Origin of the sequence: Brevundimonas sp. 357, assembly GCF_003938605.1 — a bacterium.
In the GTDB taxonomy this organism is placed as follows: Bacteria; Pseudomonadota; Alphaproteobacteria; order Caulobacterales; family Caulobacteraceae; genus Brevundimonas.
Map to the genome: position 1 here is coordinate 1 of NZ_RHWX01000016.1, position 97,259 is coordinate 97,259.

103 protein-coding genes and 1 tRNA gene are annotated in these 97,259 nt (G+C 67.7%); 61 read left to right on the forward strand and 43 right to left on the reverse strand.

The genetic code is table 11. The features are described 5' to 3' along the window. Positions 1 to 289: 289 nt before the first annotated feature. Positions 290 to 2,134, forward strand: coding sequence for a phosphoenolpyruvate carboxykinase (GTP) (locus EGK63_RS13665; RefSeq protein WP_125901958.1), 1,845 nt, complete (start codon positions 290 to 292; stop codon positions 2,132 to 2,134). A gap of 52 nt (positions 2,135 to 2,186) precedes the next feature. Further along, entirely contained in the window at positions 2,187 to 3,209 is a 1,023-nt protein-coding gene (locus EGK63_RS13670; protein ID WP_243637696.1) for an FAD-binding oxidoreductase, read from the forward strand. Here the strand turns inward: EGK63_RS13670 and EGK63_RS13675 are convergent. Then, on the reverse strand, positions 3,206 to 3,946 hold the full coding sequence (locus EGK63_RS13675; RefSeq protein WP_125901959.1) for a TonB family protein: 741 nt from the start codon (positions 3,944 to 3,946) through the stop codon (positions 3,206 to 3,208). The genes EGK63_RS13670 and EGK63_RS13675 overlap by 4 nt on opposite strands. A gap of 149 nt (positions 3,947 to 4,095) precedes the next feature. Between EGK63_RS13675 and EGK63_RS13680 the strand changes: the two genes are divergently transcribed. Next, positions 4,096 to 4,893, forward strand: a complete 798-nt coding sequence (locus tag EGK63_RS13680; protein ID WP_125901960.1) for a transglycosylase SLT domain-containing protein — start codon at positions 4,096 to 4,098, stop codon at positions 4,891 to 4,893. Between the two features lie 89 nt (positions 4,894 to 4,982). Then, the gene (locus tag EGK63_RS13685) at positions 4,983 to 6,122 is read left to right on the forward strand and encodes a DUF2336 domain-containing protein (RefSeq protein WP_125901961.1); all 1,140 of its coding nucleotides are present in this window, start codon (positions 4,983 to 4,985) and stop codon (positions 6,120 to 6,122) included. Between the two features lie 52 nt (positions 6,123 to 6,174). On the opposite strand, the gene EGK63_RS13690 is transcribed toward EGK63_RS13685, so the two are convergent. From EGK63_RS13690 to EGK63_RS16550, 4 genes are all read right to left on the reverse strand, one after another. Further along, positions 6,175 to 6,651, reverse strand: coding sequence for an Hpt domain-containing protein (locus EGK63_RS13690; RefSeq protein ID WP_125901962.1), 477 nt, complete (start codon positions 6,649 to 6,651; stop codon positions 6,175 to 6,177). A gap of 62 nt (positions 6,652 to 6,713) precedes the next feature. After that, the gene (locus tag EGK63_RS13695) at positions 6,714 to 7,493 is read right to left on the reverse strand and encodes an NAD kinase (protein ID WP_125901963.1); all 780 of its coding nucleotides are present in this window, start codon (positions 7,491 to 7,493) and stop codon (positions 6,714 to 6,716) included. A 31-nt stretch (positions 7,494 to 7,524) separates the two neighbouring features. Beyond that, complete coding sequence (locus EGK63_RS13700) at positions 7,525 to 8,619, reverse strand: DUF2336 domain-containing protein (protein ID WP_125901964.1); 1,095 nt, start codon at positions 8,617 to 8,619, stop codon at positions 7,525 to 7,527. Positions 8,620 to 8,637: 18 nt separating this feature from the next. Beyond that, entirely contained in the window at positions 8,638 to 8,781 is a 144-nt protein-coding gene (locus EGK63_RS16550; RefSeq protein ID WP_165906617.1) for a type II toxin-antitoxin system VapC family toxin, read from the reverse strand. Here EGK63_RS16550 and EGK63_RS13705 point away from each other — a divergent pair. From EGK63_RS13705 to EGK63_RS13720, 4 genes are all read left to right on the forward strand, one after another. Beyond that, the gene (locus EGK63_RS13705; RefSeq protein ID WP_125901965.1) at positions 8,780 to 9,550 is read left to right on the forward strand and encodes a class II aldolase/adducin family protein; all 771 of its coding nucleotides are present in this window, start codon (positions 8,780 to 8,782) and stop codon (positions 9,548 to 9,550) included. The genes EGK63_RS16550 and EGK63_RS13705 overlap by 2 nt on opposite strands. Continuing rightward, positions 9,547 to 10,335, forward strand: a complete 789-nt coding sequence (locus tag EGK63_RS13710) for a hypothetical protein (protein ID WP_125901966.1) — start codon at positions 9,547 to 9,549, stop codon at positions 10,333 to 10,335. Before EGK63_RS13705 ends, EGK63_RS13710 begins: the two co-directional genes overlap by 4 nt. A 109-nt stretch (positions 10,336 to 10,444) precedes the next feature. Continuing rightward, positions 10,445 to 11,590 (forward strand): efflux RND transporter periplasmic adaptor subunit, encoded by a 1,146-nt coding sequence (locus EGK63_RS13715; protein ID WP_125901967.1) that lies wholly within the window; start codon positions 10,445 to 10,447, stop codon positions 11,588 to 11,590. After that, positions 11,590 to 14,826, forward strand: coding sequence for an efflux RND transporter permease subunit (locus tag EGK63_RS13720; RefSeq protein WP_207896393.1), 3,237 nt, complete (start codon positions 11,590 to 11,592; stop codon positions 14,824 to 14,826). The genes EGK63_RS13715 and EGK63_RS13720 overlap by 1 nt, the downstream gene beginning before the upstream one ends. A 166-nt stretch (positions 14,827 to 14,992) precedes the next feature. On the opposite strand, the gene EGK63_RS13725 is transcribed toward EGK63_RS13720, so the two are convergent. The 4 genes from EGK63_RS13725 to EGK63_RS13740 all read right to left on the reverse strand — a co-directional run bounded on the left by EGK63_RS13725 (position 14,993) and on the right by EGK63_RS13740 (position 16,927). Then, positions 14,993 to 15,532, reverse strand: a complete 540-nt coding sequence (locus tag EGK63_RS13725) for a cytochrome c family protein (RefSeq protein WP_125901969.1) — start codon at positions 15,530 to 15,532, stop codon at positions 14,993 to 14,995. A 78-nt stretch (positions 15,533 to 15,610) separates the two neighbouring features. Beyond that, positions 15,611 to 16,237 (reverse strand): TetR/AcrR family transcriptional regulator, encoded by a 627-nt coding sequence (locus EGK63_RS13730; RefSeq protein ID WP_125901970.1) that lies wholly within the window; start codon positions 16,235 to 16,237, stop codon positions 15,611 to 15,613. A 130-nt stretch (positions 16,238 to 16,367) separates the two neighbouring features. Further along, complete coding sequence (locus tag EGK63_RS13735; RefSeq protein ID WP_125901971.1) at positions 16,368 to 16,691, reverse strand: hypothetical protein; 324 nt, start codon at positions 16,689 to 16,691, stop codon at positions 16,368 to 16,370. A 160-nt stretch (positions 16,692 to 16,851) separates the two neighbouring features. Continuing rightward, positions 16,852 to 16,927 (reverse strand) — tRNA-Thr (locus tag EGK63_RS13740). A 51-nt stretch (positions 16,928 to 16,978) separates the two neighbouring features. Here EGK63_RS13740 and EGK63_RS13745 point away from each other — a divergent pair. Then, a complete protein-coding gene (locus tag EGK63_RS13745) occupies positions 16,979 to 17,329 on the forward strand; it encodes a DMT family protein (RefSeq protein ID WP_125901972.1) in 351 nt (116 codons plus the stop codon). 7 nt (positions 17,330 to 17,336) lie between these two features. Here the strand turns inward: EGK63_RS13745 and EGK63_RS13750 are convergent, their stop codons facing one another. Then, positions 17,337 to 17,774, reverse strand: a complete 438-nt coding sequence (locus tag EGK63_RS13750) for an HIT family protein (RefSeq protein ID WP_125901973.1) — start codon at positions 17,772 to 17,774, stop codon at positions 17,337 to 17,339. Between the two features lie 113 nt (positions 17,775 to 17,887). Between EGK63_RS13750 and EGK63_RS13755 the strand changes: the two genes are divergently transcribed. Further along, a complete protein-coding gene (locus EGK63_RS13755; protein WP_125901974.1) occupies positions 17,888 to 18,247 on the forward strand; it encodes a phage holin family protein in 360 nt (119 codons plus the stop codon). Between the two features lie 70 nt (positions 18,248 to 18,317). After that, entirely contained in the window at positions 18,318 to 18,890 is a 573-nt protein-coding gene (locus EGK63_RS13760) for a DUF2239 family protein (RefSeq protein ID WP_125901975.1), read from the forward strand. Positions 18,891 to 18,908: 18 nt separating this feature from the next. On the opposite strand, the gene EGK63_RS13765 is transcribed toward EGK63_RS13760, so the two are convergent. Further along, positions 18,909 to 20,312, reverse strand: coding sequence for a D-alanyl-D-alanine carboxypeptidase (locus tag EGK63_RS13765; RefSeq protein WP_125901976.1), 1,404 nt, complete (start codon positions 20,310 to 20,312; stop codon positions 18,909 to 18,911). Between the two features lie 268 nt (positions 20,313 to 20,580). Here EGK63_RS13765 and EGK63_RS13770 point away from each other — a divergent pair, with 268 nt between their 5' ends. Further along, positions 20,581 to 21,051, forward strand: a complete 471-nt coding sequence (locus tag EGK63_RS13770; protein WP_087141342.1) for a phasin family protein — start codon at positions 20,581 to 20,583, stop codon at positions 21,049 to 21,051. A gap of 56 nt (positions 21,052 to 21,107) precedes the next feature. Here EGK63_RS13770 and EGK63_RS13775 read toward each other — a convergent pair whose 3' ends face one another. Beyond that, positions 21,108 to 21,647: a nuclear transport factor 2 family protein gene (locus EGK63_RS13775; RefSeq protein ID WP_125901977.1), complete on the reverse strand. Its 540-nt coding sequence runs from the start codon at positions 21,645 to 21,647 to the stop codon at positions 21,108 to 21,110. A 140-nt stretch (positions 21,648 to 21,787) separates the two neighbouring features. Here EGK63_RS13775 and clpS point away from each other — a divergent pair, with 140 nt between their 5' ends. Both clpS and clpA read left to right on the forward strand, forming a co-directional pair. Next, complete coding sequence (gene clpS / locus EGK63_RS13780; protein WP_003164443.1) at positions 21,788 to 22,117, forward strand: ATP-dependent Clp protease adapter ClpS; 330 nt, start codon at positions 21,788 to 21,790, stop codon at positions 22,115 to 22,117. A gap of 12 nt (positions 22,118 to 22,129) precedes the next feature. Next, a complete protein-coding gene (clpA, locus tag EGK63_RS13785; RefSeq protein WP_125901978.1) occupies positions 22,130 to 24,436 on the forward strand; it encodes an ATP-dependent Clp protease ATP-binding subunit ClpA in 2,307 nt (768 codons plus the stop codon). A 157-nt stretch (positions 24,437 to 24,593) separates the two neighbouring features. Here the strand turns inward: clpA and EGK63_RS13790 are convergent, their stop codons facing one another. The 4 genes from EGK63_RS13790 to EGK63_RS13805 all read right to left on the reverse strand — a co-directional run bounded on the left by EGK63_RS13790 (position 24,594) and on the right by EGK63_RS13805 (position 27,925). Next, positions 24,594 to 24,899 carry a CsbD family protein gene (locus tag EGK63_RS13790; RefSeq protein ID WP_125901979.1) on the reverse strand — a complete coding sequence of 102 codons (306 nt, stop codon included), beginning with the start codon at positions 24,897 to 24,899 and terminating at the stop codon, positions 24,594 to 24,596. A gap of 102 nt (positions 24,900 to 25,001) precedes the next feature. Continuing rightward, positions 25,002 to 26,147, reverse strand: a complete 1,146-nt coding sequence (locus EGK63_RS13795) for a GNAT family N-acetyltransferase (protein ID WP_125901980.1) — start codon at positions 26,145 to 26,147, stop codon at positions 25,002 to 25,004. Then, complete coding sequence (locus EGK63_RS13800) at positions 26,144 to 26,602, reverse strand: RidA family protein (protein WP_125901981.1); 459 nt, start codon at positions 26,600 to 26,602, stop codon at positions 26,144 to 26,146. The genes EGK63_RS13795 and EGK63_RS13800 overlap by 4 nt, the downstream gene beginning before the upstream one ends. Before the next feature lie 54 nt (positions 26,603 to 26,656). Then, positions 26,657 to 27,925, reverse strand: a complete 1,269-nt coding sequence (locus EGK63_RS13805; RefSeq protein ID WP_371413029.1) for a DNA polymerase IV — start codon at positions 27,923 to 27,925, stop codon at positions 26,657 to 26,659. A 126-nt stretch (positions 27,926 to 28,051) separates the two neighbouring features. Here EGK63_RS13805 and EGK63_RS13810 point away from each other — a divergent pair, with 126 nt between their 5' ends. Beyond that, positions 28,052 to 28,417 carry a response regulator gene (locus EGK63_RS13810; protein WP_125901983.1) on the forward strand — a complete coding sequence of 122 codons (366 nt, stop codon included), beginning with the start codon at positions 28,052 to 28,054 and terminating at the stop codon, positions 28,415 to 28,417. Between the two features lie 3 nt (positions 28,418 to 28,420). Next, a complete protein-coding gene (locus EGK63_RS13815; protein ID WP_125901984.1) occupies positions 28,421 to 29,782 on the forward strand; it encodes a PleD family two-component system response regulator in 1,362 nt (453 codons plus the stop codon). Between the two features lie 107 nt (positions 29,783 to 29,889). On the opposite strand, the gene rpmG is transcribed toward EGK63_RS13815, so the two are convergent. Then, the gene (gene rpmG, locus EGK63_RS13820) at positions 29,890 to 30,057 is read right to left on the reverse strand and encodes a 50S ribosomal protein L33 (RefSeq protein WP_003164451.1); all 168 of its coding nucleotides are present in this window, start codon (positions 30,055 to 30,057) and stop codon (positions 29,890 to 29,892) included. Positions 30,058 to 30,183: 126 nt separating this feature from the next. Between rpmG and EGK63_RS13825 the strand changes: the two genes are divergently transcribed. Beyond that, a complete protein-coding gene (locus tag EGK63_RS13825; protein WP_125901985.1) occupies positions 30,184 to 30,798 on the forward strand; it encodes a hypothetical protein in 615 nt (204 codons plus the stop codon). Between the two features lie 4 nt (positions 30,799 to 30,802). Here EGK63_RS13825 and EGK63_RS13830 read toward each other — a convergent pair whose 3' ends face one another. The 3 genes from EGK63_RS13830 to rnr are packed head-to-tail and all read right to left on the reverse strand — an operon-like array spanning position 30,803 to position 34,237. Next, entirely contained in the window at positions 30,803 to 31,213 is a 411-nt protein-coding gene (locus EGK63_RS13830) for a DUF5990 family protein (RefSeq protein ID WP_125901986.1), read from the reverse strand. A gap of 4 nt (positions 31,214 to 31,217) precedes the next feature. Further along, the gene (locus EGK63_RS13835) at positions 31,218 to 31,925 is read right to left on the reverse strand and encodes an NUDIX hydrolase (RefSeq protein ID WP_125901987.1); all 708 of its coding nucleotides are present in this window, start codon (positions 31,923 to 31,925) and stop codon (positions 31,218 to 31,220) included. Then, positions 31,922 to 34,237: a ribonuclease R gene (rnr, locus tag EGK63_RS13840; protein WP_125901988.1), complete on the reverse strand. Its 2,316-nt coding sequence runs from the start codon at positions 34,235 to 34,237 to the stop codon at positions 31,922 to 31,924. Before rnr ends, EGK63_RS13835 begins: the two co-directional genes overlap by 4 nt. Before the next feature lie 112 nt (positions 34,238 to 34,349). Here rnr and EGK63_RS13845 point away from each other — a divergent pair, with 112 nt between their 5' ends. Genes EGK63_RS13845 through EGK63_RS13855 form a run of 3 tightly spaced genes read left to right on the forward strand, consistent with a single transcriptional unit; the run spans position 34,350 to position 38,215 of the window. Beyond that, a complete protein-coding gene (locus EGK63_RS13845; RefSeq protein ID WP_125901989.1) occupies positions 34,350 to 35,753 on the forward strand; it encodes a pyridoxal-phosphate dependent enzyme in 1,404 nt (467 codons plus the stop codon). A gap of 4 nt (positions 35,754 to 35,757) precedes the next feature. Continuing rightward, positions 35,758 to 36,921: a cystathionine gamma-synthase gene (locus EGK63_RS13850; RefSeq protein ID WP_125901990.1), complete on the forward strand. Its 1,164-nt coding sequence runs from the start codon at positions 35,758 to 35,760 to the stop codon at positions 36,919 to 36,921. 55 nt (positions 36,922 to 36,976) lie between these two features. Then, on the forward strand, positions 36,977 to 38,215 hold the full coding sequence (locus tag EGK63_RS13855; protein ID WP_125901991.1) for a mechanosensitive ion channel family protein: 1,239 nt from the start codon (positions 36,977 to 36,979) through the stop codon (positions 38,213 to 38,215). Between the two features lie 96 nt (positions 38,216 to 38,311). On the opposite strand, the gene EGK63_RS13860 is transcribed toward EGK63_RS13855, so the two are convergent. From EGK63_RS13860 to EGK63_RS13880, 5 genes are all read right to left on the reverse strand, one after another. After that, complete coding sequence (locus tag EGK63_RS13860) at positions 38,312 to 38,524, reverse strand: cold-shock protein (protein WP_003164457.1); 213 nt, start codon at positions 38,522 to 38,524, stop codon at positions 38,312 to 38,314. Between the two features lie 169 nt (positions 38,525 to 38,693). Further along, positions 38,694 to 38,834 carry a hypothetical protein gene (locus tag EGK63_RS13865; RefSeq protein WP_234287830.1) on the reverse strand — a complete coding sequence of 47 codons (141 nt, stop codon included), beginning with the start codon at positions 38,832 to 38,834 and terminating at the stop codon, positions 38,694 to 38,696. Positions 38,835 to 38,964: 130 nt separating this feature from the next. After that, the gene (locus EGK63_RS13870) at positions 38,965 to 39,672 is read right to left on the reverse strand and encodes a TorF family putative porin (protein ID WP_125901993.1); all 708 of its coding nucleotides are present in this window, start codon (positions 39,670 to 39,672) and stop codon (positions 38,965 to 38,967) included. A 36-nt stretch (positions 39,673 to 39,708) separates the two neighbouring features. Further along, a complete protein-coding gene (locus tag EGK63_RS13875) occupies positions 39,709 to 40,635 on the reverse strand; it encodes a nitronate monooxygenase family protein (protein ID WP_125901994.1) in 927 nt (308 codons plus the stop codon). A gap of 185 nt (positions 40,636 to 40,820) precedes the next feature. Beyond that, positions 40,821 to 41,528 (reverse strand): TonB family protein, encoded by a 708-nt coding sequence (locus EGK63_RS13880; RefSeq protein WP_125901995.1) that lies wholly within the window; start codon positions 41,526 to 41,528, stop codon positions 40,821 to 40,823. A 214-nt stretch (positions 41,529 to 41,742) separates the two neighbouring features. On the opposite strand from EGK63_RS13880, the gene queF reads away from it, so the two are divergent. Next, positions 41,743 to 42,204, forward strand: a complete 462-nt coding sequence (queF, locus tag EGK63_RS13885) for a preQ(1) synthase (protein ID WP_125901996.1) — start codon at positions 41,743 to 41,745, stop codon at positions 42,202 to 42,204. 65 nt (positions 42,205 to 42,269) lie between these two features. Here the strand turns inward: queF and EGK63_RS13890 are convergent, their stop codons facing one another. Then, complete coding sequence (locus tag EGK63_RS13890; RefSeq protein ID WP_125901997.1) at positions 42,270 to 42,740, reverse strand: hypothetical protein; 471 nt, start codon at positions 42,738 to 42,740, stop codon at positions 42,270 to 42,272. A gap of 213 nt (positions 42,741 to 42,953) precedes the next feature. Here EGK63_RS13890 and EGK63_RS13895 point away from each other — a divergent pair, with 213 nt between their 5' ends. Both EGK63_RS13895 and EGK63_RS13900 read left to right on the forward strand, forming a co-directional pair. Further along, positions 42,954 to 43,559 carry a hypothetical protein gene (locus EGK63_RS13895; protein WP_207896391.1) on the forward strand — a complete coding sequence of 202 codons (606 nt, stop codon included), beginning with the start codon at positions 42,954 to 42,956 and terminating at the stop codon, positions 43,557 to 43,559. A 74-nt stretch (positions 43,560 to 43,633) separates the two neighbouring features. Continuing rightward, the gene (locus tag EGK63_RS13900; RefSeq protein WP_125902023.1) at positions 43,634 to 44,443 is read left to right on the forward strand and encodes a DUF817 domain-containing protein; all 810 of its coding nucleotides are present in this window, start codon (positions 43,634 to 43,636) and stop codon (positions 44,441 to 44,443) included. A gap of 33 nt (positions 44,444 to 44,476) precedes the next feature. Here EGK63_RS13900 and EGK63_RS13905 read toward each other — a convergent pair whose 3' ends face one another. Continuing rightward, positions 44,477 to 45,079, reverse strand: a complete 603-nt coding sequence (locus EGK63_RS13905; protein ID WP_125901999.1) for a nitroreductase — start codon at positions 45,077 to 45,079, stop codon at positions 44,477 to 44,479. Positions 45,080 to 45,124: 45 nt separating this feature from the next. On the opposite strand from EGK63_RS13905, the gene EGK63_RS13910 reads away from it, so the two are divergent. The 3 genes from EGK63_RS13910 (at position 45,125) to EGK63_RS13920 (ending at position 46,929) form a co-directional block, all read left to right on the forward strand. Then, positions 45,125 to 45,754 carry an NUDIX hydrolase gene (locus tag EGK63_RS13910; protein ID WP_125902000.1) on the forward strand — a complete coding sequence of 210 codons (630 nt, stop codon included), beginning with the start codon at positions 45,125 to 45,127 and terminating at the stop codon, positions 45,752 to 45,754. Positions 45,755 to 45,783: 29 nt separating this feature from the next. Next, positions 45,784 to 46,605: a serine O-acetyltransferase gene (gene cysE, locus EGK63_RS13915; RefSeq protein ID WP_125902001.1), complete on the forward strand. Its 822-nt coding sequence runs from the start codon at positions 45,784 to 45,786 to the stop codon at positions 46,603 to 46,605. 117 nt (positions 46,606 to 46,722) lie between these two features. Then, positions 46,723 to 46,929: a DUF3126 family protein gene (locus EGK63_RS13920; RefSeq protein WP_003164469.1), complete on the forward strand. Its 207-nt coding sequence runs from the start codon at positions 46,723 to 46,725 to the stop codon at positions 46,927 to 46,929. Positions 46,930 to 47,009: 80 nt separating this feature from the next. On the opposite strand, the gene EGK63_RS13925 is transcribed toward EGK63_RS13920, so the two are convergent. Next, positions 47,010 to 47,615: a hypothetical protein gene (locus EGK63_RS13925; RefSeq protein WP_125902003.1), complete on the reverse strand. Its 606-nt coding sequence runs from the start codon at positions 47,613 to 47,615 to the stop codon at positions 47,010 to 47,012. Positions 47,616 to 47,696: 81 nt separating this feature from the next. Between EGK63_RS13925 and EGK63_RS13930 the strand changes: the two genes are divergently transcribed. From EGK63_RS13930 to EGK63_RS13950, 5 genes are all read left to right on the forward strand, one after another. Continuing rightward, a complete protein-coding gene (locus EGK63_RS13930) occupies positions 47,697 to 48,563 on the forward strand; it encodes a 50S ribosomal protein L11 methyltransferase (protein ID WP_125902004.1) in 867 nt (288 codons plus the stop codon). A gap of 166 nt (positions 48,564 to 48,729) precedes the next feature. Beyond that, positions 48,730 to 50,553 (forward strand): aminopeptidase P family protein, encoded by a 1,824-nt coding sequence (locus EGK63_RS13935; RefSeq protein ID WP_125902005.1) that lies wholly within the window; start codon positions 48,730 to 48,732, stop codon positions 50,551 to 50,553. 4 nt (positions 50,554 to 50,557) lie between these two features. Continuing rightward, the gene (locus EGK63_RS13940) at positions 50,558 to 50,926 is read left to right on the forward strand and encodes a CidA/LrgA family protein (protein ID WP_125902006.1); all 369 of its coding nucleotides are present in this window, start codon (positions 50,558 to 50,560) and stop codon (positions 50,924 to 50,926) included. Then, positions 50,923 to 51,615: an LrgB family protein gene (locus EGK63_RS13945; protein WP_125902007.1), complete on the forward strand. Its 693-nt coding sequence runs from the start codon at positions 50,923 to 50,925 to the stop codon at positions 51,613 to 51,615. Before EGK63_RS13940 ends, EGK63_RS13945 begins: the two co-directional genes overlap by 4 nt. Positions 51,616 to 51,707: 92 nt before the next feature. Then, positions 51,708 to 52,691 carry an aldo/keto reductase gene (locus EGK63_RS13950; RefSeq protein ID WP_125902008.1) on the forward strand — a complete coding sequence of 328 codons (984 nt, stop codon included), beginning with the start codon at positions 51,708 to 51,710 and terminating at the stop codon, positions 52,689 to 52,691. A 255-nt stretch (positions 52,692 to 52,946) separates the two neighbouring features. Here the strand turns inward: EGK63_RS13950 and EGK63_RS13955 are convergent, their stop codons facing one another. From EGK63_RS13955 to ligA, 3 genes are all read right to left on the reverse strand, one after another. Beyond that, a complete protein-coding gene (locus EGK63_RS13955; protein ID WP_125902009.1) occupies positions 52,947 to 53,369 on the reverse strand; it encodes a DUF2147 domain-containing protein in 423 nt (140 codons plus the stop codon). 182 nt (positions 53,370 to 53,551) lie between these two features. Next, positions 53,552 to 54,166 (reverse strand): 3'-5' exonuclease, encoded by a 615-nt coding sequence (locus tag EGK63_RS13960; protein WP_125902010.1) that lies wholly within the window; start codon positions 54,164 to 54,166, stop codon positions 53,552 to 53,554. A 14-nt stretch (positions 54,167 to 54,180) separates the two neighbouring features. Next, the gene (gene ligA, locus EGK63_RS13965) at positions 54,181 to 56,520 is read right to left on the reverse strand and encodes an NAD-dependent DNA ligase LigA (protein ID WP_125902011.1); all 2,340 of its coding nucleotides are present in this window, start codon (positions 56,518 to 56,520) and stop codon (positions 54,181 to 54,183) included. A 329-nt stretch (positions 56,521 to 56,849) separates the two neighbouring features. On the opposite strand from ligA, the gene EGK63_RS13970 reads away from it, so the two are divergent. Both EGK63_RS13970 and EGK63_RS13975 read left to right on the forward strand, forming a co-directional pair. Then, positions 56,850 to 57,815: a M20/M25/M40 family metallo-hydrolase gene (locus EGK63_RS13970; protein WP_125902012.1), complete on the forward strand. Its 966-nt coding sequence runs from the start codon at positions 56,850 to 56,852 to the stop codon at positions 57,813 to 57,815. Then, the gene (locus EGK63_RS13975; RefSeq protein ID WP_125902013.1) at positions 57,812 to 58,330 is read left to right on the forward strand and encodes a hypothetical protein; all 519 of its coding nucleotides are present in this window, start codon (positions 57,812 to 57,814) and stop codon (positions 58,328 to 58,330) included. The genes EGK63_RS13970 and EGK63_RS13975 overlap by 4 nt, the downstream gene beginning before the upstream one ends. Before the next feature lie 23 nt (positions 58,331 to 58,353). Here the strand turns inward: EGK63_RS13975 and EGK63_RS13980 are convergent, their stop codons facing one another. After that, positions 58,354 to 58,818 carry a peptidylprolyl isomerase gene (locus EGK63_RS13980; RefSeq protein WP_125902014.1) on the reverse strand — a complete coding sequence of 155 codons (465 nt, stop codon included), beginning with the start codon at positions 58,816 to 58,818 and terminating at the stop codon, positions 58,354 to 58,356. A gap of 80 nt (positions 58,819 to 58,898) precedes the next feature. On the opposite strand from EGK63_RS13980, the gene EGK63_RS13985 reads away from it, so the two are divergent. Further along, positions 58,899 to 59,621, forward strand: a complete 723-nt coding sequence (locus tag EGK63_RS13985; protein ID WP_125902015.1) for an RlmE family RNA methyltransferase — start codon at positions 58,899 to 58,901, stop codon at positions 59,619 to 59,621. 280 nt (positions 59,622 to 59,901) lie between these two features. Here EGK63_RS13985 and EGK63_RS13990 read toward each other — a convergent pair whose 3' ends face one another. After that, positions 59,902 to 60,474, reverse strand: coding sequence for a DUF2061 domain-containing protein (locus EGK63_RS13990; protein ID WP_125902016.1), 573 nt, complete (start codon positions 60,472 to 60,474; stop codon positions 59,902 to 59,904). 128 nt (positions 60,475 to 60,602) lie between these two features. On the opposite strand from EGK63_RS13990, the gene guaB reads away from it, so the two are divergent. The 6 genes from guaB (at position 60,603) to EGK63_RS14020 (ending at position 67,619) form a co-directional block, all read left to right on the forward strand. Beyond that, a complete protein-coding gene (gene guaB / locus EGK63_RS13995) occupies positions 60,603 to 62,063 on the forward strand; it encodes an IMP dehydrogenase (RefSeq protein ID WP_003164492.1) in 1,461 nt (486 codons plus the stop codon). A gap of 65 nt (positions 62,064 to 62,128) precedes the next feature. Beyond that, complete coding sequence (locus EGK63_RS14000) at positions 62,129 to 62,527, forward strand: MAPEG family protein (RefSeq protein ID WP_125902017.1); 399 nt, start codon at positions 62,129 to 62,131, stop codon at positions 62,525 to 62,527. Between the two features lies 1 nt (position 62,528). Further along, a complete protein-coding gene (locus tag EGK63_RS14005; protein ID WP_125902018.1) occupies positions 62,529 to 63,824 on the forward strand; it encodes an RsmB/NOP family class I SAM-dependent RNA methyltransferase in 1,296 nt (431 codons plus the stop codon). After that, entirely contained in the window at positions 63,821 to 64,516 is a 696-nt protein-coding gene (locus tag EGK63_RS14010; RefSeq protein ID WP_125902019.1) for a 5'-methylthioadenosine/S-adenosylhomocysteine nucleosidase, read from the forward strand. Before EGK63_RS14005 ends, EGK63_RS14010 begins: the two co-directional genes overlap by 4 nt. Beyond that, positions 64,513 to 66,075 carry a glutamine-hydrolyzing GMP synthase gene (gene guaA / locus EGK63_RS14015; RefSeq protein WP_125902020.1) on the forward strand — a complete coding sequence of 521 codons (1,563 nt, stop codon included), beginning with the start codon at positions 64,513 to 64,515 and terminating at the stop codon, positions 66,073 to 66,075. The genes EGK63_RS14010 and guaA overlap by 4 nt, the downstream gene beginning before the upstream one ends. 290 nt (positions 66,076 to 66,365) lie before the next feature. Then, positions 66,366 to 67,619 carry an integrase arm-type DNA-binding domain-containing protein gene (locus EGK63_RS14020; RefSeq protein WP_054765247.1) on the forward strand — a complete coding sequence of 418 codons (1,254 nt, stop codon included), beginning with the start codon at positions 66,366 to 66,368 and terminating at the stop codon, positions 67,617 to 67,619. On the opposite strand, the gene EGK63_RS14025 is transcribed toward EGK63_RS14020, so the two are convergent. Then, positions 67,573 to 67,866, reverse strand: a complete 294-nt coding sequence (locus EGK63_RS14025; RefSeq protein ID WP_082382641.1) for an AlpA family transcriptional regulator — start codon at positions 67,864 to 67,866, stop codon at positions 67,573 to 67,575. The two genes, EGK63_RS14020 and EGK63_RS14025, sit on opposite strands and share 47 nt — an antisense overlap. Before the next feature lie 137 nt (positions 67,867 to 68,003). Here EGK63_RS14025 and EGK63_RS14030 point away from each other — a divergent pair, with 137 nt between their 5' ends. From EGK63_RS14030 to arsH, 5 genes are read left to right on the forward strand one after another with little or no spacing between them, the layout of a single operon-like run. Continuing rightward, positions 68,004 to 68,339, forward strand: coding sequence for a helix-turn-helix transcriptional regulator (locus EGK63_RS14030; protein WP_054765249.1), 336 nt, complete (start codon positions 68,004 to 68,006; stop codon positions 68,337 to 68,339). Positions 68,340 to 68,346: 7 nt separating this feature from the next. Next, positions 68,347 to 68,772 carry an arsenate reductase (glutaredoxin) gene (gene arsC, locus EGK63_RS14035; RefSeq protein ID WP_054765250.1) on the forward strand — a complete coding sequence of 142 codons (426 nt, stop codon included), beginning with the start codon at positions 68,347 to 68,349 and terminating at the stop codon, positions 68,770 to 68,772. Continuing rightward, positions 68,769 to 69,848, forward strand: coding sequence for an ACR3 family arsenite efflux transporter (gene arsB, locus EGK63_RS14040; RefSeq protein WP_054765251.1), 1,080 nt, complete (start codon positions 68,769 to 68,771; stop codon positions 69,846 to 69,848). The genes arsC and arsB overlap by 4 nt, the downstream gene beginning before the upstream one ends. Beyond that, on the forward strand, positions 69,809 to 70,264 hold the full coding sequence (locus tag EGK63_RS14045) for a GNAT family N-acetyltransferase (protein ID WP_243637697.1): 456 nt from the start codon (positions 69,809 to 69,811) through the stop codon (positions 70,262 to 70,264). Before arsB ends, EGK63_RS14045 begins: the two co-directional genes overlap by 40 nt. Then, positions 70,264 to 71,091, forward strand: a complete 828-nt coding sequence (arsH, locus tag EGK63_RS14050; RefSeq protein WP_207896392.1) for an arsenical resistance protein ArsH — start codon at positions 70,264 to 70,266, stop codon at positions 71,089 to 71,091. Before EGK63_RS14045 ends, arsH begins: the two co-directional genes overlap by 1 nt. On the opposite strand, the gene EGK63_RS14055 is transcribed toward arsH, so the two are convergent. Both EGK63_RS14055 and EGK63_RS14060 read right to left on the reverse strand, forming a co-directional pair. Beyond that, complete coding sequence (locus tag EGK63_RS14055) at positions 71,088 to 73,019, reverse strand: cytochrome c/FTR1 family iron permease (protein ID WP_054765253.1); 1,932 nt, start codon at positions 73,017 to 73,019, stop codon at positions 71,088 to 71,090. The genes arsH and EGK63_RS14055 overlap by 4 nt on opposite strands. A 41-nt stretch (positions 73,020 to 73,060) precedes the next feature. Then, a complete protein-coding gene (locus EGK63_RS14060; protein WP_054765254.1) occupies positions 73,061 to 73,540 on the reverse strand; it encodes a helix-turn-helix domain-containing protein in 480 nt (159 codons plus the stop codon). Positions 73,541 to 73,612: 72 nt separating this feature from the next. On the opposite strand from EGK63_RS14060, the gene EGK63_RS16810 reads away from it, so the two are divergent. The 11 genes from EGK63_RS16810 to EGK63_RS14110 all read left to right on the forward strand — a co-directional run bounded on the left by EGK63_RS16810 (position 73,613) and on the right by EGK63_RS14110 (position 84,762). After that, entirely contained in the window at positions 73,613 to 74,263 is a 651-nt protein-coding gene (locus EGK63_RS16810; RefSeq protein ID WP_243637698.1) for a cation transporter, read from the forward strand. Continuing rightward, complete coding sequence (locus tag EGK63_RS16815; protein ID WP_224761335.1) at positions 74,260 to 74,913, forward strand: class I SAM-dependent methyltransferase; 654 nt, start codon at positions 74,260 to 74,262, stop codon at positions 74,911 to 74,913. The genes EGK63_RS16810 and EGK63_RS16815 overlap by 4 nt, the downstream gene beginning before the upstream one ends. A 130-nt stretch (positions 74,914 to 75,043) precedes the next feature. Beyond that, positions 75,044 to 75,373 (forward strand): hypothetical protein, encoded by a 330-nt coding sequence (locus tag EGK63_RS14070; RefSeq protein WP_243637699.1) that lies wholly within the window; start codon positions 75,044 to 75,046, stop codon positions 75,371 to 75,373. 58 nt (positions 75,374 to 75,431) lie between these two features. Continuing rightward, positions 75,432 to 76,685, forward strand: coding sequence for a TolC family protein (locus EGK63_RS14075; RefSeq protein WP_054765257.1), 1,254 nt, complete (start codon positions 75,432 to 75,434; stop codon positions 76,683 to 76,685). Next, the gene (locus EGK63_RS14080) at positions 76,685 to 77,884 is read left to right on the forward strand and encodes an efflux RND transporter periplasmic adaptor subunit (RefSeq protein WP_054765258.1); all 1,200 of its coding nucleotides are present in this window, start codon (positions 76,685 to 76,687) and stop codon (positions 77,882 to 77,884) included. Before EGK63_RS14075 ends, EGK63_RS14080 begins: the two co-directional genes overlap by 1 nt. A 12-nt stretch (positions 77,885 to 77,896) precedes the next feature. Further along, positions 77,897 to 81,118 carry an efflux RND transporter permease subunit gene (locus EGK63_RS14085; protein WP_054765259.1) on the forward strand — a complete coding sequence of 1,074 codons (3,222 nt, stop codon included), beginning with the start codon at positions 77,897 to 77,899 and terminating at the stop codon, positions 81,116 to 81,118. Then, positions 81,118 to 81,720 (forward strand): cation transporter, encoded by a 603-nt coding sequence (locus EGK63_RS14090; RefSeq protein ID WP_054765260.1) that lies wholly within the window; start codon positions 81,118 to 81,120, stop codon positions 81,718 to 81,720. Before EGK63_RS14085 ends, EGK63_RS14090 begins: the two co-directional genes overlap by 1 nt. After that, positions 81,717 to 82,628: a cation diffusion facilitator family transporter gene (locus tag EGK63_RS14095; protein WP_054765261.1), complete on the forward strand. Its 912-nt coding sequence runs from the start codon at positions 81,717 to 81,719 to the stop codon at positions 82,626 to 82,628. Before EGK63_RS14090 ends, EGK63_RS14095 begins: the two co-directional genes overlap by 4 nt. A gap of 148 nt (positions 82,629 to 82,776) precedes the next feature. Next, a complete protein-coding gene (locus tag EGK63_RS14100) occupies positions 82,777 to 83,220 on the forward strand; it encodes a DUF305 domain-containing protein (protein ID WP_054765262.1) in 444 nt (147 codons plus the stop codon). A 133-nt stretch (positions 83,221 to 83,353) separates the two neighbouring features. Beyond that, a complete protein-coding gene (locus tag EGK63_RS14105; protein WP_165906619.1) occupies positions 83,354 to 83,635 on the forward strand; it encodes a hypothetical protein in 282 nt (93 codons plus the stop codon). Continuing rightward, entirely contained in the window at positions 83,632 to 84,762 is a 1,131-nt protein-coding gene (locus EGK63_RS14110) for an acyltransferase (protein WP_054765264.1), read from the forward strand. Before EGK63_RS14105 ends, EGK63_RS14110 begins: the two co-directional genes overlap by 4 nt. A gap of 16 nt (positions 84,763 to 84,778) precedes the next feature. On the opposite strand, the gene EGK63_RS14115 is transcribed toward EGK63_RS14110, so the two are convergent. From EGK63_RS14115 to EGK63_RS14145, 7 genes are all read right to left on the reverse strand, one after another. Beyond that, a complete protein-coding gene (locus EGK63_RS14115) occupies positions 84,779 to 85,243 on the reverse strand; it encodes a DUF411 domain-containing protein (RefSeq protein WP_054766878.1) in 465 nt (154 codons plus the stop codon). A 92-nt stretch (positions 85,244 to 85,335) separates the two neighbouring features. Next, entirely contained in the window at positions 85,336 to 85,707 is a 372-nt protein-coding gene (locus tag EGK63_RS14120) for a copper-binding protein (protein ID WP_054765265.1), read from the reverse strand. Further along, positions 85,704 to 88,853 carry an efflux RND transporter permease subunit gene (locus EGK63_RS14125; RefSeq protein WP_054765266.1) on the reverse strand — a complete coding sequence of 1,050 codons (3,150 nt, stop codon included), beginning with the start codon at positions 88,851 to 88,853 and terminating at the stop codon, positions 85,704 to 85,706. Before EGK63_RS14125 ends, EGK63_RS14120 begins: the two co-directional genes overlap by 4 nt. Continuing rightward, the gene (locus tag EGK63_RS14130) at positions 88,850 to 90,319 is read right to left on the reverse strand and encodes an efflux RND transporter periplasmic adaptor subunit (RefSeq protein WP_054766879.1); all 1,470 of its coding nucleotides are present in this window, start codon (positions 90,317 to 90,319) and stop codon (positions 88,850 to 88,852) included. Before EGK63_RS14130 ends, EGK63_RS14125 begins: the two co-directional genes overlap by 4 nt. A gap of 8 nt (positions 90,320 to 90,327) precedes the next feature. Continuing rightward, the gene (locus tag EGK63_RS14135) at positions 90,328 to 91,602 is read right to left on the reverse strand and encodes a TolC family protein (RefSeq protein ID WP_082382643.1); all 1,275 of its coding nucleotides are present in this window, start codon (positions 91,600 to 91,602) and stop codon (positions 90,328 to 90,330) included. A gap of 92 nt (positions 91,603 to 91,694) precedes the next feature. Then, a complete protein-coding gene (locus EGK63_RS14140) occupies positions 91,695 to 92,078 on the reverse strand; it encodes a hypothetical protein (RefSeq protein WP_054765267.1) in 384 nt (127 codons plus the stop codon). A 34-nt stretch (positions 92,079 to 92,112) separates the two neighbouring features. Beyond that, positions 92,113 to 92,538 carry a helix-turn-helix domain-containing protein gene (locus tag EGK63_RS14145; RefSeq protein ID WP_224761354.1) on the reverse strand — a complete coding sequence of 142 codons (426 nt, stop codon included), beginning with the start codon at positions 92,536 to 92,538 and terminating at the stop codon, positions 92,113 to 92,115. A gap of 78 nt (positions 92,539 to 92,616) precedes the next feature. On the opposite strand from EGK63_RS14145, the gene EGK63_RS14150 reads away from it, so the two are divergent. From EGK63_RS14150 to EGK63_RS14170, 5 genes are all read left to right on the forward strand, one after another. Next, positions 92,617 to 93,006: a hypothetical protein gene (locus tag EGK63_RS14150; protein WP_054765269.1), complete on the forward strand. Its 390-nt coding sequence runs from the start codon at positions 92,617 to 92,619 to the stop codon at positions 93,004 to 93,006. Then, on the forward strand, positions 93,003 to 93,221 hold the full coding sequence (locus EGK63_RS14155) for a GDCCVxC domain-containing (seleno)protein (protein WP_082382644.1): 219 nt from the start codon (positions 93,003 to 93,005) through the stop codon (positions 93,219 to 93,221). The genes EGK63_RS14150 and EGK63_RS14155 overlap by 4 nt, the downstream gene beginning before the upstream one ends. 9 nt (positions 93,222 to 93,230) lie before the next feature. Next, positions 93,231 to 93,590 carry a bleomycin resistance protein gene (locus EGK63_RS14160; RefSeq protein ID WP_054765270.1) on the forward strand — a complete coding sequence of 120 codons (360 nt, stop codon included), beginning with the start codon at positions 93,231 to 93,233 and terminating at the stop codon, positions 93,588 to 93,590. 357 nt (positions 93,591 to 93,947) lie between these two features. Further along, complete coding sequence (locus EGK63_RS14165) at positions 93,948 to 95,954, forward strand: ParB/RepB/Spo0J family partition protein (RefSeq protein ID WP_054765271.1); 2,007 nt, start codon at positions 93,948 to 93,950, stop codon at positions 95,952 to 95,954. Positions 95,955 to 96,101: 147 nt separating this feature from the next. Beyond that, positions 96,102 to 97,013 (forward strand): HEPN domain-containing protein, encoded by a 912-nt coding sequence (locus EGK63_RS14170; protein WP_054765272.1) that lies wholly within the window; start codon positions 96,102 to 96,104, stop codon positions 97,011 to 97,013. Positions 97,014 to 97,259: the final 246 nt, after the last annotated feature.

A 97,259-nucleotide genomic window follows, 5' to 3' on the forward strand; every position in this document is an offset into this window, starting at 1 on the left:
TCCGCTCCTTCCCAGCCAGGGAAATCTCAGCGGAAAACTCTAACGTCCGGTGATCCAGTTTTCGGGGAGCAGATCACATCGTCTTCACGCCGAAGGAGATAGCCCTTGGGACGCGCTCTGACGATTTAAATGTGCGTGCGGATGGGGCGAGCCGGATAACGGGGGAATGAAACGTGCAGTGGTTGACCTAACGTCCCTTGGGGTTCATTGGCCCCCGTTACACAGCGTGATCAGCTTATTGCGTGACGGCGACGACAGATCGCTGCGCGCAGCTTCAGGAGAGCAAGACGTGACGCAATCGATTCCCGGACTCCATCCGGCGCCGACCGAACACAAGGGCCTCGTCGCCTGGGTGGAGCAGATCGCCGCCCTGACCAAGCCTGACCGTGTTCACTGGTGCGACGGCTCGGCCGCCGAGAAGTCCGCCATCGTCGCCGATCTGATCGGCAAGGGCACGCTGAAGGAGCTGGATCAGGCCAAGCGCCCCGGCTGCTACTACGCCGCCTCGGACCCCAAGGACGTGGCTCGCGTCGAGAGCCGCACCTTCATCTGTTCCGAGGACGCCGCCGACGCCGGTCCGACCAACAACTGGTCCGACCCGGTTGAAATGCGCGTCCGTCTGGACGGCCTGTTCGACGGCTGCATGAAGGGCCGGACGATGTATGTCGTTCCGTTCTGCATGGGGCCGTTGGGCTCCAAGATCTCCGCCCTGGGCGTCGAGATCACCGACAGCGGCTATGTCGCCGTGTCGATGGGCGTCATGACCCGCATGGGCAAGGGCGCGCTGGACATGCTGGGCGCCGACGGCGTCTTCGTCCCCGCCGTTCACACCCTGGGCGCGCCGCTGGCCGAAGGTCAGGCCGACGTGGCATGGCCCTGCAACGACGACAAGTGGATCGTCCACTTCCCTGAGACCCGCGAAATCTGGTCCTACGGCTCGGGCTACGGCGGCAACGCCCTGCTGGGCAAGAAGTGCTACGCCCTGCGCATCGCCTCGATCATGGCCCGCGACGAGGGGTGGCTGGCCGAGCACATGCTGATCCTCAAGCTGACCAGCCCCGAAGGCGTGTCCAAATATGTGGCCGCTGCCTTCCCGAGCGCCTGCGGCAAGACCAACCTGGCCATGCTGCAACCGGCGCTGGACGGCTGGAAGGCCGAGACGGTCGGCGACGACATCGCCTGGATGCGCTTCGGCGACGACGGTCGTCTGTATGCAGTGAACCCGGAAGCGGGCTTCTTCGGCGTGGCGCCGGGCACCAGCCGCAACACCAACAAGAACGCGCTCGAGACCCTGACGCGCGACACCATCTTTACCAACGTGGCTCTGACCGCTGACGGCGACGTCTGGTGGGAAGGCCTGTCGAAGGAAGCGCCGGAAGGCCTGACCAACTGGAAGGGCCAGCCGCACGATCCGGCTTCGGGCGAGCCTGCGGCGCACCCGAACTCGCGCTTCGCCGTCTGGGCCGGTCAGTGCCCGTCCATCGCGCCGGAGTGGGAAGACCCCGCGGGCGTGCCGATCGACGCCATCCTGTTCGGCGGCCGCCGCGCCTCGGCCGTGCCGCTGGTGACGGAAGCCTATGACTGGGAGCACGGCGTCTTCATGGGCTCGACCGTGGCCTCCGAAGGCACCGCCGCGGCCGAGAACAAGGTCGGCGAGCTGCGCCGCGACCCCTTCGCCATGCTGCCGTTCTGCGGCTACAACATGGGCGACTACTTCGGCCACTGGCTGAAGATGGGCGAGAAGGCCGATGCGTCGAAGCTGCCGCGCCTGTTCTTCGTCAACTGGTTCCGCAAGAACGACGAAGGCAAGTTCGTCTGGCCGGGCTTCGGCGACAACGCCCGCGTGCTGAAGTGGATCGTGGAGCGTCTGGAAGGCCAGGCCGAGGCCGTCGACACCCCGGTCGGCCGCGTGCCGTCCAAGGCCGCGCTGGACCTGTCGGGTCTGACGCTGACCGACGCGGATCTGAAGATCCTGCTGGACGTGGACGCCGAGGTCTGGACCGAGGAAGCCGCCATGATCCCCGCCTTCTACGAGAAGTTCGGCGATCGCCTGCCCAAGGCCCTGTGGGGCCAGCACGCCGCCCTGACAAAGCGTCTGGAAGAGGCGCGCGCGGCCAAGCTGGCGGCTGAATAAAAGACCGTCCTCAACGGTTGAAATCGGGGCGCGGGAGGTCGAAGGACTTTCCGTGCCCCTTTTCAATTCTCCTGAACCCTCCTTCGACGCCGTGGTCATCGGCGCGGGCGCTTTGGGCCTGTGCGCGGCGGCGGAGCTGAGGCTGCGCGGACGCCGCGCGGCGGTGGTCGATCCGGGCGGCGTCAACGCCTCAGCCGTGGCGGCGGGCATGATCGCGCCCGCCATGGAATGCGCCATCGACGATCTGTCGCTGGGAGCGGCTCAGGTGTTGCGCCGCGCGCGCGACCTGTGGCCTGCCTTCGCCGAAGCGACGGGCGTGCGCCTGTATGGCGATCTGGCGGAATGGCGCGGCGGCGATGTCGCCGAACTGGCGGCGCGGATGAAGACGCTGGGATTTCAGCATCAATACGACGCCGCCTCGGCGCGCCTGACCACGCATGAGGACGCCAAGGTCGATCCGCCTCAGGCGCTGACGGCGCTGGCGCAGGGACTCACGGTGATCGAGGCGCGGGCGCTGCGTGCGTCGCCGGACGGGCAGGGCTGGCGGGTCGAGACGACGACGGGCGCCGTGCGCGCCGATCATCTGATCCTGGCCACGGGCGCCGATCCGGCGCTGGAGGGCCTGCCGCCCGAAGCGTGCGCGGCCGTCGCCTGCATCGCCCCCATTCGCGGCCAGATCGGTCTGGTGAAGGAGAGGCTGGTCGATCACGTCGTGCGCGGGCCGGGCTCCTATGTCGCGCCGATGGGCGAAGGCAGCGTGATCGGGGCGACGATGGAGGCGGGCGAGCGCTCGGTGACGCCCGACGCCGCGCGCTGCGAAGCCATGCTGGCCGCCGCATGGAAAATCCTGGCCCAGACGCCGCGTCCTCTGACGATCGACTGGCGCGCGGGGGTGCGGGGGACGGCTCCGGACGGCCTGCCGATGGCGGGGCGGGTCGCGCCGGGTCTTCATGTCGCGCTGGGGCCGCGCCGCAACGGCTGGCTGCTGGGGCCGCTGGTCGGCGCCGTCGTCGCCGACGCGACAGAGGGCCGGCCCGTCGCCGAGCCGACCCTCCATCCCTCGCGGTTCGTCTAGTCCTTGGGCAGGTCGAAGCGGATGGCCATGGTGACGCGCGCGCCGTCGACGGCCTGTCCGTCCACCGTGCGCGGGCTGAGGCGGAAATAACGGCTCAGGCTCACCGCCGCCCGCCCGAAGCCCTGATTGCCGGGTGTTTCCGAGGTGACGGAACAGCCGGTCAGGCTGCCGTCCACCCGCACCAGACAGGACAGTTCCGCCACGCCGCCGATCCCGCGCGCCTCAGCCGCCGAGGGGTAGGCGCGCATCAGTTGATCCGCCGTCGGTTTGCGCACCCAGTCGGGCTGGGTGATGACGGGAACGGGCTTCGGCGGTTCGGGCGTGACCTTAGTTCCCGTCGAAGGCTCGGCCGCCGGTTCCGTCAGGTTGATGGCCGGGCCGGCGTCATGGCTGACGACGGGGGCGACCGGAACCTCCAGCGGGGCGACGTTGCTGGGCATGACCTGCGCCGGTCGATGGATCGGCGGCGTCGGCGCGGGGGAAGCCTTGGGCGGCGTCTCTGGCTTGGGCGGCAGCGGCGGCCGGATCAGATCAATGACGGTAGGCGGCGTCTCGGCGGGCGCGGGCGGGATGTCGGCCCGTTCAAAGCGTTGCTGATACAACCAGACGCCGGCGCCGACGTGCGCCAGAGCCGAGGCGCCGATCATCGCCCACACCCATCGGGGCAGGGGCTTCTTGCGTTGCTGGAAGTCGAGGGGGCTGACCACGCCGTGGCCCCCGGCGATACGCATCATCATGACTTACGCGCCTCCTGTCGCAGGCCCTCCCCAGCACCCACGGAACGAAGTTCGCGCTTCGCTTGCGGCCTTATTGTGGCGCTTGGAATTGTTAACGGCGGCGGCGTTGCGTTAAGGTTTCGTTTACCGAGGTTAGCGACCGTTCACACATGACCGTGAAAGCGATTCCATCATCCGGCGGCGTGGAGGCGGCCATTCGGCGCGCCTCGACCTCGACGGGCGTGGACTTCGATTTCCTGATGAAGACCGCGCGCCGCGAAAGCGCGATGAACCCCAATGCGCGGGCGCCCACGTCCTCGGCGTCGGGCCTGTTCCAGTTCATCGAGCAGACCTGGCTGGGCACGGTGAAGCGGCACGGCGCCAAGCACGGCTACGGCCAGTACGCCGACCTGATCTATCAGGGCGGCGACGGGCGCTGGCAGGTGCGCGGCTCGGCCCGCAACGTCGTGCTGGATCTGCGCTTCGATCCTCAGGCCGCTTCGACCATGGCGGGGGAACTGACAGCTTCGAACGCGGCCTATCTGCGCGGACGTACAGGACGTGAGCCGAACGGCGGCGACCTGTATGCGGCTCACTTTCTGGGTCCGGCGGGCGCAGCCAAGTTGATGGAGGCCATGCAGTCGCGGCCCCAGTCCAGCGCGGCGGCCCTGTTCCCCGAGGCGGCCTCGGCGAACCGCTCCATCTTCTATCGCAACGGCCGCCCGGCGTCGGTGGCCGAGGTGCATGCCAATCTGCAGCGCACAGCAGGCGAGGCCGCGCCCGCCGCCGGCGCCGGTAGCGTGAAACCCGTTCCCGAGTTGGGCGATAAGGAGCGCGCCTTGGCCGCGCGTCTGGACCGTCTGAAGCAGGATCAAAGCCTGTTGGCCTTGCTGCTGGGCCAGGACGGGCGGGGAGCGGGCGGCGGCTTTGGCGGCGCCTATGGCCCGCCGCCGAACAAGCCTGGCTGAAGACCTTTGTTCCGCCTTATTCCTAACGGGGCCTTAACTATGTAACGCTATGAGTGACGATTGATTCTTCGCCGCTCTGAGCTTCATCCATGACCGCCTACCGCGCCCGACTGACGGAAAGCGACATCAGGCGCCTGATCAAGTCCGACGTCGAGGACGATCGCGCGGCGGCGGCCCACAAGCTGTTCCGCAGCATCGATCGCATGGTGCTGGACGAGACGGAGCGCGCGGCGGCCAGGAAAATACTCAATGTCCTAGCCGCTGACACGGCTGAACTCGTGCGACGGGCCCTGGCCGTGACGCTGAAGGCGTCGGATTTGGTGCCACGTGAGGTGGCGCGTCGTCTGGCTGCGGATGTGGACAGCGTGGCTCTGCCTATCATCAACTGCTCGCCCGCCTTTTCCGATGACGACCTGATCGAGATCGTGCGCGCCGGATCGGCCGTCCGTCAGGCGGCTGTGGCGTCGCGTTCACGCGTGCCGCGCGACGTAGCGACGGTCCTGGCCGCCGAGGGGCGACAGGAAGCGGTTCTGGCCCTGGCGGCCAACGACAACGCAGACCTTTCCGAACACGCCCTGGGCCTGGTGGTCGACCGCTTTGGTCACGCATCCGAGGTGGTGTCGGCCCTGGCCTATCGTCAGGTGCTGCCTTTGTCCGTGACCGAACGCCTGGTGGTCCTGGCTTCGGACGCAGCGCGCGAGCATCTGGTCACGCGCCACGCCCTGGCGCCGGAAACGGCCATCCAGTTCGCCGACTTCGCGCGTGAGCGGGTGACGGTGGATCTGATCGATCAGGCCCGGGTGGCTGTGGATCTGCCGGAATTCGTCGCCCGCTTGTACGGCCGCAAGGCGTTGACGCCGTCGCTACTGCTGCGCGCTCTGGCGCGGGGGCAGATGGCCTTGTTCGAGCATGCTCTGGCGGAGCTGGCGGGCACGCCGCATCACCGCGCCTGGCTGATGGTGCACGATGCAGGTCCGCTGGGGCTGAAGGCGCTCTATGACCGTGCAGGAATGCCGCCACGTCTGTTCCAGGCCTTCCGCTCCGGCGTCGACACCTGGCGTATGCTTCAGGCCGAGGGCGGCGACACCTCGGGCGAAGCCTTCCGCCAGCGTATGCTGGAACGCTTCCTCAGTCAGCGCCCGGACGCCGCACGCGAAGATCTGGCCTATCTGATGGAGCGCTTGGATCGTCCGGCGCCTGAAGCTCTGGCCGCTATCGGCGCCGCATAGAAAAAAGGGCGCCCAGTGGACGCCCTCTCATCGATGCTGCTTGAGGCGGATTTTAACCCAGGTGCTCGGCCACGCGCGCTTCCAGCGCCTCGGCGAGGTCGCGGCCGACCGGGTGTTCATCCGTCTGAATCTCGTCACGCACCACGGCCTTGATGGCGTCGATATGGGCGTCGATGACGGGCAGAGGCGCCTTCATCCGCTTGTCGGCGTCGTCCAGCATCCGACACAACGATCCGGCGATGCGCGTCACCAGCGGGTATTGATAGGTCGTCCCCAGGCCCTTCAGATCGTGCGCGCGGAAATACAGCGCCTCGGCGGTTTCGGTGGTGTAGCCCTTGGTGCGGATGTCGGCCTGGGTCTGATCCAGCTTGGCCACTTCATCCTGAAGCCACTGACCGAACTGGGCCGACATGGCTTTAAGGGCCTCTTCGGCCTTGGCGATGGCGTTGGCGTCGATACCGCCGAAGCCGCCGCCGACCTTGGCGCGAAGGGCGTTGGGCGGACGAAAGACGTTGGAAGAATTGCTCACGGGCCGGACTCCTGAACTGTAAAATCCAATGTGCCGCGAGAGTTCTAAAAAACCGTGACGTTTCAGGCGGCGAACTGTTCGGCCATGACGCGTTCTTCATAGGATCGCCCTGCGTCGAACAGCATGGTCAGGGCGATATCGCGTCGCTCGCGCACTTCGACCCGTGTCACGCGCCGCACCTCGAAGTTGTCCGCCGTGGCGCTGACGGGTCGTTTGTCGGCCTCCAGTACGTCGAACCGCACCCTTGCCGTGTGCGACAGCAGCGCCCCGCGCCAGCGCCTGGGGCGGAAGGCGCTGATCGGCGTCAGCGCCAGGCTGGGCGCGTCCAGCGGAATGATCGGCCCGTGAGCCGATAGATTATAGGCGGTCGATCCCGCGGGTGTCGCGACCAGGCAACCGTCGCAGGTCAATTCCTCCAACCGCACCTTGTCGTTGATGCTGATACGCAGCTTGGCGCTCTGGCGGGTCTGACGCAGCAGGGAGACTTCATTGACCGCCAGGCCGCTGTGGACCTGGCCGCTCTCGGTCCAGGCGTCCATCTGCAGGGGGTGAAGGACGGTTCGATCCGCCTGGATCACCCGCTCCAGCAGATCGTCTTCCTCATAGTCGTTCATCAGGAAGCCGACTGAGCCGCGATTCATCCCATAGACGGGTGTCTGAAGTTGCAGGTTGTTGTGAAGCGTTTCCAGCATGAAGCCGTCGCCGCCCAGGGCCACGATGACTTCGGCCTCCGTCACGGGAACTGAGCCGTAGCGTTCGCTCAGTCTCAGGCGCGCCTCCTCGGCTTCGGGCCGATCGCTGGCCAGGAAGGTGAGGGCGGTGGGGCGGAAAGGCTGGGTCACGCGCCTAGGCAAGCGGAGCCGAGGCCGCGTGTCAAACGGGACGACCGTCTTCGGGCGCCATCAGCAGCTGGAATTCATAGGCCGCCTGCGCTGCTGAACGCTCGGCCAGGCGCCAGGCGCCGCCATCAGGGTCATGAGGGAAGCCAGCATTCATTCGTCGTACCTCGCTGAGCACGGCGGGGAAGGCGGCGCGGTCCAGCCCGGCTGCGGTGCAAGCCAGAAATAACGGTCGAGCCGTGTCGGCCCGCAGCGCACGGCGCACCTGATCCAAGTCTAGCCTTCCCAGGCGGCTCAGGGCGTGGATAAAGACCTCCAGCCGATCATCGCGCAGGGCGCGGATCAGGGTGGCGGGGCGAAGCTGGTCGGCGGCCTGGAGCTTGGCGACCAGACGGGCGGCGGCGATATCTGGGGACGTGGCTTCCCGGGCGGCGGCCCGGGCCGCTTCAGCCAGGCGGGCGGGGTCCAGGGTGAAGCGTTCCATGATCGCCTGGCGCAGGGCCTCGCCCACCCACTGATACAGGCGTGCGCCCAGGTCAGGCGTCATGTGCGGGTGGCGAGACAGCGGCGCGCGTAAAGCCGCCAGTTCACGCGCCCGGTCCACCAGGCGGCTCATATCCTCGGCATCCAGCGCCGCCGTGCGGTTGGAGGCCAGAGCCGTCAACACGGTCGGATCGTCGGCCTTGAGGATGGCGCGGGCGACGGCGACGCTCAGGCCGGGGCGCAGGGCGATCTGCACTTGGTGATCCAGCGACGTCTGGGCCAGCAGTTTCAACAGGTCGTCGTCCTGCAAAAGCGGACTGGCGGCGATGACGGGACGGGCGATCTCTATGGCGTCGGCGGCCAGCATCCGCACCAGGCCGGGCGGCGCCCAGTCGGCGTCAGCCAGGCGCTCGGACAGGGCCCGGCGGATGTCGGCTTCGGCCGCTCGGACCAGGGCGATGAAGGCGTCGGCCAAGGCTGAGGGGGCGCGGTCGCTCCCGCCGACCGAGCGGTACAAGTCGGCCACCCCGATCACCAGTCCGCGTTGGCGTTCGGGCGGCTGGCCCTTCGCCAGATCGACCAGTTGCTCAAGACTGCTCAAGGGCAGAGCGCCCGGCCCGTCGAACGTCACAGTCGTGGACTCCACGGCGCTCCTCGCGGAAATTCAGTCTGCCTCTGCGGCGAACGCATCATGGGGCGGCGCGATGAAAACAGGGTTAATGAAGTCTTGGGAAAAGCGCCGTTCCGCTTGACGACGCCGGCTGTCGGGGAGACGCTTCACATGAACGCTGATCAGGGGAGTGGTCATGGCGGACGGCATGAGCGGGGCGCCCTCTTTGCAGGGACGAGTGTCAGAGGACGAATGGCGCACGCGCGTCGAGCTGGCGGCCCTTTATCGATTGGTGGCGCTGCATGGGTGGGACGACATGATCTTCACCCATATATCGGCCCGCGTGCCGGGACTGGAGCATCACTTTCTCATCAATCCCTACGGCTGGTATTTCGATGAGATTACAGCCTCTTCCCTGGTGAAGGTCGATCTGGAGGGCAATATCGTCCAAGACACGACCAGCTTTATCAACCCGGCCGGCTTCACCATTCACTCAGCGATTCATGCGGCGCGCGAAGAGGCGCATTTCGTCATCCACCTGCACACGGTGAACGGCGTCGGCGTCGCGGCGCAGGAGGACGGCCTGTTGCCGATCAGCCAGAACGCCTGTCTGTTGCAACATCAGGTCGCCTATCACGGCTATGAAGGTCTGGCGCTGAACCACGACGAGCGTGAGCGGCTGGTGGCGGATCTGGGCGACAAGTCCCTGATGTTGCTGCGCAATCATGGCACCCTAGCGGTGGGGAACACGGCGGCCCAAGCCTGGGTGGGGATCTTCTTCCTGGAACGCGCCTGCGCTCAGCAGGTGGCGGCCCTGTCGGCGGGGCGCGACAATGTCCTGATCGCGCCGGACGCGGCCCAGGCCGAAACGAAGGAGCAAGGACGCGGCATCGGCTTCGTCTCTTCGCTGGCCTGGCCTGGGGCCCTGCGCCAGCTTCAGCGAAAATCGCCCGGCTACGACGTGTGAGGCCGCTGGGGGGCGGACTTCGGGGAGGGGGGATCGGCCTGCTGGCGGGCCTGACCCTGCTTGCGACCGGACAGCCCGCATGCGCAGGCGCCTGGAACCTGCCCAAGGGCCAGGGGCAGGCCATTCTCAAGTATGAGAGCATACGCGCGGATGAGGCCTTTTCGCCCGACGGCGATCGGGTCAACCTGCCGGGCGATCGTCGTGACAGCGCGGCCTCCCTTCTGGTCGAATACGGGCTGGATGAGCGTTTCACCCTGCAGATGAAGGGAGAGTGGCAGGGCGGGCGCGACGCCTTCGTCGACTATCAGGGACGCGGCCCGCTAGAGATCGGCGTCCGCTGGCAGGCGTATCGCGACGCGCGCAACGTCGCCGCAGTCTATGTCGGCTATGCACACGGCGGCGAGGGCCGCAACGCCGGCTACGCTGCGCCCGGCGCAGGCGATCACGACTGGGAGGCGCGTCTGCTGGCGGCCCGCAATTTCGGCGTGGACGGGCGGGGCGGTTTCATCGAGGCTCAGGCGGCTCGGCGCTGGCGCTCCGGCTTGCCCGACGAGACGCGGCTCGACCTGACGGCGGGCGCGCCTCTGTCCCCTGGCTGGATGCTGTTGGGTCAGGCCTATGCGGGGGCGGCGGACGACGGCGGGGCGCGTTGGCTGTCGCTGGAAACCTCGGTCGTGCGGCGACTCGGCGACTGGAGCCTGCAGGCGGGTTGGCGCACCGCCGTCGCAGGTCGCGAAACTCCTGCGGGACAAGGCCCCGTCATCGGAATCTGGCGACGTTTCTAGCGCGAAATTCCGCGACGGAATCCGAGCATAGCCTCGTTACAGATACGTTATTTGCGTAACGGCGATGACCCGCTAAGCGGGGCGCTTGTTGTCGGGGAGACTGCGTCGCGTGTTCAAACGCCATTTTTTCATAATCGCTGCGGCCTGCGTACTGGGGCTGATGATCGTGGCGGCGGTCGCCAAGATCGCGTTCAGCGACGGCGGCGCAGGTGATCGCAAGGGACCGGGAGGCCAGGGCGGTCGCGGCCAGGTGGTCGAGGAAGTCACCGCTCAGAGACGTGAGTTCGCTGACCAGATTCGCGTTCTGGGCGTGGCGCGCAGCCGTCGCTCGGTCAACATCACCTCAAACACCGCCGAATTGGTGACGCGCGTCATGTTCACTGATGGTCAGCGCGTGAACGCCGGAGCGCCCCTGGTCGAACTTCAGGCGCGCGAGGAAGACGCCGACCTGATCCGCGCCCGCGCCCAGCTGGAGAACGCCCAGCGCGAGTATGATCGTTACCGTATCCTGGCTGAACGCGGCGTTGCGCCGCGCGTCATGGCCGAAACGTCGGAAACAGCGCTGAAGACCGCCCAGGCGGCTCTAGCGGCGTCGGAAGCTCGTCGCGGCGACCGCATCCTGCGCGCGCCCTTTACGGGCGTTCTGGGTCTGACGACGGTCACGCCGGGCACGCTGATCTCGCCCGGTTCGGTCATCACCACCCTGGATGACGTCAGCGCCGTCCGCGTCGATTTCCCGCTGCCTGAGCGGTACCTCGGCATCCTGCCGGTCGGCGCGCCGATCACGGCCACCTCCGACGCCTTCCCCGGCGAAGCGTTCAACGGCCGGATCGCCTTGCTGGACACCCGCGTCAATGAGCAGACGCGCGCGGTCATCGCCCGCGCGGAGTTCCCCAACACCGGTAACCGCATTCGTCCCGGCATGATGATGCGCGTCGCCGTGCACCAGGGCCGCCGCCAGACCCTGGCCGTGCCTGAGGCGGCCGTTCAATATGAAGGTCAGGGCGCTTTCGTGTATCGCATCGCGCGTGGCGAGGCGGGCGCGACCGCCCAGCGCGTCGAGGTTCAAACCGGCGCCGTCGAGGGCGGTTTCGTCGAGATCGTTTCAGGCCTGACGAACAATGACCGCATCGTCGCATCGGGTCTGAACCGCATCCAGCCGGGCGCCCCCGTCACCGTTGAAGGCGCCGAAGGCCGGCAGCGCGGCGCTCCAGCCAAGGGCGGCGCCCGCGCGCCGCAGGCGGCCCGCCCATGATGCTGTCTGATGTTTCGGTTCGGCGTCCCGTCTTTGCGGCGGTGGCGGCCATTGTCCTGTGCGTCATCGGCGCGGCGGCCTTCTTCTTCCTGCCGGTGCGGGAACTGCCGGACGTGGACCCGCCGGTCGTCTCGGTCAGCACCAACTACGCCGGCGCCTCGGCCGAGGTGATCGAGAGCCGGATCACTGAACCGATCGAGCAGCAGATCGCCGGCATCCAGGGCGTCGAGCGCATCAACTCGACCAGTCGCGACGGCCGTTCCAGCGTCAACATCGAGTTCTCGCTGGACCGCAACATCGATGACGCAGCCAATGACGTGCGCGACCGCATCTCGCGCGTGCTGGGTCGTCTGCCGGACCAGGCGGATCCGCCGGAAGTGGCCAAGGCCGATTCCGACAGCCAGCCGATCATGATCATGTTCCTGCGCTCCACCACCATGGATCGGATGGAGCTGACGGATTACGCCCGTCGCTATCTGGTGGACCGTTTCGCCACCGTGCCGGGCGTGGCCCAGGTGAATATCTTCGGTGAGCAACGCTACGCCATGCGCATCTGGCTGGATGCGGGGGCCATGGCGGCGCGCGGGCTGACCGTCACCGATGTCGAAACCGCCCTGAATAACCAGAACGTCGAACTGCCCGCCGGCGCGCTTGAATCGGCGCAGAAGGACTACACCGTCCGCGTGGCGCGCAACTACGCCGACCCCGCCGATTTCGCTCAACTGCCCATCGGCACGCGCGGCTCGGCCTCGACGGCCACGGGCGCGCAGGCGTCCGGCACCCTGGGCGCGGCCTCGGCGGCCATGACCAACGGCGTCACGGGCGCCCTGATCGGCAATGCCGCCTACGTCACTCGTCTGGGGGACATCGCCCGCATTGAGGAAGCGCCGGCGGAGGCTCGCCGCCTGTTCCGAGGCAACGGGATTGATCAGATCGGTCTGGCCGTGACTCGTCAGGCCCAGTCCAACGATCTGCAGATCTCCGAAGGCGCGCGCAAGCTGATGGAAGAGATCGCGCCCAGCCTACCGCCCGGCACGACGCTGGAGGTCGGGTCCGACAACTCGGTCTTCACCTCGCACGCCATTGACGAGGTCTGGATCACCATCGGCATCTCCATGGCCCTGGTGGCCTTGGTCAACTTCATCTTCCTGGGCAGCCTGAGGGCGGCGATCATTCCATCGGTGGTGGCGCCTATCTGTTTGCTGGCGACGTTTATCGTCCTTGCGCCGCTGGGCTTCTCGCTGAACCTGCTGACGCTGCTGGCCCTGGTGCTGGCCATCGGCCTAGTCGTCGATGACGCCATCGTGGTGGTCGAGAACATTCAACGCCGCCTGGACCACGGCGAGCCTCCGCTGGTGGCCGCCGAGCGCGGGGCGCGTCAGGTCTTCTTCGCCGTTGTGGCGACGACGGTGGTCCTGCTGTCGGTGTTCGCGCCGCTGCTGTTCCTACCGGGCTACGTCGGCCGTCTGTTCGTGGAGCTGGCCGCCGCCATCGCCGCGGCCGTGGCCTTCTCCGCCTTCTTGGCGCTCAGCCTGTCGCCCATGCTGGCGTCTAAGATCCTGAAGCCGGCTCACACCGGCGGCTGGGTGGCGCGGCGCGTGGATGCGGGCATGGATGCGTTGAAACGGTCCTATGCGGCTTCGCTGGACGCCTTGCTGGGCCGTCGGATCGCTGTTGGCGGCATGGCGGCCCTGATCGTCCTGGTCGCTGCGGGAGCCACAGGCATCTTCCTGCATCTGCCCAATGAACTGGTGCCGAACGAGGACCGGGGTCGCGTAACCCTGCGGATCGCCGGACCGGAAGGTACGGGCTTCGACTACACTCGACAGATCATGTTGGGTCTAGAGCCTATCCTGGCCGAATACCGCGACAGCGGAGAGGCGGCGAATTTCCTGATCTCGGCGCCGGGATTCGGCGGTTCCGGTTTCAGCTCGGGCAGCGCTGTCGTGAATCTGGCCGACTGGGCCGAGCGCGACCGCTCTGCCGATGAGATCGCTCAGGAGCTGAACGGCAAGCTGCGCAACCAGACCGGCGCCCAGGTCAACGCCTCGACACCGGGCGCCTTCCAGCGCGGCGGCGGCAACTCCAACTCGGTCGAGATGGTCGTCACGGGGTCGGAATACGCCGCCATCTACAACTGGCTGCAGCCCATCCTGGCGGCGGCGCAGGAAAACCCCGGCTTCTCGCGTCCGCGCCTGAACTATGAGCCGAACGCGCCACGCCTGTTGGTCGACGTCGATCCGCAGAAGGCGGCCGCCCTGGGCGTCTCCTCGCAACAGATCGGCCGCACGCTGGAAACCATGTTCGGCTCGCGTCGCGCGACGACCTACATCAAGGGCGGTCAGGAGTACGACGTCATCCTGCAGACCGAGCGCGACAACCGCCGCGAAGTGACGGACCTGGAGTCGCTCTATGTCTCGACCGGCACGGCGCAACTGGTGCCGCTGTCGGCGGTGGTCACGACCAAGACCTCGGGCGATACGCCGGATCGTCGTCGCCTGGATCGCCAGCGGGCCATCACCCTGGCGGCCGACCTCAACCCCGGCACGACCATCGACGACGCGGTGCAATTCCTGAACGCCGAAGTCGCCAAGCAGCCGCAAGGCGTGACCAATATCCGCTGGGGCGGCGCCGCTCGCGATCAGCAGGAGGCGGGCAGCGCCGTGGGCTGGGCCTTCGCCCTGGCCCTGCTGCTGGTCTTCCTGGTGCTGGCGGCCCAGTTTGAGAGCTGGATCACCCCGGCGGTCATCATGCTGACGGTGCCTCTGGCGGCGGCGGGCGGGCTGTTCGGTCTGCTGATGGCGGGCTCCAGCCTGAACATCTACAGCCAGATCGGCCTGATCATTCTGATCGGCGTCGCGGCCAAGAACGGCATCCTGATCGTCGAGTTCGCCAACCAACTGCGCGATCAGGGGCGGAGCATCCGCGAGGCCATCATCGAGTCCTCGTCGCTGCGTCTGCGTCCGATCATCATGACCTCGATCGCCACCGCCTTCGGCGCCCTGCCGCTGGTGCTGTGGCAAGGGGCGGGGGCGGGCAGCCGTCAGACCATCGGCGTGGTGATCTTCACCGGCGCCATGTTCGCGACGGTGCTGACCCTGTTCGTGGTGCCGGTGATCTATGGCGTGTTGGCGCGCTTCACCAAGTCGCCGGAATACACCGCCCGCAAGATCGAGGAATGGGAGGCGCAGGAGAAGCGCGACGGCCTCGAACCGGACATGAGCCCGGCGGAGTAACGGAATGGCTTCCTTCTCCCCTTGTGGGAGAAGGTGGCTGCCGAAGGCAGACGGATGAGGGCTGTCGGCACGGCGCCAAGAAGGCTGAAGAGGTTTGCGCCCAGCAACCCCTCATTCGACCTCGCTCCGCTCGGCCGCCTTCTCCCGCAAGGGGAGAAGGAAGATGTCATTCGCCGGTCGGCTTGAACCCCGTCTCGACTTTTAGGAAGGCGATCACGTCACGGCGGTCCGTGGCGTCGGGCAGGCCGGCGAAGCTCATCTTGTTGCCGGGCAGGAAGGTGCGCGGGTTCTGCAGCCAATGGTCCAGGGTCTCGGCGTCCCAGGTGAAGCCTGCCGTCCGCATGGCGTGGGAATAGCTGTATTTATCGCGCGCACCCGCCTTGCTGCCGAAGACGCCATAGAGGTTGGGCCCCGTCATGTTCGGCCCGCCTGGCGTGATGGTGTGGCACGAACGGCAGCGGGCGAAGGCGCGGCGGCCGTTCTCCAGGTCCGCCTGGTCGTAAGGGGCGGGCAGGGACGCCAGCAGGGCGGCTTTCTCGGCCTCGGTCGGCGCGGGGGGGTTGGGCGCTTCGGCCGCGCTGGTCCCTGAACCTTCGGCGCCCTGGCCGCAGGCCGCGAGGCCCAGAGAGACTGTTAGCGCGACAGCCAACGCGGCGGCCGGGCCGGGCGTGCGGCGGATCGTGGGGAAGGACGAAAGATGGAACATGACGCACTCCTTGGCCGAGGGTCATGCTTTAGCCCATGAGGGCGCCGTCGCAATGGACAGCTTGTCCAAGCCAGGGCGTCAGCGCCCGGTGGTCAGCTTCACCACGATGTGGGCGGTGGTGTCGATGATGGCTTCCGGCGTATCGGCGCGGCGCATCAGTTCGAAGCCCGCCGCAACGGATTCCACCAGGTTCGCCGTCTCATAGGAAGTCAGGCGGGGATTGAGCCCCTCGGGATGCAGGCCGCTGGCGTGGGCCTGGGCGATGCGGCGCTCCAGCGCCAGGTGCAGGCGCCGCAGGCGGCGGATGCGGCTCTCGGCGAAGGCGGGCTCGCCCATGTCGGCCAGCATGTGCTCGACCCGCAGCACCGGCCCGTGGTCGCTCCACAGGCCCAGCACCTCCAGCACATAGGCGCGGGCGGCCTCGAAGGCGCGTTCGCCGGACCAGTCGGCGTGGATGTGTGCCGCCAGTCGTTGAAAGTCCTCGCCCGCCTCTTCGCACAGCAGCAGCAGGCCTTCCTCGACCGAGGCGAAGTAGGTGTAGAAGGTCGGCGCTGATACGCTCGCCGCCGCCGCCACATCGGCCGGCCGGATTTCGCCCAGGTGCTTGCTGTTCAGCAGACTGCGCAGAGCGTCCAGCAGGGCGCGCCGGGTGCGGGCGCCCCGTGTTCGGATCCTGTGACCCAGCTTGTTGGTCGTCTCGGACATGTGGGAGGCGGCCGAAGTTGCGATGGAAACGGGCCGGAAAGGGGAGAAGGCGAAGGCCTAGCGGCTTCCGCCCTCTGCGACAAGCGCGACCCAAGTCGCGCTGGGTCTTCAGGCGCAGCTCAGCGTTCCGTTAGTTCAGGGCGCGGCATCTGGTGGTGGTGTTGTTCATGACCGGATCGTCGATCATGCAGATGACGTATCGGTCGCCGTTCGTGAGAATGAAAGAGAACGACTCTATATTGGGATTGGAGTTGAACACCTCGGTCTGATAGTGGGCGTGCGAGATGATCTTCCAGCCTGCATTCAGCAATTCGGTCATCGATTGAGAAAGCGGAATCCAATCGGTCGCGCGGTGCTGGGGATCGGGATCCGGAACCCTCTGCCGCCGTCCCTGGGCCTCGACCACAGTCGGAACCATCACGAGCAGAGCGAGCAGCAGGGTGAATTTTCGCATTCTTCATCCTCCCGGGCGGCAAGATCGGGGGCGGGAGACCGCAGGCCTCGCGCGCTGACGGAGGAGGGTAGCGTGAGGAATCGCGATCCGTCGATACGGAGAACGGCGTCGCATCTCGTGATGCGCGGGCCTGACCATCCTCATCCTGATCGGGAGAGGGTGGTGCCGGTTGCAGGAATCGAACCCGCGACCTTCGGTTTACAAAACCGCTGCTCTACCAGCTGAGCTAAACCGGCGTGGCCCGCCTTATGCTGGCGGAATCTGTTTGACGCAAGCACACTGATCGAATGCCCTCGCTGCCCTATCTCGCGCCCATCGTCATGCTGGCGCTGTCCAACGTCTTCATGACCTTCGGCTGGTATGGCCACCTGAAATTCGGGGCCAAGCCGCTGTGGATCGTCGTCCTGATCAGCTGGGGGATCGCCTTCTTCGAGTACTGGCTGGCCGTGCCCGCCAATCGCATCGGCCATCAGGTCTATTCAGCGGCCGAGCTGAAGACCATGCAGGAGGTGATCACCCTGCTGGTCTTCGCCGTATTCTCGGTCGTCTGGCTGGGCGAAAAGCTGACGGTGAATCACCTGATCGGCTTTGTGCTGATCGCGGGCGGCGCCTTCTTCATCTTCAAGGGGCCGCTCTGACGGGCAGTCAGGCCAGTTCGGCCGCGATCTTTGCGGCCAGCGTTTTCAGATGCTCGGCGTCGGCCATGGGGGCGTGACCGTGGCCCTTCATCGGACGGTCCGCCCAGCGGGGCACGATGTGGAAATGCAGATGGAAGACCGTCTGGCCGCCCGCGTCGCCGTTGAATTGCATCAGGCTGAGGCCCTCAGGCTTCAACGCCTTCTCGACCGCGCGGGCGGTGCGCTGGACGGCGGCGGTCAGTCGGGCCAGGGCCTGCGGCTCGATCTCCAGGATGTTGCGGGCGGTCGAGGTCTTGGACACGACCAGGACGTGGCCCTCGGACTGGGGAAACACGTCCATGAAGGCCAGGACGTCGTCGTCCTCCCACACCTTCACGCTGGGCATGTCGCCGCGCAGGATTTTGGCGAAGATGTTGTGCGGGTCGTAGGCGCCGTGAAGGCTCATGGGGGTCTCCTTCGGGGTAGGGCGATCAGCCTAGCAGGCGAAGTTGCCCGACGCACGGAGCCGAACGCCGCGATATGCGCTTATATGGTCAAGGTTCTTCAGTTGGAGGCGTCATGCTGGGTTTCATCGTTCAGGCCGTGGTCACGGCGATCGGCCTGTGGGCCTCGGCCAAGCTGGTGCCGGGGGTGGAGTTCACCTCGACCGGCTCGTTGATCGCGGCGGCGGTCATCCTGGGCGTGGTCAACGCCTTCGTGCGGCCGCTGATGGTGATCCTGACCCTGCCTCTGACCATCGTCACCTTCGGCCTGTTTCTGCTGGTGGTGAACGCCGCCATGATCGGGCTGACGGCCATGTTCCTGGGCGGCTTCGTGGTCGATGGCCTGTGGGCCGGGATCGGCGCGGCCATCGTCACCGGCGTGGTCAGCTGGATCGCCGGGGCTCTGTTCGGCGGCATGGACGAGCGGCGCTCATAAATTATCCGGGTAATATTGACGCGACAATATCATCCGGGTAATTTTTTCCTCACCAGAGCGAGGACGGATTATGCCCCTATGCACGGCCTTCGACGGCCATACGATGATCGCGACCGGGCCGTTGGCTCAGGTCGCGGGTGCGGTGAAGGCCGCGCACGACGCCGGACGAGCGGTCCTGGTCTTTCGCGACGAGGATGCGCGACCGATCGATCTGGATCTGCGCGGCGATCTGGCGGCGGTGCTGGCGCGTCTGCCGCTCGAGCCGCTGCGACCGGAGCCGGAGAAGCGCGGGCCGGGGCGGCCGAAGCTGGGCGTGACGCCTCGTGAAGTCACCCTGCTGCCCCGTCATTGGGACTGGCTGGCGTCACAGCCGGGCGGGGCGTCGGTGGCGCTGCGCAAGCTGGTCGAAGCCGCTCTGCGCGAGGCGGAGGGGCCGGACCGGATGCGTCGCAGCCGCGAGGCGGCCTATCGCTTCATGACCGCTGTGGCGGGCGACCTGCCGGACTATGAAGAGGCCGTGCGGATGCTGTTCGCGGGCGACTGGACGGCGTTTGACGCCCGCACGGAGGCCTGGCCTGTGGACGTGCGTGATTACGCCCGTCGCCTGGCCGAGCCTGGATGGCGTAACGGCCAAGGACGCTGAGAAATCAGGGACGCTGAATCAGCTGGGGCGGATCACCATGCAGGTGACGCGGCGCTCGGACAGGGCTTCGCACGCCGCCTCGGCCGACTGCTGGGTCATGCCGGTGAAGCGCGAGCGATACCAGCCGTTGGCCGTCTGCACGTCGCGCTGGGCGCTCGAGAACTGGGTGCGGAAGCGGCGGCTGACGTCGTTCAGCCAGTCGCGGGCCACGGCTTCCTCGCGGAAGGCGCCGACCTGGACGGTCCAGCGGCCGGCGGGAGCCGGAGCGGCGGCGCGCGCAGAGGTGTTGCGGGTCGCGCGGGCCGGCGCCGCCGGCGCGGCGGCCGAGCCGCCGTTCAGCGCGGCGGTCAGGCTTTCGGGCGGGCGGTTCTCGGCGCGACGCGCCGACGGCGGCGGCGTCACCTCCGTCGGCAGGTTGCGCGGCGGCGGACCGGCGACATAGGCCACCTCGGTCGAGGAGCCGACGCCTTCGCCGTCCTCATCCGACAGGGAGGCGTAGGCGATGGGCGGCGAGGGATCGGCGCTGATCCCAAAGCCGCGCTGTTCGAAGAAGGCCTGGGCCAGTTGGATGCGCTCGCCCTGGCCGCGGCGACGCTGAACCTCGAAGCCGGTGTCCATCAGTTCGGCGACGTGGTCGTTGCGGCTCTTGGTCGAGCGGCCGCCCATGACGATGGTGATGATCCGCTTGCCGTCGCGCACCGAGGACGCCGCGAGATTGTAGCCCGAGGCGTTGGTGAAGCCGGTCTTGATACCGTCATAGCCGCGCCCGGTGGCCAGCAGGCCGTTGGTGTTGCGGTAGTCCCGGCCCTTGTAGAACCAGTCGTGCAGGCCGAGGTAGCGGTAGTATTGCGGATAGTCGCGCATGACCGCGCGGCTGAGGATCGACAGGTCGCGGGCCGTGGTCGCCTGGCGCGTGTCGGGCAGGCCGTTGGCGGTGGTGAAGCGGGTCTGCTCCATGCCCAGCTCGCGCGCCTTTTGCGTCATCATCTGGGTGAAACGGCCTTCCGAGCCGCCGATATGCTCGGCGATGACCACGGCCATGTCGTTGGCGCTGCGGACGGCCGTGGCGCGCATGGCGTCGTCCAGGCTGATCGTCTGACCGGCGGCCAGGCCCAGCTTGGACGGCGGCTGCGACGCCGCGCGCGGCGAGACGGTCAGGTTGTCGTTCAGGTTGACCTTGCCCGACTCCAGCGCCTCGAACGCCAGATACAGGGTCATGACCTTGGTGATGGAGGCCGGATAGCGTCGCGCGTCGGCGAAACGCGAGAACAGGACTTCGCCCGATGCGGCATCGACCACGATGGCCGCATACCGACTATCGGATGACTGCGCTTCCGGCGGCGCGACGCCGATTGTCGGCGTCATGACGATGCCTCCCAGGACCAGGGCGGCCAGGAAACGACGGCGGAAGATGGCGTTCATGGGCAAGCTACTAGCCTCGTCACTGTGGCGCGAAGACGGCTGCGATCACGCACGTTACAAAGGCTAACATCCGCTTCCCCGGTTTCGAGAGGGTTAACAGCGCGTCAACAGACTTGTGATCGCTCTCCGCGTCCAGGCCGCAGGTTATCAGCGATCATATTGTGCGTCGCACAAATTTCACTTGAAGTCTTTTCGCAGGTGCACCATATCGCCGTTGTCGCGATGGGCTCGCCTGTCGCAAGAACCCTTTTGCTTCAGGAGACTCCCCATGGCTGACGCCGCTGAGACCGTGAAGAAGACCGTCGAACAAACCACCGCCAAGGCCAAGGCCCAGGCTGAATCCATCCAGGCCGCGGGCGCCAAGGCGTTCCGCGAAGGCGTCGACAAGTCGGTCGCCTCGCTGAGCGAGATCAACGCGCACGGCAAGAAGAACCTGGAAGCCGTGGTCGAATCCGCCGCCGCCGCCCAGAAGGGCGCCGAGGCCCTGTCGCAACAGGCCGTGGCCTACAGCAAGAAGTCCTGGGAAGACGGCGTCGCCGCCGCCCAGTCCTTCTCGCAGGCTCGCTCGGTGCAGGAACTGTTCGAACTGCAGACCAACTGGGCCAAGTCGGCCGCCGAGGCCTATCTGGCCGAGTTCGGCAAGGCGACCGAGACCATGACCGCCTCGGTCAAGGACAGCTTCAAGCCGATCAACGAGCGCGTTTCGGCTGCTGTCGAGCAGTTCCAGGCCGCCCGCTAAGACGCGACTGCACGCTTAATGCGAACGAGGCCCCGGTGGAGACGCCGGGGCCTTTTTCATGGCTTCGCTTCGGCGCTCATGGGGGCGTGGTCGATGCTGAAGGCGCGGGCCAGCCGCCAGCGCCCGTCCGGCTCCAGCCGCCACAGGACGGAGAAGCGGGCGCGCCCGACCAGGGTTTCCGGCCCGTCGCCCTGCCGTTCGTAGAACAGGTGGCTGCCTTCTTCGACGGCGCCGACGCCGGGGATGGCGTAGACCCGCATCGTGCCGGGCACGAGTTCGCGCCGTGAGCGCCAGGCGTCGGGGGCGGTCCGCGCGGTGCAGCCCTGGCGATAATCGTCGATGAAGCGCGCCCGCGTCGCCGTCAGTCCGCCCCGGTCGTGATAGAATTCCAGGTCGTCCGTCACCAGATCGGCCAGGGCCTCGGGATCGCATCGGTCGAACATGACCGAAAACAGGGCGGCGTCCCGTTCAGCGATGATGGGGGCGAGGACGACGTCATCGGTAGGGGCGGCGGGCGTCTGGCCCAGCGTCAGGGCGACGAACAGTCCGGCGATCAGGGGCATGGCGGCGGTCCGGGGCAGGGAACGGAAGCGCATTGGTGCGGTTCCTGAGCCGAGATGTCCCGTGAATCTTTGGTCAGGCGGCCGGGGTCACGCAGGCTGTGACTGGACGCATCTACAAATCAGGCCATCATTCCCTATCTGATCTTCTGACACTCCCCGATTACGGACCACGAATGCCTAACAGACGGCCAGGTGAGCAAGGCGGAGGCGCAGGCGCCGCCGTCGTCACCGAGACAAAGCCGAAACTTCAGCGGCCCTCGCTCTATCGGGTGCTGATCCTGAATGACGACTACACCCCCATGGAGTTCGTCATCTACGTGCTGGAGCGGTTCTTCCAGAAGAGCCGCGAGGACGCGACCCGCATCATGCTGCACGTGCACCAGCATGGCGTCGGGGTCTGCGGCGTCTTTACCTACGAAGTGGCCGAAACCAAGGTCGCTCAGGTGGTCGAGACGGCGCGACGCCACCAGCACCCCCTGCAATGCACGATGGAAAAGGACTGAGAGGAACCTGCCATGCCTTCGTTTTCCCGTCCTCTCGAAGAGACCCTGCACCGCGCGGTCCACTACGCCAATGAGCGCCGGCATGAGTACGCCACGCTCGAACACCTGCTGCTGGCCCTGATCGACGATCCGGACGCCTCGGCCGTGATGACGGCCTGCAACGTCGATCTGGGCGCGCTGAAGGCGGCGCTCGGCTCCTATGTCGACACCGACCTGGCCGCCCTGGCCACGGCTGACGGCGACGACGCCAAGCCGACGGCGGGTTTCCAGCGCGTGATCCAGCGCGCGGTCATCCATGTCCAGTCGTCCGGCCGCGAGGAAGTGACCGGCGCCAATGTCCTGGTCGCCATCTTCTCCGAACGCGAAAGTCACGCCGCCTATTTCCTGCAGGAGCAGGACATGACGCGGTACGACGCGGTCAACTTCATCGCCCACGGCATCGCCAAGAAGGCCGGGGCCAATGAAGCCCGCTCGGTGCGCGGCGGCGCCAGCCCGGAAGAGGCCGAGGACGGCTCGGTCGTCAAGCAAGGCGGCGAGGCGCTGGAAGCCTATTGCATCGACCTGAACGAGAAGGCCAAGAACGGCAAGATCGATCCGCTGATCGGTCGTCAGGCCGAGGTCGAGCGCTCGATCCAGATCCTGTGCCGCCGGACCAAGAACAACCCGCTTCTGGTCGGCGACCCCGGTGTCGGCAAGACCGCCATCGCCGAAGGCCTGGCGCGCAAGATCGTCAACGGCGAGGTGCCGGAGGTTCTCAAGGGCGCCACCATCTACAGCCTCGACATGGGGTCTCTGCTTGCGGGCACCCGCTATCGCGGCGACTTCGAGGAGCGGCTGAAGCAGGTGGTCAAGGAGCTGGAGAACCACGAGAACGCGGTCCTGTTCATCGACGAAATCCACACGGTGATCGGCGCCGGCGCGACGTCGGGCGGGGCTATGGACGCCTCCAACCTGCTGAAGCCGGCTCTGGCGTCAGGCAGCCTGCGCTGCATGGGATCGACCACCTACAAGGAATACCGCCAGCACTTCGAGAAAGATCGCGCCCTGGTGCGTCGCTTCCAGAAGATCGACGTCAATGAGCCGACGATCGAGGATACGGTGAAGATCCTCAAGGGTCTGAAGACGACCTATGAGACGCATCACAAGCTGCGCTACACGGACTCAGCCATCCGCACGGCGGTTGATCTGTCGGCGCGCTACATCACCGACCGCAAGCTGCCGGACAAGGCCATCGATGTGATCGACGAGGCGGGGGCGTCGCAGATGCTGCTGCCGGAATCCAAGCGCAAGAAGGTCATCGGCCAGAAGGAGGTCGAGGCCGTCATCGCCAAGATGGCCCGCATCCCGCCCAAGTCGGTGTCCAAGTCGGACACGGAATCCCTGCGCGAGCTGGAGACCGATCTGAAGCGGACGGTCTATGGTCAGGAACAGGCCATCGATCAGGTGTCGTCGGCGATGAAGCTGGCGCGGGCGGGTCTGCGCGACCCGAACAAGCCCATCGGCGCCTTCCTGTTCAGCGGCCCGACCGGCGTCGGCAAGACGGAAGTCGCCAAGCAACTGGCCGCCACGCTCGGCATCGAGATGCAGCGCTTCGACATGTCGGAATACATGGAGCGTCACACGGTCAGCCGCCTGATCGGCGCCCCTCCGGGCTATGTCGGTCATGACCAGGGCGGCCTGCTGACCGACGCCGTCGATCAGCATCCGCACTCGGTGGTGCTGCTGGACGAGATCGAGAAGGCGCACCCCGACGTCTACAACATCCTGCTGCAGGTGATGGACAACGGGACGCTGACCGACGCCGTCGGCAAGAAGGTCGACTTCAGGAACGTCATCCTGATCATGACCACCAACGCCGGGGCCGCCGACAATGCTCGCGCCTCCATCGGCTTCGGCCGGGGCAAGGTCGAGGGCGAGGACGACAAGGCCATTCAGCGCCTGTTCGCACCGGAGTTCCGCAACCGTCTGGACGCCATCGTGGCCTTCAAGCCGCTGGGCGCCGAGACGATCCGCTCGGTGGTGACCAAGTTCGTGATGCAGCTGGAAGCCCAGCTGGCGGATCGCAACATCACCATCGAACTGACGGACGAGGCGACCGACTGGCTGGCCAAGAACGGCTTCGACGAACTGTATGGCGCGCGTCCCCTGGCCCGCGTCATTCAGGAACACATCAAGAAGCCGCTGGCTGACGACATCCTGTTCGGCCGTCTGACCCGCGGCGGCCATGTGAAGGTCGAGTTGAAGGACGGCAAGATCGCCTTCGACATCATCCCGGCCAAGGGCGCGGCGGTGAAGGAAGAGGAAGAAGCAACGGCCTGATCTTATCCTTCTCCCCTTGTGGGAGAAGGTGGCCCGTCAGGGCCGGATGAGGGGTCTTGCGACGTGAAAAAGGGGTTGCGGGATTTGTCGTCCCGCAACCCCTCATCCGTCTCGCTTCGCGAGCCACCTTCTTCCACAAGGGGAGAAGGCCTTGATATCAGCGTTTGCGACCCAGGGCGCCGAGCAGCACCGCCGCGCCGGCGATGATGCCGGTGGTCAGCAGTGGTTTGCGGCGGGCGAAGTCCAAGCCCTTGCGAGCGGGATCGCGCAGGTCGGCGGGGGCCTTGTCCACCATGCCGTCCAGGCCGTCGATGACGCGGCCATAGGCGTCCAGCGCCTTGCCCTTCACCTCTTTCATCTTGCCTTCGACCTGAAGCTTGCTGTCGCCGGTCAGCCGACCCAAGCCGTTCTGGGCCTTGCCCTTCAGTTCAGTCGCGACGCCTTCGATACGTTGGTCAGTCATGTTGATCCCTGTGTTGAGGAGGAGACTCACACCCCAAGCGCATCCGGCCCCCGAGGGTTCCTGGCCGGACGCCCCCTAGCGACGAAATGTCAGCCCTGAAGATCAGCCCTGGCGATAGGGCGACAACTCCGCCGTCATCGCGTGCATCTCCATCTCGACCGCTGGGCGCTCCTGTTCTAGGTAGCGGCCGACTGGATCGCGCAGCGCGGGATCAGCGATGAAGTGCGCCGAATAGACGGGGGAGGGCAGGTAGCCGCGCGCGATCTTGTGATCCCCCTGCGCGCCCGCCTCGACCCGCGACAGGCCGCGCGCGATGGCGAAGTCGATGGCCTGATAATAGCACAGCTCGAAATGCAGGAAGGGCCGGTCGACCAGCGTCCCCCACTGACGGCCGTAAAGCGCTTCGCGGCCGATGAAGTTCAGCGCGCCCGCCACCGGCGTCTCGCCCTCGAACGCCATGACCAGGGCGATGCGGTCGGCCATGCCGGCGCCGACGCGAGCGAAGAAGTCGCGCGTCAGATAGGGCCGCCCCCATTTGCGGTCGCCGGTGTCCATGTAGAAGGCGAAGAAGGCGTCCCAGTGCGCCTGCGTGATCTGCGCCCCGGTCAGGACGCGGATGTCGAGATCGGCCTGCGCCTCGCGCCGCTCGCGCCGGATGGTCTTGCGCCGGTTGGACGACAGGGCGGCCAGGAAGTCGTCGAAGCTCCGATAGCCGTCGTTGCGCCAGATGAATTGGATGTCCCGGCGCGGCAGCAGGCCTGCCTCGGTCATGGCGCGCCATTCGGCCTCAAGCGGGAAGTTGACGTGCAGGGACGAGACGCCAAGCCGCTGGGTAAGCGTCAGCGCGCCTTGCAGCAGGGCCTCGCGCACCGTGGCGGCGTCTGTACCCGGCGTGCTCAGGAAGCGCGGGCCGCTCGCGGGGGTGAAGGGCACGGCGCCCAGCAGTTTTGGATAGTAACGCCCGCCCGCGCGCTCATAGGCGTCGGCCCAGCTGTGGTCGAAGACGTATTCGCCCTGGCTGTGGCCCTTCAGATAAAGGGGCATGACGCCGATCACGGCGCCGTCTTCATCATGCAGGGACAGATGGCGCGCCGCCCAGCCCTCTGACGGGACGGCGCTGCCGGACGTCTCGCAGGCGTTGAGGAAGTCGTAGGAGACGAAAGGATCGCCGCTTGGGGCCGCACAGGCGTCCCATGCGTCCCGGCCGATAGCGGCGATCCGGTCGTTTACCTGAAGGGTGAAGCTCACTTCACCTCGATGATGGCGTCCACTTCGACGGCGAAGCCGAGCGGCAGCTTGTAGACGCCGACGGCCGAGCGCGAGTGCTTGCCCGCGTCGCCGAAGACCTGGACCATCAGGTCCGAGCAGCCGTTGATCACGCCGGGGATGGCCTCGAAGTCCGGCCCGGCCTGGACGAAGCCGCCCAGCTTGACGATGCGGACCACGCGATCCAGGTCGCCGTCGACGGCGGCGTTGATCTGGGCCAGCAGGTTGATGCCGCACAGGCGGGCGGCCTCAGCGGCCTGCTCCGGGGTCACGTCCACGCCGACGGTGCCCTTGATGCCGCCGCCGGCGTCGTTCGACAGCTGGCCCGAGATGAAAATCTGCTCGCCTGAGCGGACGTAGGAGACATAGCTGGCGACCGGCTTGGCGGGCTCGGGCAGGGTGATGCCGAGTTCAGCGATGCGGGCGTGGATGCTCATGGGGCGACTCCGTATGAAAGTGTGGAGGGGGTTTAGCGCGGCGCGGCGGCCGCGTCATCCGGGGCGTTCATTTGGTCGCTTCAACGAGCGACCGGCCACCACGGCGGCGGCTCCGAACTTGTCGCGCAGGGCGTCGATGGCGGTCTCGGTCTTCAGGGCGCGGGTTTCGGCCGTGGCGAACAGGCCGGCGGGCGCGTCCTGAGCATCGGCGATGTCGGCCATGCCGATGCCGATCAGCCGGTAGGGCACGCCCAGTTCCGGTTTCAGCAGGTCGCGTCCGGCGGCGAACAGGGCGCGCGCCGTCTGCACCGGCTCGGCCAGGGTGATGCGGCGGGTGACGATCTTGAAGTCCGTCTTGCGCAGCTTCAGCACCACGACCCGGCTGGCCACGCCGTCGCGGCGGGCCTTGGAGGCCAGCTTCTCGCACAGGGGCCACAGTTCGGCCTCCAGCGCCTCGGCCGTGGTCAGGTCGTCGTTGAAGGTGGTCTCGGCGCTCATGCCGCGCCGGTCGTGATCCGGGTTCACCGGGCGGCTGTCGCGCGCGTGGCTGAGGTCGTGCAGGCGCAGGCCCGTCTCGCCATAGCGCCGGACCAGATCCTTCACCTCGGCGGCGGCCAAATCGCCGATGGTGGCGAAGCCGTCCGAGCGCAGGGTGCGGCCGAACACCGGCCCGACGCCGGGCAGGGTGGTCACGGGCCGGGGCGCCAACAGGCCTCGGGCCTCGGCGACGCCGATGACGGAGAAGCCGCGCGGCTTGTCCAGCTCCGACGCGATCTTGGCCAGGAAGCGATTGGGCGCCAGGCCGATGGAGACGCTGAGGCCCGTCTCGTCCTCGATCCATTTCTGCAGACGCGCCAACTGGAAGGCGGGCGGGCCGCCGTTCAGCCGTTCGGTGCCCTTCAGGTCGATCCAGGCCTCGTCCAGCGACAGGGTCTGGACCAGCGGCGTCAGGCGATGGACGGCGCCGAAGATGCGCTCGCTCTCGGCCACATATTTGCGGAAGTCCGGCTTGATGACCACGGCGTCGGGACAGGCCTTCAGCGCCTTGAACATCGGCATGGCGGAGCCGACGCCATACAGCCGCGCCACATAGCAGGCGGTGGAGACCACCCCGCGCTTGCCGCCGCCGACGATCACCGGCTTATCGCGCAGTTCCGGCCGGTCGCGTTTCTCGACCGAGGCGTAGAAGGCGTCGCAGTCCAGGTGGGCGATGTGCAGGTCGCCCAGTTCGTCATGGGCGATCACCCGGCGCGACGCGCAGGCGGGACATCGCGCGACCTTGCGGTCGCCGGTCCACAGGCAGTCGCGGCAGACGGCCTTCAGGTTCAAGGATGACTCCGGTTCTTCAGCTTCACCCCAACTTAAGACTGCGTGGGCGAGAGTGCACCCGAAGAAGGCGAAAAGCCCTGCGCACAGGCGCGATTTTTTGGCGAAACAGCCGGGTGACGGATGTCGAAGAAGGTCCTCATCGTCGAGGATAATGAGCTGAACATGAAGCTGTTTCATGATCTGCTCGATTCTCAGGGGTATCAGACCCTGCAGACCCGCGAGGGCTTGCAGGCGCTGGCCTTGGCGCGCGAGCATCGTCCCGACCTGATCCTGATGGATATTCAACTCCCGGAGATCTCCGGCCTGGAAGTCACAAAGTGGCTCAAGGATGACGATGAGCTGAACCATATTCCTGTCATCGCCGTTACAGCCTTTGCTATGAAGGGTGATGAGGAACGTATTCGTCAGGGGGGCTGCGAGGCCTACATTTCCAAGCCGATCTCGGTCGTCTCCTTCCTTGAAACGGTGCGGAAACACCTGGGGTAGGCGATGAGCGCACGAATCCTGGTGGTGGATGATGTCGAGGCGAATGTCCGCCTGCTCGAAGCCAAGCTGACTCTTGAGTATTACGACGTCCTGACGTGCGGCGACGGAGCTTCGTGCCTGCGTCTGGCCCGGGATGAGCAACCGGATCTGATTCTGCTGGACGTCATGATGCCGGGCATGGACGGGTTCGAGACCTGCCGCCGGCTCAAGGCCGCCGAAGAGATGCGCCATATTCCTGTGGTGCTGGTGACCGCCCTCGACGGTCGTCATGATCGCATTCGTGGGCTAGAGGCCGGCGCTGACGACTTCCTGTCCAAGCCTCTGAACGACGTCATCCTGATGGCGCGGGTCAAGAGCCTGACGCGCCTCAAGATGGTCATGGACGAACTGCGCGAGCGCGAGGAGAGCAGTCGCCGCGTTGGCATGGACACGGGCCACGTGGCTCGCCTCAAGGGCTCAGGCGGCCGTGTACTGGTCGTTGATGACAATGAACTTCAGGCCGAGATGATCGCGCGCGAGCTGTCGGTCGAGCACCGTCCGACAGTGGAGATCACTCTTGAGGGCGGGTTGGACGCTGCGCGGGGACCGGTCGATCTGGTCATCGTCAATGTCTCATCCGAAGGGTTCGATGGTCTGCGCCTCATCGCCCAGTTGCGATCCAAGGAGGCGACGCGGCGCATTCCGATCCTGGCCCTGATCGACACGCATGACCGACCGCGCTTGCTGAAGGCGCTGGACCTTGGGGCGCATGACATCCTGGCCCGTCCAGTCGATCCTGAAGAGATGTCCGCGAGGGTCCGCACCCAGGTGAAGCGCAAACGCTACGGCGATTTCCTGCGTGAAAAGCTGGACTATAATCTGGAGATGGCGATTACCGACCCGCTGACGGGTCTGCATAATCGTCGCTATATGAACAGTCAGATTCAGGCTCTGGTGGCGCGCGCCACGCGGGGCGGCGATCCTGTGGCCGTGCTGGTGCTGGACATCGATCACTTCAAGGCGGTGAACGACACCTTCGGCCATGATGTCGGAGACGAGGTTCTGCGCGAGTTCTCGGTCCGGCTGGCGACAAATGTGCGCGCTGTCGATCTGCCTTGCCGGTTCGGCGGCGAGGAATTCGTGGTCGTCATGCCTGGAACCACTCTGGAAGCCGCTCATCGCATTGCGGAGCGTATTCGCCGTGACGTGGGCGCTGCGCCGTTCCGGATTGCCGGCGGCGATCTTCTAGGCGTTACTGTCTCGGTTGGCGTGGCCGCTACAGTGGGCGTCTACGACACGCCGGAAGCCTTGCTCAAGCGCGCGGACGAGGGCGTCTATGAGGCCAAGGCCCAAGGGCGCAACCGCGTCGTCGCGCGCGCGGCCTGAACGGTTGCAGACGTCGTTTGAAACGAAGAAAAACGCCCGGTCGGCGGACCGGGCGTTTTTCATTTCCAGCAATCAAGCGGACCGAGAGGCCCGAGGCGCGTTGGCCCTTACTTGATCTTGCCTTCCTTGAACTCGACGTGCTTGCGGACGACCGGGTCGTACTTCTTGACAACCATTTTCTCGGTCATCGTACGGGCGTTCTTCTTGGTGACGTAGAAGAAGCCGGTGTCGGCGGTGGAGTTCAGGCGGATCTTGATGGAAGCCGGTTTGGCCATCGGAAGTACCTTTGCGACGGCGAAAGCCGCATGAAACGAGAGGCGCGGAACATACTCAGGACGGGCCCAAAGTCAACGGTTTCGATGTCGCGTTGAGCGGCGCCGCAGAAGCGCTAGTGTTTCGACATGAAAACGCCCCACTTCAAGCCTGCCCGCGCCCTGTCCGTCGCCGCCATTGCGGTTGGATTGACCCTGTCCGCCTGCTCATCCGAGCCTGCGACGCCCGCCGCAACGGCCGATGCAGCCCCGGCCACGGCCCAGGACGCCTTCTTCGCCAATCTGACCGAACTGTGCGGCCAGCGCTTCGAGGGCAAGGTCGTCACGACCGAGGCCGCCGACTCGGACTTCGTCGGCAAACGCCTGCTGATGCATGTGCGCGACTGCTCGAAGGATGAGATTCGCATTCCCTTCTGGGTCGGCGAAGACCGCTCGCGCACCTGGGTCGTGACCCGCACCGAATCGGGCCTGCGCCTGAAACACGATCACCGCCAGCCGGACGGCAAGACCGATCCGCTGCACTGGTACGGCGGCGATACGAAGAACGAAGGCACGGCCGAGCGTCAGGAATTCCCGGTGGATCAGGAATCCATCGACCTGTTCAACGCACAGGACGCCTCGGTCTCGACGACCAACGTCTGGGCGATGGAGGTTCATCCCGGCAAGACGTTTACCTATGAACTGCGCCGGCCGAACCGCCATTTCCAGGTTGATTTCGACCTGACCAAGCCGGTCGCCGAATAGGCCGCTAAAGCGCAGTCCATGCGGCCAGGGGCCTGACGGTGGCGCAAGCCGGGCCGCCGTCACGTCCTCGGCCGGGAAGGCGCGCCTCAAGCACCTGCCCGGCGCGCGCCAGGGCCAGCAGGTCGATGGGAATGTCGTGCACGTCGATCTTGGCGCGCCGATCCCAGGCGCTGTCGGCGTCGCCTGCGTGCTTGCCGATGCCGATGTAGACGAAGCGTCGTTCGGCGCCCTCGCGGCGGACAAACGGACCAGTCAGTCGATCGTCGTCTTTGAGCAGCACGGTCACATCCAAAGACAGAGGCGCTTCGCCGGCCGTGACGGCGCCGACAGGCCCGTCCTTGTCCTGAAGGCTGTAGCGGACGCCGGGCATGGGATCGGCGATAGTCAGGCGCAGGGTGATCGGCTGCTGGCCCATCGGTTCAGTCCTGATGGTCGATGACGTGGCGGCCGCGCACCATATGCACGAAGGGCAGGGGGCGCTGCGGCGTCTCCAGCCGTTCGGCGACTTCGCCCAGCACGAAGCGGGTGATGGCGGGCAGGTCCAACCCTCGCGCTTCGTCCAGCGGAATCCAGGCGATCTCGTCCAGTTCGCCTGAGCCTTCGATGCGGTCGGGATCGCGCAGGGCCTCGACCGGGGCCATGAAGAAGCGGGCGTCGAAGCGGCGCGTGCGGCCCGGCGGGGTGATGGCGCGCGCCACATAGGACAGAACCGACAGATCGGGCAGGGCGCCCGCCTGACGATACTCTCGCCACGGTCCGGCGACCGAGGCGGTCGGTGCGGCGCGGCCCAGGATCAGGCCGGTTTCCTCAAAGGTCTCGCGTACGGCGGCCAGGGCCAGGGCGCGGGCGCGGCGGGCGGGCATTTCCGCTTGCAATCGTCGCGCGGCGTCATGCGACAGGGCGCCGTCGTCGGCGGCGTTGAAATCCGCCCGTTCGATGCGGCCGCCCGGAAACACCCACTTCGACGCCATGAAGACATGGCCCGGCGCCCGGCGGCCCATCAGCACCTCGGGGCGCTTGGCGTCGCGGGTCAGGATCAGGGTCGCCGCGTCCTTGGGGCGTTGGGCGCCGCCGACACGGGGCGCGTCGGCCAGGTCTTGGGCTGCGTCGAAGGGGAGGGGCTTCACCGCCGCTTGCCCTTTCGGACGCCTTTCAGGCCGCCGGAGGGCTTGGCGCCGTTGCGGGGCTTGGGACCGCCGGGGCGGCCTTTGCCGCGCTTGGGCGGGCCGTCTCCACCGCGTCCGCGCATGCCGTAGCGCGGGGCCGGGGCGTTGGGATCGCGCGGGTCCGGTTCGGACAGCATTTCCAGCACCAGACCGCCGGTGACGGGGGTGGCCTCCATCAGCCGCACCTCGACGCGGCGGCCCAGCGGGAACCGCTTGCCGCTGCGCTCGCCGACCAGGGCGTGGGCGCGGTCGTCGTGGGTGAAATATTCGTCGCCCAGCGTTGAAACCGGCACCAGGCCGTCGGCGCCCGTCTCGTCCAGCCGGATGAACAGGCCGAAGCGGGTGACGCCGGTGATGCGGCCGGTGAAGGTCGCGCCGACGTGCTCTTCCAGGAAGGCGGCGATGTAGCGGTCCATGGCGTCGCGCTCGGCGGCCATGGAGCGGCGCTCGGTCTCGGTGACATGATCGGCGATGCCGCCCAGTTCGGCGATCTCGCGGTCGGTCAGGCCGTCCGATCCCAGCTTCAACCCCCGGATCAGCCCGCGATGGACGATCAGGTCGGAATAGCGCCGGATGGGCGAGGTGAAGTGGGCGTAGCGGTCCAGATGCAGACCGAAGTGGCCGACGTTCTCGGGGCTGTAGATGGCCTGCATCTGGGTGCGCAGGACGACTTCGTTGACGACCTCGGCGTGCGGGGTGTCGCGGGTTTCCTCCAGCAGCTTGTTGAAGCGCTTGGTGTTCGGCGCCTCGCCCTTGTTCCACGGCTTGCCGATGGTGTGCAGGAAGTCGGCCAGGTTGAAGATCTTCTCTTGGCTGGGCGTGTCGTGGACGCGATAGATCAGCGGCGTGTGCGTCTTCTCCAGCGTCTCGGCGGCGCAGACGTTGGCCTGGATCATCATCTCTTCGATCAGGCGGTGGGCTTCCAGCGACTTGCGCGGCTCGATGCCGGCGATGCCGCCGTCGGGCGACATGATGATGCGGCGCTCGGGGCTTTCGATGGCCAGGGGGCTGCGGCGCTCGCGGCCCTTCAACATGGTGCGGTAGGCGTTCCACAGCGGATAGAGGATCGCCTCCATGATCGGCCCGGTGGCGTCGTCCAGCAGGCCGTCTATGGCGGATTGCGCCTGTTCGTAGGACAGCTTAGCATGCGAACGCATCAGGCCGCGTGTGAACTTGTGCCCGGTCTTCCTGCCATCCTTGTCGAAGACCATGCGCACGGCCATGCAGGCGCGGTTCTCGCCCTGCTTCAGGCTGCACAGGCCGTTGGACAGCACCTCGGGCAGCATCGGCTCGACCCGGTCGGGGAAGTAGGTCGAGTTGCCCTTGGCCCGCGCCTCGCGGTCCAGCGCCGTATTGGGGCGCACATAGGCGGCGACGTCGGCGATGGCGACCCAGACGATCCAGCCGCCCGCATTGGTCGGGTCTTCGTCGCGCTCGGCATAGACGGCGTCGTCGTGGTCGCGCGCGTCGGCGGGGTCGATGGTGATGAAGGGCACGTGGCGCAGGTCTTCGCGCCCCTTCAGCGTCGGGACAGCCTGTTCCTCGGCCTCGCGCTCCACGGCCTCGGAGAAGCCGGTCGGCACGCCGTGGGCGTGGATGGCGATGATGGAGGCGGCGCGCGGGTCGTCCTCGCGGCCGATGTTCTCCAGGATTTTGCCGCGCTTGGGGCCGTAGCGATGCTCGCCCTTCTCGACGGCGGCCAGCACCAGGTCGCCGTCGCGCAGATTTGTCGCCTGGGCTGCGGGCACCAGCAGAACGTCCTTGGAGCGCTTGTCGACCGGCTCGACCCGAGTCTCGCGCGCTGACTTGCGGATGACGCCCAGCACGCGGTTGGTTCCGGCGTCCAGCCGCTTGACCAGGCGCGCCTCCCAGCCTTCGACACCTCGGCTGAACTTGACCAGCAGGCGGTCGCCCATGCCGGGCGCCGGGCCGCGCCCTTCGCGGTCGGGCATCAGGACGGCGCGCGGCGCGTCCTCGCTGCTCTTGACCAGTTCGACATACAACTCGCCGTCGGCGTCGCGATCCACGACATCGACCACGCCGACGGGGGGCAGGGCGCCGGCTTCGGAAAAGCCCTTGCGGCCGCGCTTGCCCAGGCGGCCCTCGGCCTCCAGTTCCTTCAGCATGTCGCGCAAGGCGCGGCGCTCGGCGCCTTTCAGGCCGAAGGCGCGGGCGATGTCGGCCTTTTCAGCCTCTCCGGCCTCGCGCAGGAAGGCGATTAGGGATTCTTTGTCGGGCAGGCCCGCAGCGGGGCGTTTCGGTGTCTTGACCATTGCGCCCTTTCTAACGCGCTTCGCGGCGAAAAGGTGAAAACTTGCATGAGTTGACCGCGAGGGTCGCGACGCCCAGCTTCCCCCTGAAACCCGTGCAACGGAGCCTGCTTTCATGTCGATGACCGACAATCCCGTCCTGTCCCGCCCCGTGGGGTCGCTGCTGGACCTGATCGGCAAGACGCCGATGGTCGAGGTGACGCGGATCGACACCGGCCCCTGCCGTCTGTTCCTGAAGCTGGAAAGCCAGAATCCCGGCGGCTCCATCAAGGACCGCATCGCCCTGTCGATGATCGAGGCGGCGGAAAAGCAGGGCTGGCTGAAGCCGGGCGGCACCATCGTCGAGGCCACGGCGGGCAACACCGGCCTGGCCCTGACCCTGGTCGGCAAGCAGAAGGGCTACAACGTCCTGCTGGTCATCCCCGACAAGATGTCGAAGGAGAAGATCCAGCACCTGCGCGCCATGGGCGCCGACGTGCGCCTGACCCGCTCGGACGTGCCGCACGGCCACCCGGAATACTACACCGACATGGCCGAGCGCCTGGCCCAGCAGATTCCGGGCGGCTATTTCGTCAACCAGTTCGCCAACGACGCCAACTCCGAGGCCCACTTCAAGACGACCGGCCCGGAGATCTTCGAGCAGATGGAGGGCGACATCGACGCCTTCGTCGCCGGTATCGGCTCGGGCGGCACGATCACGGGCAACGCCCGCTATTTCAAAGCGCAGGGCTCCAAGGCCAGGATCATCCTCGCCGACCCGGTCGGCTCGGCGCTGGCGGGCCTGATCAATGAGGGCGTGGCTGGACCTGACGGCAGCTATACGGTCGAAGGCATCGGCCAGAACTTCATGCCCGACACGGCCGATGCAGACCTGATCGACGTGGCCTATTCCATCCCCGACGCCGAGGCGATCGCCACGGTGCGCGAACTGCTGCTGAAGGAAGGCATTCTGGCGGGATCGTCGTCCGGCACCCTGATCGCCACGGCCCTGCGCTGGTGCCGCGAGCAGACCGAGCCGAAGCGGGTCGTGACCTTCGTCTGCGACACCGGCGCCAAATACCTGTCCAAGGTCTACAACGACGCCTGGCTGGCCGATCAGGGCCTGGCCGAGCGCGAACTGCACGGCGACCTGTCGGACCTGATCAATCGCAAATACGCCGCCGGCGACGTGGTGGTGATCGGGCCGGAAGACACCCTGGACACGGCGTTCAAGCGGATGCGCGGCGACGGCCTGTCGCAACTGCCGGTCATTCAGGACGGCCGTCTGGTCGGCATTCTGGATGAAAGCGACATCGTCCACATCATGAACACCGACGACATCACCCGTCAGGAGCGCTTCGCCAAGCCGGTCGCCTCGGCCATGACTCGCGATCTGGACACGCTTCAGGTGACGGAGTCGCTGGACGCCCTGATCCCGGTCTTCGACCGCGACCGCGTCGCCATCGTGCTGGACGGCGAGACCTTCGTCGGCCTGATCACCCGCACCGACCTGATCAACCACCTCAGCCTGAACCGGTAAGCCTATGTCTGAACTGAAGAACTGCCAGGGCTTTTCGACCCGCGCCATCCATGCGGGCCAGCAGCCGGACCCGACGACGGGCGCGGTGATGACGCCGATCTACGCCACCTCGACCTACGCCCAGGAAAGCCCCGGCGTGAACAAGGGCTATGAGTATGCTCGCGGCAAGAACCCGACGCGCGAGGCGTTCGAGGCCTGCATCGCCGACCTGGAAGGCGGGGTTCAGGCCTTCGGCTTCGGCTCGGGCATGGCGGCGACCTCGACGGCGCTGGAGCTGCTGGACGCCGGGGCGCACATCATTACCGGCGACGACCTGTACGGCGGCTCGTGGCGGCTGTTCGAGCGGGTGCGCCGTCGCTCGATGGGGCTGGACTTCAGCTATATCGACCTGACCGACCTGGCGTCGGTCGAGGCGGCGATCACCGACAAGACGCGGATGCTGTGGGTCGAGACGCCGACCAATCCGCTGATGAAACTGGCCGATATCGAGGCCCTGTCGAAGATCGCCAAGGCGCACAAGCTGATCCTGGTGGTCGACAACACCTTCGCCACCCCGTGGAGCCAGCAGCCGCTGGCCCTGGGCGCCGACGTGGTCATGCACTCGGCGACCAAATATCTGAACGGACACTCCGACATCGTCGGCGGGGTTCTGGTGGCCAAGGACGCCGAGATGGCGGCCCAGCTGAAGTTCCTGCAGAACTCGATCGGCGGCGTCATGGGGCCGTTCGACGCCTTCCTGGCCAACCGGGGGCTGAAGACCCTGGGCCTGCGCATGAAGGCGCACAATGAGAACGCCTTGGCGGTGGCCCGTTGGCTGGAAGACCGGGCAGGGGTCGCCAAGGTCATTTATCCGGGCCTGGTCAGCCACCCGCAGCACGAATTGGCCGCGCGCCAGATGAACGGCCGCTTCGGCGGCATGGTCACGGTGCTGATCGACGGCGACCTGGAGCGCACGAAACGGGTGCTGGAGCGGGTGCAGGTCTTCACCCTGGCGGAATCGCTGGGCGGCGTCGAAAGTCTGGTGAACCACCCGGCCATCATGACCCACGCATCCGTGCCGAAAGAGGTGCGTGAAGCGGGCGGCGTCACCGACAACCTGATCCGCCTGTCGGTCGGGGTCGAGGACATCGACGACCTGATCGCCGACCTGGACCAGGCCATCGGCTGACGCCGATTGACGCGCCGGGGTTCAAATCCCCGGCAGGCCTGCCTAGGCTGGGCTCATGTTTGATTTCATCGCCATGCGTGATCGCCTGGCGGAGTTCCCGATCGCGGAGATGCTGATCGGGCTCTGTCTTCTCGTCCTAGTCGCCTTTATCGCGGACTTTGTGGTCCGCCGCATCCTGACCCGGTTGATCCTGCGGATCGTCGGTCGGGCGGTGCATGATCTCGACACCTTGTTGCAGCCCGTGGTGCGCAGCTTCACCCGCGTCGTTCCGGCCGTCATCATCCATCAGGGGATCAGCGGCGTGCCGCATCTGGCGCCCGGCTTCGTCACCCTGGTCCAGAACGTGGCCGGGGCCTTCATGATCGTGGCCGTGGCAATCGGCATCGGGGCTGGGCTGGATATGGCCAACGCCCTCTACGCCCGCTCGCCGCGCGCCCATCGCCGCAGCATCAAGGGCTATCTGCAAGTTCTGAAGATCGTCATCTATGCCATCGCCACCATTCTGGTGATCGCGGCCCTGATCGACCGGTCGCCGCTGCTGTTGCTATCGGGGCTGGGCGCGCTGGCGGCGGTGCTGATGCTGGTGTTCAAGGACACCATCCTGTCGCTGGTGGCGTCGGTTCAGTTGAACTCCAACGACATGCTGCGCGTCGGCGACTGGATTGAGATGCCCCAGGTCAACGCCGACGGCGACGTCATCGACATCGCTCTGCACACGGTGAAGGTCCAGAACTGGGACAAGACCATCACCACCATCCCGACCTGGCGGCTGATCAGCGAGTCCTACCGCAACTGGCGCGGGATGCAGGACAGCGGCGGGCGCCGCATCAAGCGGTCGCTGCTGATCGACCAGACCAGCGCGCGCTTCCTGGCCGAGGCCGAGCGCGAGCGGATGCGGCGCTTCCTGCTGATCGACGACTACCTGGCCGACAAGAGCGCCGAAATGGCGGACTGGAACGCCAAGCTGGTCGAGGCTGGACGCGATCCGGTCAATATGCGGCGTTCGACCAACATCGGCGCCTTCCGCGCCTATGTGCAGAACTATCTGGAGAACCATCCGCGCATCCGTCAGGACATGACGCTGCTGGTGCGCCAGATGCAGCCGACGGAGACAGGGCTGCCGCTGGAGATCTACGCCTTCACCGCCACCGTGGCCTGGGCCGAGTATGAGGCGATCCAGGCGGACATCTTCGATCACCTGCTGGCGATCCTACCCGAGTTCGATCTGCGCCTGTTCCAGTCGCCCAGCGGGGCGGACTTCGTTCAGCTGCGGCGGCCCTCGCTGGCGGCCTAGGGGCAAAAGAAAAGCGCGCAGAGGGCGACCCCTGCGCGCTTTAAATCCTGTCATCGTCGGCCCGTCATTGCTGACGCGGCTGGCGATGGAGCCGGATCAGCCTTCGGTCTTCAGTTGACCAGCCGATTCCTTGCCCGAGCGACGGTCGCGCTCGATTTCGTAGGAAACCTTTTGGTTTTCGTCCAGGCCGCGCAGGCCGGCTTGCTCAACAGCCGAGATGTGGACGAAGACGTCCTTGCCGCCGTCGTCCGGCTGGATGAAGCCGTAGCCCTTGGTGGAGTTGAACCATTTAACAGTGCCGGTAGCCATTTTCAGGACCTCCGCTAGAAGTTGGCCTCAGAGAACGTCCCTGAAGACCTGTCGGGTCTGTATGGATCGGCTTAGACCTCGGTGCGCGGGGCAGAAGGCAGAGCGTTACGCAGAGAGATCGACCCCTTTAGGGTGGACCCTCCGGTGCCCTAATGCAAGAGCCGGTGCGTCAGGGCTCGGCCGTTTCCGGCGGCGACACCCAGTGCTCCTGACACAGCTTACGCAGGGCCGAGGTGATGGTCGAGCCGTAGAGCGCATCCTGGATCCGCTCATAGCCCTCCAGCTTCAGGGCCTGTTTGACATCGCCCACCGTCCGGCAGGATCCGCTTTCGGCCAGTTGGTACGCACGTTCCAAAGTCGTCGGTCGAAAAGTCATGACCGCAACCTAGGCCCTTTCGGGCGAAAGATGAAACCGTGCGCCTGAAACGGCGGCGCGTCGGTCAGAAGTAGACGCTGATCCCGGCGACCAGGGCGTCGGCGTACTGCTCGCCCGGAACCTTGGCGTTGGTGCCGTGCCAGCGCAGTTCGGCCTCCAGCTTGGGCGTCAGGGCGTAGGTCGCGCCGATGTTGTAGCCGGTGTAGTCGACGCTGTTGTCCTGCTCGCGGCGGCCGACCTCGGCCGAGACGTTCAGTTTGTCGGTGAAGTCCCAGCCGCCGCGCAGGGCGACCCAGGTCCAGGCCTCGACCGATCCGGCGCCGTCGGGCGAGTGTTGCAGCCGCAGGCGCGCGCTGGCCGGACCGATTGACCGCTTCATGTCGGCCGTGAACTCCCAGGCGTTGGCGTCATAGCCGGGGTCAGCGTCCACCCGCCACTTGTGCGCGACGTTCAGGTCGAAATCGAAGCCGGCCCACTGCGGGCGCACGCCGCCGGTCAGCTCCAGCTCCAGCTCCGAGCCGCCGCTCTTGATCGTTTCGGCGGCGGGGCTGACGTAGAAGAGGCCGCTTTCGCTTTCCCATTCCGCCGCGCCCCAGACGAAGGCGTCGCCGTCCGACTTGGAGGCGTCCTTGGAGCGGTTGTCGCTGGCGGCGCCGGCGCTGAAGCTCCAGCGGCCGGGCATGTCCTGCGCCTGTGCGGCCGTCGAGGCCAGGATCAGGAGCGGGGCGGTCGCCAAGACGGTCGTCTTCAGGGCGGTCGTCAGGATGCGCATGAATCGGCCTCGATAGGGGAATGTCGAGGGCGCTTCCTAGAGGCGCTTCTTGTCGAATTTATCACAGGCTTGCGAAAACTCGTCCGTCAGCCGAGCGACAAGCTGAGCCGTGGTCGGCACGTCGTGGATGGCGCCCGAACCCTGGCCCGCCGACCAGATGGTCTTCCAGGCCTTGGCCTCCTCGCCCATGTCCAGCTTGTGCTCGGGCAGGGACTTCGGGTCGATCTTGTTCTCGACCAGGGAGGGGGTCAGGAAATTGGCCGGAATGCCGGAGACGGCGGGCGTATAGGTGATGTCCGCCGAGCCCGACTGGACGATCAGATCCTTGTAGTGGGGCTGGGCCGCGCTCTCGGTCGTGGCGATGAAGCGGGTGCCCATATAGGCGAAGTCGGCCCCCATCATCAGCGCCGCCGCCACGTCCTGACCGGTCGACAGGGCGCCCGCCAGGATGATGGTCCCGTCATAGAAGCCGCGCACTTCGTTGATCAGGGCGAAGGGGTTCACGACGCCGGCGTGCCCGCCCGCGCCGTTGGCGACCAGGATCAGGCCGTCGACGCCCGCCTCGGCCGCCTTCCGCGCATGACGCACATTGGCGATGTCGTGGAAGACCACGCCGCCATAGCCGTGCACCGCATCCACCACGTCGCGCACGGCGCCGAGCGAGGTGATGATCAGCGGCACCTTCTCCTCGACCGAGACCATCATGTCGGCCATCAGGCGCGAGTTGGTCGGGTGGATGATGTGGTTGACGCCGAAGGGGGCGGCGTCGGGCTTCAGCCGCGACTTGATCTCGTGCAGCCACTCCCGATAGCCCTCGGTCGTGCGCTGGTTCAGCGAGGGAAAGGTGCCGATCACGCCCGCATTGCAGGCCTCGACCACCAGGTCCGGCCCGGACACCAGGAACATGGGCGAGGCGATCACCGGCAGCTTCAGGCCGGACTGCAGGGAAGCGGGAATGGCCACGGGTCGTCTCTCCTGAAGGAACGCGTTGTTTTAAGCCACGCTAACCGGGTGTCGTCGGGGAAGGCAATGCGCTCCAGCGCCCTTCATCCTTTGTGGGGAGAAGGAAAAAACAGAGTCCAATTCGTCTGAATCGTCTGAAATCGCTCCGGCGTATTCACTCCTCTTTGTCGAGCGGAGCGGCTTGGTCAGTGGATGCTGAAAGGCACGGTGACGACGAAGGCGGACCCGACTTCTTCCGGCCGGATCGTCGCGGGGTTCAACCGTCCCCGACGGACGATTTTGACGGCCGCTTCTCCGAATCCGCTGCCGGGAGGAACTTCGGCGACAACGGCGCAGTTGGTCGGCTTGCCTGACAGCGCCACTTCACAACGAACGGCGGCGCCGCCCGAAAGGCCGCGATCGACCGCCCGTTGCGGATAGTCCGATGCTGTCGGACGGGGCGGCGTCAGCCATCGCGCCTCAACGTTGATCGGCGCTTGAGCCGATGCCTGCGTCGGCTCGGCGTCAAGATTGAACGGCACCCGAACGGCGAAACGGCGAGACGCAGCAGCAGCGCCGTCAACACCGGCTACGGAGGCGACGCGTCCGCGTTGCACGATGCCGAGGGCCGCCTGACCAAAACCCATGCCCTGAGGGTCTTCGGACAGGACTTCGCAGTCGACAGGCGCCCCGTCCGACGCGGCGTCGCAGGCGATGACGGCGGCTCCGCTGGCCCCCGCCTGCAGCGCCGCTTCAGGGAAGTCATCGGCATGAGGTTGCGGCGGGGCGCTCCAACGCGGCGGCGGCAAGGCGTCGTCGGCATCCTGAGCCGAGGCCGCAGACGGCAGGGCGGTGATGCCTGAAGCGATCAGGAGGACGAGCAGGGCGGGGCCAGGTCGGGCGGAAAAGATCACGGATGCTCCTGAAAAAAAGGCGGCGGGCAGGCGTGGGGTGGGCGCCGCCCAGAAAAACAGAGTCCAATTCGTCTGAATCGTCTGAAATCCCCCGGCGCCGGACGGCCGCTCTCCCCTCGGCCGCAGGGCAGTCTAGCACAGCTGCGACAGGGGGATGGCCGATTGCGGAGGGAGCGGCGTTTTCTTTGGCGGGGCGAACGCCTAAATGGCGGGCATGACCCACTATACCGACAGCCTCAGCCAGCTCGGCGTCCAGACCGCCGCCCCGACCAACCCGGAAGAGGCGGTGCTGGAGCGCGTGCCCAATCCGCACGCCGACACCCTCTATGTGGCGCGCTTCACCGCGCCGGAGTTCACCAGCCTGTGCCCGGTGACGGGCCAGCCCGACTTCGCCCACATCGTCATCGACTATGTGCCGGGCGACTGGCTGGTCGAGAGCAAGAGCCTGAAGCTGTACCTGACCAGCTTCCGCAACCACGGCGCCTTCCACGAGGACTGCACCGTCGCCATCGGCAAGCGCCTGGCCGACCTGCTGCAACCGAAATGGCTGCGCATCGGCGGCTATTGGTATCCGCGCGGCGGCATCCCCATCGACGTCTTCTGGCAGACGGGCGCGCCGCTGGAGGGCGTGTGGCTGCCGGATCAGGGCGTGGCGACCTATCGTGGTCGGGGGTGAGGGGGCATCTGGCTCGCCTATGGACTATCGTAGGCGGGCGTAGTTGCTAAGTAGGCTTCAAGCTATCAAGCGGTCAGAGTGAGGAAGGTGAGGTAGGAGAGTGGCGTTCCAACCCCGCAGATGAACATGACCGATGCTGCAATGGCTGACCAAGTGGCGATATTGTCCATCTTGTTTCCTAGTTTGTCAGAATTGCTAATGTCAGGCTCAAGCGCTTTGGCTTTCTCAACCTCTTTGAGGTCGTCCCATTGAGATTTCGCATGGGACAAGCGCCAATAAATTTCGGATTGCCTATGCGAAGCGCTTAAACATAGGAAAGCGAATGATGAGGCGATGAGGCCTACGAAAAAGAGCCAGCCTGCGCTCAAAGACACGGGAGGTGCGAGCAAGGCTCCATCCTTTATGGTCTCTGTGAAGAGCAGGAAGAGCGCGGCTCCATTTCCAACGGCCAGAGTAGAGATCCATTTTTGGCGAACGTCATCTGCAATAGCCTCGTCGCGGTTTGCGTAATTGGCCGTAGTCGAATGATCCGTCATAACAGTCTCATAGTCGGGCGTGACTTATAGGCTCATCCGGGATCGGACAGTGCCGATCTCAATGCGGCATCGAGCTGCTGCCGCTAAGCGTCGGAACTCGCAAGGGGAGAGAACGGAGCGACCCAAAATTGCTGCGCGCGTTTAGCTCTTGTTAAGCTTTTCGAATCGGTGCTTGATCAGCAGTTGCCGTTTCAGGAGCGACAAATGACACGCATGGGTCTGGTAGCTTTCTTATTGGGTGATTGCATTGATTCCGTCTCGAGAACAATGCGGCTTGCTAAATATGCCACCGATCCTGGCGGCCAAGACTATCATTGGGCGGCCAAGCTCGCTGCCGCGAGGATGTTCGGTGAGGATTTATCCTTCGACCAAGCCGTGTCCGAGGTGATGGCGTCTATCAAGCGCGACCATCAAAGACGAGACAATCAAGACGCGTTGAAAACGCTCTATGATTGGAAAATTGCCCATCCAGGTTTGTCTAAGCAGCCGCCTGCGGGAGAGCTTACCGGCCCCTGTGGGGAACTCACGATCACCCTAAAGCCAGTGTTTGCCTTGGAGCGAAAGGGCATAACTACCGCCTATGTGCCGTGGATGTTTAAAGATGTTCGACTTACGGCCCAAGTCGCTGGAATCGGAGTCCACCTTTTGGAGCTCGGGCTTCAAAAGGAGGAATACGCAGCGTGGCGCTTCGCGCTGATCGATACCGTAAGCGGCAAGTGCTTTAACCGCACGCACAAACACACCACTGAGGCGGCGTACTTTGCTGTGCGCACAACGGAAGAAATGCTCATTGCTGCGCAAACCAGCCGAGCTGCCTAACGTCGATTTGCATCGTTAGTTTGTCCAGCGTGTCTTCTTCCCGCCTCCCGCTCGAATCCTGGGGCCGTCGCCTGATGACGCGCGCCGAGGCGTGGGCCGACCGCTCGCGTCTTCGCCGTTACGCCTATGAGTTCCTGTGGTTCGGGCTGAAGCAGGGGTGGGCGTGTCTGTTCGGCGGGGCGATGCTGGCGCTGATTCTGGGGACGTTTCTGTTCTGGCCTGAGGAAGCGCCGCTGGCGCGTTATGACTTTCTGGTGCTGGGGGCGCTGGGGATACAGGCGGCGATGCTGGCCTTCCGGCTGGAGAGCTGGGAGGAGGCGCGGGTCATCTTCCTGTTCCATGTCGCCGGGACGATCATGGAGCTGTTCAAGACCTATCACGGGTCGTGGATCTATCCGGAAGAGTCGGTGCTGAGGATCGGCGCCGTGCCGCTGTTCTCGGGCTTCATGTATGCGGCGGTGGGCAGCTATATCGCGCGGGTGCAGCGCATCTTCCATATCCGGGTGAGGCACTATCCGCCGCTGTGGACGACGTGGGTGCTGGCGGCGGCGATCTACGTCAACTTCTTTGCGCATCACTGGCTGCCGGACATTCGGCTGGCGCTGTTCGCGGCGACGGGGCTGCTGTTTATGCGGGGCTGGTTCTACTTCACCGCCGACCGGACGCGGCGGTCGATGCCGCTGCTGCTGGGCTATGGGCTGGTGGCGCTGTTCATCTGGTTCGCGGAGAACCTGGGGACGTTCGCGCGGGCCTGGGTCTATCCGGGGCAGGAGGGCGGATGGGAGATGGTCAGCCTGAACAAGCTGGGGGCGTGGTTCTTGCTGATGATCATCTCGGTGGTGCTGGTGTCGATCGTGCACCGGCCGGAGGAGGAGCCGAGGTAGGGCGTCCTTCTCCCACAAGGGGAGAAGGGCGCGTTACGGGCGCGCCGTCACCTTGTGCTCCAGGTTCGGGCGGGGGCGCTCCAGCGGGGGCTCGGACAGGGAGCCGACGTGGATGAAGCCGGCGATGCTCTCGCCGTCCTCGACGCCGAACAGGGCGACGGCGGCGGGGTCGTAGGAATACCAGTCGGTGATCCAACTGGCCGAATAGCCCAGGGCGTTCGCCGCGTGCTCCAGGTTCATGCAGACGGCGCCGGCGGACAGCTGTTGCTCCCAGACCGGCACCTTGTGGCCCTGGATCGGGGTCGAGACGACCATCACGGTCAGCGGCGGGTTGGCCAGCTTGGCCAGGGCGGCGATCTCCTTGCCGGTGCGGGCCTGCGCCTCGCCCAGGACGGCCAGGGCCTCGGACAGCTCGGCGCGGCTGCGCGGACCCAGGATGACGAAGCGCCAGGGAAACAGCTTGCCGTGGTCCGGCGTGCGGGCGCCCAGCAGCAGCATCTGCTCGATCTCGGCGTCCGAGGGGCCGGGCAGGGCCAGCGACTGGGCCGGGGCCGAGCGGCGCACGGCCAGGCGCGACAGCAGCTCGTCCGAACGGACGGGCAGGGGCAGGGCGGAAGCGAGGTCTGACTGGCTCATGGCCGATAGCTAGGCTTTCGGGACGCGCTGCGCCATAGCAGGGGCATGAGTCAGATCCGCGACATCAAGCCTCGCTGGGCCGAGGGCCTGCCGGACACGCCGCCGTGGCGCAGCCTGGGGAGCAGCGTCCTGGTCGACACGCCGTGGATGCGGGTGACGCGCCACCCGGCGATCGCGCCGACGGGGGCTGACGCCGACTATGTGGTCGTGCGGCCGAAGAATGTAGGGACGGGCGTGCTGCCGCTGCATGACGACGGGACGGTCAGTCTGGTCGGGCAGCACCGCTTCGCCCTGATGCGCTATTCGTGGGAGATGCCCGAGGGCGGGGCGCCGGAGGGCGAGGATCCGTTCGAGGCCGTGAAGCGCGAACTGGCCGAGGAGGCGGGGCTGACGGCGCAGCACTGGCGCGGGGCGCTGGACCTGGACCTGTCCAACTCCATCACCGACGAGCGGGCGATGGCCTGGGTGGCCTGGGGTTTGAGCGAGACCGAGACGGCGCCGGACGAGACGGAGGTCTTTCTGACGGCGCGCGTGCCGTTCCGCGATCTGATGGCCGAGATCGCGCGAGGGGCGGTGCGCGACGGGCTGACGGTGGCGACGGCGTACCGCGCCTACCATATGGCGCGGGAGGGCGAACTGCCGGCCGCGCTGGCGCGCGCCATGCTGGGCGCGTAGGATCGCCGCCTGAATTCGAAGGAAGCCTGATGGCCAAGCTGGAAGTCGTGCCGAAGCAGCCGGACCTGTGGGCGCAGTTGCGCGCCGCCGCCGAAGACGCTGCGCGCGAGGAGCCGCGCCTGGCGTCGCAGCTGAACGCCGTCGTCCTGGCGCACGAGGATTTCGCCGGGGCGCTGAGCTTCCAGATCGCGCGCAAGCTGGGCGATGCGGAACTGGGGGCCATGACGGTGCGCGAGGTGGCTCTGTCGGCCTTCGCCGCCGATCCGGGCATCGTCGCCGCCGCCGAGGCGGACCTGAAGGCGGTGCAGGAGCGCGATCCGGCGATCCGGTCGCTGTTGCAGCCCTTCATGTATTTCAAGGGGTTCCAGGCGCTGCAGGCCTGGCGCGTGGCGCACTGGCTGTGGGAGCACGACCGCGACACCCTGGCCTTCCATTTCCAGAGCCGGATTTCGGAGCTGTTCCAGCTGGACATCCACCCGGCGGCGCGGATCGGCTCGGGCGTCTTTCTGGACCACGGCACGGGCATCGTCATCGGCGAGACGGCGGTGGTGGGCGACGAGGTGTCCATGCTGCACGCCGTGACCCTGGGCGGGACCGGGGCCGAGCGCGGCGACCGCCATCCGAAGATCGGGCGCGGCGTCCTGCTGGGCGCGGGGGCCAAGGTGCTGGGCAACATCACGGTCGGCGACTACGCCAAGGTGGCGTCGGGTTCGGTGGTGCTGAAGCCGGTGCCGGCGGGCTGCACCGTGGCGGGGGTGCCTGCAAGGCTGGTCAACTGCCCGACCGACGCCACGCCTGCGCGGACCATGGACCATACGCTGTCCGACATCGTCTATGACTTCGTGATCTGACGGCGGCTGCTGCGCCTGTGGACGCCTGACGCGCGGGCTTCCCAATCCGGGGAGGCTTCTCTAGGGTCCGCAGCCAACGACATGCGCCCCTCCCGGCGCCAAAGCGAGGCTGACCCCGTGACCGAGAACGATCTGAAGCGCGTCGAGACGCACCTGAAGCGCACCTTCAACCACGGCGGCATCAAGGTGAAGGCCCGCAAGGTCGCCGATTCCGCCGAAGTCTATGTCGATGACGAGTTCATCGGCGTGGTGTTCGAAGATGAGGACGAAGCCGGCTCCTTCATGTTCGAAATGGCCATCCTGGCGGAAGACCTGCCGGAATAAGCCGTCTCAGCCATGAGAATTGAAGAAGGCCGGAGAGGGCGTCCTCTCCGGCCTTCTTTGCATTTGGGATCAGCGTTCGATCACCAGCCGAACAGACGGGCGAAGAAGCCCTTCTTCTGCGGGGCGGGAGCCTCGACCGGCTTGATCGGCTCGGCGGCGGGCTTGGGCGCCGTGGCCTGAACGGGCGGCTCGACCGGAGCGGGGGGCGCAGCGACGACCGGCTCAGGCTTCGGCGCGGGCTTGGTCTCGGCGATGGGCGCGGGGGCGAGGGATGCGGCGACCGGCGTCTCGACCGGGGTCGGAGCGGCGGCCTTGGGCGCGGCGGGCTTCTTGGGCGCAGCGGCCTTCTTCGGCGCGGCGGCCTTGGCCGTGGTCGCCTTTGCTGCAGCCGGAGCCTTCGGCGTTGCGGGCTTCTTGGCGGCCGGCGTCTTAGCGGCGGTCTTTGGCGCGGCGGTCTTTGGTGCGGTTGCTGCCTTCGGCGCAGCGGCGGTCTTGGCCGCAGCAGGCTTGGCCGCCTTGGGCGCAGCCGCCTTGGCCGGGGCCTTTGTCGCGGCGGGCGCCTTTACGGCCTTGGGCTTGGCGTCAGCTTTTGTCGCTGTCGCGCTCGACTTTGCCGCCGGTTTCGGCTTGGAAGCGGCGGAGGCCGCTTTCGCGGCAGGTTTCGTTTCAGACGGTGCTTTGGCCATAAACTCCCCGACCCCTCGTTGGACACGGGCGTAAGAACCAAGCCCGCACTGGCGATTCGTCATTATAACGGTGTTTGAGAAATGTCCGAATCCGCAGTTCAGGTGATCGCGCGCGGCGATCGCGCCCCGGCCGAAGCCGCCGCCGCCGCCATCGACGCCAACCCCCTGTTGGAGAATGCGACCTATTCCATCCTGGAAGAGGACGAGGACAAGGAAATCTGGCGCATCGACGCCTTCCCCACGACCGATGAAGAGGCCGAGGGCATCGCCGAAATCCTGCGCGCCACGCCGGGGCTGGAGGTCGTGGTCGAGAAGCTGGCCGACGCCGACTGGCTGGCCATGAGCCTGTCGGGCCTGCCGCCGGTCGAGGCCGGGCGCTTCTTCGTCTATGGCGCGCACGATCAGGGCAAGGTGCCCGAGGGGCGGGTCAACCTGAAGATCGACGCGGGCGCCGCCTTCGGAACCGGCCACCACGGCACGACGGTCGGCTGCCTGGAGGCGTTCGACAATCTGCTGAAGACCGAGACGTTCGAGAAGGTTCTGGACGTCGGCTGCGGCACGGGCGTGCTGGCCATTGCAGCGGCCAAGACAGGTTCGCCCATCGCCGTCGGCACCGACATCGACGAGCCCTCGGCCCGCATCGCCAATGAGAACGCCCAGATCAACGACGCCAAGTGCGACTTCTACTTCGCTGACGGCCTGAGCGATGCGCGCATCGCCCAGCACGCGCCCTATGATCTGGTGTTCGCCAACATCCTGGCGGCGCCGCTAGTGCATCTGGCGCCCGAGATCGGCGCGGCGCTGAAGACGGGCGGGGTCGCCATCCTGTCGGGTCTGCTGCGCACGCAGGAGGAGCGGGTGCTGGAGGCCTATCTGCCGCTGGGCTTCGTGGTGGAGCAGACGATCCATCATGATGCGTGGAGCGCGCTGCAACTGCGCAAGAAGTAGGGCGCAAACTCCCTTCTCCCCTTGTGGGAGAAGGTGGCTCGCGAAGCGAGACGGATGAGGGGTTGCTGGACATCGAAATCCGGCAACCCCTTTTGCGTTGAGAAACCCCTCATCCGCCCCTCCGGGGCGCCTTCTCCCACAAGGGGAGAAGGGTATAAGAGCCCTCATGCGCCAGACATTCAACGAAACCACCGATCCGTCCTTCGGGGCCAAGCACCTGCCTCTGCTCCGCGCCGAGATGGCCAAGCAGGGCCTCGACGGCCTGCTGGTCCCGCATGAGGACGAGCATCAGAACGAATACCTGCCCGACGCCAATGAGCGGCTGGCGTGGGTCAGCGGCTTCACCGGCTCGGCCGGGGCGGGCGTGGTGCTGAAGGACAAGGCGGCGGTCTTCGTCGACGGCCGCTATACGGTGCAGGCCAAGGCCCAGACGGACGAGGCCCTGTTCGAGCGCCAGCCGCTGAACACGCTGGCCGACTGGCTGACGGCCGTGCCGTCTGGCTCGGTGATCGGCTATGATCCGCGCCTGCACAGCCCCGATGCGCTGGCGACCTTGCGCGCGGCGGTCGAGAAGGCCGGGGCGACGCTGAGGGCGGTCGAGGCCAATCCGATCGACCTGGCCTGGGGCGCCGCCCGCCCGGCCCAGCCGCAGGCGCCGGTGGTGCCGCATGAGGATCGCTATTCCGGCGAGGACGCTGCGTCGAAGCGCGCCCGCATCGGCAAGGCCATCCTTGATGCCGGGGCCGAGGTCGCCGTGCTGACGGCGCCGTCTTCGCTGGCCTGGCTGTTCAACATTCGCGGCGGCGACGTGATCCGCACGCCCCTGCCGCTGGGACAGGCGGTGGTGAAGGCGGACGGGACGGCGCGCATCTTCCTCGATCCGGCCAAGGTGACGAACCAACTGCCCGGCTGGTTGGGCGACGCCGTGACGCTGGAGGCGCCCGAGGCGCTGCCGGGCGCGCTGGACGCCCTGTCGGGGCGCAAGGTGATGATCGATCCGGCCGTGTCCTCGGCCTGGTATTTCGATCGGCTGGAAGCGGCGGGCGCCGCCATCGTGCGCGGCATGGACCCCTGCGCCCTGCCGCGCGCCCAGAAGAACGCCGTCGAGATCGAAGGCAGCCGTCAGGCGCACATACGCGACGGCGCGGCTCTGACCCGCTTCCTGCACTGGGTCGACACGGTGGCCCAGAAGACGCTGCCGGACGAGCGGGCGGTGGTCGAGGCGCTGGAGGGCTTCCGCGAGGCGACGGGGATGCTGAAGGATCTGTCCTTCGACACCATCGCGGGGGTCGGGCCGAACGGCGCCCTGCCGCACTACAAGCCGGTCGGCGCCAAGATCCGGCCGATGGAGGCGGGTTCGCTGCTGCTGGTGGACGGCGGCGGTCAGTATCTGGACGGGACCACGGACGTGACCCGCACCATGGCCATCGGCGAGGGCACGGCCGATCAGCGCCGGATGTTCACCCTGGTCCTGAAGGGCCACATCGCCATGGCCGTGATCCGCTTCCCGGCCGGGACCAGCGGGCGTCAGCTGGACGCCATTGCGCGCCAGCCGCTGTGGAACGCGGGCTTCGACTTCGACCACGGCACCGGCCACGGCGTCGGATCCTATCTGGGCGTGCACGAAGGGCCGCAGCGCATCGCCGGATGGGGCACGGATCAGCCGCTGCTGACCGGCATGATCCTGTCGAACGAGCCGGGCTATTACCGCGAGGGCGAGTGGGGCATCCGCATCGAGACCCTGCAGGTCGTTACGCCCCCGGCCCAGGTGCCGGGCGGCGAGCGGCCGATGCACGGGTTCGAGCAACTGACGCTGGCGCCGCTGGACCGCCGCCTGATCGATGTGGCGCTGCTGACGGCGGACGAGCGGGCCTATGTGGACGCCTATCACGCCGAGGTTCTGGCCAAGGTCGGGCCTCTGCTGGCGGACGGCGTGCAGAAGGACGAGGCGGCGCTGGAATGGCTGAAGGCGCAGACGGCGCCGCTCTGATCCGATGATCGGCGCCATCGCCCTGCTGCTCGTCTGCCAGTTGGCGGGCGAGGTGATCCACCGGCTGACGGGCCTGCCCCTGCCGGGGTCGGTGATCGGCATGGTGCTGTTGCTGGCGTGGCTGGCCCTCGTTCCGAGGGAGCGGCTGACGCTGACGCAGGTGACGGGCTGGCTGACGGCGCATCTGTCGATCATGTTCGTGCCCGCCGCCGTCGGTGTGATGGAGGAGGGGGCGATCCTGTCGCGCCATGGCCTCGGTATCGTCGTGGCGGTGGCGGTTTCCACCCTGCTGACGCTGGCGGTGACGGCGCTGGTGTTCCGCGCCGTGGCGCGGCGGGGTGAGGCGGGCGACGAAGAAGAGGGCGTGTCGTGAGCGGTCTGATCGCGACGCCTCTGCTGTGGCTGGCGGTGACGCTGGTGGTGTTCGAAGCGGCGGATATCCTGTCGCGGCGCAGCGGGCGTCATCCGTTGTGCCATCCGGTGCTGCTGGCGACCCCGGTGCTGATCGGAATCCTGCTGGCGACGAAGACGCCCTATCCGACCTACGCCGAGGCGACGCAGGTGCTGGGCTTCCTGCTGGGACCGGCGGTGGTGGGGCTGGCCGTGCCGATCTGGGCGCAGCGGGCGACGATCCGGCGGTTGGCCAAACCGCTGACCTGCGCCCTGCTGGCGGGGGCCGCGACAGCCATCTTCAGCGCCGTGGGCATCGTCTGGCTGTTCGGCGCGCCGGCTGAGATCATGGCCTCCATCGCCCCGCGCGCCACGACGACGCCGGTGGGGATGGCTGTGGCCTCTCAGTTGGGGGGCATACCGGCTCTGGCGGCGGTGATCGTGCTGATGTCGGGGGTGTTCGGGGCGATGACGGCGACGCCGCTGCTGAACCTGCTGAAGATCAGGGACTGGCGGGCGAGGGGCTTTGCGGTCGGGGTGTCGGCGCACGGCTTCGGGGCGGCGCGGGCGTTTCAGGTGGATCCGACGGCGGGCGCCTTCGCCAGCCTGGGCATGGCGCTGAACGCCGTGGCGACGGCGACCATCCTGTCGGTTGTGGCCGGTCTGATTTGAGGCGCGCCCCTTGAAATAAGGCCATACGGCGCCCATCTGAAGAGCGTCGGCGGATGCGCCGCCGACCCCCTCACATCAGAAGGAATGCGCGGATGAAGATGCGCAAGCTGGGCCGTAACGGCCCTGAGGTCTCGGCCGTCGGTCTGGGCTGCATGGGCATGAGCGCCTTTTACGGCGCAGCGGACGAGGCCCAATCCATTGCGGTGATCCACCGCGCGCTCGACCTGGGCGTCACCCTGTTCGATACGGCCGAGATGTACGGCCCCCACACCAATGAAGTCCTGGTGGGCAAGGCGCTGAAGGACCGGCGCGACAAGGCCTTCATCGCCACCAAGTTCGGCATCAACCGGCAGCCGGACGGTTCGGCCGTCACCGACGGCTCACCCGCGAACGTGCGCCGCGCGGTCGAGGGCAGCCTCAGCCGTCTGGGCGTCGATCATATCGACCTCTATTACCAGCACCGCATCGACCCCAATACGCCGATCGAGGAGACGGTCGGGGCGATGGCCGAGCTGGTGAAGGAGGGCAAGGTTCGCTTCCTTGGCCTGTCCGAAGCGGCGCCCGCCACCCTGCGCCGCGCCCATGCCGAGCATTCGATCACGGCGCTTCAGACCGAATATTCGCTGTGGAGCCGCGACCCGGAAGACGAGCTTCTGGGCGTGGTGCGCGAACTGGGCATCGGCTTCGTGCCCTACAGCCCGCTGGGCCGGGGCTTCCTGTCGGGCGAGATCAAGTCGATCGACGATCTGGCGCCCGACGACTTCCGCCGTACCAATCCGCGCTTTGCGGGCGACAACTTCCAGAAGAACCTCGATCTGGTCGATGCGGTCGGCGCCATCGCGGCGGACAAGGGCGTGACGGCGGCGCAACTGGCCCTGGCCTGGGTGCTGGCGCAGGGAGAGGATCTGGTCCCCATCCCCGGCACGCGCCGGATCGCGACGCTGGAGCAGAATGCGGCGGCGGCGGACATCGTGCTGACGCCGGATGATCTGGCGCGGATCGAAGCCGTCTTCCCGCGCGGAGCGGCGGCGGGCGAACGCTACGCGCCCGGCGGCATGAGCTCGCTGAACCGCTGATGTGAAAACGCCTCCCTCGCGATCGCGGGGGAGGCGTTTTTCATGGCTGGATTGATGTTGAGGGCTGGTTGCTACCTTAGCTCCGCTCGTCCCGGCGGACGCCGGGATCCAGTAAGAGCCCCGCGCTCCACAACTGATTAATGTGGTTGAAGCCAAAGCACTGGGTCCCGGCGTCCGCCGGGATGAGCGGGAAGGGAAGGGGGTGACCAAGGCTCGACCCTAATCAGCCTCGTCATCGCAACCTGTGCGTGAGGCTTACTGAACGCGGGTCCAGGTCTGGGTCTTGCACAGGGGGGCGACGATGCAGCCGCGCAGGCGCAGGGTGTTGTCGTTGGTCAGGGTGATGGTTCCGCGATAGGTGCCGCCGTCTTCGGGGTTATAGACCGAGCCGCCGCGCCATTCGGTCGGGCCGCCGGTAAAGCCCGACAGCATCCGCAGGCCGCGCAGGGGGCGGGTCCGCAAGGACTCGTCCTTGTTGCGGGCGTCGCGCACGTTCGGATCGGCGCGGATGTGGCTGGAGGTGACGAGGACGCCGCACAGGGCCTGGCCGCAACGCTCGATGCGGACCTGGCCGCCGTTGGTCGGCGTCTGCCACAGGCCGGTCGTGTCGCTGGCAAGGGCCGGAGAAGCGAGGGCGGCGGCTGCGACGGCGAGCGCCGTCAGGACGGAGGTCTTCATCGGCGTTTTCCTTCTGACGGATCGTTGAGGCGATCCCTTGGACGAAGGATGATCCGGGGTTCGGTCTGAAACAAGGCCGAAATTGTGAACTTCACTCAATGATTACATGACCTTAGGTCAAGTTGATCGCGCTGCGGGCGCCTAAGGCGATGGATTCGGGCGTCTTTTGCGGGAGGCGTCGATCAACCGCCGCGCGGGCGGCGGGGGCGGGTTCCGGTGTTGGAGCAGGGGGTGTAGCCGTCGCGCCAGATGCGGCCGGGCGTCAGGCGGCTGGCGTCGGCCAGGGCGCGGCAGTCGGCGGCCTGATGCACCTGCGCCGCCGCCAGGGCCACGGAGGCGCAGGCGAAGGCGTCCTCGGCGGCATCGTGGTGGCGGAAGGCGACGCCCAGTTCGGCGCAGACGTTGTTCAGCTTATGCGAGGGGAACTCGGGCCAACTGATCTGGGCCAACTTGACGGTGCAGAGGTAGTCGAACTCGGGATAGGTCAGGCCATAGTGGTCGCAGGTGTTGCGGATGACGCTGACGTCGAAGGCGGCGTTGTGGGCCAGCACCGTGCGGCCTTCGAGGCGCGGGGCGATGGCGGCCAGGACGGCGGGGAATTCCTCGGCGTCCTCGACCTGTTCGGGGCCGATGCCGTGGAAGGCGATGTTGAAGCTGGCGAAACGCATCCCCGGCGGGCGGATGTAGTGGTGCTCGACGGACTCGATGACGCCGTCGTTGATCCAGGCCAGGCCGATGGAGCAGGGGCTGGCCCGCTGCTCATTGGCGGTTTCGAAGTCGATGGCGACGGCGTGCATTACGAGATCATGTTTCAGACGATGAGGGTCAGCCACTCGTCTTCGGTCAGGACGGCGACACCGTGTTTTTCGGCGTCCTTCAGCTTGGACCCGGCGCCGGGGCCGGCGACGACGTAGTCGGTCTTTTTGGAGACTGATCCGCTGACCTTGGCGCCGAGACTTTCGGCGCGGGCCTTGGCTTCATCGCGGGTGAAGCGTTCCAGCGAGCCGGTGAAGACGACGGTCTTGCCCGCCACGGGGCTGTCGGTCACGGGGGCGGCCACGTCCTCGACGCGCTCAAGCTCGGCCAGCAGGGCGTCGACGACCTGAAGGTTGTGCGGTTCGTGGAAGAAGTGGGCCAGGGCCTCGGCAGCGACCGGGCCGACGCCGGAGACTCCCGCGATCTGATTCAGCATGTCGGAGGGGCCTTCGTTCTTAGCCACTGTGGCCCAATGTCGAAGGCGATCCCAAAAGCGATAAGGTTTTTCGCCAATAAGCTCTATCAGCGACCTACGCGCAGGTGCCGCCATGCTTGGAAAAGCGAATTTAATCTTTTGATCGAGTGGCGCTGCAGGCCACAAATCGTAGATTTCTAAGTTAGCCTCGGCCATCAGGCCCAGCACGCGGGGCGAAATGGCGTGGGTCGCGGCCAGCGTCTTCCAGTTGTCGCTGGCGAGGCCGTTGGCGGCGGCCATGCAGGCGTCGCGGAAGGCGGTCCAACTGCCGAAGGCGCGCGACAGGACCAGAGAGGTCTGTTCGCCGATCTCGCGCACGCCCAGACCGAAGATCAGGCGGTCGAGGCTGATGACGCGGCGCGCCTCGATTCCGGCGATCAGGTTGCGGACGCTGGTCTCGCCATAGCCGTCCTCGGCGCGCAGCAGGGCCAGCTTCTCCTCGTCGCGGGCGAGGCGGAAGATGTCCGCGGGCTCCTTGATCCAGCCGCGCGCGTGGAAGGCGATCAGCTGCTTTTCGCCGAGGCCTTCAATGTCGAAGGCGCGGCGGCTGACGAAATGCTTGAGGCGCTCGACGATCTGGGCGTCGCAGATCAGGCCGCCGGTGCAGCGGCGCTTGACCTCGTCCCCCTCGCGCACGGCTTCGGAGCCGCAGACGGGGCAGACGGTGGGGAAGATGTAGGGCTGGGCGCCGTCAGGGCGCAGGGTTTCGACCACGCCGACGATCTGGGGGATGACGTCGCCGGCGCGTTGCAGGACGACGGTGTCGCCGATGCGGACGTCCTTGCGGGCGATCTCGTCCTCGTTGTGCAAGGTGGCGTTGCGGACCACGACGCCGCCGACGGTGACGGGATGCAGGCGCGCGACGGGGGTCAGGGAGCCGGTGCGGCCGACCTGGATGTCGATGCCTTCCAGAACGGTCGTCGCCTGTTGCGCCGGGAACTTGTGGGCGATGGCCCATCTAGGGCTTCTGGCGATGAAGCCGAGGCGCTGCTGCCAGTCCAGACGGTCGACCTTATAGACCACGCCGTCGATGTCGTAGCCGAGGCGGCTGCGGTCGGCCTCCAGCGTCTGATAGACGCCGATCAGGCCCTCGGCGCCCTCGACGCGGGCCGAGCGGTCGTTGACCTGAAAGCCCCAGCTGCGGAAGGCTTCGAGCGCGCCATGTTGCGTTTCCGCGAACGGCGCCGAGGTCTCGCCCCAGGCGTAGGCGAAGAAGGTCAGGGGGCGCAGGGCCGTGATCTTCGGGTCTTTCTGGCGCAGCGACCCGGCGGCGAAGTTGCGGGGATTGGCGTAGGTGCGCTTGCCTTCGGCCTCGGCCGCCGCGTTGAAGGCGTCGAAGGCGGCGTTGGGGGCGTAGACCTCGCCGCGAATCTCGATGACGTCGGGCCAGCCCGAGCCGGTCAGGGTCTGGGGGATGCTGTCCAGCGTACGCAGATTGGCGGTCACGTCCTCGCCGGTCTTGCCGTCGCCGCGCGTGGCGCCCTGAACCAGAACGCCCTTTTCGTAGCGCAGGCTGGCGGACAAGCCGTCGATCTTGGGCTCGGCGACGAAGGCGATCGGCTCATCGCCCGGCAGCTTCAGGAAGCGCGCGATGCGGGCCACGAAGTCACGCACCTCGCCGTCGTCGAAGGCGTTGTCCAGCGACAGCATGGGCACGCCGTGGCGGACCTCGGCGAACTGGGTCGAGACGGGGGCGCCGACGCGCTGGGACGGGGACACGGGGCTGCTTAGCGTCGGGAAACGGGTCTCGATGTCGAGGGCGCGGCGCTTCAGGTCATCGTAGTCGGCGTCGGAAATCTCGGGCGCGGCGTCGGCGTAGTAGAGGGCGTCATGGCGCGCCAGTTCGGCCGACAGGCGCTCCAGCTCTTCGCGCGCCTGGGCTTCGGTCAGGGTTTCGACGGGCGTGAGAAGGTCGGACATGAGAATCGCAGGAAGTCGGCAAAGGCGGAACGGTTCCTTATCATCCTCCGACCTTGATGGCAGACGCGGCATGACAGAAAGGTAATCTGACGCGGCGGCCGGGGGCCGCTAGAGAGCAGGGGTGTGGTCGCTGGCCTCATTGCCCGCTCGTCATCTTCGGGCTTGTCCCGAGGATCCAGAGACTCAGGCCTTTCTTGGCGCGCGTCGAGCGTTAGTGTCGGGCGTCGTGTTTATGGATCCGCGGGACAAGCCCGAGGATGACGACATCGAAGAAGCCGATGGGAGGGGAAGCCTTTCGTCGTCACATCGTTCACCTGCCGGAGCCCTCCATGCGTCCTGTCCTCGTCAGCCTGTCCGTGATCGCCGCCGCCCTGACGCTGGCCGCCTGTGAGACGACGACCGTCCCGGCCGCGTCGGAAACGCCCGCCGTCGCCGCCGCCTCGGCCGATTACGCCCAGTTGATGGAGGATCTGCGCATTCTGTCGGCCGACGACATGCAGGGCCGCGACACCGGCTCGGAAGGCGGGGCCAAGGCGCGTGAATACATCGTGGCGCGACTGGAGGCGCTGGGCGTCCAGCCCTCGCCGATGGGGCGTCTGCAGCCGTGGGAGATGCAGGGCCGCACGCGCGAGGGGACGAAGACCTACAGCGGGACCAACATCATCGGCGTGATCCCCGGCACGCGCGTGGCCGACAAATACATCGTGGTGACGGCCCACTATGACCACGTCGGGGTCAACGACGGCCAGATCTACAACGGCGCGGACGACAACGCCTCGGGCGTGGCGACCATGCTGGAGCTGGCCAAGCGGCTGAAGGCCAATCCGCCCGAGCACAGCGTGCTGATCGTGGCGCTGGACGGCGAGGAGCGGGGACTGCTGGGCGCCAAGCATTTCGTCGAGGCGCCGCCGGTGCCGCTGCATGCGATCGCGATGAACCTGAACTTCGACATGACGGCGCGGGCCGACAGCGACGGGAAGCTGTGGGTGACGGGGACGTATCAGCATCCCTATTTCCGCCCGGTGCTGGATCAGGTTCCGGCGCGCCGGAACGTGGCCCTGGCCTTCGGCAAGGACACGCCTGAGGACAAGGGCGCCGACAACTGGGTCGAGGCGTCGGACCACGCCGCCTTCCACCGTGCAGGCCTGCCGTTCCTCTATTTCGGCGTGAACTACCACACGGACTATCACCGCCCGAGCGACGACTTCGAGAAGGTCAATCCGGCGGTGTTCCAGGACTCGACGGAGCTGGCGATCAGCGGCTTCCGAGCGCTGGACCGGTGGCTGGATCAATGAAGCGCGGGTTGATCGCGGCCGTCCTGCTGGCGGGCGTCGTGGGGCTGGCCGCCTGCGACCGCGGCGCGACGCCCGACAAGACGGCGCAGGCGGCCGCCTTCAAGCACGATCTGCCCGAGGACGTGTCCGGTTACTACATCCCCACGACGGCGGTGCAGGTGGGCGACTGGCGGCTGCATCACCTGTTCATGGGCCAGGTTCCCGACTTCATGAGTTGGCGCGACGGTCAGCGGACGACGGGCTTTGCGCCGATCATGATGGAGTTCGAAGCGGGCGATAAGGCGCGGCGCACGCGGCTGATCCCGACGGCTTATGACGTGACCGAGGACCGTGTGCGCTTCCAGGCGACGTCGGGGGAGCTGGGGGCGGTGTCGTTCGAGGGAAGGCTCGACCAGGATGCGCTGGCGAAGGCGCGGCGCAATCTGGGAGATCAGGGCGTGGTCCTGAAAGGGACGATGAAGGTCGGGGGCCGGACCTTCGACGGGGTGTCGATGCGGTGGTGGGCGGGGGACTGATCCCCCGCCGCTGATACCGATCCTTAGGCGACGGTCGCCTTGACGATCTTGCCCGGCGCGCGCGGGGGCTCGCCCTTGGGCAGGGCGTCGACGTGATCCATGCCTTCGATCACTTCGCCCCAGACGGTGTACTGGCCGTCCAGGAAGCGGGCGTCGTCGAAGCAGATGAAGAACTGCGAGTTGGCGCTGTCCGGGTTGGCGGTGCGAGCCATGGAGCAGACGCCGCGGACGTGCGGCTCCTTCGAGAATTCCTGCTTCAGGTTCGGCTTCTTCGAGCCCGAGGTGCCGGTGCCCGTCGGGTCGCCGCCCTGGGCCATGAAGCCCGGAATCACGCGGTGGAAGACCACGCCGTCATAGAAGCCTTCCTTGGCCAGATCGGTGATCTGCTTGACGTGGTTGGGCGCCAGGTCGTCGCGCAGCTTGATGACGACGTTGCGTTCTTCGCCGTCGCCGGTGTCCAGGGTGAAGGTCAGGGTTTGGTCGGCCATCGGGCGCTCCTTGAGGTTATGCGAGCCGGAATTGTGCGCGGGTCATAGCGGCTGAACGCCGTCAGGGCTATGTGGGAAGCATGAGTGAAGACGAAAAGCCCGCCGACAAGCCGCAGGAACGCCGCCGCATGGTGCGCCTGCCCACGGGCGGCACGGCCTCGGGCCGCAAGGTCGGCCAGAAGATCAAGACGGCCGACAAGAAGTCGCTGTCCAGTCAGGCGTGGATCAAGCGTCAACTGTCGGACGAGTGGTCCGATCGCGCCCGCGCCGAGGGCTGGCGCAGCCGCGCGGCCTTCAAGCTGATGGAGATCGACGACAAGTTCCGGCTGATCCGGCACGGCTCGCGGGTCATCGACCTGGGCGCGGCGCCGGGCGGCTGGGTGCAGGTGGCGCTGGATCGCGGCGCAGCGGCGGTGGCGGGCGTGGACCTGCTGATGATCGAGCCGATTCCGGGCGCGACGCTGATTCAGGCGGACTTCACCGATCCGGGCGTGGATCAGCAGATGCTGGACGCCATCGGCGGGCCGCCGGACCTGGTGCTGTCGGACATGGCGCACAATACGGTCGGTCATCGTCAGACGGACCACCTGAAGATCATCGCCCTGATCGAGATCGCGGCCGACTTCGCCATCCGCACCCTGCGGCCGGGCGGGAATTTCGTGTCGAAGAACTTCCAGGGCGGCGACGCGGGCGGGGTGCTGACGCGCCTGCGCGAAGAGTTCGAGACGGTGAAATACGTGAAGCCCGAATCGAGCCGCAAGGGCAGCGCCGAGGTGTTTCTGGTGGCGCTGAACAAGCGGTAGGGCGCTGGCCCACTGTCTTTCCGCCCGTAAACAATCGCCGTCAGCTCTCCCACACGCCGTCATCCTCGGGCTTGACCCGAGGATCCAGCGCGGCGACGCGCTCATCCTTGCCGACTTCACGCAGACGGAAGGCTCGATCCTCGGGTCAAGCCCGAGGATGACGGCGGTTATTCGAGGATGACGGCGTGTGGGAGAGCTGACGGCGTTTGGGAAGGTTGCCGCGTGTAGGACTGACGACGGCGCCTTGAGGGCGCGGCGTGGGCGTGGCTGACGGCGTCGGTTACGCCGATGCGCCCTCGGCCGCCGCAGCGGCGCGGCGGGCGGCCTTCTTGGCCTCGATCCGCGTCCAGATGCGGTCGTGCAGGGTGAAGAAGACCGTCTGCACCAGAGGCTCGATCGTGCCGATGGCCAGGGCGATGCGGATGTCGCGCGTCAGGGCGAAGGCCACCAGAACCGCCACGGCGAAATGCATGACGCCGTAGGTGATCGTCTTCAGCGCCACCTGCTTCAGGTTGCGGGGCAGGGCGTGGCTGTGCCTGTGTCCGTGGCCGTGGTGGTTGTGCGCGCGGTTCTGTTCGTGCGCGTTCATCACCTCCAGACGGGCGGTGAAGGCCTCGGCCGTCTCCTCGACGCGGGACAGCATCTTGCGGCGTTCGACCCGGTGCCAGACGCGGTCGTGGATGGAATAGGCGATGGTCTGGAAGATCGGCTCGACCACCCCGACGGCCAGGGCCAGCCGCCAGTCGCGGGTCAGGGCGAAGGCCACCAGGATCGCCACGATCAGGTGCATGGCGCCATAGCTCGCGATCTTGAGAGCGAGCTGCCGCGCCGTGTTGAGCAAGATGCGAACCATTATCGGGAAATGCGGCCTCTCGCCGTCCGTTTCAAGGCAATTCCTCTTATATGCACGATAGCGCGGCCTTGGGGTTGCGGTTCCCCGCAAACGGGGGCTATACGCGGCCCGCAAAATGGAGGCTCCAAATGGAGATACGCGAAGGCCTAACCTTCGATGACGTTTTGCTCGAACCCGGTCCGTCCGAGGTCATGCCCGCTGATGTCGACGTCTCGACCCAGCTGACACGCGAAATCAAACTGAACATCCCCCTGCTGTCGTCCGCCATGGACACGGTGACGGAAAGCCGCCTGGCCATCGCCATGGCGCAGGCGGGCGGCATGGGCGTGCTGCACCGGAACATGACCATCGACGAGCAGGCCGAAGAGGTCCGCGCAGTCAAACGCTATGAAAGCGGCATGGTGGTGAACCCGGTCACGGTCGCCCCCGACACGACGCTGGGCGAAGTCCTCCAGATCGTCGAGCGCAAGAAGATCACCGGCTTCCCCGTGGTCGATCCCAAGAGCGGCAAGCTGGTCGGCATGCTGACCAACCGCGACATGCGCTTCGAGACGGACCTGAACCTCAAGGCCGCCGATCTGATGACGACGGGCGAGCTGATCACCCTGCGCGAAGGTTCGGCCGGACGCGAGGCGGCGCGCGAGCTGCTGCGCACGCGCAAGATCGAGCGGGTCATCGTGGTGGACGACGCCTATCGCGCCGTCGGCCTGATCACCATGAAGGACATCCAGAAGGCCCAGGCCTTCCCCAACGCCTGCAAGGACGAGCAGGGCCGCCTGCGCGTCGGCGCCGCTTCGACCGTCGGCGACGCCGGGTTCGAGCGGGCCATGGCGCTGGCCGATGCGGGCGCGGACGTGGTGGTGATCGACACCGCCCACGGCCACTCGGCCTCGGTCGCCCAGGTGGTCGAGCGCATCAAGCGCGAGAACAACCGCGTCCAGATCATCGCCGGCAACGTCGCCACCTATGACGCCACCCGCGCCCTGATCGACGCGGGCGCCGATGCGGTGAAGGTCGGCATCGGACCGGGCTCCATCTGCACCACCCGCATCGTCGCGGGCGTAGGCGTGCCGCAACTGACGGCCATCGTCGACGCCGCCCGCGCGGCGGAAGGCACGGGCGCCTCGGTCATCGCCGACGGCGGCATCAAGTTCTCGGGCGATCTGGCCAAGGCCATCGCGGCGGGCGCCAATGTCGCCATGATGGGCTCGATGTTCGCGGGCACGGACGAAAGCCCCGGCGAGGTCTTCCTGTACCAGGGCCGGTCCTACAAGTCGTATCGCGGCATGGGCTCGGTGGGCGCCATGGCGCGCGGCTCGGCCGACCGCTACTTCCAGAAGGAAGTCTCGTCCGAGAAGCTGGTCCCCGAAGGCATCGAGGGCCAGACCGCCTACAAGGGGCCGATCGCCCCGGTGGTGCACCAGCTGGTCGGGGGCCTGCGCGCCTCCATGGGCTATGTCGGCGGCGCCACCATCCCGGACTTCCAGGAACGCGCGCGCTTCGTCCGCATCACCAATGCGGGGTTGCGTGAGAGCCACGTCCACGACGTGATGATCACGCGCGAGGCGCCCAACTATCGTCAGGGCTGACCTGATCCGCTCCCGGCCCCGGTCGGGAGCGGTTTTGTTTTGGGCTAGTGGAACAGGAGACGGGCGTGACGACTGAACTCACCTATCTGGCGGCGACGCTGGTGCTCGCCCTGGTCCAGATTCTGCTGCCCGCCTTCGCCCGGACGCGCGAGTTCGGCCTGTCGTGGAACGCCGGGGCGCGGGACACGACGCCCGAGGCGCGCAGCCCTGTCGTCGGCCGTCTTGAGCGGGCGCAGGCCAATCTGTTCGAGACCCTGCCGCTGTTCATCGGCGCCGTGCTGATTGCTCAGGTCGCTGATCGAACCGGCGCGCTGACGGCCTGGGGCGCAGGCCTCTACTTCTGGGCGCGCGTCGCCTATATCCCGCTGTACGCCCTGGGCGTTCCCTATATCCGGTCGCTGGTGTGGCTGGTCTCGCTCGCGGGACTGGCCATGTGCCTTCTGGCCCTTTTCATCCGAGTCTGATTTGACCCCAGCCGCCCGCCTGGCCGCCGCCGCCGCCATCATCGACAGCATCTCGCAGGGCCGCCAGCCCGCCGACGCCGTGCTCAAGGCCTGGAGCCAGCAGAACCGCTACGCCGGTTCGGGCGACCGCCGCGCCATCGCCGAGCGCGTGTATCAGGTGCTGCGCGCGCGCGGCCGCCTGTCGGCCTTCATGGGCGGGCGTCAGGACGGACGCGCCCTGATCGTCGGCGCCCTGTCGGTGCTGGACGGCGCGACGCTGGAGGAGATCGAAGGCCTCTACAACGGCGAAGGCTATGGCCCGCGTCCCCTGTCCAAGCATGAGCGCGGCCGCGTCATGGCGGGCGAGGACGCAGTCGATCTGGCCGAGGTCGCCCTGCCGGACTTCGTGACGGCGGACCTGAAGGCGGTCCACGGCGACCGCTGGCGCGAAGAGGTCGAAGCTTTGAGCGGTCGCGCGCCGGTGGACCTGCGGGTCAACTCGCTTCGCGCCACGATGGAGGAGGTCGAGACCGAACTGCGCGACGCCGGCCTGTCGCCCCAGCGCACGGAGCTGTCGGGCTGGGGCCTGCGTCTGGAGGCCGAGCCTGCGCCGAACGTGCAGCCGCTGGACGGCTTCCAGAACGGTCATTTCGAGATTCAGGACGAGGCCAGCCAGGTCGTCGGCTGGCTGTCCGGCGCCTTCCCCGGCGCGACGGTGGTGGACTATTGCGCGGGCGGCGGCGGCAAGACGCTGGGTCTGGTGCAGGCCATGCAGGGGCAGGGATCGCTGATCGCCTGCGACGTCTCGGCCAAGCGTCTGGACAATGTGAAGCCGCGCCTGGCCCGCGCCGGCGTGGAGGCCGACCTGCGCCTGCTGGGTACGAACGGCGGCGGGGTCGAGGATCTGAACGGTCAGGCCGATGTGGTGCTGGTCGACGCGCCGTGCTCGGGCTCGGGCGCCTGGCGGCGTCGGCCGGAGGACAGCTGGAGGCTGACGGCTGAGGAAGTGGCTCGTCTGCACGCGCTGCAACTGCGCATTCTCGGGCAGGCGACCAAGCTGGTGCGGCCGGGCGGTCGTCTGGCCTATGTCACCTGCTCGGTGCTGGGCGCGGAGAATGAGGCGACCGCCGCCGCCTTCGAGGCCGCGCACCCGGACTTCAAGCCCGTCCCCGTCGCCGATGCGGCGCACAGCGCGGACCTGACCGAGGCGGGGCGCGAGCGCCTGACCGCCCTGGCGCAAGGAAACCGCCTGCGTCTGTCGCCCGCCGCGACCGGCACGGACGGCTTCTTCATCGCCCTGTTCGAGCGCGCTTCGTGAGGCTGGAGCGTTATGGGGCCGTCACGGTCCTGCCGGTGATGGCGGCCCCGGCGGAATACGGCGAGCACCTGCGCGCCCGCATCGACCCGTTGATGACCGGCATCGGTCCGGTCGAGGGGGCGGTGGCCCTGACGGCGGCGCTGGCGCGGCTGGAGGCGCGGGGAGAGGCGCCGGACCTGATCCTGTCGCTGGGATCGTGCGGGTCGCGCGTGTTGGATCATGCGGCGGTCTATCAGGCGTCGTCCGTGGCCTATCGCGACATGGACGCCAGCGCGCTGGGCTTCCCCAAAGGCGTGACGCCGTTGCTGGACATGCCCGCCGTCCTGCCGCTGCCGTGCCCCATTCCCGGCGTGCCGACCGCGCGTCTGTCGACCGGCGGGAACGTCGTCTCGGGCGCCGCCTATGACGCCATCGACGCCGAGATGGTGGACATGGAGACGTGGGCGCTGGTCCGCGCGGCCCAGACCTTCGGCCTGCCGCTGGTCGCGCTGCGCGGGGTGTCGGACGGCAAGGCCGAGCTGACGGGCCTGCACGACTGGACCTCGACCCTGCATCTGGTGGACGAGAACCTGGCTGGCGCCATCGACGGCCTGATCGCGGTGCTGACGGATCACGGCCTCTCCGCCCTTGAAATTCCGGCCCTTCAGGGCCAAACCCTCGCCCAATCGCTCGCCCCGGATTCGACCTCATGACCCAGCCGACCCAACACCAGAAGGTGCTCATCGTCGATTTCGGCAGTCAGGTGACGCAGCTGATCGCGCGCCGCCTGCGCGAGGCCGGCGTCTATTGCGAAATCCATCCCTACAACAAGGCCGGCGAGGCCCTTAAGGCGATGCAGCCGCAGGCCATCATCCTGTCGGGCGGCCCCAACTCGACGACCGAGGCGGACAGCCCGCGCGTCGACCACGCCGTCTTCGACTACGGCGCGCCGATCCTGGGCATCTGCTACGGCGAGCAGCTGATCTGCGCCGAGCTGGGCGGCAAGGTCGAGAGCGGCTACCATGCCGAGTTCGGCCGCGCCGAGATCGTCATCACCAAGGACAGCCCCCTGTTCGCGGGCATCGGCGCCCTGGATCACCGCGAGCCGGTGTGGATGAGCCACGGCGACCGCGTGACGGCCCTGCCGGAAGGCTTCCACGTCATCGCCACATCGGAAGGCGCGCCCTTCGCCGCCATCGCCGACGAGACGCGCAAGATCTACGGCGTGCAGTTCCACCCCGAGGTGGTTCACACCCCGCGCGGCGCCCAGCTGCTGAAGAACTTCACCCACGGGGTGGCGGGCCTGACCGGCGACTGGACCATGGCCGCCTATCGCGACGAGCAGATCGCCAAGATCCGCGAACAGGTCGGCGACGCCAAGGTCATCTGCGGCCTGTCAGGCGGCGTCGACTCATCGGTCGCCGCCGTGCTGATCCACGAGGCGATCGGCGACCAGCTGACCTGCGTCTTCGTCGACACCGGCCTGCTGCGCAAGGACGAGGCCAAACAGGTCACGGAACTGTTCCGCGAGCACTACAATATCCCGTTGGTGCACGTTGATGCGTCTAAGGAATTCCTCGGCGAACTGGCCGGGATTTCGGACCCGGAGACCAAGCGCAAGACCATCGGCCGCGTCTTCATCGAGGTGTTCGACCGTGAAGCCGCCAAGATCGAAGGCGCCGCCTTCCTGGCCCAGGGCACCCTCTATCCCGACGTGATCGAGAGCGTCTCCCCGACCGGCGGCCCCTCGCACGTGATCAAGAGCCACCACAACGTCGGCGGCCTGCCGGACTTCATGAAGTTGAAGCTGGTCGAACCCTTGCGTGAACTGTTCAAGGACGAGGTCCGCGCCCTGGGCCGCGAACTGGGACTTACAGACGCTTTCGTAGGACGCCACCCATTCCCCGGACCGGGCCTGGCCATCCGCATCCCCGGCGAGATCACGCCCGAGGCGGTCGCCACGCTGCAGGACGCGGACGCCATCTATCTGGACGAAATCCGCAAGGCGGGCCTGTACGACGACATCTGGCAGGCCTTCGCCGTGCTGCTGCCGGTCAAGACGGTCGGCGTCCAGGGCGACGCCCGCACCTATGAAAAGGTGCTGGCCCTGCGCGCCGTCACCTCGACCGACGGCATGACGGCCGACTTCTACCAGTTCCCGTGGGACGTCCTGGCCAAGACCGCCACGCGCATCATCAACGAAGTCCGCGGCGTCAACCGGGTGGTTTACGACGTGACGTCCAAGCCGCCCGGCACCATCGAGTGGGAATAATTCGGGCCTTTCGAGAGCTTTCGAGAACGCTTCCGATGTGCGACATAAGTTACTGACGCAAAAGTGAATTCTGTCGAGACCCTTCGGAGCCTTTCGGAGGGTCTTTTTTTCGTGATGCCGACCTGTCTGACGGTATCGCGCTCCGTTGCTCCCGTGGATTCCGGCTCATACCGTCTGGGCCACGGCGAGCCGATGACGGTATTCTTTTCACGCAAGACGCTGAAAAGGCGAGAAAATATCGACCTCGAACCGCCGATTTCCGGGCCTGTCCGGTGCGAGGAGATTTTACCGTGCTTACCGATGCCGCTCTGAGGAATTTGAAGCCCAAATCAAAGGCTTACAAGAGTACCGACAGGGATGGCCTCTACGCCTATGTGTCGCCAGGCGGCGCGATCTCGTTCCGCTACGACTACCGCTTCAACGGTCGGCGGGAGACGCTCACCCTGGGGCGCTATGGGCGGGGCGGTCTAAGCCTGTCGCAGGCGCGGGAACGCCTGTTCGAGATCAAGCGGACCATAGCGGACGGCGTGTCGCCCGCCTTGGAGAAGCAGCGCGCCAAGCGTCGTCTGAAAGAGGCGCGCAGCTTCGAGCATGTCGCCCAGCGCTGGATGGACACCGCCCCGATGGCGGACAGCACCCGGAACATGCGCCGGTCGATCTTCAATCGCGAGGTGCTGCCGCAGTGGCGAAACCGCCTGCTCAGCGAGATCACTCCCGATGACATCCGGGCGCACTGCAAGACCATCGTGGACCGCGGCGCGCCGGCGACGGCGATCCATGTGCGCGACATCGTCAAGCAGATCTACGCTTGGGCGATCCTGCACGGCGAGAAGATCGATAATCCGGCGGACGGCGTCGGGCCGGCGTCGATCGCGACCTTCCGGCCGCGTGACCGCAGCCTGTCACCGAGCGAGATCCGCATCATGCTGGGGCTTCTCGGAGAGGTGGCGACCCTGCCGACCATCCGGCTCGGGCTGAAGTTCATCCTGCTCAGCATGGTGCGAAAGAGCGAACTGCAGGACGGCGTCTGGCCGGAGGTGGATTTCGAGAACGCCGTCTGGTCGATCCCGGCCGCGCGGATGAAGCGCTCTCGGCCCCACAACGTCTATCTGTCGACCCAGATGCTCGACATCCTGATCGCCCTGAAGACCTGCGCCGGAAACTCCAAATACATCCTGCCCTCCCGCTACGACGCGGACGCGCCGATGTCGCGGGCGACCTTCAATCGTGTGACCTCCGCCATCGCCGAGCTGGCGAAGAAGCGGGGATTGCCGTTGGAGCCGTTCACCGTGCACGACCTGCGACGGACGGCCTCGACCCTGTTGCATGAGATGGGGTTCAACTCGGACTGGATCGAGAAGGGCCTGGCTCACGAGGAGCGGTCGTCGCGCGGCGTCTACAATAAGGCGGAGTTCGAGATGCAGCGACGGCACATGGCGCAGCAGTGGTCAGACGCGGTCGAGGCTTGGGAGGCCGGGCGGACGTTCACGCCGGTACTCAGTGTGCCGGAGGGAGAGGGACCTCGCTTCGATCCGAAGTTCTGACCGGTCGGCTGATGCGTCGGCGGACGTCGGGCGGCGCCGCGCGGCGGATCGGCTGGTTGCGGCGGCGCTCGAGCCAGGCCTCGACCTCGGCCAGGTCCCAGACCACGCAGCGGGGCGTCAGGAGGAACCGCTTCGGAAACTCGCCCCGGCGCTCCATCTCCCAGATGGTGCTGTCGGCGAGCGGCACCATCTGGTGCAATTCAGGCTTCTTGATCGTGCGGGGCAGGGGTGGGTTGCGCTGGGCCATCGATATCTCCGCTTTGATGCGGGGAATCGAACTCGAAAGGTTGCGACAGGCCTAGCCGTACCCTCTCCACCGTAGATTTGCGGCCTATGTGAGGATGAGCGGCTTGAATATTTCCATATTTCTAATAATTCAGAAATATGGAAACCGAAGCCTCGATTCTCGCTCTTGCGGCCTTGGCGCAATCAACGCGACTGGAGGCGTTTCGCCTTTTGGTCCGCCACGAGCCCGACGGTCTGGCGGCCGGTGACATCTCCAACCATCTGGCCATCCCGGCCAACACGCTGTCGTCCCATCTGGGCGTCCTGACGCGGGCCGGGCTGATCAAGTCGGAGCGTCGCAGCCGGTCGATCATCTATCGGGCCGACCTGGACAGGCTTGGTGACCTGGTCCTGTTCCTGCTCAAGGATTGCTGTGGGGGCAGAGCGGACCTGTGCGAGCCGTTGTTGGCCGAACTCGCGCCGTGTTGCTCCTGAGGCCGCCGTGGACATTATCATCTACCACAACCCGACCTGCGGGACGTCTCGCAATGCGCTTGAGCTGATCCGTCACCTCGGGATCGAGCCCCACGTCATCGAATATCTGAAAAGCCCGCCGTCGCGCGCCATGGTCGCCTGGCTGGCGGAGCGGACCGGCGCCCCGCTGCGCGACCTGCTGCGGGAAAAGGGCACGCCCTTCGCCGAACTGGGTCTCGACGCCCCAGGCCTGACGGACGAGCAACTGCTCGATGCGATCGAGGCCCATCCGATCCTGCTCAACCGACCGATCGTCGTCAGCCCCCTGGGCGTGGGCCTGTGTCGCCCGTCGGAGGCCGTGCTGGACCTGCTGCCGACCGAGAACCTGAAGCCCTTCACCAAGGAAGACGGAGAGGTCGTCATCGACGCCGACGGCCGGCGGGTGGCGCGATGATCGACGCGCCCGCCGCTTCGCCGCGCCGTCTCTCATTCCTCGACCGCTGGCTGACGCTGTGGATCTTCGCCGCCATGGCGCTGGGCGTCCTGCTCGGAACCGTCGTGCCGGGCCTGCCCGCCTGGATCGACAGCCTCTCGGTCGGGACCACCAACATCCCGATCGCGATCGGCCTGATCCTGATGATGTACCCGCCGCTGGCCAAGGTCCGCTACGAGGCCCTGCCGCGCGTGTTCGCCGACAAGCGGGTCCTGGCCCTGTCCCTGATCCAGAACTGGGTTCTCGGGCCGGTGCTGATGTTCGCGCTGGCGGTGATCTTCCTGCGCGATCAGCCGGAGTACATGACCGGCGTGATCCTGATCGGCCTAGCGCGCTGCATCGCCATGGTGCTGGTCTGGAACCAGCTGGCGCGGGGCGACAACCAGTATGTGGCCGGTCTCGTGGCCTTCAACTCGATCTTCCAGATCCTGTTCTTCAGCCTCTACGCCTGGTTCTTTCTTACCGTCCTGCCGCCGGTGTTCGGCCTGCGGGGCAGCGTGGTGGACGTCAGCGTCTGGACCATCGCCGGAGCCGTGCTGGTCTATCTCGGCGTTCCATTTCTGGCGGGTTTCCTGACCCGCCGCAGCCTGATCGCCCGCAAGGGCGCCGACTGGTACGAGCGCCGCTTCCTGCCGCGCATCGGGCCGATCACCCTGATCGCGCTGCTCTTCACCATCGTGGCCATGTTCAGCCTCAAGGGCGGAGAGGTCGTGGCCCTGCCGCTCGACGCCCTGCGCATCGCCATTCCGCTGACGATCTACTTCCTCGTCATGTTCGTCGTCAGCTTCCTGATGGGCAAGCTGATCGAGGCCGACTACCCGCGCACCACGGCCCTGGCCTTCACGGCGGCCTCCAACAATTTCGAGCTGGCGATCGCGGTCGCCATCGCGGCGTTCGGCCTGGCCTCGCCGGTCGCCTTCGCCGCCGTCATCGGCCCGCTGGTGGAGGTGCCGGTGCTGATCCTGCTGGTGTCGGTCGCTCTCTGGATGGGCCGGCGGTGGTTCCAGGACACCGTCCCGCCGGCGGACGCCGGGTGATGGTGGTCCTGTATCTGATCGAGGCGACTGAAGCCGGCCTGATCGCCGCGCTGCGGGCCGAAGGCCTGCCCGCGCCTGACGCCGGCCGCTACTTCAGCGCCGCTCACCATGGCGCCGTCGTGGGCTACGTCGGGCTGGAAGGGGAGGGGCGCGACCTGCTGCTCCGCTCCCTGGTGGTGCTCGCCGACCGGAAGGCGCGCGGCCTGGGAAGTCGGGTGCTGGCCGCCGCCGAGATCGTCGCCGCCGACCTGGGCGGCGCACGCCTGCATCTGCTCACCACGACGGCCGAACCCTTCTTCACCCGGCACGGCTACCGGGCGGCCAACCGCCAGACGGCGCCCGAGACGATCCGGCGGACCCGCGAGTTCGCGGGGCTCTGCCCTGCGTCGGCGGCCTATCTGACCAAGGACCTCTGATGACCTTCGCCCGCCTGCGAGCGCTGCCCGATCCGGATCACCTGCCGGCCCTGGACAAGGCCTATCTGTCGGCCGATCCGGCTCGCGGTCTTGGGCCGCACGATCATCGGCCCCGGATCCTGCTCCTCTACGGATCGCTGCGCGAACGGTCCTACTCGAGGTTCTGCGTCGAGGAGGCGGCCCGCCTGCTGCAGTGGATGGGATGCGAAACCCGCATCTTCGACCCGTCGGACCTCCCTCTGCCGGGCTTGCCGGGGGACGACGATCATCCGGCGGTGCGCGACCTGCGCGAGCACGCCCTGTGGTCCGAGGGCATGGTCTGGTGCAGCCCGGAGCGGCACGGCCAGGTCTCGGGCCTGATGAAGCTGCAGATCGATCATCTGCCCCTGAGCATGGGCGGGGTGCGCCCGACCCAAGGCCGGACCCTGGCCGTCATGCAGGTCTCCGGTGGGTCCCAGAGCTTCAACGCCGTCAACACCCTGCGGCTGCTCGGCCGCTGGATGCGGATGATCACCATCCCCAATCAATCGAGCGTGGCCAAGGCCTTCCAGGAGTTCGACGACGCCGGGCGGATGAAGCCCTCCGCCTACTATGAGCGCATCGTCGACGTGATGGAGGAGCTGGTCCGCTTCACCATCCTGACCCGGCCCCACGCCGCCCGGCTGGTCGACCGCTACTCCGAGCGCAAGGCGGCGAGCACGCCGATCAACCCAGCCGATGACCTGTCGGCGATCGCCATCGCGCGGCCAGACCCCTGCTGCGTTCCCAGGTCAGCCCGAGCGCTCCTTCAGGACGGTTCCGGAACGGTTGGGGTCGGAGAGCCCTAGGCCGCAGCGGCGGTCTTCGGCTTGCCACCGGACCGGAGGAAGCCGACCGCCAGCACGACGACGGTCAGGACCTGTACCGCCAGACCTTCCAACGTCGGATAGAGGCCGAGGATCTCGACGCGCGGTATCCAGGCGACGGGGTGGACGTCGATCCAGCCGGCCTCCTGCAAGGCGGCGACGCCCTTGCCGACCAGCACGACCGAAAGCACGGCCATCAGGATCGAGCTGAGGGAGAAGAACTGACCGATCGGCAGGCGCTTGCTGTAGGTCAGCAGGGCCCAGGCAACGACCGCCAGAATGGCGACGGCGGTCAGGGCGCCGGCCAGCATGCCGACGTGGCCGCCCTGGCTCCAGATGGCGGCGTAGAACAGGATGGTCTCGAACACCTCGCGGTAGACCACCACGAAGGCGAGCAGGAACAGCAGCCAGGCCGACCGCCCCGACAGTGCCCTGGACAGCTTGTCGCGAATATAGATCTGCCAGGCGTCGGCATGGGACTTGCCATGCATCCAGATGCCGACCGAGACCAGGACCGCGCCGGCCAGCAGGGAGCCGAAGCCCTCCGTCAGCTCCCGGCTCGCGCCGCTGATCGAGATCAGGAAGGTCGCCGCCGCCCAGGTAGCCCCGCCGGCGAGAAGGGCCGCGATCCAGCCGCCGTGGAGATAGCGCAGCGCCTCGGGGCGCTCCGCCTTGCGCAGGAAGGCGATCATGGCGACCACGATCAGCAGAGCCTCCAAGCCTTCGCGCAGGAGGATGGTGAAAGCGCCCGCGAAACTGGCGACGTTGTCCGCCTCCTGCGGCGCCAAGGCCCGTTCGGCGGTGTCGAGCAGGGCGTTGAGCCGGGCGACCTGGGCCTCGACCTCTTCGGTCGGCGCGCCACGCCCGATGGCGGCCCGCAGGCCGGTCATGGCGGTTTCGACACGGCGCAGCAGGGCGCCGTCGCGGGCGCCGAGCGCCGGCTCCACCGGCTCGAAGCCGTCGAGATAGGCCGAGAGCGCCAGATCGGCGGCCTGTTTGCGGTCGCCCGCGCGGTAGGCCGTCAGGCTTTCCGCCAGGCGTGTGCGGGCGAGCGTGAGCGCGCCGCCCGAGGCCGGAGAGGCGGCGTCCGGATGCCGGCGGAGGTAGGCGGTGACGGCGCGGGCCTTGGTCTCGCCGATGCGCGACGCCAGGTCGTCGGGCGTGGTCTGGGTGACGGAGGCCACGGTGGGGAAGGCGGCCCGGATCGCCGGATCGCTCTCCCACAGACGTTGGCCTTCGGCGGCCTCGGCGTCGGTGAAGGCGAACCGCCCGACGTAGAAGGCCAGGGCCCAGCGATCCTCCGCCGGCAGATGCGCGAAACTGGCCATGGCGGTGCCGTCCAGGCCCTGGTCGATCACCTGATAGAGGCCGAACACGCTGCGCTGGCGGGCGCGCTCGACGTCAGCGAAGGCGATGGGCGCGGGATCCAGGCCCTGGGCGCCCTCGCCGTCGGCTCGTCCGGTGACGCCGTGGCAGACGGCGCACTGCTCCTGATAGAGGGCCTGGCCCCGGGCGAGATCGGGTGGGAAGGCCGGGGCCAGCGGGCTCGGATAGGCCGCGAGCAGCGCCGCGGCGAGGGCTTTGGCCTGGGCGGCGACCGCCTCCGGCGCGGCCTTGTCGCGGATGCTGGTCTCCAGGACGGCGGCGTCGCGCACGAGCGCGGCCTTGCCGGTGGTCGCGGGCAGGGCGTCGATGCGGGTGCGGATCTGGCCCGCGAACTCCGTCATCTCGCCGTATTCGGCCGGGTTCACGATCTGGCCGTTCGCGACGGCGCCGGCGTAATCGACCGAGACATAGTCCAGCAGTCGCCAGGCGACCTGGGCCTCCGAAGCGGCGGGCGCCTGGGCCTGGACGGGAGCCGAGGTCCCCAGGAGCAGGGTCAAGAACAGCAACCGAAGGAAATGACGCATGGCGGGCCCAACTGTGAACGGCTCGCATTATCACCGGTGCGTCAGGGTGTCGCGCTCGAAAGTGAAGCTCGTCCGCCGGGGTCATGCCCGTGACCGCAAAGGGCATGGTCGTGCAGCACCTCGATGACCTTGCAGGCGGAGACCCGACCGCCGGCGCATTCAGCCGTCATGCGCGAGAGTTCGGTCCTGAGCGCCTGGAGCCGGGCGATCTTCTCGGCGACATCGGCGAGATGCCGTTCGGCAATCGCATTGGCCTCGCCGCACGGGCGGTCGGGATGGTCCGACAGATCGAGCAGGGAGCGGATCGAGTCGATGTCGAAGCCGAGCTGGCGCGCATGGCGGATGAACGAGAGCCGCCGCGAGGCGGTGTCGTCGTACAGGCGGCGATCGCTGGCAGTGCGCGGCGGCTCCGGCAACAGGCCGATCTGTTCGTAGAAGCGGATCGTCGGAACCTTCACGCCGGTGGCGGCGGCCAGCTTGCCGATGGTGCGAAGGGACGGGGAGGGGGCGGTGGAGGCCATAGGTCAAAATAGTCGCTTGATCCTCTAGCGGCTAGAGGATGCATAGAGGTTTCCGAACACCACGGAGCCCCCATGACCGAGCCCCTGATCCAGGACGCCCCTGCCGCCTCGGGCTGCGGCTGCGGCGCGCCGGTGAAGTTCGACGGCGCCTCGCGGGCCTATCGCCGCATCCTGCTGGCGGTGATCGCCATCAACGCCGTCGCCTTCGTCGCCGTCGCGGGCGGCGCGCTTGTGCAGGGCTCGGCCTCTCTCGGGGCCAACGCCCTCGACTTCCTGGCCGACAGCGCGACCTACGCCATCAGCCTGTGGGCCATCGGCAAGTCGGTGCAGGTGCGTTCGGGCGCGGCGCTCCTGAAGGGCGCGAGCCTGGCGCTGCTGGCGGTGTTCATCCTCGGCTTCGCCGTCTGGCGCGCGGTGTCCGGCGCGCCGCCGGAGGGCACGGTCATCACCGGCCTGGGCCTGTTCGGCTTCGTCGCCAACGGCGTCGCGGCCCTGCTGCTGGTGCGCCATCGCGACGGCGACGCCAATGTCCGCTCCGTCTGGCTGTGCACCCGCAACGACCTGATCGAAAGCCTGGTCGTCGCCGCCGCCGGCGGGCTCGTCTGGCTCACGGCCTCGCGCTGGCCGGATCTGATCGCCGGCGCCGTTCTGGCGGTCGTCTTCCTGCAGTCGGCGTGGTCCATCATCCGCCAGTCCCAGGCCGAACTGAGGGCCGCGCGGTGACGACCACCTTCACCCCGGCCCTGGGCCACAGCTGGCTGAGCGACGTCTGCGACCCCGCGATCGCCCTGCTGACGCGGGAGCGGGTCTGGCGTCGCGCCCTGGTGGAGGCGCTGGATCCCCGCGCCGGCGAACGCATCATCGACGTCGGCTGCGGCACAGGCAGCCTGGCCGCTCTGATCAAGAGGCGAGCGCCCGCAAGCGAGGTGCTGGGGATCGATCCCGACGGCGACATTCTGGATCGCGCGCGCGCCAAGACGCTGTCGCTCGGGGCCGAGGTCGAGTTCGTCGAGGGGTTCGCGCGGGATGTCGCCCGCATCACCGGCGACGCCGGCGCCGACAAGATCGTCTCCAGTCTGGTGTTCCACCAACTGCCCCTGCCGGAAAAGCGCGCCGGTCTGGCCGCCTGCCTGCGCGCCCTCAAGCCCGGCGGTCGTTTGCACATCGCCGACTACGGCCTGCAACGGACAACCGCGATGCGCGCGCTGTTCCGCATTATCCAGACACTGGACGGCTACGCGGACACCCAGCCCAACGCCGAAGGCGTCATCCCGATATTGCTCGCCGAGGTCGGGTTCACGGGGATCGAGGAGACGACGGTGTTTCCAACCCCGACCGGATCCATCTCCCTCTACCGGGCCGTGCGACCGTGACGGGTCGTCGCAGAGAGTCGTCCTGCGAGCCCTGTCAGGTGAACAGGGCCGGGTCCGACGGGGCTCTGTACTGTGTAACGCATTGCTCCCCGAAACGAACAAAAGTATGCAGCCCGCGATGACCTGGTCGATGACGGCATGGGCGAGACTGGTGTTGGCGGCGACCTTGGTGGTCGCGGCCTTCTTCGTCGTGCCGGTCGCCGACGCCGCGACCTGCATGCCGGAGCCGCCCGCGGCGCACGCCTCGGTCGACCATGATCCGAGCCAGGGCGATCACACCGGCTCCGCCGAACACGGCATCTGCGCGCACGGCCATTGCCATCACACCGCCTCCGCGCGGGCCGAGGCGGGGGACGATCTTCCCCTGCAGGTCTATTCGCGACCCGTGCACGCCTTCCCCATCAGCGAAGTGCGGGCCTCCATCGCCCCCGATGGCCTGATCCGACCGCCCAGAGCCTGACACGACGACCGCGCGTCCGCGCGGGCTCTCTCGTGTCACTCCCTCTGGAAGATGAATCATGCCTCCCTCATATCGCCGGCCGCCGCGCTTCGCGGTCGGCTGCGCGCTCGCCGCCTTCGCGGCTGTGCTGGCCAGCCCCGCGTGGGCTGACCCCGCCCCTTCGTTCGCCGAGCTCCTCGCCCGGCTGGATCAGACCCCTGCGACCCTGGAAGCCGGGGCGCTCGTGGACGCCGCGGAAGCGCGGGCTCGCCAGGCGCGCGTCCGCCCCAACCCGACCCTGGCCCTGGACGCCGAGAATGCGTTCGGAAGCGGACCCTTCTCGGGTTACGACAACGCCGAGACCACGCTGTCGGTCACCCAGGATCTCGAGCTCTGGGGCCGGCGTACGGCCCGGATCAATGCGGCCCGCGCCGATGCGGGGACCGCGTCGCTGCGGCGGGACCTCGCCGTGGTCGACGCCGCCGGACGGCTGGCGCTGGTCTACGCCGACGCCGAGGCGGCCGAACGTCGAGCGACGCTGGCGGAAGAGAATCTGAGCCTTACCCTGGCCGACGCCCGCGCCGCCCTGGTGCTGGTGGAGGAGGGGCGCGAGCCGCTTCTGCGCGGCATCCAGGGCGAGAGCGAAGCGGCCGCCGCGCGCGCCGGTCTCGATGAAGCCATCGCCGAACGCGACGCCGCCTTCGCGCGGCTCACGGCGGTGGCCATGCTGATCGAGCCGGTGACGACCATCGAGGCCAGCCTGCTGGACCAGGCGCCGGCGGCCGCGCTCGCGCCGACGGACCAGACGCCGTCGGTGCGCGTGGCCGAGGCCGAGCGCTCGGCCGCCGAAAGCCGCATCGCGGTCGAACGCACCCGCTCGCGGCCGGATGTGAGCGCCAGCGTCGGGCTTCGCCGCTATGAGGCGGAGGACGCGACCGCGCTGACGTTCGGCCTCAGCCTGCCCCTGCCGCTGTTCGATCGGAACCGCGGCAATATCGAAGCCGCCCAGGCGGACTTCAGGGCGGCCGACGCCCGTCTGATGACCGCCCGCCAGGAGGCCCAGGCGGATCGGGCCGCCGCACAGGCCCGCCTTCGCGCCTCGGTCAGTCGCGTCAACGCCGCCGACGCCGGCGTGCGCTCCGCCGAAGAAGCCTACCGCCTGTCGCGGATCGGCTTCGAGGCGGGTCGGATCTCGCAGCTCGAGCTTCGCGCGACCCGCACCGCCCTGGTCAACGCCAGAACCGCCGCCGTGGACGCCCGCCTCGCCCGGGTTCGCGCGGAAATCGATCTCGCGCGCCAGGACGGCCGCGCCCCCTTCCAAGGAGCCCAATGATGCGCACGCGCACTTCCAACAAGACCTTGCTGATCGGCGGGGTCGCCGCCCTCGTCATCCTCGGGGCCGGGGGTCTATACCTCGCCATGGGACGGTCGGATCCGCCCGCCGCCGAAGGCGCGGCGGCTGAAGGCGAAGCTGGTCACGCCGGAGAGGAGGGCGGCCACACCGAAGGCGAGGCCGAGGCTCCGGAGGGCTTCATCGCCCTCAGCGCGACCCAGGCCCAGGCCGCCAATCTCGTCGTCGTCGGCGTGGGCCGGGGCGGCGGCGCCGAAACCCGGCTCTCCGGCCGCGTGGAGCCGATGATCGACGCCCGCGCCGCCGTCGCCGCTTCCGTCGGCGGACGGGTGGAACGGGTGCTGGTAGCGCCCGGCCAGTCCGTTCGGATCAGCCAGCCCCTGGCCAGCCTCGTGAGCGGCGACGCGGCCACCTTCCGCGCCGACGCGGACGCGGCCGCGGCCCAGTCCGAGGCCGCGCGCCAGGCCTATCAGCGCAACAGCAACCTCGCCGACCAGGGCGTCGTCGCCCGGCAAGAGGTCGAGGCATCCCGAGCGCAGCTGCTGAGCGCCGAGGCGGCGGCCCGCGCGGCGCGCGCGCGGTCGAACGCGGCCGGATCGCCCAACGCCGCCGGACGGCTGAGCGTGAACAGCCCGATCACCGGCGTGGTCACCAGCGTCCAGGTCGGCCCGGGCGGCTTCGTCCCGCAGGGCGGCGTGATCGCCGAAGTGACAAACCCGGGCCGCGTCGAACTCGTGTTCAATGCGCCGCCGCACCTTGCGGCGCTTGTCCGCGCGGGATCGACCTTGCGGGTCTCCAGCCCCGCGGGCGATTTCGACGCCGTCGTCACCGGCGTCGCGGCCGGGGCCGGCGCCGAAAGCGGCGCCACCGTGATTCGGGCCCGGCCGACGGGGGCGACCCTGCCGCCCGCCGGTTCCGCGGTCACCGGCGTGATCGTGACCGGCGAGGCCGCCGGCGGGCTGACGGTCCCGACGGAGGCCATCCAGACCGTGGACGGCGCCAGCGTCGTCTTCGTTCAGGTCCCGAACGGCTTCCAGGCGCGCCCCGTGCTCGTCGGCCGTCAGGCCGGGGGACGCACGGAGATCCTGCGTGGCCTCGACGGGTCCGAACGGGTCGCCGGAACCAACGCCTTCCTCCTCAAAGCCGAACTCGCCAAGGGCGAGGCCGAGCACGGCCACTAGGGGGACGCGCGCATGTTCAAATTCATCATCGAGCTGTCGGTCAAATTCCGATGGTTCATCGTCCTGGCCACGGCGCTCGTCGCGGCCTACGGGCTTCTCGAACTGACACGGCTGCCGATCGACGCCGTGCCGGACATCACCAATCGCCAGGTTCAGGTGACCACCGTCGCCCCCGCCCTGGCCCCCGAGCAGATCGAACGACAGGTCACCTATCCGATCGAGACCGCCATGGCCGGCATTCCGGGTCTGACCTCGACCCGGTCGCTGAGCCGCAACGGCTTTAGCCAGGTGACCGTCATCTTCACCGACCAGACGGACATCTATTTCGCCCGTCAGCAGGTCGCTGAGCGACTGGCGCAAGCCCGCGAGACCATGCCCGAGGGCGTCGAGCCCGCCTTGGCGCCCATCACCACGGGCCTGGGCGAGGTGCTGATGTGGACGGTCGACTACAAGCCGTTCAATAGCGCCAATCTCGCCAAGCCCGGCCAGACCGGCTGGCAGGCCGGGGGCGCCTATCTGACGCCCGAGGGCGACGTCCTGACCACCCCGCAACAGCGCGCCACCTATCTGCGCACCGTGCAGGACTGGATCATCGCTCCACAGATGCGCACGGCGCCCGGCCTGGCCGGCGTCGACACCGTCGGCGGCTATGTGAAGGAGTATGCGGTCCGTCCGGACACCGCCCGCCTGTCGGCCTACGGCCTCGGCATGGGCGACCTGATCCAGGCCCTTGATCGGGCTAACACCCAGGCCGGCGCCGGCTATGTGCAACGCGCCGGCGAAGCCTTGACGGTTCGCACCGACGCCCTGGCCTCGACGGTGGAGGATCTGGCCCAGGCTCCGGTCGTCAACCGGAATGGCCTGGTCGTCCGCGTCGCCGATGTCGCCACGGTGGAGATCGGTCAGGCGCCGCGTCTGGGCGGCGCGAGCCGCGACGGGCACGAAGCGGTTCTGGGCACCGCCCTGATGATCGCGGGCGGCAACAGCCGGACGGTGGCCCAGGCGGCCGGCGACCGGCTCGAGGAGGTGCAGAAGACCCTGCCGCCCGGCATTGAGGCGGTGACGGTTCTCGATCGAAGCGCCCTGGTCAATTCCACCATCGGCACGGTGGCGCGCAATCTGACCGAGGGCGCGCTCCTGGTCATCGTCGTGCTGTTCCTGCTGCTGGGCAACATCCGGGCGGCGAGCATCACGGCGCTGATGATCCCGATCAGCTTCCTGTTCGCGGTCATCGGCATGAATCGCTTCGGGATCAGCGGAAACCTGATGAGCCTAGGCGCGCTGGACTTCGGTCTGCTCGTCGACGGCGCGGTGGTCGTGGTCGAGAACACCCTGCTGATGCTCAGCCAGAAGCGGGCGGAGGCCGGGCGGATGCTGACCCGGCGTGAACGCCTCGGCGTCGCCGCCGCGGCCGCGCGGCAGATGGTCAAGCCGGCCGCCTTCGGTCAGCTGATCATCCTGCTCGTGTTCACGCCGCTGCTGATGCTGGAAGGAGTCGAGGGCAAGACCTTCATCCCGATGGGCGCGACGGTCATGCTGGCCCTGGTCGGCGCCTTCATCTTCTCCTTCACCTTCGTGCCCGCCATGACCGCGCTCCTGGTCCGCGACCCCAAGACGATCAAGGTCGACGAGCACGGCCACGCTCACGAGCACGAGACCTTCCTGCTGCGCCATGCGCGCCGTGGGATCGCGCCCGCCATCCGGATGGCCGTCGATCGCCCCAAGATCGTGCTGCTCTCGGCCCTCGGCGCCCTGGTCATCGGCGGCGTCACCTTTACCACCCTCGGCCGGGAGTTCATTCCGACCCTGGACGAGGGCGACATCGCCATGCAGGCGCTGCGCGTCCCGTCCGCGTCGCTCGAACAATCGCTGGCCATGCAGATGGCGATCGAGCGGTCGATCAAGGCCCAGCCGGAAGTGGAGACCATGTTCTCGCGGACCGGCACCGCCGAGGCGGCGGTGGACCCCATGCCGCCCAACATCTCCGACAGCGTCATCGTCCTCAAGGACCGCAGGGACTGGCCGAACCCGGGGCTGGAGAAGGAAGAACTGATCGAGCGCTTCGAGGAAGTCGCGTCGCGCCAGATCGGCAACAACTTCGAATTCAGCCAGCCGATCGAGCTCCGCTTCAACGAGCTGATCTCGGGGGTGCGGACCGATCTCGCCGTGATGGTCTATGGCGACGACTTCGCCACCATGCAGCGGGTCGCCGACCAGGTCGCCAACGCTCTGCGTCAGACCAACGGCGCCGCGGACGTGAGGGTGGAGCAGGCGTCCGGCCTGCCGACGCTGACGATCAGCGTGGATCGTTTCGCCGCGGCCAACTACGGCCTGTCGGCGGCGGACGTCTCCGAGGCGGTCTCGGCCGCCATCGGCGGCGCCGAGGCGGGCCGCATCTTCGAGGGCGATCGTCGGTTCGACGTGGTGGTCCGTCTTCCGGACGGTGCGCGGAACGATCCGGCGGCGCTGGCGGCCTTGCCGATCGTGTCCTCGACCGGCGTGACCGTGCCCCTGTCGTCGGTGGCGCGCATCCAGAGCGCAGAGGGGCCCAACCAGATCAGCCGCAACGACGGCAGCCGCCGCATGGTCGTCCAGGCCAATGTGCGGGGTCGCGATCTGGGCGGCTTCGTCACCGACGCCCAGAGGTCGGTGGACCAGGTCCAGCTCCCGCCGGGCGTCCGCCTGGACTGGGGCGGTCAGTTCGAGAACCTGAAGCGCGCCGAACAGCGTCTCGGTCTCGTCATCCCGATCGTCTTCGTCCTGATCGGCGTGTTGCTGTTCATGGCGCTCGGCTCCTTCGCCGAGGCGGGTCTAGTGTTCGCCTGCGTGCCTCTGGCTCTCGTCGGCGGGGCTCTGGCGCTCCTCTTGCGCGGCATGCCCTTCTCCGTCTCGGCGGCGGTCGGCTTCATCGCCGTTTCCGGCGTGGCCACGCTCAACGGCCTGGTCCTCATGCAGGCCATTCGAGAACGGCTGCAGGCGGGACTTCCGCCCCGGGAGGCGGCCATTGAAGGGGCGTCCAGCCGCCTGCGGGCGGTCCTGACGACCGCCATGGTGGCCATCGTCGGCTTTATCCCCATGGCCATCGCCCACGGCGCGGGGGCCGAAGTGCAGAAACCGCTGGCGACCGTCGTCATCGGCGGCCTGATCACCGCTACCGCCCTGACCCTGCTGGTCCTCCCGACCTTCGCGGCCAAGGCGGTGCGTCACCGCAAGGACGAAGGGATCGAGGACTGATGACCCGCACCCAGGATGACCGTCGGCAGCGCCGGACGCTGCTGACGGTTCTCGGCCTCAACGCCGGCCTGGCGGCGGCGCTCGGAATCGGCGGCGTGACCGCCGATTCCAGCGCCTTGCTGGCCAATGCGGTCGACAACGCGTCGGACGCCGCGGTCTATCTCATCAGTTTCCTGGCCATCGGTCGGGCCGGAACCTGGAAGCGCGGCGCCGCGCGGGCGTCCGGGGTCATGCTCCTGCTGTTCGCCGCCGGCGTCCTCGTCGACGGCGTCCGCCGCGTGATCACCGGGACTGAGCCGATCGGACCGACCATGATGGCGCTCGCCCTCGCCGCCGCCGTGGTCAATCTGATCTGCCTGCAACTCATCCGTCGCCAGCATAGCGGCGACGTCAACATGAAGGCGGCAGAGACCTTCAGCTTCAACGACTTCGCCTCCAACGGCGGCATCCTCGTCGCAGGCGGCCTGGTCCTCTGGCTCGACCAAGCCTGGCCCGACCTCGTCGTCGGCGTCCTTGTCGCCGCCATCGCGGTCAAGGGCGGCGTCGAGATTCTGAAGGACGCGAACACGGCCTCCGAACACGAACAGGAACGCGCCTCATGACCAGCCATGATCATTCCAGCGGTCACGCCCACGATCACACCGCCGGAGCCAACGCCCGGCAACTCGGTATCGCCCTTGCGCTGACCGGGACCTTCCTGATCGTCGAGGTCATCGGCGGCCTGGTGTTCAACAGCCTCGCCCTGCTGTCGGACGCGGCCCACATGTTCACCGATGCGGCGGCCCTCGCCATCGCCCTGCTGGCGATCAAGATCGGCCAGCGGCCAGCCGACGAGAAGCGGACTTTCGGCTACCGCCGCTTCGAAATCCTGGCCGCGGCGTTCAATGCCGTGCTGCTCTTCGTGGTCGCCGGCTACGTTCTGTACGAGGGGATCAAACGCATTGTCGATCCCGAGCCCGTCGGCTCGATCGGCATGCTGATCGTCGCCGCCGCCGGTCTGGTCATCAACCTGATCTCCATGCGCATCCTGTCGAGCGGGAAGGATCGCAGCCTTAACGTCAAGGGCGCCTATCTCGAGGTCTGGGCGGACATGCTCGGATCGCTCGGCGTCCTCGTGGCCGCCGTCGTCATCACCGTGACGGACTGGCGCTGGGTCGACCCGATCGTCGCGATCGCCATCGGCCTGTGGGTCCTGCCCCGGACCTGGATCCTGCTGCGCGACACAACCCACATCCTGCTGGAGGGCGCCCCGCGCGGCGTGGCCCTGTCGGATGTCCGCGCCGCCATTCTCGCCACCCCGGGCGTCGCCAGCCTGCACGATCTCCACGTCTGGGTCTCCGGCGCGGATCGGGCCAGTTGCACGGTCCACGTCGTCCTGGTCGAGGGCGTCGACGCCGACGCCGTCCGTCAGGCGGTCGCCGAGATGCTGGAAGAGCGCTTCGACCTGCACCACACGACCGTTCAGACCGAGCTCGAGCCCTGTGGCGACGCGAGAGGTCTGCACGCATGACCCCCGACGACGAACCCGCCCGGCCCGTCGCCATGACCGGCGCCGAGAGTCGGTCCGTCCAGCACTGGCGCGAGGTGTTCGCTCCGGTCCTCGCGCCGGTCCCGCTGATCCGCGCGTCTCTCGTGCCTCGAGTCTCAAGGAACCTGCCATGAAACGCTTCGGATGGATCTCGGTGATCGCGGTCTTCCTCGCGCTCGCCGCCTTCGCCTTCGGCATGCTGTCGCGTCGCGGCGCACCCGAACCCCCGGCCTTGCCGCCGGTCGAGGCGCGGGCGATGGACGCCCACGCCGGACATGACGAGGCGGCCTCGGACGCGCCTTCGACGCGGGCCTATCGCGAGGCCGCCGACCGCATGCACCAGGCGATGAACATCACCTACACCGGCGACGCGGACATCGACTTCCTGCGCGGCATGATCGCCCACCACGAGGGCGCGATCGCTATGGCCAAGATCGCCGCCGAGCAAGGGGAGGCGGAGGACGTCCGCGGCCTGGCCCAGGAGATCATCGACGCCCAGGAAGCCGAGATCGTGCGCATGCGCATCATGCTGGCGCGGCACGAGGATGCGCCGGCCGATCCCGAGCGGCCCTGACGCCGTGGCCGGCAAGCGCTTCACGGTCCGCAGCCGCAGCATCCGTTGGCGCGAGGGGCGCTACAAGGGGCGTCGGCGGTCGAGCCGGCGCCCACATCCGAAGTCACGGCCGGCGGTTGATGCGTTGATCGCGTTGGCGGCCAGTCTGATCGCAGCCTTCCTTGTCCTGTGCATGGCCTTCTCCCTGTCCGGCTCCTACGGGATACCGCTCTACGTCGGCTACGGCGGGCTGTTGGCCGTCGTGACGATCGGCTGTCTGGTCCTGGGCCCCCGGGATCGCGGCGGGCTGATTATCGCCGCCGGCCTGGCCTTGCTGTGCATCGTCGGGACGCTCTACCTCTACGGCGCCCGCCCGGACGTGCACTATCATCCCCATTCGAACGCGCGGCCCCAGGCCGCGGGGAGGGCGGAATGAGCGATCGGGCCTCGGCAGAGTCCGCAACACGCCGACCGGCGCGCATCGCGCGCGGCGGCTGGCTGGACGTGCTGCGGTTCGCCGCCGGCGCGCTGATCATCCTCTATCACTTCCGCGAGGCGGCCCCGCTGCCGCTCGGACAGATTCATCCGGTATTCGACCGGGGGTTCCTGCTGACGAATTTCTTCATCATCGACTCCGGCTATGTGCTGGCCCGGATCTACGGCGAGCGTCTGGCCTCGGGCGGCATGGACGTCGGGGCCTATGCCCGCCAGCGGCTGTTGCGCGTGTTTCCGGCCCATCTGGTCGTGATCGCCGGTCTGGCGGCACTGGTCGCGGCCGCCGCGCTGGCCGGCGTCCAGCCGAGCAATCCCCAATGGTTCGACTGGGCGCAGCTGCCCGCCCAGGCTCTGCTCGTACAGGCCTACGGCGTGCCCGGCGGCGTCGGCTGGAACGCACCGACCTGGACGTTATCGGCGCTGATCGGCTGCTATCTGCTCCTGCCGTGGATCTGCCGGGCGCTGTGGGCGCGTCCCTGGGCGACGACGCTGGCGGCGGTCGGCCTGCTTTTGGCCGCCGACTTCGCGAGCCGTTTCTGGCTCGGCGACCCCGTCTATCGTCTGCCGCTGCGCTTCGGGTTCCTGCGGGCCTTGCCGCTCTTCCTGCTCGGCGTGGCCGCTGCGGTGGTCGGCGCGCGCCTCTATGTCCGCCCGGCCGTGGCGGGCGCTTTGGGACTGGGGGCCTTCGCCGCGCTGACGCTGGTTCAGGCCGTGGGCCCGTTCGGCCTCGCCTCCCTGTTGCTGATGACGATCATCATCTGGGCGGCGGGCGCCTTGCCCGTGGTGCGCCCGTCTCGCCTGATCGAACATCTCGGCCTGATGTCGTTCGCGATGTTCCTCACCAATGAGGTGACCCGCATCGTCTGGTTCGGCCTGTTCGACGCTGTCGGTCAGGCGAATTGGTCCGTCGGGATGCGATGGGGCGTCTGGGCGGTCGGTCTGGCGGCGGCGTTCGTCGGCGCGGCGGTGTTTCGTTACGGGTTCGATCGCCCGGTGCAGGCTTGGCTGAATCCGCCGGGATCGACGACCCCAGCGCCTGGCGTGAGCCGCGAACGGCCGATCGCCTGATCACGCGCCGGCGGCGTCAGCCGCCGTTGTGCCGACCCCACACCCGGGTCGATCCGTCGGCGAGGATCAGAACGGTCTGATAGGGCTCGCGCCCGGCCGCCTCCATGCCCGGAGAACCGGCCGGCATGCCTGGGGCGCTCAACGCCCGGGCGGTGGGACGTTCGCGGAGCAGGCGGTCGATGTCTCCGGCCGGGACGTGGCCCTCCACGGCGTAGGCGCCGACGACGGCGGTATGGCAGGACGCCAGGCGGTCCGGAATGCCGTAGCGGGCGCGGATCGGGGCCAGATCCTCGCGTTCGACGACCTCGACCGTCCATCCGGCCTGGCGCATATGGGCGATCCAGCCGCCGCAGCAGCCGCACCAGGGGGTCTTGTAGGCGGTCATGCGCTTGTCCGGCGCGGCCTGAGCAAAGCCGGCTATGGCGAGGGCCGGAAGGGTGGCCAGCAGGGCGCGGCGTGAGGCGGATACGGCCGATGTCATGGAAACCTTCATTCAGCTGACGCACGGAGCCTAGGCCGATGACGGCGGGGCCGCGACGTCCGTGATGTCGCGGCCCCGGCGTTTCAGCCGATCTATTCCGGGCTGATGGCGGTGATCTCGGCGGCGCCGTCCTTCATCACCAGGTCGAACCTGACCCTGTCGCCGGTCTTGACCGTCGCCAGCAGCGCCGGGGGGGTCTTGAAGGCCATCGTCATGGCCGGCCAGCCGATGTTCGGGATCGGCCCGTGGTCCAAGGTCACGGTTCCGGCGGCCGCGTCGATGGCGGTCACGACGCCGGTTCCGTGGCCCGTCTTGTCCGCCGTCGCGGCGGGCGCCATCGGCGCCATGCCGGGTTCGGCGGCAGCGGGTTCAGCCGCTGGCGTGGCGGCCTTATCGGCGGGCTGGCCGCAGGCGGCGAGCAGGGCGGCTGAAGCCAGGGCGGTCAGGGTCAGGTAGCGCTTCATGGGGTGTCTCCTTGAGTTGAAGCGATGGAAGGGAAACGTCGACGTCTCAGGAGCAGGTAAGCCGCGGGGATCACCAGCATCGAGAGCAGGGGGGCGGTCAGCATGCCGCCGATCATGGGCGCGGCGATGCGGCTCATGACCTCCGAACCGGCGCCATGGCCGATCAGGATAGGGAAGAGGCCGGCGAGGATCACCGCCACGGTCATGGCCTTGGGGCGCACCCGTAGAAGCGCGCCTTCGCGTACGGCCTCGACGACCTGGTCCGGCGACGGCGCTGGGCCTCGGTCGGCCAGGGCGTGTTTGAGGTAGATCAGCATGACCACGCCGAACTCCGCCGAGACCCCGGCCAGGGCGATGAAGCCCACGCCGGTCGCGACGGATTGGTGATAGCCCATCAGGTAGAGGATCCAGACGCCGCCGGTCAGGGCGAACGGCAGGGTCGCCATGATCATGGCGGCCTCGTCCAGCCGGCGGAAGGTCAGGTAGAGCAGGCCGAAGATGATCAGCAGGGTGACCGGCACGACGAGCATCAATCGCGCCTCGGCCCGCTGCAGATATTCGAACTGGCCGGCGTAGGCGACGCTGACCCCGGGCGTGAGCCGCACATCCCGGGCGACCGCTGTCTTGAGATCGTCCACGACCGAGGCCAGGTCGCGGCCGCGCACGTCGATATAGACCCAGGTCGAAGGGCGGCCGTTTTCGGTCTTGAGCATCGGCGGGCCGTCGGCGATGCGGATGTCGGCGACCGTGCCGAGGGTGATCTGCTGGCCGCCGGGGGTCAGCACCGGCAGCGCCCGCAGGCCCTCCAGGCTGTCGCGCAGCTCGCGCGGATAACGGACGTTGATCGGATAGCGGGCCAGGCCCTCGACCGTCTGGCCGATGGTCTCGCCGCCGATGGCGCCGGCGACGATCGACTGTACGTCAGCGATGTTCAGGCCGTAGCGGGCGGCGGCGGCGCGGTCGATGTCGACATCGACGTAGCGGCCGCCGGTCAGCCGCTCGGCCAGGGCCGAGCTGACCCCGGGCACCCTCTTGGCCGCCTGTTCGACCTCGGCGGCGATGCGGTCGATCTCGGCCAGGTCCGCGCCCGAGACCTTGACCCCGATCGGGCTCTTGATCCCGGTCGCCAGCATGTCGATGCGATTGCGGATAGGGGGCACCCAGACATTGGCCAGGCCCGGGACCTGGACGGCCCGGTCGAGTTCCTCGACCAGCTTGTCCGGCGTCATGCCCGGCCGCCACTGGTCGCGCGGCTTGAACTGGATGGTGGTCTCGAACATCTCCAACGGCGCGGGATCGGTGGCGGTTTCAGCGCGGCCGGCCTTGCCGAACACCGTCTTCACTTCGGGCACCGTCAGGATCATGCGATCGGTCTGCTGCAGCAGTTCCGAGGCTTTCGCCGCCGACAGCCCCGGCAGGGCCGAGGGCATATACAGCAGGTCGCCCTCGTCCATATTGGGCAGGAATTCGCCACCCAGGCGGCTGAGCGGCCAGGCCGTGGTGGCCAGGACGAGCGCGGCCAGAACCAGCGTCAGCCGGGGCCGGCCCATCACCCAGTCCAGCGCAGGCCGATAGGCCCGCGTCAGTGCGCGATTCAACGGATTGTCGGCCTCGGCCGGGATGCGGCCTCGGATCAGATAGCCCATCAGCACAGGGACCAGGGTGATCGACAGGATCGCGGCGGCGGCCATGGCGTAGGATTTGGTGAAGGCCAGCGGCGCGAACAGCCGGCCCTCCTGGGCCTGCAGGCTGAACACAGGCACGAACGACAGGGTGATGATCACCAGGCTGAGGAACAGCGCCGGCCCGACCTCGGCCGCCGCGTCGGTGACGATCCGCCAGCGGGTCTCGCCGGCGAGGCGCTCGCCCGGATGCTCATGCTCCCAGCGCTCGATATGCTTGTGGGCGTTCTCGATCATCACCACCGCCGCATCGACCATTGCCCCGACGGCGATGGCGATGCCGCCCAGCGACATGATGTTGGCGTCCACGCCCTGGACGCGCATGACCAGCAAGGCCGCCAGGACCCCCAGGGGCAGGGTTATAACCGCGACAAGGGCCGAACGGACGTGCCAGAGGAACAGGGCGCAGACCAGGGCCACGACCAGGAACTCCTCCAGCAACTTGCCGCTCAGATTGGCGATGGCCCGGTCGATCAGCTGTGAGCGGTCATAGGTCGTGACCACCTCCACTCCGGGCGGCAGGCTCGCCTTCAAGGTCTGGAGCTTGGCGCGGACGCCTGCGATGGCGGCGCGGGCGTTCTCGCCGGAGCGCAGGATCACCACGCCGCCGGCGACTTCGCCCTGGCCGTTCAGTTCGGCGATGCCGCGTCGCATCTCCGGACCGATCTGGACCGTCGCCACATCGCCGAGCCGGATCGGTACGCCGCCTGCGGCGGCGCGGATGGGCACGGCCCGGAAATCGTCCAGGTCGGTCAGGTAGCCATTGGCCCGGACCATGTATTCGGCCTCGGCCAGTTCCAGCACCGAGCCGCCGGTCTCCTGATTGGCGCGCTGGATGGCCTCGACGACGGCTTGGTGGGTGACGCCGTAGCCGGCGAGCCGGGCCGGATCGAGGACCACCTGGTATTGCTTGACCATGCCGCCGACGCTGGCGACTTCAGCTACGCCCGGCACGGTCTTGAGCTCATAGCGCAAGAACCAGTCCTGCAGGGACCGCAGCTGCGACAGGTCGTGGCGGCCGGTCCGATCGACCAGGGCGTATTCGTAGATCCAGCCCACGCCGGTGGCGTCCGGCCCAAGCGCCGGTCGGGCGCTCTCGGGCAACCTGGACTGAGCCTGGTTGAGGTATTCCAGCACCCGTGAGCGGGCCCAGTAGAGGTCGGTCCCGTCGTCGAACAGCACATAGACGAAACTGTCGCCGAAGAAGGAATAGCCGCGCACCGTGCGCGCGCCCGGGACGGACATCATTGTCGTGGCCAACGGATAGGTGACCTGGTTCTCGACGATCTGGGGCGCCTGGCCCGGATAGCTCGTGCGGATGACGACCTGAACGTCGCTGAGGTCCGGCAGGGCGTCGACCGGGGTGCTGCGCGCGGCCCACAGACCGGCGGCGAGTAGGGCCAGCGCCGCAAGCAGGACGAAGACGCGGGCCTTGACCGAGGCGCGGATGACGGCGGCGATCACGGTCTGGCCTCGACGGGGGTGAGACGCAGGATCGTCGCCTTGCCGGCCTTCAGCTCGAAGTCGAGGCGGACCCGGTCGCCGACGGCCAGGCCGCGCGTACGGGCGGCGTCGGGAAGGTCGAAGGCCATGGTCATGGCCGGCCAGTTCAAGCTGGCGATCGGCGGATGCGAAATGGTGATTGACCCGGGCGTCAAGGCTTCGACCCGTCCCGTCGTCTGGTGGACTGTCGGAGCGGCCGCCGCCGTCGCGGCGCCGGGCGATCCGATCGGCCGCGCCTCGACCCCTGAGAGGCTGGCTTCGGAATCGATCAGGAACTGGCCGGAGGCCACCACCCGCTCCCCTTCGGCGAGGCCGGCGAGGACTTCGCTCTGGCCGGCGGCCTCGCGGCCGATACGGACCTCGGCCGGGCGGAACCGCCCGCCCGGCTCGGCCAGCATGACCAGCGTACGGGTTCCGGTGCGGATCACCGCTTCGGAAGGGACGACCAGGGCGTCAGTTCCGCCACCGCCGAGGGCGATCTGGCCGAACATCCCCGGCCGCAGCCGGCCGCCACGGTTGGCGAGTTCGACGCGCCCGGTGACCGTGCGACTCTCGCCGGCCACCTCGGGCAGCAGAGCCGTGAGACGACCGGTGAACCGCTCGCCCGGGAAGGCGGCGAGCGTGACGTCCACCATCTGACCGGTGCGCAGGCGGCCGGCTAGGGCTTCAGGAACGGCGGCGTTGAGCCAGACCGTCGACAGGCCGTTGATCTCAGCCAGGGTCGCGCCCGCCGGGACGCTCATGCCAGACCGGACGCCCAAGGTGCGGATCACGCCGCCGATGGGACTGGTGACGGTGATGACGGTGCGCGGCCGGCCGCTCCGCTCGACCGAAGTGATCAGGCTCTCGGGCATGCCCAGCAGCACCAGGCGCTGGCGCGCCGCCTCGATCAGGCGATCGTCGCCGCTGCGCCGCACCGCCAGATACTCGGTCTGGGCCCCGCCCCAGTCCGGGACGAGCAGATCGGCCAGCGGCGCCCCGGCGACGATGATGTCGCCGGGCGCGCGATTGTAGGTCCGCTGCACGAATCCGGCGGCTCGGACCTGGACGACGGCGATGTCGCGCTGGTTGAAATCGACCACGGCGGTGGCGGTCAGATCGTCCGCCAGCCGACCTTGTCGCGCCGTGGCGAAGCGGACGCCCAAGGCCTGAATTCGGGACGGGTCGATGCGGACGCCCGGCGCCGCGCCGGCCTCGTCGGCGTAGCGAGGAACCAGCTGCATATCCATGAAGGGCGATTTGCCAGGTGCGTCGAAATGCTGGTCCGGGACCATGGGATCGTACCAGTAGAGCACGGCGCGGCCGTCGCCCGAGGCGGCGGTCGGCGCCTTGGCGGCCGGCAGCCATCGGCCGGCCAGCAGGCCGCCGCCCAGGCCGACGGCGAGCAACAGGACGGCCGCCGCCGCCAGCCGGGCGCGGGGGGACATGAGGCGGGTCATTGATCGGCGCTCCCATAGATGAGCGTGAGCCGCACGGCGTCGCGGGCCACGGCGGCCTCGCGGTCCAACGCCTCCAGGCGGGCGTCGGCGACGGCGGTGAAGGCTTCCAGCACCTCGCCGATCCCGGCGCGGCCCGCGCCGTAGCTGGCGGTCTCCAGGTCCGCGCGCCGCAGGGCGTCAGGCAGGACCACGTCCCGCGCCCTCAGCCATTGGTCGTGATGCATGACATGGTCTGCGAGGTCGCTCTCGAGCTGAGCCCGCAGCGTCCGCAGCGCGGCCTCGCGCTCGACACGGACCCGGGCGGCGTCGGCGGACCGGGCCGCGATCACCGGAGCCTGTCGCTGGTCGGCGAACAGAGGCAACCTGACACGCGCGCCGACCGAGACCATGTCGCCGAACATCGGGTCGCGTCGGCCGTACTCGACCTCGAACGCCCAGTCGGGCCTTTGCCCGGCCTGGGCCATGGCGACATCGGCGTCGGCGCGCGTGCCCGCCGCGGCGTAGGCCTGCAGCATCGGCAGGCGGTCCAGGGCGGCCCGCAGGGTCGCAGGATCGACCTCGACGTGAGGCGGCGTCCCGGCGGTCGTGGGCGCGGGATCGTCAGTCCAGCGGGTCACCTCAGCGCGCGCCCGGGCCTCGTCGGCCCGCAGGCCCGCGAGTCGATCTTCCAGGGCGGCCCTGAGGCGGACGGGCGCCAGCCCCGTCGCCGGCCGGTCGGCGCCCGAGGCGACGCCGGCGGGGGCGGCCTCCCACAGCGGCTCCAGGGTCGCCAGGACCTCTTCGACCGCGCGGCGCTTGCGGTCGGCGTAGTGCAGGTCGATCCAGGCCAGCCCCGCCGCGAGGCGGACGTCGCGCCGGGCGATGCCCGCCCGGGCCTCGGCCACGCCGATGTCGGCGTCGGCGACCGCGCGTTCGGCGCGCCGCCGCTCGCCGCTCGGCACGCTCTGCATCAGGCCGATGCGGGCCATGGTCATCTCGTCGTCGCCGAAGCGGCCGGCCATCGGACCCGACACCGGAAAATTGTCGACGCCGAAGGTCAACTCCGGGTCCGGCAGTCGTCCGGCCGCGTCGGCGCCGGAGCGGGCGGCTGCGACCTCCAGGTCGCTGGCTCTCAGATCCGGCGCCGACTCGGCCCGGGTCAGGGCCTGGTCGAACGTAAGGGGGTCGGCGAGGGCGGGCCCGGACGCGTGGAGCAGGGCGATCAGGCTCGCCGCGAGGCCGGCGCGGCGCGGCGCGACGCCTGGCGCGGTCGGCCAAATGGGGTTCGACATGGGTCAAGGTCCGAAAGTTGACGAGGCTCGAGCGAGCGCGACGGACGGCGGCGCGACGCCAGACGGCGTCGGCAGTCGTTCAGGGCGTGGCTTCAGGCCTGGGGCTTTGGAGGACCTTGCAGCGGCCGCGGACCGACTCCGTCGCGGTCGGTGTCGGCCGGACGCAGGACGGCCAGACGATGTGGGGGAAACGGGGCGGCCAGCGCCGCCGGGCCGGGGAAGGGAACGGCCAGGCCGGCGCAGCCGACCTTGGCGAGGCAGGCGGAGCTCATGTCCCGGCACGGCGCCTTGGACTTGGAGGACGGGTCAGAAACCGGCGCGGCCGTTTCGGGGCAGTCCGGACAGCAGTCCGACATGTCCATCGTGGTCGCCGTCGCCGGCGTCATCGGGGGCGAAGGGGTCGCATGCGCCGTCGTCTGACCGACGAAGCCGGTCAGGGCCAAGGCGACGAGAAGGGAGCGGATCAGGGCCCACATGCGAACCCGACTAGGCTCCTCACGCCATGCCGAGTCAAGATCGACGGGTCTGGAGCAAGGCCCTCGCCGGCTCCGATGAGCCGAGTTCGGCGATGACCGGGCAGTGGATTCGCCGGCCCGCCTCGCAGGCGTCGACCGCTTGCTGGAGCACACCCCGCAATCTTTGAAGGTCGGCGATCCTGGCGTCGATGCCGGCGACATGCTCGCTCGCAAGGTCCCTGATCTGGGCGCAGGCTTGCAGGCCCGGTTCGCTAAGCGCGATCAGCTTGCGAATGGCGTCGACGCCGAATCCCAGCTCCCGCGAGCGGCGAATGAACCGCAGCCTCTCGAGATGTTCGGGGTCATAGCTGCGGTGGCCGCCGCGGGTGCGGCCCGGCTTCGGCATCAGGCCGATGCCTTCGTAGTAGCGCACCGTTTCGAGGTTCACGCCGGCGCCCGCCGCCAACTTTCCGATCGTCAAGACACTCGCCGACATTTCCGCTTGATCCCGTAGCCGCTACGGGTTGCATCCTAGCGATCGATCGAGCGAGGGAAAGCCATGGACGCGCCAGAAAACAAAAACGGAAACGTTCCGGAGATGGCGGTCAGCGTGTCAGCCGCCGCCGGCGCCGCCGCGTCCCTGTTCGCTTGGGCCGCCTGTTGCGTCCTGCCGCTCGCGCTCTCGCTCGCAGGGGTCACGTTCGCGGGAGCGGCGGTGATCGCCGGGATGCGCGGCTGGCTGACGCTCGTCGCGATCGCGGCCTTGCTCGCAGGATGGGCGCTTCACTGGCGGCGGCGCCAGCGATGTCGCCGCGATGCGTCGTGCCGGCGGCCGTCGCGTGTGGCGTTCTGGCTGCTCGTGGCGGCCACGGTGCTGGTCACGCTGTCTCTGGCCTGGCAACCCATCATCGAGCCGTGGGCGCTGCCCCGCCTGGCGGTGGCCCGATGACGGCCGCGGTGGAGTTGCAGTCCACGCTGGTGTGCCCGCACTGCGGCCACTCTGCGACCGAGACCATGCCCACGAACGCCTGCCTGTATTTCTATGACTGCCTGGGCTGCGGTCGAACGCTCAAGCCCAAGGCCGGTGACTGTTGCGTCTTCTGCTCCTACGCCGACGTGCCCTGTCCGCCGATCCAGGTGGATGGAAAGGGTTGCTGCGCTTAGTCTGGCGCGATGAGCGATCACGCAACCCCCAACCTCCCGTCCCGCGACTTCGAAGCGACCTCGCGCTTCTACATCGCCCTTGGCTTCGTCCAGGGTTGGCGCGACGACGGCTGGATGATCCTGACGCGTGGCGAACTGACGCTGGAGTTCTTCCCCCATCCCGACCTCGACCCGTCGACCAACGACTTCAGCTGCTGCCTGCGACTGGACGATCTCGACACTTTCTATGAGATCTGCAAGTCGACGGGACTCGCCGAAACCTGCTGGGGCCAGCCGCGCCTGCATGCGCCGAGGGTCGAGGACTGGGGCGGCTGGGTGGGCGCCCTGATCGATCCCGACGGAACGCTGCTTCGACTGATACAAAACTGAGGCCGCCGGAGATCCCGGCGCGACAATCGGCCGGGCGCAAAGTGTCCGCGCCACGCCCTTGCGACGCTTCAGGTCTGGAGGCGCGCGACCGCGCCGGCGACGCCGCCGCCAAGAGCTAAGGGCGACGCCCTCGCGCAGGCCAGGGTAAAGCGGCTTCGCCGCCGGCCCGGCCGGTCTCCCCGACCTTCCGCGCAGGCGAAGGGCGTCATGCCAATCATCACGGTCAGGCTTGTGCAGGTCGGGCGATCCCCCTCCGGCCGGTCCGCCCTGGCCCTTGCTACCCCGGTCTCGCCGACGGGCAGGGTTTCAGGCGCGCGGTTCGCGTGCCTGCAACCCTTGCCCAAAGGAGGCAGAGACATGACTGCTCAATCCACCCAAACCGCCCCGACCGAAGCGACCGCGCCGCAGCATGGCGCGGAGGTGATCGTGCCGCTGAACCAGCTCAAGGCCTCGCCGAAGAATGCGAGGAAGACCCCGCACAGCCCGGCGACCATCGAGGCCTTCGCGGCCTCCATCAAGGCCAAGGGAGTGTTGCAGCCGCCTGTGGTCGAGGTCGAGCGGGACGGGGAGGGCGTTCCGACCGGGAACTACCTCGTGACCATCGGCGAGGGCCGCCGTCAGGGGCTGCGGCTGTTGGCCAAGCGCAAGGCGATCAAGCGGACCCATCCGGTGCGCTGCATCGTGGACGCCGAGAACGACGCCCACGAGATCAGTCTCGACGAGAACATGACGCGCGAGGCCATGCATCCCGCCGACCAGTTCGAGGCCTTCCAGCGGCTCGCCGAAGAGAGGGGTTACGGCGCCGAGGAGATCGGCGCCCGGTTCGGGGTGTCGGCCCATGTCGTGCGTCAGCGGCTGCGGCTGGGCGCGGCGGCGCCTGAATTGATGGCGGCCTATCGGGCCGGGGCGCTGGCCTTGGACCAGCTGATGGCCTTCTGCGTCAGCGAGGATCAGAACCGGCAGCGGCAGGTGTTCGAGCAGTTGGGCGAGTATCGTCCCGTCCACGCCATTCGCCGGGCCATGACCGAGGCCAAGGTGGCGGTGGGCGACCGGCGCGTCCGCTTCGTCGGCGTCGAGGCCTATGAGGCGGCGGGCGGGGGAATCCTCCGGGATTTGTTCACTGAGGATGGTGGGGGCTGGCTGGAGGACGTGGTCCTGCTCGACCGGCTCGTCGGCGAGAAGCTGACCGGTTTGGCTGACGAAGCGCGCGGGCGGGAGGGCTGGAAGTGGGCCGAAGCGGCTCTGGAGTATCCCGACCTGTCCGCGTTCGGTCGCGTCTATCCGGTCGCGGTCGAACGGTCGGAGGCTGACGCCGCCGAGATCGCGGCCCTGTCCGAGGAGTACGACGGCATCGTTTCGGAGGCCGGTGACGACGGCCTGTCCCCCGAGGCCGACGCGCGGCTGGAGGAGATCGACAAGGCCTTGCAGGCCTTCGGTCCCGACTTCGCCTACGCCCCCGAGGCCAGGGCGCGCGCCGGGGTCATGGTGATGCTCGGCCACGACGGCCTCGCCCGCTTCGAACGCGGTCTGGTCCGGGCCGAGGACGTGCCCGCCGATCCGCCGTCGCCGTGGTCGGAGGAAGAGGCGGCGGACGACGGTGCGGACGGTGGGGCGCAGGCAGGCGCGGACGCGCCCCACGAGGGCGGAGCGGCGTTGTCGGACCGGCTGCTGATCGACCTGACGGCCCACAGGACCATGGGGCTGCGTGACGCGGTGCAGGCCGATGTCAACGCGGCGCTCGCGACCGTGGTCCACGCCCTCGTCCTGCAGGTCTTCTATCCGGGCTACGGCGTCTGGACGCCCCTGCAGCTTCGGCTGACGACCACGGGGCTGGAGCGGCTGGCGCCGGGGGTGGACGACGGTCCCGCCGGTCGGCGGGTCCGCGACCGGTGCGAGGCGTGGGGCGCGCGTCTGCCCGAGCGCCCCCAAGACCTCTGGGGTGTCGTGGCCGCGCTGGCCCCGTCGGACCAGTTGGACCTGATGGCCTGTTGCGCCGGGGTCGGTCTCTACGCCGTGCGCGATCCGCACGACCGCAGGCCCGGCGCCTTGGCGCAGGCCGAGACGCTGGCCACGGCGGTCGGACTGGACATGACCGGCACATGGTCGGCGACGGCGGCCAGCTACTTCACCCGTGTCGCCAAACCCAAGGTGCTGGAGGCGGTGACGGAGGCGGCAGGCGCCCAAGAGGCCGGGCGGATCGCCGGGTTCAAGAAGGCGGACATGGCCGAGGCCGCCGAGCGGCTGGTCGAGGGCAAGGGGTGGTTGCCCGCGCCGCTGCGGACGGTGTCGGACGCGGCGGAGCCGGAAGAGCCGGGCGCCGAAGCGCCAAGTGATGACGACGCCTATTCGTTCGCCGCAGAATAGAACCGTCCGGGACGAAAACTCGCCGCGCGCCCTTTGGGGGCGCGCGGCTTTTTCGTTTGGCGAAATCAGGCATGACATCAAGGCTAAGGTCGACAGAAAGGCCGTTTCAGCCTTGCCGTGTGCGGCCGTATCGCGGAGACTCCGGCCATGAAGACGAGCCTTGATCATCTGCCGCCGCGCAAGCAGGCCGAACTCCGCCAGGTGGTCGAGACTGTGCGCGCGGCTTTCGAGGAGGCGACCGCCACCCGGCGCGCTGATCGGCTCAAGCACGGCAAGATCCTCAAGATCATTCTCTATGGCAGCTATGCGCGCGGCGACTGGGTGCACGACCCGGTCGGACGGTATTTTTCGGACTTCGATCTACTGATCGTCGTCGATCATGAAGACCTCACCGACCGCGAATTCTGGCACGAGGCCGAGAACCGGACGATGCCCATCGGTCCGGACATTCGCACCCCCGTCAGCTTGATCGTCCATTCGCTCGACGACGTGAACGACCAGCTGGACCGTGGGCGGTACTTCTTCGCCGACATCGTGCGCGAAGGCGTGGTGGTCTACGATACCCCGGCGGGCAAGCTGCACAAGCCGGCCGATTTGAGAGCGCGTCTCGCGCTGGAGGAAGCGCAGCGACACTACGAGAAGTGGATGGCGAGCTCGGCAGAGTTTCAGGCTGGTGCTCGCTTCTATATCCAACGTGAAAGCGCCAACCTGGCCGCCTTCTCCTTGCATCAAGCGTCAGAGCATCTCTACCACTGCGTCTTGCTCGTCACGACGCTGTACAGCGGCAAGGCTCATAACCTCGCCTTCCTCCGGAAAAAGGCCGAGGGCATCGACACCCGGCTCGCCGACGCGTGGCCCCGTGAAACCAAGTTCGAACGCCGCTGCTTCGAGCTTCTCCGTGAGGCCTATGTGAAGGCGCGCTACTCCGAGCACTTCAAGATCACTGCCGAGGAGCTCGCATGGTTGGCCGAGCGGGTCGATGTGCTTCGCGGCCTGACGGCGACCATTTGCACCGAACGGCTGGAAGATCTCCGTAGGCAAGCTGAAGCCGAAGGCTAACGAGTCGCCGACACGACTGCTGCTGACTCAAAGGCGAACTTGGGAAGCTCTGCTTTCGGGCGGCCTCTAGTGGATGCGGGCCCGCGACGCCCCGGGCGCGATTGCGATCAGATATAATATCGGAACGGCAACGGCGCGGTGATGTCGGTCGGGCCTGCCGTAAGTATTTTGACGTGCCCCTGAGAATTTCCTCCACGCGGAGCTAGAGTCCGGCCCTTGAAAGGACGGACGGAATGAAACGAGCGA

Bases quoted from the DNA above. Each gene is read 5' to 3' on its own strand.
- EGK63_RS13675 (WP_125901959.1), bottom strand. From the start codon at position 3,946: ATGATGATGCGTATCGCCGGGGGCCACGGCGTGGTCAGCCCCCTCGAC.
- EGK63_RS13680 (WP_125901960.1), top strand. From the start codon at position 4,096: ATGACCGTGAAAGCGATTCCATCATCCGGCGGCGTGGAGGCGGCCATT.
- EGK63_RS13685 (WP_125901961.1), top strand. From the start codon at position 4,983: ATGACCGCCTACCGCGCCCGACTGACGGAAAGCGACATCAGGCGCCTG.
- EGK63_RS13705 (WP_125901965.1), top strand. From the start codon at position 8,780: ATGGCGGACGGCATGAGCGGGGCGCCCTCTTTGCAGGGACGAGTGTCA.
- EGK63_RS16550 (WP_165906617.1), bottom strand. From the start codon at position 8,781: ATGACCACTCCCCTGATCAGCGTTCATGTGAAGCGTCTCCCCGACAGC.
- EGK63_RS13720 (WP_207896393.1), top strand. From the start codon at position 11,590: ATGCTGTCTGATGTTTCGGTTCGGCGTCCCGTCTTTGCGGCGGTGGCG.
- EGK63_RS13725 (WP_125901969.1), bottom strand. From the start codon at position 15,532: ATGTTCCATCTTTCGTCCTTCCCCACGATCCGCCGCACGCCCGGCCCG.
- EGK63_RS13730 (WP_125901970.1), bottom strand. From the start codon at position 16,237: ATGTCCGAGACGACCAACAAGCTGGGTCACAGGATCCGAACACGGGGC.
- EGK63_RS13735 (WP_125901971.1), bottom strand. From the start codon at position 16,691: ATGCGAAAATTCACCCTGCTGCTCGCTCTGCTCGTGATGGTTCCGACT.
- EGK63_RS13745 (WP_125901972.1), top strand. From the start codon at position 16,979: ATGCCCTCGCTGCCCTATCTCGCGCCCATCGTCATGCTGGCGCTGTCC.
- EGK63_RS13750 (WP_125901973.1), bottom strand. From the start codon at position 17,774: ATGAGCCTTCACGGCGCCTACGACCCGCACAACATCTTCGCCAAAATC.
- EGK63_RS13755 (WP_125901974.1), top strand. From the start codon at position 17,888: ATGCTGGGTTTCATCGTTCAGGCCGTGGTCACGGCGATCGGCCTGTGG.
- EGK63_RS13760 (WP_125901975.1), top strand. From the start codon at position 18,318: ATGCCCCTATGCACGGCCTTCGACGGCCATACGATGATCGCGACCGGG.
- EGK63_RS13765 (WP_125901976.1), bottom strand. From the start codon at position 20,312: ATGAACGCCATCTTCCGCCGTCGTTTCCTGGCCGCCCTGGTCCTGGGA.
- EGK63_RS13770 (WP_087141342.1), top strand. From the start codon at position 20,581: ATGGCTGACGCCGCTGAGACCGTGAAGAAGACCGTCGAACAAACCACC.
- EGK63_RS13775 (WP_125901977.1), bottom strand. From the start codon at position 21,647: ATGCGCTTCCGTTCCCTGCCCCGGACCGCCGCCATGCCCCTGATCGCC.
- clpS (WP_003164443.1), top strand. From the start codon at position 21,788: ATGCCTAACAGACGGCCAGGTGAGCAAGGCGGAGGCGCAGGCGCCGCC.
- clpA (WP_125901978.1), top strand. From the start codon at position 22,130: ATGCCTTCGTTTTCCCGTCCTCTCGAAGAGACCCTGCACCGCGCGGTC.
- EGK63_RS13790 (WP_125901979.1), bottom strand. From the start codon at position 24,899: ATGACTGACCAACGTATCGAAGGCGTCGCGACTGAACTGAAGGGCAAG.
- EGK63_RS13800 (WP_125901981.1), bottom strand. From the start codon at position 26,602: ATGAGCATCCACGCCCGCATCGCTGAACTCGGCATCACCCTGCCCGAG.
- EGK63_RS13810 (WP_125901983.1), top strand. From the start codon at position 28,052: ATGTCGAAGAAGGTCCTCATCGTCGAGGATAATGAGCTGAACATGAAG.
- EGK63_RS13815 (WP_125901984.1), top strand. From the start codon at position 28,421: ATGAGCGCACGAATCCTGGTGGTGGATGATGTCGAGGCGAATGTCCGC.
- rpmG (WP_003164451.1), bottom strand. From the start codon at position 30,057: ATGGCCAAACCGGCTTCCATCAAGATCCGCCTGAACTCCACCGCCGAC.
- EGK63_RS13825 (WP_125901985.1), top strand. From the start codon at position 30,184: ATGAAAACGCCCCACTTCAAGCCTGCCCGCGCCCTGTCCGTCGCCGCC.
- EGK63_RS13830 (WP_125901986.1), bottom strand. From the start codon at position 31,213: ATGGGCCAGCAGCCGATCACCCTGCGCCTGACTATCGCCGATCCCATG.
- rnr (WP_125901988.1), bottom strand. From the start codon at position 34,237: ATGGTCAAGACACCGAAACGCCCCGCTGCGGGCCTGCCCGACAAAGAA.
- EGK63_RS13845 (WP_125901989.1), top strand. From the start codon at position 34,350: ATGTCGATGACCGACAATCCCGTCCTGTCCCGCCCCGTGGGGTCGCTG.
- EGK63_RS13850 (WP_125901990.1), top strand. From the start codon at position 35,758: ATGTCTGAACTGAAGAACTGCCAGGGCTTTTCGACCCGCGCCATCCAT.
- EGK63_RS13855 (WP_125901991.1), top strand. From the start codon at position 36,977: ATGTTTGATTTCATCGCCATGCGTGATCGCCTGGCGGAGTTCCCGATC.
- EGK63_RS13860 (WP_003164457.1), bottom strand. From the start codon at position 38,524: ATGGCTACCGGCACTGTTAAATGGTTCAACTCCACCAAGGGCTACGGC.
- EGK63_RS13870 (WP_125901993.1), bottom strand. From the start codon at position 39,672: ATGCGCATCCTGACGACCGCCCTGAAGACGACCGTCTTGGCGACCGCC.
- queF (WP_125901996.1), top strand. From the start codon at position 41,743: ATGACCCACTATACCGACAGCCTCAGCCAGCTCGGCGTCCAGACCGCC.
- EGK63_RS13890 (WP_125901997.1), bottom strand. From the start codon at position 42,740: ATGACGGATCATTCGACTACGGCCAATTACGCAAACCGCGACGAGGCT.
- EGK63_RS13895 (WP_207896391.1), top strand. From the start codon at position 42,954: ATGGGTCTGGTAGCTTTCTTATTGGGTGATTGCATTGATTCCGTCTCG.
- EGK63_RS13900 (WP_125902023.1), top strand. From the start codon at position 43,634: ATGACGCGCGCCGAGGCGTGGGCCGACCGCTCGCGTCTTCGCCGTTAC.
- EGK63_RS13905 (WP_125901999.1), bottom strand. From the start codon at position 45,079: ATGAGCCAGTCAGACCTCGCTTCCGCCCTGCCCCTGCCCGTCCGTTCG.
- EGK63_RS13910 (WP_125902000.1), top strand. From the start codon at position 45,125: ATGAGTCAGATCCGCGACATCAAGCCTCGCTGGGCCGAGGGCCTGCCG.
- cysE (WP_125902001.1), top strand. From the start codon at position 45,784: ATGGCCAAGCTGGAAGTCGTGCCGAAGCAGCCGGACCTGTGGGCGCAG.
- EGK63_RS13925 (WP_125902003.1), bottom strand. From the start codon at position 47,615: ATGGCCAAAGCACCGTCTGAAACGAAACCTGCCGCGAAAGCGGCCTCC.
- EGK63_RS13930 (WP_125902004.1), top strand. From the start codon at position 47,697: ATGTCCGAATCCGCAGTTCAGGTGATCGCGCGCGGCGATCGCGCCCCG.
- EGK63_RS13935 (WP_125902005.1), top strand. From the start codon at position 48,730: ATGCGCCAGACATTCAACGAAACCACCGATCCGTCCTTCGGGGCCAAG.
- EGK63_RS13940 (WP_125902006.1), top strand. From the start codon at position 50,558: ATGATCGGCGCCATCGCCCTGCTGCTCGTCTGCCAGTTGGCGGGCGAG.
- EGK63_RS13950 (WP_125902008.1), top strand. From the start codon at position 51,708: ATGAAGATGCGCAAGCTGGGCCGTAACGGCCCTGAGGTCTCGGCCGTC.
- EGK63_RS13955 (WP_125902009.1), bottom strand. From the start codon at position 53,369: ATGAAGACCTCCGTCCTGACGGCGCTCGCCGTCGCAGCCGCCGCCCTC.
- EGK63_RS13960 (WP_125902010.1), bottom strand. From the start codon at position 54,166: ATGCACGCCGTCGCCATCGACTTCGAAACCGCCAATGAGCAGCGGGCC.
- ligA (WP_125902011.1), bottom strand. From the start codon at position 56,520: ATGTCCGACCTTCTCACGCCCGTCGAAACCCTGACCGAAGCCCAGGCG.
- EGK63_RS13970 (WP_125902012.1), top strand. From the start codon at position 56,850: ATGCGTCCTGTCCTCGTCAGCCTGTCCGTGATCGCCGCCGCCCTGACG.
- EGK63_RS13975 (WP_125902013.1), top strand. From the start codon at position 57,812: ATGAAGCGCGGGTTGATCGCGGCCGTCCTGCTGGCGGGCGTCGTGGGG.
- EGK63_RS13980 (WP_125902014.1), bottom strand. From the start codon at position 58,818: ATGGCCGACCAAACCCTGACCTTCACCCTGGACACCGGCGACGGCGAA.
- EGK63_RS13985 (WP_125902015.1), top strand. From the start codon at position 58,899: ATGAGTGAAGACGAAAAGCCCGCCGACAAGCCGCAGGAACGCCGCCGC.
- EGK63_RS13990 (WP_125902016.1), bottom strand. From the start codon at position 60,474: ATGGTTCGCATCTTGCTCAACACGGCGCGGCAGCTCGCTCTCAAGATC.
- guaB (WP_003164492.1), top strand. From the start codon at position 60,603: ATGGAGATACGCGAAGGCCTAACCTTCGATGACGTTTTGCTCGAACCC.
- guaA (WP_125902020.1), top strand. From the start codon at position 64,513: ATGACCCAGCCGACCCAACACCAGAAGGTGCTCATCGTCGATTTCGGC.
- EGK63_RS14025 (WP_082382641.1), bottom strand. From the start codon at position 67,866: ATGGCCCAGCGCAACCCACCCCTGCCCCGCACGATCAAGAAGCCTGAA.
- EGK63_RS14030 (WP_054765249.1), top strand. From the start codon at position 68,004: ATGGAAACCGAAGCCTCGATTCTCGCTCTTGCGGCCTTGGCGCAATCA.
- arsB (WP_054765251.1), top strand. From the start codon at position 68,769: ATGATCGACGCGCCCGCCGCTTCGCCGCGCCGTCTCTCATTCCTCGAC.
- arsH (WP_207896392.1), top strand. From the start codon at position 70,264: ATGACCTTCGCCCGCCTGCGAGCGCTGCCCGATCCGGATCACCTGCCG.
- EGK63_RS14055 (WP_054765253.1), bottom strand. From the start codon at position 73,019: ATGCGTCATTTCCTTCGGTTGCTGTTCTTGACCCTGCTCCTGGGGACC.
- EGK63_RS14060 (WP_054765254.1), bottom strand. From the start codon at position 73,540: ATGGCCTCCACCGCCCCCTCCCCGTCCCTTCGCACCATCGGCAAGCTG.
- EGK63_RS16810 (WP_243637698.1), top strand. From the start codon at position 73,613: ATGACCGAGCCCCTGATCCAGGACGCCCCTGCCGCCTCGGGCTGCGGC.
- EGK63_RS14070 (WP_243637699.1), top strand. From the start codon at position 75,044: ATGACGGCATGGGCGAGACTGGTGTTGGCGGCGACCTTGGTGGTCGCG.
- EGK63_RS14075 (WP_054765257.1), top strand. From the start codon at position 75,432: ATGCCTCCCTCATATCGCCGGCCGCCGCGCTTCGCGGTCGGCTGCGCG.
- EGK63_RS14080 (WP_054765258.1), top strand. From the start codon at position 76,685: ATGCGCACGCGCACTTCCAACAAGACCTTGCTGATCGGCGGGGTCGCC.
- EGK63_RS14085 (WP_054765259.1), top strand. From the start codon at position 77,897: ATGTTCAAATTCATCATCGAGCTGTCGGTCAAATTCCGATGGTTCATC.
- EGK63_RS14090 (WP_054765260.1), top strand. From the start codon at position 81,118: ATGACCCGCACCCAGGATGACCGTCGGCAGCGCCGGACGCTGCTGACG.
- EGK63_RS14095 (WP_054765261.1), top strand. From the start codon at position 81,717: ATGACCAGCCATGATCATTCCAGCGGTCACGCCCACGATCACACCGCC.
- EGK63_RS14100 (WP_054765262.1), top strand. From the start codon at position 82,777: ATGAAACGCTTCGGATGGATCTCGGTGATCGCGGTCTTCCTCGCGCTC.
- EGK63_RS14110 (WP_054765264.1), top strand. From the start codon at position 83,632: ATGAGCGATCGGGCCTCGGCAGAGTCCGCAACACGCCGACCGGCGCGC.
- EGK63_RS14115 (WP_054766878.1), bottom strand. From the start codon at position 85,243: ATGACATCGGCCGTATCCGCCTCACGCCGCGCCCTGCTGGCCACCCTT.
- EGK63_RS14120 (WP_054765265.1), bottom strand. From the start codon at position 85,707: ATGAAGCGCTACCTGACCCTGACCGCCCTGGCTTCAGCCGCCCTGCTC.
- EGK63_RS14130 (WP_054766879.1), bottom strand. From the start codon at position 90,319: ATGTCCCCCCGCGCCCGGCTGGCGGCGGCGGCCGTCCTGTTGCTCGCC.
- EGK63_RS14135 (WP_082382643.1), bottom strand. From the start codon at position 91,602: ATGTCGAACCCCATTTGGCCGACCGCGCCAGGCGTCGCGCCGCGCCGC.
- EGK63_RS14140 (WP_054765267.1), bottom strand. From the start codon at position 92,078: ATGTGGGCCCTGATCCGCTCCCTTCTCGTCGCCTTGGCCCTGACCGGC.
- EGK63_RS14150 (WP_054765269.1), top strand. From the start codon at position 92,617: ATGGACGCGCCAGAAAACAAAAACGGAAACGTTCCGGAGATGGCGGTC.
- EGK63_RS14155 (WP_082382644.1), top strand. From the start codon at position 93,003: ATGACGGCCGCGGTGGAGTTGCAGTCCACGCTGGTGTGCCCGCACTGC.
- EGK63_RS14160 (WP_054765270.1), top strand. From the start codon at position 93,231: ATGAGCGATCACGCAACCCCCAACCTCCCGTCCCGCGACTTCGAAGCG.
- EGK63_RS14165 (WP_054765271.1), top strand. From the start codon at position 93,948: ATGACTGCTCAATCCACCCAAACCGCCCCGACCGAAGCGACCGCGCCG.
- EGK63_RS14170 (WP_054765272.1), top strand. From the start codon at position 96,102: ATGAAGACGAGCCTTGATCATCTGCCGCCGCGCAAGCAGGCCGAACTC.